Genomic DNA, 113,844 nt, shown 5'->3' on the forward strand with positions numbered 1-113,844 from the left:
GTAAACGAATTCGGCGAAATCGATCTGCTGGCGACGGTTGAAGATGAAATCATCCTCGCCTTGCCGGTAGTTCCGGTGCATGATTCTGAACACTGTGAAGTGTCCGAGGCGGACATGGTCTTTGGCGAACTGCCTGATGAAGCGCAAAAGCCAAACCCATTTGCCGTATTAGCCAGCTTAAAGCGTAAGTAATAGGTCTTCCCCGCGGACGCAGGGATAAACCGTAATTGAGGAGTAAGGTCCATGGCCGTACAACAGAATAAACCAACCCGTTCCAAACGTGGCATGCGTCGTTCCCATGACGCTCTGACCGCAGTCACCAGCCTGTCTGTAGACAAAACTTCTGGTGAAAAACACCTGCGTCACCACATCACTGCCGACGGTTACTACCGCGGCCGTAAGGTCATCGCTAAGTAATCGCGCGATACTCGATGCCTTTTGCATCACAGGCGTGCCTGTGGTGTAAAAGCCGAAGAGTACAAGCGTGATAAAGCTTAGTGAGGATTTCTCCGCGTAAGCGGAGAACACCGAACCAGGCAGCGACGATACCTTGACACGTCTAACCCTGGCGTTAGATGTCATGGGGGGCGATTTTGGTCCTTCCGTGACGGTGCCTGCAGCATTGCAGGCACTGAACGCTAATTCGCAGCTCACTCTTCTTTTAGTCGGGAATCCCGATATTATCACGCCATTACTTGCCAAAGCTGACTTTGAACAACGTTCGCGTCTGCAGATTATCCCTGCACAGTCAGTTATTGCCAGTGATGCCCGGCCTTCGCAGGCGATCCGCGCCAGTCGCGGGACATCCATGCGTGTGGCCCTGGAGCTTGTGAAAGAAGGCCGAGCCGAAGCTTGCGTTAGCGCCGGTAATACCGGGGCGCTGATGGGGCTGGCGAAATTATTACTCAAGCCTCTTGAGGGGATTGAGCGTCCGGCGTTGGTGACGGTATTACCGCACCAGCAAAAGGGCAAAACGGTAGTGCTTGATTTGGGGGCCAACGTCGACTGCGACAGTACCATGCTGGTGCAGTTTGCCGTGATGGGCGCCGTTTTGGCGGAAGAAGTCGTCGGGATCAAAAATCCCCGCGTGGCGCTACTCAATATCGGGGAAGAAGAAACCAAAGGCCTCGACAGTATTCGCGAAGCCTCTTTAATGTTAAAAACAGTCCCAACCATCAATTACATCGGCTACCTTGAGGCGAATGAGTTACTGACGGGAAAAACCGATGTACTGGTGTGTGACGGCTTTACAGGCAATGTCACACTTAAAACGATGGAGGGGGTTGTCAGAATGTTCCTTTCACTGCTGAAATCACAGGGCGAGGGGAAAAAACGGTCGTGGTGGCTGCTGTTATTAAAACGTTGGTTACAAAAAAGCCTGACGAGGCGATTCAGTCACCTCAACCCCGACCAGTATAATGGCGCCTGTCTGTTAGGATTGCGCGGCACGGTGATAAAAAGTCATGGTGCGGCCAATCAGCGAGCATTTGCAGTCGCGATTGAACAGGCAGTGCAGGCGGTGCAGCGACAAGTTCCTCAGCGAATTGCCGCTCGCCTGGAATCTGTATACCCAGCCGGATTTGAACCGCTGGACGATGGCAAAGGCGTAAACCTGCGGGCGCACAGATAATATCGTTGTCTCCCCGGCGCCGCCAGCGTGCCAGACGTTTACAGGTAACGGTATATAACCGAAAAGTGACTGAGCGTACATGTATACGAAGATTATTGGTACTGGCAGCTATCTGCCCGAACAAGTGCGGACTAACGCCGATCTGGAAAAAATGGTTGAGACCTCTGACGAGTGGATTGTCACTCGTACAGGTATTCGTGAACGCCATATCGCCGCGCCGAATGAAACTGTCGCGACGATGGGCTTTACCGCTGCGAATCGCGCGATTGAGATGGCGGGGATCGATAAAGACCAAATTGGCTTGATTGTGGTGGCTACCACATCAGCAACGCATGCATTTCCAAGCGCGGCATGTCAGATTCAAAGTATGCTCGGTATTAAAGGTTGCCCGGCGTTTGATGTCGCGGCAGCGTGCGCAGGTTTCACCTACGCGTTAAGCATCGCCGACCAGTACGTTAAATCCGGCGCGGTTAAACACGCGCTGGTGGTCGGTTCCGATGTATTAGCCCGCACTTGCGATCCTGGCGATCGCGGTACGATCATTATTTTCGGCGATGGCGCAGGCGCGGCCGTACTGAGCGCTTCTGAAGAACCGGGTATTATCTCCACTCATCTTCATGCCGATGGCCGTTACGGTGAATTACTGACCCTGCCGAATGCCGATCGCGTAAATCCGGATAACCCGATTTACCTGACAATGGCGGGCAATGAAGTCTTTAAAGTGGCGGTCACTGAACTGGCGCATATTGTCGATGAGACGCTGGCGGCTAATAACCTGGATCGCTCAGAACTCGATTGGCTGGTGCCGCATCAGGCTAACCTGCGTATCATTAGCGCGACAGCGAAAAAACTCGGCATGTCGATGGACAATGTCGTCGTCACGCTGGACAGGCACGGCAATACCTCCGCGGCTTCTGTGCCGTGCGCGCTGGATGAAGCCGTGCGTGACGGGCGAATTAAAGCCGGTCAGCTGGTATTGCTTGAAGCCTTCGGGGGTGGATTCACCTGGGGCTCCGCGCTGATTCGTTTCTAGTATAAGGATTTAAACATGACGCAATTTGCATTTGTGTTCCCCGGTCAGGGTTCTCAGAGCGTTGGGATGTTGGCCGAAATGGCGGCAAATTACCCTATCGTAGAAGAAACGTTTGCTGAAGCTTCTGCGGCTCTGGGATATGATCTGTGGGCGCTCACCCAGCAAGGTCCAGCGGAAGAACTGAATAAAACCTGGCAGACGCAGCCGGCGTTATTAACCGCTTCCGTCGCGCTTTGGCGCGTTTGGCAGCAGCAGGGCGGTAAAATGCCTGCGTTAATGGCAGGTCACAGCCTGGGCGAATATTCCGCGCTGGTTTGCGCTGGCGTCATCAACTTTGCTGATGCCGTTCGTCTGGTGGAAATGCGCGGTAAATTCATGCAGGAAGCGGTTCCGGAAGGCACTGGCGGCATGTCTGCGATCATCGGGCTGGATGATGCCTCTATTGCTAAAGCCTGTGAAGAATCTGCCGAAGGGCAGGTTGTTTCGCCGGTTAACTTTAACTCGCCGGGACAGGTGGTTATCGCCGGGCATAAAGAGGCGATAGAACGTGCGGGCGCAGCCTGTAAAGCCGCTGGCGCGAAACGCGCGCTGCCGCTGCCGGTGAGCGTACCGTCGCACTGCGCGCTGATGAAACCAGCGGCAGATAAGCTGGCGGTTGAATTAGCCAAAATTACCTTTAGCGCGCCAACGGTGCCGGTAGTAAACAACGTTGACGTGAAATGTGAAACCGATGCCGCCGCTATCCGTGATGCGCTGGTTCGCCAGTTGTACAATCCGGTACAGTGGACGAAGAGCGTGGAATTTATCGCGGCGCAGGGCGTTGAACATCTTTATGAAGTGGGTCCAGGTAAAGTCCTCACTGGTCTGACGAAACGTATTGTCGACACCCTGACAGCGTCGGCGCTGAACGAGCCGGCGGCGCTGTCTGCGGCACTTACGCAATAAAAGAGGAAAACCATGAGCTTTGAAGGAAAGATTGCGCTGGTGACTGGTGCAAGCCGTGGCATAGGCCGCGCAATTGCAGAGACTCTCGTTGCCCGCGGCGCGAAAGTTATCGGGACTGCGACCAGTGAAAATGGTGCGAAGAACATTAGCGACTATTTAGGTGCTAACGGGAAAGGTTTGATGCTGAATGTGACCGATCCTGCATCTATTGAATCTGTTCTGGAAAATATTCGCGCAGAATTTGGTGAAGTGGATATCCTGGTTAATAATGCCGGTATCACTCGTGATAATCTGTTGATGCGAATGAAAGATGATGAGTGGAACGATATTATCGAAACCAATTTATCATCCGTTTTCCGCCTGTCAAAAGCGGTAATGCGCGCTATGATGAAAAAGCGTTGTGGTCGCATTATCACTATTGGTTCTGTGGTTGGTACCATGGGAAATGCAGGTCAGGCAAACTACGCTGCGGCGAAAGCGGGCCTGATCGGTTTCAGTAAATCACTGGCGCGTGAAGTTGCGTCCCGTGGTATTACTGTCAATGTTGTGGCTCCGGGTTTTATTGAAACGGACATGACGCGTGCGCTGTCTGACGATCAGCGTGCGGGTATCCTGGCGCAGGTGCCTGCGGGTCGCCTCGGCGGCGCTCAGGAAATCGCCAGTGCGGTTGCATTTTTAGCCTCTGACGAAGCGAGTTACATCACTGGTGAGACTCTGCACGTCAACGGCGGAATGTACATGGTTTAATCACGATTGAAAAATATTTGCGTTATTAGGGCGAAAGGCCGCAAAATAACGTAAAATCGTGGTAAGACCTGCCGGGATTTAGTTGCAAATTTTTCAACATTTTATACACTACGAAAACCATCGCGAAAGCGAGTTTTGATAGGAAATTTAAGAGTATGAGCACTATCGAAGAACGCGTTAAGAAAATTATCGGCGAACAGCTGGGCGTTAAGCAGGAAGAAGTAACCAACAATGCTTCTTTCGTTGAAGACCTGGGCGCAGATTCTCTTGACACCGTTGAGCTGGTAATGGCTCTGGAAGAAGAGTTTGATACTGAGATTCCGGACGAAGAAGCTGAGAAAATCACCACCGTTCAGGCTGCCATTGATTACATCAACGGCCACCAGGCGTAAGTGAACATCTCCAGGCGGTCGTTCGACCGCCTGAGTTTTATCTTTTTGTCCCACTAGAATCATTTTCCCTCCCTGGAGGACAACCGTGTCTAAGCGTCGTGTAGTTGTGACCGGACTGGGCATGTTGTCTCCTGTCGGCAATACCGTAGAGTCTACCTGGAAAGCTCTCCTTGCCGGTCAGAGTGGCATCAGCCTGATCGACCATTTCGATACTAGCGCCTATGCAACGAAATTTGCTGGCTTAGTAAAGGATTTTAACTGTGATGACATTATCTCGCGCAAAGAACAGCGCAAGATGGATGCCTTCATTCAATATGGAATTGTCGCTGGCGTACAGGCCATGCAGGATTCTGGCCTTGAAGTGACGGAAGAGAACGCAAGCCGTATTGGCGCCGCTATCGGCTCCGGTATCGGTGGTCTCGGTCTGATCGAAGAAAACCACAGTTCGCTGGTAAAAGGCGGACCGCGTAAGATTAGCCCGTTCTTTGTCCCGTCGACGATTGTTAACATGGTAGCAGGCCATCTGACTATCATGTATGGCCTGCGTGGGCCAAGCATCTCTATTGCGACTGCCTGTACTTCAGGCGTGCATAACATCGGCCATGCCGCGCGTATCATCGCCTATGGCGATGCGGACGCGATGGTGGCAGGTGGCGCAGAAAAAGCCAGTACGCCGCTGGGCGTAGGTGGTTTTGGCGCAGCGCGCGCGCTGTCGACCCGCAACGATAACCCACAGGCGGCGAGCCGTCCGTGGGATAAAGAACGCGATGGTTTTGTATTGGGCGACGGTGCCGGTATGTTGGTGCTTGAAGAGTACGAACATGCAAAAGCGCGTGGTGCGAAAATCTATGCTGAAATCGTCGGCTTTGGTATGAGCAGCGATGCTTACCATATGACGTCGCCGCCGGAAAATGGCGCAGGCGCTGCGCTGGCGATGGTTAACGCGTTGCGTGATGCCGCGATTGAGCCTGCTCAGATTGGCTACGTCAACGCGCACGGCACGTCGACGCCTGCCGGCGACAAAGCTGAGACGCAGGCAGTTAAGTCAGTCTTTGGCGATGCTGCAAGCCGAGTGATGGTGAGCTCGACCAAATCGATGACCGGCCATCTGTTGGGCGCCGCAGGCGCAGTAGAGTCTATTTTCTCTATTCTGGCGCTACGCGATCAGGCCATTCCGCCAACCATTAATCTGGATAACCCGGATGAAGGTTGCGATCTGGACTTCGTGCCGCATGAAGCGCGCCAGGTCAGCGATCTGGAGTACGCTCTGTGTAACTCCTTTGGCTTTGGCGGAACTAACGGTTCCTTGATTTTTAAAAAGATCTAAGTTAAGCCAGAGACAGACATTAATAAAAAGGTCCGCTTGTCGGGCCTTTTTTATCAGGCATATCACCTCTTGTTCTGCGTTATTCATCCTGCCACACTAGCAGGCGACGGATAAGGAGCCACTATGTTTTTAATTAATGGCCATGCGCAGGATCAACTTGCTGTAAGCGACCGGGCGACGCAGTTCGGCGATGGCAGTTTTACGACCGCACGTATTGTTGATGGCAACATTTGCCATCTGGAAGCGCATCTTCAGCGCTTGCAGGTTGCCTGTGAAAAATTACGGATCGCTTTTAGCCATTGGGCGACCCTTCGGCAAGAGATGACAATGTTGGCCACAGGGCATGATTCAGGCGTGTTGAAAGTGATCATTAGCCGTGGCAGCGGCGGCCGGGGATACAGCGCCACGAATTGTCAGGCAGCTACCCGAATCCTCTCCGTTTCTGCTTATCCCGCTTATTATTCTCAGTGGCGTAAGCAAGGCATCACTCTTACCCTTAGTCCCATACCGCTTGGGCGCAATCCTTATCTTGCCGGATTAAAACATCTGAACCGCCTCGAACAGGTGTTGATTCGCTCTCATCTTGAGCAGACGGACGCCGATGAGGCGCTGGTTCTTGACAGCGAGGGATGGGTTACGGAATGCTGTGCGGCTAATTTGTTCTGGCGTACAGGCGACATTGTTTTTACGCCGCGTCTGGATCAGGCCGGGGTGAACGGCATTATGCGACAATTTTGTTTACGCCAACTGGCGCAATCTCCTTTCCAGGTTCTTGAAGTACAGGCGAGAGAGGAGGCAGTCAGGCAGGCGGATGAGATTATCATCTGCAACGCGCTAATGCCGATTATTCCCATACGCGCCTATCACGGGACGTCGTATTCTTCGCGAACACTGTTTCAATTTTTAGCCCCATTTTGTGAGCATCCGAATTAGTTATGAAAAAATTGTCAGGCGTTTTCCTTCTGCTGTTGGTTGTGCTGGGTATTGCTGCGGGCGTGGGGATGTGGAAAGTTCGCCATCTGGCGAACAGCACGTTACTTATTAAAAACGAGACTATCTTTACGCTCAAGGCGGGAACCGGGCGGCTGGCGCTTGGCGACCAGCTTTATGATGAAAAAATCATTAACCGCCCCCGGGTATTTCAGTGGCTGCTGCGCGTGGAGCCTGAGTTATCGCACTTTAAAGCAGGAACTTACCGTTTTACGCCGGGGATGACCGTACGGGAGATGCTTGAGTTGCTGGAGAGCGGCAAAGAAGCGCAATTCCCGTTGCGGTTTGTGGAAGGGATGCGCCTTAGCGATTACCTGAAACAGCTACGAGAGGCGCCGTATATTCGCCATACATTGCCGGATGATGACTACGCCACTGTCGCTCAGGCATTAAAGCTTGCGCATCCGGAATGGGTAGAAGGGTGGTTCTGGCCCGATACCTGGATGTATACCGCCAACACCAGCGATGTCGCTATTCTCAAGCGAGCGCACCAAAAGATGGTGAAAGCTGTCGATACTGTCTGGAAAGGCCGGGCCGAGGGGCTGCCTTATAAAGATCAGAACCAACTGGTGACAATGGCCTCGATTATTGAAAAAGAGACGGCTGTAGCCAGCGAACGCGATCAGGTGGCCTCAGTCTTTATTAATCGCCTGAGAATCGGTATGCGCCTTCAGACCGATCCCACCGTGATTTACGGGATGGGGACGAGTTATAATGGTAACTTGTCGCGTGCGGATCTGGAAAAGCCGACGGCTTATAACACGTATACCATAACCGGGCTGCCGCCAGGACCGATTGCATCGCCCAGCGAAGCGTCATTGCAGGCGGCGGCGCATCCGGCGAAAACGCCGTATCTCTATTTTGTGGCCGACGGTAAAGGCGGTCACACATTTAACACCAATCTTGCCAGCCATAATCGGTCAGTGCAGGAGTACCTGAAAGTGCTTAAGGAAAAAAATGGGCAGTAATTATATCGTCATCGAGGGCCTGGAAGGCGCCGGAAAAACCACTGCGCGCGACGTGGTGGTGGAGACCCTTGAGCAACTGGGTATTCGTAATATGATTTTTACCCGTGAGCCGGGCGGTACGCAGCTTGCCGAAAAACTAAGAAGTCTGGTGTTGGATATTCGATCGGTAGGCGACGAAGTGATTACCGATAAAGCGGAAGTGCTGATGTTTTATGCCGCTCGCGTACAGCTCGTCGAAACGGTAATCAAACCCGCGCTGGCGCAAGGCATATGGGTGATCGGCGATCGCCACGATCTCTCGACCCAGGCGTATCAGGGGGGAGGGCGCGGCATTGATCAAACCATGCTGGCGACACTACGCGATGCCGTGCTGGGCGATTTTCGCCCTGACCTGACGCTGTATCTGGATGTCACGCCGGAAGTCGGGCTAAAACGCGCCAGAGCGCGCGGCGATTTGGATCGCATTGAGCAGGAATCTTTTGATTTCTTTAACCGGACTCGCGCGCGCTATCTGGAACTGGCGGCGCAAGACTCGCGTATCCGCACCATTGACGCGACCCAGCCGCTGGATGCCGTCATGCGCGACATTCGCGCCACGGTGACGAAGTGGGTGCAGGAGCAAGCGGCATGAAATGGTATCCATGGTTACGGCCCGCCTATGAAAAACTGGTAGAAAGTTACCAGGCGGGACGTGGGCACCATGCGCTACTGATTCAGGCCTTACCTGGCATGGGCGACGAGGCGCTGTGCTATGCGCTGAGCCGTTATCTGTTATGCCAGCAGCCTGAGGGCCACAAAAGCTGTGGGCATTGCCGTGGCTGTCAGCTTATGCAGGCTGGCACGCATCCGGACTATTACACGCTGACGCCGGATAAAGGCAAAAGCAGCCTCGGCGTAGATGCGGTACGCGAGGTCAGCGAGAAATTGTACGAGCACTCCCGTCTGGGCGGCGCGAAGGTGGTGTGGATTGCGGATGCGGCGCTATTAACCGACGCCGCCGCCAATGCGTTGCTCAAAACGCTGGAAGAGCCGCCGGAGCAAACCTGGTTTTTCCTTGCCAGCCCGGAGCCTGCTCGTCTGTTGGCGACATTACGCAGCCGCTGCCGGCTGCATCATCTGGCGCCGCCGTCCGAATCGTATGCGATGTCATGGCTGTCGCGAGAAGTGACGGCGTCACAAGAAGCATTGCTCACGGCGCTACGTCTGAATGCGGGGTCGCCCGGCGCCGCGCTGGCGCTGTTGCAGTCTGAACGCTGGGCGCAGCGTGAGGCGCTGTGTCAGGCGTTAATGGACAGTTTGCATACGGGCGACTGGTATGCGTTATTAACGGCGCTCAATCATGAGCAAGCCCCGGCGCGCCTGCACTGGCTGGCGACGCTGCTGGTAGACGCGCTGAAACGTCAGCACGGCGCGTCGTACCTGACAAACGTTGATGCGGACGCGGTTGTTGCCGCGCTGGCGGGGCCGCTATCCCCGGCGCGTATTCAGGCAATCCTGAACGATGTTTGCCATTGTCGTGATCAATTACTTCATGTGACCGGATTAAACCGCGAACTGGTATTAACCGATCTCATTCTCCGCATCGAGCATTACCTGCAACCAGGCACCTTGTTGCCTGTTCCTCATCTTTGAGAGAGACATTATGTTTTTAGTCGACTCACACTGCCATCTTGATGGTCTGGATTATCAATCTTTGCATAAGGACGTGGACGATGTGCTGGCGAAAGCCGCCGCGCGCGATGTGAAGTTCTGTTTAGCGGTGGCGACGACGCTGCCGGGGTATCGCCATATGCGCAAGCTGGTGGGCAAGCGCGATAATGTGGTCTTTTCCTGCGGCGTGCATCCGTTAAATCAGGATGAAGCATATGACGTAGAAGAACTGCGCCTCCTTGCTGCAGAAGACGATGTGGTGGCGATGGGCGAGACCGGGCTTGATTACTTTTACACGCCTGAGACCAAAATCCGCCAGCAGGCGTCTTTTATTCATCATATCCAGATTGGCCGCGAATTGCATAAACCGGTGATTGTCCATACTCGCGACGCGCGTGCCGATACGCTGGCTATCCTGCGCGAAGAAAAAGTGACGGATTGCGGCGGCGTACTACACTGTTTTACAGAAGACAGAGAAACGGCCGGCAAATTGCTGGATCTGGGGTTTTATATCTCTTTTTCCGGCATCGTAACGTTCCGTAACGCTGAACAGTTGCGTGATGCGGCGCGCTATGTGCCGCTGGATCGGTTATTAGTCGAGACCGATTCTCCTTATCTGGCGCCGGTGCCGCATCGCGGTAAAGAGAACCAGCCTGCGATGGTACGCGACGTCGCAGAATATATGGCGGTATTGAAAGGGGTTGCCGTTGAAGAACTGGCGCAGATCACCACCGATAACTTTGCTCGCCTGTTCCATATTGACGCGTCTCGCCTGTCATCAATCCGTTAAACGAGTTTTTTTAAAGCTCGTAATTAATAAGCAAAGCGCGTAAAGTTCACCGCCACAAAAGGGGCGGTGAACGAGCTTCTGGAAACATTCGGAAACTCATTTTGGCAGAATGTGATACTTTTTAGGCTATCTGGCGCTGAAACGTGATAGCCGTCAAACAAAATCAGACGTATTTATTTTACTCTGTGTAATAAATAAAAGGGCACTTAGATGTCCTGTCCACGGCGGGGTTCTCCCCCCTCGCCAATGCGTGAGAACGTAGAAAAGCACAAATACTCAGGAGCACTCTCAATTATGTTTAAGAATGCATTTGCTAACCTGCAAAAGGTCGGTAAATCGCTGATGCTGCCGGTATCCGTACTCCCTATCGCAGGTATCCTGCTGGGTGTCGGTTCCGCTAACTTCAGCTGGCTGCCAGCCGTTGTATCGCACGTTATGGCAGAAGCGGGCGGATCTGTTTTTGCCAATATGCCGCTGATTTTCGCTATCGGCGTGGCGTTGGGCTTCACCAACAACGACGGCGTTTCGGCTCTGGCGGCGGTAGTAGCGTATGGCATCATGGTGAAAACCATGGCTGTGGTTGCGCCGCTGGTTCTGCATTTACCTGCTGAAGAGATCGCCGCTAAACACCTTGCTGATACGGGTGTTCTCGGGGGGATTATCTCCGGTGCGATCGCAGCGTATATGTTTAACCGCTTCTACCGCATCAAACTGCCTGAGTATCTGGGCTTCTTTGCGGGCAAACGCTTCGTGCCGATCATTTCGGGTCTGGCCGCTATTTTTACCGGTGTGGTGCTGTCTTTCGTATGGCCGCCAGTCGGTACGGCTATCCAGGCGTTCTCGCAGTGGGCGGCTTATCAGAACCCGGTTGTCGCGTTTGGTATTTACGGTTTTATCGAGCGTTGCCTGGTGCCGTTTGGTCTGCATCATATCTGGAACGTTCCTTTCCAGATGCAGATCGGCGAATACACCAACGCCGCGGGTCAGGTATTCCACGGCGACATTCCGCGCTATATGGCGGGCGACCCGACGGCGGGTATGTTGTCTGGCGGCTTCCTGTTCAAAATGTACGGTCTGCCGGCTGCGGCCATTGCTATCTGGCACTCTGCTAAACCGGAAAACCGCGCAAAAGTGGGCGGTATCATGATTTCCGCCGCGCTGACCTCGTTTTTGACGGGTATTACCGAGCCTATCGAGTTCTCCTTCATGTTCGTGGCGCCGATCCTGTACATTATTCACGCGATTCTGGCAGGTCTGGCATTCCCGATCTGTATCCTGCTGGGGATGCGTGACGGTACGTCGTTCTCCCACGGTCTGATCGACTTTATCGTGCTGTCCGGTAACAGCAGCAAATTGTGGCTGTTCCCGATTGTTGGTGCCGGTTATGCGATTGTGTACTACACCGTGTTCCGCGTGTTGATCAAAGCGCTGGATCTGAAAACGCCGGGTCGTGAAGACACTACTGATGACGCAAAAGCGGGCGCGACCAGCGAAATGGCGCCGGCTTTGGTTGCGGCGTTTGGCGGTAAAGAGAACATCACTAACCTGGATGCCTGTATCACGCGTCTGCGCGTGAGCGTAGCCGATGTAGCGAAAGTGGATCAGGCTGGCCTGAAGAAACTGGGCGCGGCAGGCGTTGTCGTCGCGGGTTCCGGCGTTCAGGCTATTTTCGGTACGAAATCCGATAACCTGAAAACGGAAATGGATGAGTACATCCGTAACAGCTAAGCAGTAATGATGTTGGGGAGAATTAAGGCAGCCATTCGGCTGCCTTTTTTAATGGCGCTTTACATGCCGCTCTCCGACAGTCTGTCAGAACTGATAATTGGCGGTGAGGCTGACGTTACGCGGCGCGCCGTAAACAATGGAACCATCAATATTGGTGTCGTAGGTTTTATCGAACAGGTTGTTGATGTTTCCCTGTACGGAGAAATTTTTCGTCACCTGATAGCGGGTAAACAGATCGACCAGCGCATAGCTGCCCTGTTCGGCGCGGAAAGTGCCGTACGGCGTCGTGGTATCTTTGTAAACCCGATTCTGCCAGTTCACGCCGCCGCCGACCGTCAGCTCCGGTATCGCCGGCAGACGATAGCGGGTGAATAACTTCACGCTGGTGCGCGGAAGATTAGGGTTCACGGCGTTACCTTCATTGTCCTCGGCAACATACCGGGTAGCCCCGAAAGTCATCTGCCAGTTATCGGTAATTGCGCCGTTCACTTCAAATTCGACGCCTTTGCTCACCGTTCCGTCAGTAGACTTCCAGGCAAACTCCCCATTACTGCCAGGGATGGGAATAGTGGTTGCCTGAGCGACGTTATTCTGCTCAATGCGGAACACGGACAACGTGGTGGTGAGGCGACTGTTCATCCAGTCGGACTTCAGACCCGCTTCATAGTTATTACCGGTAATCGGAGCCAGATATTGACCCGCTTTGTCGCGTTTATTCTGCGGCTGAAAGATAGAGGTATAACTGGCATAAGCGGACCAGTTGTCGTTGATATCATAAATCAGCCCGGCATACGGCGTGGTATGGTTTTTCTCCATGCTGTAGGTCAGTGTATCAACACGCCAGTTGGTATAACGAGCGCCGAGAATCAGATGCAGCGGGTCGGCCAGCGAAATGCGCGTAGCGGCATACAGCGATTTCATATGCGTGGTATCGTCCTGCGCCAGATTTTGTGGCGCCCAGTGGGTTTGGGGGAAATTACCGTTAAAGGCGCTGAAGTTGCCAATGTCGTCCGGAAAGACGTTCGCCCAGGCGCTAAAATAGCGGTTATTCTGTTTACTATAACTGCCGCCAAACATCATATTGTGCTGACGGCCAAACAGCTCATAAGCGCCATCGGCAAAGAGATCTATGGCATCTACTTTGCGCTTGCCGCTGTTCCAGCCCGTACCGCCGACCACGGGGTAGCTTGCGCCATAAGGACTCACCAGCGTACCTGTCTCTTTATCCACTAACGCATCGATATACATCATTTTACTGTCGAATTTGACCTCAGTATGGGTCGCATTCAGGGTCGCCTGCCAGCTTTCGGCAAAACGCTGCTTAAGCGTGACGAAGAATTTATTTATCTCTTTATTGTTATAAGCCCAGTCCGGGGCGGTACTACGCGCGCGGTCATAGCTATTTTTGCTGCCATCGGTGTTCCAGCGCGGCAGACCGCCCCAGGTCGGGCTGTTGACATCAATTTTTTGATATTCATAACCGGCTGAAAGGCTGGTAGTTGCCCCCAGATCGGCATCGATAATTCCGGAAAAGAACGCTTTCTCACTGTTATAGCGGTCCAGCCAGGAATCATTATTCTGATAACCCGCCACGATGCGCCCACGGACATTACCGTCTGCGGTGAGCGGACTTTGCAGATCCATGACGTAACGCTGCTTATTCCAGCTACCGTATTCTGTGGAGACGTTACCTTTGAACTCCCGACTGGTGGCGTGTTTACGGATCATATTAATTGAGGCAGAAGGATTGCCGGTTCCGGTCATCAGCCCATTCGCGCCGCGAACCACCTCCACGCGCTCATACAGCGCGGTATCCGTTAGCGCATCGCCCAGATTCCAGCGGGACTCAAAATACGTTGGAATACCGTCAACCATATAGTTGTCAATTTCAAACCCGCGCGAGTAATAGCTGATGCGATCGGAGTCAGCCTGGCTTCCGCTGATCCCCAGCGTATTGGTCATCACCTCGCCCAGGGTTTGCAACTGCTGGTCTTCCATACGCTGTTGGCTGACAATACTGACCGACTGCGGGATATCGCGCTGAGTCATCGGCATTTTGGTGCCCGCTGCGGTCGTTTTCACGCTGTAATCCTGTTCTTCACGGTTTACGGCGTCAGCGGTCGTCGCGCCTTCGACAATAACGGTATCCTAAGCCGCGAAGGCGGCAGGCATAAATGCCATCGCCATACCCATAGCTAACAGCGACGGTGCGGCGGTGGACGGAAGGTGTTTGTCCCGGCGGTATTGAATGAAAGACATCTGAAAATCCTTGCTTGTTATTGGGGTAAGTTCAGGACGTATGACGTTGAACCTTTTCATTCTTTGCTAGTTAATGCGCATAAAAATGCAAATGAGAAATATACGCATTTGTATTAAATGTGTAAAACGGTATAAACAGGGAAACTAGAAATATTTTTTAAGCGTACAAAGGCGTCATGGCAGGGGGATATGGCGGTAAGTCCAGCATGTAGTCATTTTTCGCTTAATAAATCGTGGGTTAAAGTTGAAAGAGCGTCGGTAACTCGCTCATACTCTATACTCGCAGTATGGCTCGGCGTAGCATGTGCGCTGCAAGGGCTATTATGAAAAAGGAAAACGTCGTGGCAGAAGAAACTATATTCAGCAAAATTATTCGTCGTGAAATCCCTTCGGATATCGTTTATCAGGATGAGCTGGTCACCGCCTTTCGTGATATTTCACCGCAGGCGCCGACGCATATCTTGATTATTCCCAATATCCTGATCCCAACCGTCAATGACGTGACGGCGGAACATGAACAGGCGTTAGGTCGGATGATCACCGTGGCGGCGAAAATCGCCGAACAGGAAGGCATTGCCGAAGATGGGTATCGTTTAATCATGAATACCAACCGTCATGGGGGCCAGGAGGTTTATCATATCCATATGCACCTACTGGGCGGCCGCCCGCTAGGCCCGATGCTGGCGCATAAAGGCTTGTAAGTATGATCAAAGGATGCATCGCGGTTTCTCTGGGCTTGCTGCTGCTTACCGGCTGCCGGTCACACCCTGAAATTCCGGTAAGCGACGCGCAGTCGCTGGTGATGGAGTCCACGGTTCTGGCGGCGGGCGTCACCGCAGAGCCGCCTGAACTGACGGCGTCTGATATCCAGCCATCAGCCTCTTCCCGCGTCTATAACGAAAGGCAAGAGCCCATAACCGTTCATTATCGGTTTTACTGGTATGACGCGCGGGGGCTGGAGATGCATCCGCTGGAGGCGCCGCGTAGCGTAACCATACCCGCGCGTTCGTCGGTAACGCTATTTGGCAGCGCCAATTATCTGGGGGCGCATAAGGTCAGGCTTTATCTTTATTTGTGAGGAGTGAATTTTGATGACAAAAATGCATCGCTACGCCGCCATCGCTGCGCTGGCGATATTTCTCTCCGGGTGTATGGCGCAACGTCAACCTGCGCCAGTTGAAGAGGTAAAACCAGCGCCAGAACAACCCGCGCAGCCGCCGCAGCCTCCTGTTGTGCCGTCTGTGCCAACGATTCCACAGCAACCGGGGCCGATCGAACATGAAGATCAAACGGGCCAGCCAGCGCCTAAGGTGCGCCACTATGACTGGAACGGCGCGATGCAACCGCTGGTCAGCAAAATGTTGCAGGCTGATGGCGTGACGGCCGGAAGCGTATTGCTTGTCGACAGCGTGAATAACCGGACGAATGGGTCGTTAAATGCGAACGAGGCAACGGAAACGTTACGTAATGCGCTGGCGAACAACGGTAAATTTACGCTGGTGTCCGTACAGCAACTCTCGATGGCAAAACAGCAGTTAGGATTGTCTCCGCAGGATAGTCTGGGAACGCGCAGTAAAGCTATTGGCATTGCGCGCAATGTCGGGGCGCAATATGTACTTTACTCCAGCGCATCCGGTAACGTTAACGCGCCTGCATTACAGATGCAGTTAATGCTGGTGCAAACTGGCGAGATAATCTGGTCAGGTAAAGGTGCGGTCCAACAACAATAATCCCTTAACGCGCGACGAGATCCTGTCGCGCTATTTTCCCCAGTATCGTCCCGCCGTCGCCGCATCGCAGGGGCTAAGCGGCGGGAGCTGTATTATTGCCCACGATACTCACCGTGTCGTGCTGCGCCGTCATCACGACCCCGACGCTCCACCAGCCCATTTTTTACGTCATTACCGCGCCTTATCCCAATTGCCGGCCAGTCTGGCGCCGCGAGCGCTTTTTTATACGCCGGGCTGGATGGCGGTAGAATATCTGCATGGTGTGGTAAATTCCGCTCTGCCAGATGCCGACGAACTGGCGGCCTTACTGTATCATTTGCATCAACAGCCGCGTTTTGGCTGGCGTATCGCGCTATCGCCACTATTGGCGCAGTACTGGTCGTGTTGCGATCCGGCAAGGCGTACGCCGTTTTGGTTGCGGCGGCTCAAACAGTTGCAAAAAAACGGTGAACCTCGCCCGCTGCGGCTCGCGCCTTTGCATATGGATGTCCATGGCGACAATATAGTATTAACGACCGCTGGGTTGAGACTGATTGACTGGGAGTATGCCGGCGACGGCGATATTGCGTTGGAGCTGGCGGCAGTATGGGTTGAGGATGAACGCCAGCACCGACAACTGGCAGACGCTTATGCCGCGCGCGCGCGAATCGACGCCCGGCAGCTATGGCGACAGATACGATTATGGCACCCTTGGGTCATTATGCTAAAAGCAGGGTGGTTCGAATACCGCTGGCGACAAACCGGCGAGCAACAATTTATCAGGCTGGCCGATGAAACCTGGCGCCAGCTACGTATGAAAGGATAAGGAGAGCAGTGTGGGCCCAGTAATGTTGAATGTCGAAGGATGTGAGCTGGATGCGGAGGAGCGCGAGATACTGGCGCATCCGCTGGTTGGCGGGCTTATTCTGTTCACGCGTAATTACCATGACCCGGAACAGCTGCGCGAATTAGTGCGCCAGATTCGGGCGGCATCGCGTAACCATCTGGTGGTGGCCGTCGATCAGGAAGGCGGGCGCGTACAGCGTTTCCGTGAAGGGTTTACCCGCCTGCCCGCGGCGCAATCTTTTTTTGCGCTGCATGGGCTGGAAGAGGGGGGGCGACTGGCGCAGGAGGCAGGGTGGCTGATGGCCAGCGAAATGATCGCGATGGATATTGATATCAGTTTTGCGCCAGTGCTGGATGTCGGGCATATCAGCGCGGCAATTGGCGAGCGTTCTTATCATGCCGATCCCGCAAAAGCGTTGGCAATGGCAACACGCTTTATTGACGGTATGCATGACGCCGGGATGAAAACGACCGGTAAGCATTTCCCCGGCCACGGCGCGGTCACGGCGGACTCCCACAAAGAGACGCCGTGCGATCCACGTCCTGAAACGGACATCCGTGGCAAAGATATGTCGGTGTTCCGCGCGCTGATTAGTGAGAATAAACTGGATGCGATTATGCCTGCCCACGTAATCTACCGCGCTATCGATCCACGCCCGGCAAGCGGTTCGCCGTACTGGCTGAAAACGGTGCTGCGTCAGGAGTTAGGCTTTGACGGCGTCATTTTCTCCGACGATCTGTCGATGGAGGGCGCGGCGATTATGGGCAGCTATGCTGAGCGCGCTCAGGCGTCGCTGGATGCGGGTTGCGATATGATTCTGGTCTGCAATAATCGTAAAGGCGCAGTCAGCGTGCTGGATAATCTGTCGCCGATCAAAGCAGAGCGTGTTACACGTTTGTATCATAAAGGTTCATTTTCACGCCGGGAGCTCATGGACTCAGCACGCTGGAAAACAGCCAGCGCCCAGCTCAACCAGTTACATGAACGCTGGCAGGAAGAAAAAGCAGGTCATTAACTCGAGTTTTCGTGAGGGTGCCAGATGATTATTTATTTACACGGTTTTGATTCAAATAGTCCGGGCAACCATGAAAAAGTGTTGCAATTACAGTTTATCGACCCGGATGTTCGGCTGGTAAGCTACAGTACGCGGCATCCTAAGCACGATATGCAGCATCTGCTGAAAGAAGTGGACAAAATGTTGCAGTTGAATGTGGACGAGCGCCCTTTAATCTGTGGCGTGGGGCTGGGCGGTTACTGGGCGGAGCGGATTGGCTTTTTGTGCGATATCCGTCAGGTGGTTTTTAACCCGAACCTGTTCCCCTATGAAAACATGGAGGGGAAAATCGATCGCCCGGAAGAATATGCGGACATCGCTACAAAGTGCGTGACCAACTTTCGCGAAAAAAATCGCGATCGTTGTCTGGTGATCCTCTCGCGTCATGACGAAGCGCTGGACAGCCAACGCTCAGCGCAAGCGCTTCACCCGTATTATGAAATTGTGTGGGATGAGGAACAGACTCACAAATTCAAAAATATTTCGCCGCACTTGCAACGTATCAAAGCGTTTAAAACGCTGGGATAACGCCATCCGGCAATATGGCGTTATCAGTGACCGGATAACCAGCCTTGCGGCTGGTTTTTTTATGCTCAATTCTCGCAAACTGTCTATCTTTTCAGCATGAAAACTTGATGCACATCAATTTTGGTATGACCAATGCACCGTTCATGCTATTCTCATATCAGAAGCTTATTCTCATTAACGTAACTTGTTGTTAATTAAAGGCTATACTAATAACTTTTAATTAACAATTGGTTAATAAATTTAAGGGGGTCACGTTGACTACACCATTAAAAAAGATCGTGATTGTCGGCGGCGGCGCTGGCGGGCTGGAAATGGCGACGCAGTTAGGCCATAAACTGGGGCGCAAGAAAAAAGCGAAAATCACGCTGGTAGACAGAAATCACAGCCATCTGTGGAAACCATTGCTGCACGAAGTGGCGACTGGCTCTCTGGACGAAGGCGTGGATGCGCTGAGCTATCTGGCTCATGCGCGTAATCATGGTTTCCAGTTCCAGCTGGGGTCGGTGATGGATATCGATCGCGAAGCGAAAACCATCACTATTGCCGAGTTGCGTGATGAAAAGGGCGAACTGCTGGTGCCGGAGCGCAAAATCGCGTATGACACGCTGGTGATGGCGCTGGGCAGCACCTCTAATGATTTCAACACGCCGGGCGTGAAAGAGCACTGTATCTTCCTCGATAACCCGCATCAGGCGCGCCGTTTTCACCAGGAGATGCTGAACCTGTTCCTCAAGTATTCGGCTAATCTGGGCGCGAACGGTAAGGTCAATATCGCCATCGTTGGCGGTGGTGCGACGGGGGTTGAGCTGTCGGCTGAACTGCATAATGCGGTAAAACAGCTGCATAGCTATGGTTATAAGGGGCTGACCAACGACGCGCTGAACGTGACGTTGGTTGAGGCTGGCGAGCGTATTCTGCCTGCGTTGCCGCCGCGTATCTCCAGCGCCGCGCATAATGAACTGACCAAACTGGGCGTTCGCGTGCTGACGCAAACTATGGTCACCAGCGCCGACGAAGGCGGTCTGCATACGAAAGAAGGTGAATATATTCAGGCCGATCTGATGGTGTGGGCGGCGGGTATCAAAGCGCCAGATTTTATGAAAGAGATTGGTGGTCTGGAAACGAACCGCATTAACCAACTAGTGGTGGAACCGACGCTGCAAACCACGCGCGATCCTGATATTTATGCGATTGGCGACTGCGCTTCCTGCGCACGTCCGGAGGGAGGTTTTGTGCCGCCTCGCGCTCAGGCGGCGCATCAGATGGCTACCTGCGCGATGAATAACATTCTGGCGCAGATGAATGGCAAACCGCTGAAAGCTTACCAGTATAAAGATCATGGATCGCTGGTCTCTCTGTCCAACTTCTCTACCGTGGGTAGTCTGATGGGGAACCTGACCCGCGGTTCAATGATGATTGAAGGACGTATCGCCCGCTTCGTGTATATCTCGCTATACCGTATGCACCAGATAGCGCTGCATGGATACTTTAAAACCGGCCTGATGATGCTGGTGGGCAGTATTAACCGCGTCATTCGTCCGCGCCTGAAACTGCATTAATTTCTCTGCGCCTCACCGGCTGCTCGCCGGTGAGCGCTTCTCCATCACTTGCTTCGGAGTTGTCCGAATCCTTCAGCTTTACCGCCTCATCCCGCATTTTTCATCCTCATTCCGATTGGCTTTGTTCGCATACTGGTTGCAAAATTGTTACCAATAGCAACGAAGGAGGAACTCCCGTGAATAAATCAATGTTGGCGGGTATAGGGATTGGCGTAGCGGCTGCGCTGGGTGTGGCGGCAGTGGCCAGTCTCAACGTATTTGATCGTGGTCCGCAATATGCGCAGGTGATATCGGCTAAACCGATTAAAGAGACGGTAAAAACGCCGCGTCAGGAGTGCCGTAATGTCACGGTCACGCATCGCAGACCGGTTCAGGACGAAAACCGTATTGCCGGCTCGGTGCTTGGCGCAGTAGCAGGCGGCGTGATTGGACATCAATTTGGCGGCGGTCGTGGTAAAGATGTGGCGACGGTCGTCGGGGCGCTGGGCGGCGGTTATGCTGGCAATCAAATCCAGGGATCAATGCAGGAAAGTGATACTTACACTACCACTCAGCAACGCTGTAAGACGGTGTATGACAAATCTGAAAAGATGCTTGGCTACGACGTGACCTACAAAATTGGCGATCAGCAGGGCAAAATCCGCATGGATAAAGACCCCGGAACGCAAATTCCCCTCGACGGCAATGGCCAACTGGTTCTGAATAACAAAGCATAAAAAAGCTGTACTCTGCAAGTTAGCCCCTCATTCGCTCAGGCTGAGGGGCTTTTTTTATCCGAAGCCGCGTCGTTCAGGACTTGAGTAGTTCAGGCCAGATGCGCAGAGTCGTACGCGTAATTTGCATCAGTTGTTCGAAGGTGGCTCCTTCACGGGCGCTGATCGACATTCCCTGTAAAATACAGTTTATATATTCCGCGAGCGCCTGCGGGTTACAGTGCGCCGGAATTTCACCGCGCTCCTGACGTTGGCGCAGAAACTGGATGAGCGTCTGTTCCTGCATGGCGTGGCGTGATTTTACCGTGCGGGCGATATCGCGCGAGGAGGCGGCGAGGGTGGCGGACGTATTAATCATAAAGCAGCCAGCCGGCGTGTCTGTACTGGTAAAGCAGGCGGCAATTTCTGTGAAGTAATCTTCCAGCGCCGATTCCACGCTTTTCTCTTCACAAAAGAGCTGGGCTTCGTGCTTTGAGGCAAAGCGAGTGATGTAGCGATCCAGTACAGCGCGAAATAATCCTTCTTTATTAGTGAATTCCGCATAGAGAGTAGGCGCTTTCGCCCCGGTAGCCTCTACGAGATCGGCAAGCGAAGTTGCTTCATAGCCGTGCTGCCAGAAGAGAGTCATGGCCTTATCAAGCGCGGCTTCCCTGTCGAACACTTTTGGTCGGCCACGGCTTTTCTTCGCGCAACTCGTGGTATCCGTTGTCATGATGCCGTTGTACCTGTTTAAAGAGCGGTCTCTCTATTATAAAAACAAACCACTTCTGGCTCCAGAGTATTCATTAGAAAAATAAATCAATTCTATTCACATGAAAAATAACATCTTTATAAATTATATAACGATCATTATAAAAAGAGGTTGACGTGTGATGTAGATCACATCTATGATTAATTTATCGATCGTTAAGTTAATGCTTACGACACCCATTCATCTGCTAAAGGTCATCACTATGAAAAACGTAAAAACCCTCATCGCTGCTGCGGTACTGAGTTCGCTCTCATTCGCCAGCTTCGCCGCCGTTGAAGTTCAGGCAACGCCAGAAGGTCAACAGAAGTTCGGCACCATTTCCGCGAATGGCGGCACGAATCTGGGCTCGCTGGAAGATCAGCTGGCGCAAAAAGCGCAGGAGATGGGGGCGAAGTCTTTCCGTATTACCTCTGTTACCGGCCCGAATACCCTCCACGGTACGGCGGTAATCTATAAGTAAGCATTAACCCTCATTAATGCCGCTGCGATTGCCACAATAAAAAGAGAAAGCCTCGCGATGCATCGCGAGGCTTTTTTGTCGGTCAGCTATTCACGCTTACAGCGACTGCGGTTTCGCCTCTGATTGACGGGTTACATCCACCGGCATTCCGGAACGCACTTCCATAACATGTTCCATCACCGCAGCATCGGTCTGCGGCGCGTCCTTAAAGGCCTGCATCGGGCCATTCAGCACAATCGGCAGCACCTGTGGATCGTCGCCTATATTTTTAGACAGCGGCTGATGAACTTCCACCAGTCGCACGCCGCCTGGCTCCACCGAGGCTTTAATCGGCGTATTGATTATATTCACTTTGGTTCCCGGCGTGACCTGACGGAACAATGTCTCTATATCACCGTCGCGCAGACGGATACAGCCGGAACTGACGCGCATACCAATGCCAAAATCGGCATTCGTGCCATGTAACAGATAGACGCCGCCGTAGGCCGCTAAACGAATCGCGTGATGCCCCATTGGGTTATCGGGACCGGCAGGCACCACGGCGGGGAGATCGATGCCTTGCGCTTTATAACGGGCGCGAATATTGGCGGTCGGCGTCCAGGTTGGATTGGCGCGTTTATCCGAAATGGTCGTCACCATCGTTGGCGTCAGGGTATCGCCGCCCAGTTGGCCAATCCCGATAGGGTAGACCGTGACCGTATTTTTCCCCGGTTGATAATAGTAAAGCCGTAATTCCGCGAGGTTAATGACGATACCTTCACGTGGCGCGTCCGGTAGCAGCGTTTGCAGCGGAATCGTCAGCACGCTGCCTGCGCGTGGCACGTAAGGATCAATGCCAGGGTTGGCCTGTAACAGGGCTAAAAAGCCCACGTTATATTTTTTGGCGATCGCCTCCAGCGAGCCGCCGTCGTCTTCAACGACATGGAATTTATTTTCTCCCACCAGTCGACTGCCGGGGGGCGGAAGAGGCCACGTATTCGCCTGCGCGGGAAGGGCAAGCATGATGGTCGCGGTAAGCGCAAGCAACGCCCACCAGCGAGAGAGTCGCGTATTGTTGAACATTATAATAAACCCATGATTATTATGTGGTTATTTTTATAAAAGAGGAAATAAGAATTATGGCGGTTGGCTGTGTCTGGAACTGCAGGGAAGTGCAAAGAATTTGTAAAGATTAGGCCGGACGCAGAGTAATGACGCCCGGCCTGACGCTTATGCAATAGCGTTTTCTTCCAGTTGCTGCATGAACTGGCGTACCCAGTCTATACGCGTTTTACGTTCGCTTAAATCCTGAATAAACTTGAGGCGCGTCGGGCCATCCAGACGGAAATGCTGCGGCTGTTTTTGCAGCAACCCGATAAGCCAGGCGGGGTCAACGTGGTTTTTCTCGGCGAACTCAATCGTTCCGCCTTTCTCGTTACCCTCCAGTTTTCGGATGCCGAGCTTTTGCGCCTGTTGGCGCAGGCGTGCGATATCCAGCAGATTACGCGCCGGATCGGGCAGCAGGCCGAAGCGGTCGATCAATTCCACTTTGATCTCTTCCAGCTCGTTTTCGTTCTTTGCGCTGGCAATGCGTTTATAGAATGACAGCCGGGTATTAACATCCGGAATAAAATCATCTGGCAGTAACGACGGCATTCGCAGCTCGACTTCCGTTTGCTGACTGGTGAGATCTTCCAGCGAGGGTTCGCGGCCTGCTTTCAGCGCATCAACGGCGTTTTCCAGCAGTTCCATGTAGAGTGAGAAGCCAATGGTTTCCATTGAGCCGCTTTGCTCTTCGCCAAGCAGTTCGCCCGCGCCGCGGATCTCCAGATCGTGGGTCGCCAGCGCAAACCCGGCGCCTAAATCCTCCAGCGACGCAATCGCCTCCAGCCGTTTTTGCGCATCGGTGGTCATGGCCTTAGGATGTGGCGTCAACAGCCAGGCGTAGGCCTGGTGGTGCGAGCGCCCAACGCGGCCACGCAGCTGGTGCAACTGCGCGAGGCCGAAATGATCCGCGCGTTCAATGATGATCGTGTTAGCGGTGGGAATGTCGATCCCCGTTTCGATAATGGTAGTACACACCAGCACGTTAAAACGTTGATGGTGGAAATCGTTCATGACCCGTTCTAGCTCACGTTCACGCATCTGCCCGTGGCCTATAGCGATTCGCGCTTCCGGCACCAGTTCCGCCAGCCGCTCTGCGGCTTTCTGAATATTTTCGACGTCATTGTACAAATAGTAAACCTGACCGCCGCGCAGGATTTCACGCAGAATCGCTTCCCTTACCACCAGGCTATCATACTCGCGGACAAAGGTTTTTACCGCCAGACGACGGGCAGGGGGGGTGGCGATAATAGAGAGATCGCGCATACCGCTCATCGCCATATTCAGCGTCCGCGGGATCGGCGTCGCCGTGAGCGTCAGAATATCGACATCGGCGCGCATCGCCTTAATTCGCTCTTTGTGGCGCACGCCGAAACGGTGCTCTTCATCGACAATCAGCAGGCCGAGGTCGCGTAGCTTCACATCGCTTTGTAGCAGTTTATGCGTACCGATCAGAATATCGATCTTACCCTCGGCGGCTTCCGCCAGGATTTGCGTCTGCTCTTTGGCGCTGCGAAAGCGGGACAGCATCTCAATGCGTACCGGCCAGTTGGCGAAACGGTCGCGGAAGTTGTCATAGTGTTGCTGCGCCAGCAGCGTGGTCGGCACCAGTACCGCTACCTGTTTATGGTTTTCCACCGCCAGGAACGCGGCGCGCATCGCCACTTCGGTTTTGCCGAAGCCGACGTCGCCGCACACCAGCCTGTCCATCGCCAGCGGTTGGCACATATCGCTCAATACGGCGTTAATCGCCTGTGCCTGATCGGGCGTCGTTTCAAACGGGAAGCTGTCGCAGAATAACTGATACTGCTCACGATCATGCTTAAAGGCAAACCCCTCTTTTGCCGCCCGTTGCGCATAAATATCCAACAGTTCCGCTGCGACATCGCGCACTTTTTCCGCCGCTTTCTGCCGGGCGCGCGACCAGGCGTCGCCACCCAGTTTATGCAGCGGCGCACTTTCTTCCGCGCCGCCGGCATAGCGGCTAATCAGATGCAATGAGGAAACCGGCACATACAGTTTGGCGTCATTGGCGTAGGTGAGCATCAGATACTCACCCTTGATGCCGCCAGCCTCCAGAGTGGTCATGCCGGCATAGCGTCCGACGCCGTGCTCCAGATGCACTACCGGTTGACCGACGTGGAGCTCCGCCAGGTTACGAATCAACGTATCCGGGTTGATCGTACGACGGGAATCCAGGCGGCGACGCGCGACCCGTTCACCCAGGAGATCGCTTTCGCAAATCAGCGCCAGATTGCGTTGGGTGTCGATAAAACCATGTTCTGCGGCGCCAATCATCAGATAGCGTCCCGCATCCTGCGCCTCGTCCAGGCGTAATATCCGCTTCGGCGCGATTTTTATGCGGGCCAGGAGCTCTCCCAGCGCTTCGCGGCGTCCTTCGCTTTCCACAGAAAAAATCACCGGACCGCTGAAAGATTCGAGGAACTTACGCAGCGCGTCCAGCGGCGCTTTCTGCTGCGCCTGGATAGCCAAATCCGGTAATTTCTGGAAACCGAGATTGGTATTGGCGGCTTTTTCCGGCAGGTGGTCGGTTTTAAGCTGGAGGCGAGGCCAGCGTTTAAGCTCGGAAAAGAGCTCATCCACCCGTAGCCAGAGGGCTTCCGGCGGCAAAAGCGGGCGCATAGGATCGACGCCACGATTTTCAAAACGCGCCAGCGTATCGGCCTGAAAGCGTTCGGCGCTGGTTTCCAGCGAGCCGGTATTCACCACCAGAGTATTGGCGGGGAAGTAGCTAAATAATGGCGGTAACGGTTCGCTGAAAAAGAGCGGCTGCCAGTATTCGATCCCGGCGGGGAGGGTGCCTTTGCTGACCTGCTGATAGATGTGCTCGGCGTCGCGTTTTACCTCAAAGGTATCGCGCCACTGGCTACGGAAAAGCTCAATAGCGGCTTTGTCGGTAGGAAATTCGTGCGCGGGCAACAAATTGATGGCCTCAACCTCCTCCAGCGTACGCTGGGTATCCGCGTCAAACAGACGCAGGCTGTCGATTTCATCATCAAAAAAGTCGAGGCGATAAGGCTGTTCGCTGCCCATCGGAAAGAGATCCAACAGCGCGCCGCGCGTCGCGTATTCGCCATGCTCCATCACCTGATCGACATGCCGATAACCGGCGCTGTCAAGCTGCGCGCGCAGAGCGTCGCGGGACAGCCGCTGGCCTTTTTTCATCACCAGCGCATGACCATGCAGATAGCTATGCGGACAAACGCGCTGCATCAGGGTGTTTACCGGTACAATCAAGACGCCGCGCTGCATCGACGGCAACTGGTAGAGCGTGGACAGACGCGAAGAGATAATTTCCTGATGCGGGGAGAAGCTGTCATACGGTAGCGTTTCCCAGTCCGCCAGGTTCATGACCATCTGATCGGTAAACTGGCGGATTTCATCATGCAATCGCAGAGCATTTTGCATGTCAGGCGCTATGAGTACCACCGGACCGGCATGGCGTTCAGCTATCTCCGCCACCAGCGTAGCGCAGGCGGCACCGGTAAGTTCGCCCAACTGGCGCTGATCGCCCGCTTTTGTCGGCAGCGTGTAACGTTGTTTTTCAGGCATAACGGTTGTCAGTATCTCTTTTTGTTTTACGCCGCACTCTACGCGTCACCCTTCAGGCTGCTTCATGGTTGGCTGCACGCCAGGACAGCATGAAGGACTCAGGTATTCAGGGGCATATGACTGATAAGCAATGTTCTTTATTATCCGCGATCGTTGTTTATTAGCAAATTGAATCCGCCGCATAACACGCCGAACAGGTAAAGTATGAACATGTAAGTGACTTGATTTGTCGGCCTTTTTCAGAATAACGCTGACGAACTCTTACGGTTCAGACATTTACGCATTCCGCTTTCGCTTATATACTCGGGACTTTGCTAACAGCAACCAGACGGATTACATGTATCAACCTGTCGCTCTATTCATTGGCCTGCGTTACATGCGCGGGCGTGCAGCAGATCGCTTCGGTCGCTTCGTTTCCTGGCTTTCCACTATCGGCATTACCCTGGGGGTGATGGCGCTGGTCACGGTATTGTCGGTGATGAACGGTTTTGAGCGCGAACTGCAAAATAACATTCTTGGTTTGATGCCTCAGGCCATCCTCTCTGCTGAACATGGTTCTCTTAACCCGAGTCAGATGCCGGAAAAAGCGGTGAATCTGCAAGGCGTTAACCGTATTGCGCCGCTGACGACGGGCGATGTCGTACTGCAAAGCGCGCGTAGCGTTGCAGTTGGCGTGATGTTGGGTATCGATCCGACGCAAAAAGATCCGTTAACGCCGTATCTGGTCAATGTGAAGCAAAGCGAATTACAGCCGGGTAAGTATAATGTCATCCTCGGCGAGCAGCTCGCCGGACAGTTAGGGGTCAACCGCGGCGATCAGATTCGGCTAATGGTGCCATCTGCCAGCCAGTTTACGCCAATGGGACGCCTGCCCAGCCAGCGTCTGTTTACGGTGATTGGCACATTTGCCGCCAATAGCGAGGTCGATGGCTATGAAATGCTGGTCAATATTCAGGACGCGTCGCGTTTAATGCGCTATCCGGCAGGCAATATTACCGGCTGGCGTCTGTGGCTGGATGAACCGCTGCAAGTCGATACCCTCAGCCAACAGACGCTGCCGCAAGGCACGAAGTGGCAGGACTGGCGCGAACGCAAAGGCGAGTTGTTCCAGGCTGTGCGCATGGAAAAGAACATGATGGGATTGTTGCTGAGCCTCATCGTGGCGGTCGCGGCTTTTAACATTATTACTTCGTTGGGCCTGATGGTTATGGAGAAGCAGGGTGAAGTGGCGATTTTACAAACTCAAGGGCTGACGCCGCGACAAATTATGATGGTCTTTATGGTGCAGGGCGCCAGCGCCGGGATTATCGGCGCGCTGTTGGGCGCCGCGCTGGGCGCATTGCTTGCCAGCCAACTGAATAACCTGATGCCGATCATCGGCGCGTTTCTGGATGGCGCTGCGTTGCCCGTGGCGATAGAGCCGTTACAGGTGATCGTTATCGCGCTGGTGGCAATGGCCATCGCGCTGCTTTCTACGCTTTATCCTTCCTGGCGCGCTGCCGCCACTCAACCCGCTGAGGCTTTACGTTATGAATAAGATCCTGTTGCAATGCGACAACCTGTGCAAACGCTATCAGGAAGGCACCGTACAAACCGACGTGTTGCACGATGTCAGCTTCAGTATCGGCGAAGGCGAAATGATGGCGATCGTCGGCAGTTCCGGTTCGGGTAAAAGTACGTTGCTGCATCTGTTAGGCGGGCTGGATACGCCCACCTCCGGCGATGTGATTTTTAGCGGCCAGCCGATGAGCAAACTCTCTTCTGCGGCAAAAGCGGAATTACGTAACCAGAAACTGGGGTTTATCTATCAGTTTCATCATCTCCTGCCGGATTTTACGGCGCTGGAAAACGTGGCGATGCCATTATTGATTGGCAAAAAGAAACCGGCGGAGATTGACGCTCGGGCGCGAGAAATGCTGCACGCCGTAGGGCTGGAGCATCGCGCAACCCATCGACCTTCGGAACTTTCCGGCGGTGAGCGCCAGCGTGTCGCGATAGCGCGCGCGTTGGTGAATAACCCGCGTCTGGTGCTGGCGGATGAGCCGACCGGTAATCTCGATGCGCGTAATGCCGACAGTATTTTTGAGCTTCTGGGCGAGTTAAATCGTCTGCAGGGAACCGCGTTTCTGGTGGTGACTCACGATTTGCAACTGGCGAAACGTATGAGCCGCCAGCTTGAGATGCGCGATGGCCGCCTGACGGCGGAACTGAGCCTGATGGGGGCTGAGTAATGGCGTCGCCTTTATCATTGTTAATTGGCTTGCGTTTCAGCCGTGGACGGCGGCGCGGCGGTATGGTTTCGCTCATTTCCGTCATTTCTACCATCGGTATCGCGCTGGGCGTGGCGGTGTTGATTGTCGGTTTAAGCGCGATGAACGGTTTCGAACGCGAGTTGAATAACCGTATTCTGGCGGTGGTTCCGCACGGGGAGATTGAAGCGGTCAATCAGCCGTGGACCAACTGGCGTGAAGCGCTGGCAAAAGTGCAGAAGGTGCCAGGCATTGCCGCCGCCGCGCCGTATATCAATTTTACCGGCCTGGTAGAGAGCGGGGCCAATTTGCGCGCCATTCAGGTTAAAGGCGTCGACCCTAAGCAAGAGCAGCAGCTTAGCGCGTTACCGTCATTTGTGCAAAATCACGCCTGGGATCATTTCAAAGCGGGCGAGCAGCAGATCATTATCGGTAAAGGCGTCGCCGATGCGCTGAACGTGAAACAGGGCGACTGGGTGTCCATCATGATCCCCAATGCGAATGCCGACCATAAGCTGCTCCAGCCCAAACGCGTGCGTTTGCATGTCATCGGGATTCTGCAACTGAGCGGCCAGCTCGATCACAGCTTCGCCATGATCCCGCTTGAGGATGCGCAGCAGTATCTGGATATGGGGTCCAGCGTTTCCGGTATCGCGCTTAAAGTCCACGACGTGTTTAATGCGAACAAACTGGTGCGTGACGCGGGTGAAGTGACTAACAGCTATGTCTACATTAAGAGCTGGATCGGCACCTACGGCTATATGTATCGCGATATCCAGATGATTCGCGCCATTATGTATCTGGCGATGATTCTGGTGATCGGCGTGGCCTGTTTTAATATCGTTTCCACCTTAGTGATGGCGGTAAAAGACAAAAGCGGCGACATTGCGGTATTAAGAACGCTGGGGGCGAAAGATGGTTTGATTCGTGCCATTTTCGTCTGGTACGGGCTACTGGCGGGCTTGCTGGGCAGCTTGATTGGCGTGGCGATCGGCGTTGTCGTTTCGCTTCAGCTTACCGCCATTATTAATGGGATTGAAAAGGCGATCGGGCATCAGTTTTTGTCCGGCGATATCTATTTTATCGACTTCCTGCCATCCGAATTACATTGGCTGGACGTTGTTTACGTACTGGTCACAGCGTTGTTGTTAAGCTTACTGGCGAGCTGGTATCCGGCGCGGCGGGCGAGCAACATTGACCCTGCGCGAGTATTGAGCGGCCAGTAATCGCGGAATATAAAAACAAGGAGCGGTGATGTATTACGGGTTTGACATTGGCGGAACAAAGATTGCGTTAGGCGTATTTGACTCAACGCGGCGGCTGCAGTGGGAAAAACGGGTTCCCACGCCCCATACCAGCTATAGCGCCTTTTTAGACGCCGTATGCGAACTGGTCGAGGAAGCCGACCAGCGATTTGGCGTAAAAGGGTCGGTAGGGATTGGCATACCCGGTATGCCGGAAACCGAAGACGGCACGCTGTACGCCGCGAATGTCCCGGCAGCCAGCGGTAAGCCGTTGCGCGCCGATCTCAGCGCCCGACTGGATCGCGATGTGCGTCTGGACAATGACGCTAACTGTTTTGCCTTGTCCGAAGCCTGGGATGATGAATTCACGCAATATCCTTTGGTTATGGGGCTTATCCTCGGCACCGGCGTCGGCGGTGGCCTGGTGCTAAACGGGAAGCCGATTACCGGTCAGAGCTATATCACCGGCGAGTTTGGTCATATGCGTTTGCCGGTTGACGCGCTAACGTTGATGGGGTTTGATTTTCCTCTCCGCCGTTGTGGATGCGGTCAGATGGGCTGCATTGAGAATTATCTGTCCGGGCGCGGGTTTGCGTGGCTATATCAGCATTATTATGATCAATCGCTGCAGGCGCCGGAGATTATCGCGTTGTGGGAGCAGGGCGATGAGCAGGCGCACGCGCATGTTGAGCGCTATCTGGATTTACTGGCGGTTTGTCTGGGGAATATACTGACGATTGTCGATCCCGATTTATTGGTGATCGGCGGCGGACTATCGAACTTTACGGCAATAACAACGCAACTGGCGGAAAGACTGCCGCGCCATCTCCTCCCTGTTGCCCGCGCGCCGCGCATTGAGCGTGCGCGGCATGGGGATGCAGGTGGGATGCGCGGTGCTGCTTTTTTACATCTTACCGACTAATCAAAAAAAGAGGTTGTTATGCAGTCGCGTCGGTTTCATCGATTAAGCCGCTTTCGTAAAAATAAACGTCTGTTGCGTGAACGTCTGCGCCAGCGGATCTTTTTCAGAGACAGAGTGGTGCCGGAAATGATGGAAAACCCAAGAGTATTAGTCCTTACAGGTGCAGGAATTTCTGCAGAGTCTGGTATTCGTACGTTTCGCGCGGCGGATGGCCTTTGGGAAGAGCATCGGGTTGAAGACGTGGCAACGCCGGAAGGATTCGCCCGTAATCCGGGGCTGGTGCAGACATTTTATAATGCCCGCCGTCAGCAGCTTCAACAGCCGGAAATACAACCCAATGCGGCGCATCTGGCGTTAGCGAAGCTTGAAGAAGCGCTTGGCGATCGCTTTTTGCTGGTGACGCAAAACATCGACAATTTGCATGAACGCGCGGGCAATCGCAACATCATTCATATGCATGGCGAGCTGTTGAAGGTGCGCTGTTCGCAAAGCGGCCAGATTCTGGAATGGAACGGCGATGTGATGCCGGAAGATAAATGTCACTGCTGTCAGTTCCCGGCGCCGCTACGTCCGCACGTGGTGTGGTTTGGCGAGATGCCGCTTGGCATGGATGAAATTTATATGGCGCTGTCGATGGCGGATATTTTTATCGCCATTGGCACGTCCGGTCATGTCTATCCGGCTGCGGGTTTTGTGCATGAAGCAAAACTGCACGGCGCACATACGGTGGAACTGAATCTTGAGCCAAGCCAAGTCGGCAGCGAGTTTGAAGAGAAGCACTACGGCCCGGCAAGCCAGGTTGTGCCGGAATTTGTTGATAAATTCCTGAAAGGGCTGTAGTGCTGTTTGCCCGGTAACGCCTTATCCGGCCTACATTTCACGTTACGTTCATCTGTAGGCCCGCGACAGGCGCTTTGGCTGAATTAGCGTCCTGCTTTTAGCTTCTGATAATACTCTTCATAAATGGCGCTGGCGTCGCCGACATCGTTTTGCCACTCGCCTTTGCTGATGGTTTGCGCATCCGGATAGAGCGACTTATCATTGGCGACCTCCGGGCTTAACAGCTTACGCGCCGCCAGGTTGGGGGTAGGGTAGCCGATGGTTTCTGCCACCTCTTTCGCGACGTCAGGACGCAGCAGGAAGTTGATTAGCTTCAGCGCGCCCTCTTTATTTTTCGCGTTTGCCGGAATAGCCAGGCTATCCATCCAGAAAATACCGCCTTCTTTCGGCCAGACGACCTCCAGCGGCGTGCCAGCCTGACGAGCAACGAAGGCCGAACCGTTCCACACCATCCCCAGATTGACTTCCCCTTCCATATACGGATTCGCCGGATTATCGGAGTTGAAGGCCGCTACGTTCGGCATCAGTTTTTTCAACTCTTCATATGCCGCTTCGATCTCTTTCGGATCGGTAGTGTTACCGGAATAACCTAGCTTGCGCAGCGCCATCTGGAAGACTTCTCGCGCATCGTCGGTTAAAAGCAGGCTGTTTTTATATTCCGGTTTCCACAAGTCAGCCCAGCTGGTAATGGTTTTTGGATCGATAGCATCGCTGTTCACGCCAATCGCCGTTGCGCCCCAGATATACGGAACAGAATAATCGTTGTTGGGGTCAAACGGTTTGTTGAGCATTTCCGGATCGAGGTTGTGGAAATTGGTTAATTTCGACTTATCGATCTTCTGGATCATGCCTTCTTTGCGCATTTTGTCGACATAGTATGTAGAAGGAACAACCAGGTCATACGCGCCATCTTTATAGGTTTTGAGTTTGGCATACATGGTTTCGTTCGACTCGTAGGTCGAATAAATCACCTTAATGCCAGTCTCTTTAGTGAACTGTTCCAGCAGGCCCGGCGGCACATACTCAGTCCAGTTATAGAAATAGAGCGTGTCGTTGTCGGAGGCATGAGCGGCACTCATACCCAGCGCCAGGGCGCCCGCCGCGAGCAGGTGGCGTGACCATTTTTTCATTTAACGTCCCCTGAATTACGGGCCTTATCGGCCCTTGGTTTTATCACGAGCAATAAGCTGGCTGGCAATGACCATTACCAGAGACAGCACCAATAAAACGGTCGCCAGCGCGTTCACTTCTGGTGAAACGCCGACTTTTACCATGGAATAAATCTTTAAGGGTAAAATTTCATAGCCCGGCCCGGTGACAAACGACGAGACCACTACATCGTCCATCGACAACGTAAAGCTCAGCAACCAGCCCGCCGCCACCGCCGGCATCGCCAGCGGCAGAATGATTTTGCGTAAAATCGTTACCTCACTGGCCCCCAGGTCTTTTGCGGCTTCCAGCATTCTGACATCAAAGCCTTTCAGGCGCGAATAGACCGTGACGACCACAAACGGCAGGCTAAAGGTGATGTGCGAGAACAGCAACGACCAAAAGCCCAGTTGAATGCCGAGTAACATAAACAGCACCAGCAGGGAGATCGCCATCACGATATCCGGCGACATCATTACTACAAACAGCATCCCGCTGACGAATGGCTTCCCGCGAAAGCGGTAGCGATAAAGCGCCACCGCGGTTAACGAGCCAATCAACGTGGCGAAGGTCGCTGAAAAAATCGCCATCGTCAGTGAATGTTGAGCGGCCTGCAACAGACTGTCGTTATTGACTAGGAGTTCGTACCATTTAGTGGTAAAGCCCTGCCAGTTAATGCCGAACCGCGAACTGTTGAAGGAGTTCACGATCAGAATAATGATGGGAATATACAGATACGCATAGATGGCAGTCATGAAACCGCCACGGAGCAGCCGACCGATCATTCAAGTTCCACCTTCTTATTCAGAGGATGGGGTGCTTTTAGAGTATTGAAAATGATCAATTTTTTCTCTTCTCCAAAATCTCTCCAAAACGTCTCGCGGTTATCAGCAGCCAGGAAGAAGCAAGCTGCCGCTTGAAGCCGCGAATTTTACAACAAATTGCCAGACGAGCGGGAAAAAAAGGCCATTTAAATGACTATTCTCATCCGATCCGGTCATATGCGGCATTATTGTGCCTGGCAAGAGGTTACTCAGTAGGCAAACAGGAAGTACGTGAGTAAACCCTGAACGTGACGTCTGAGAAAGCGTCGTCTGATTTTATAAAAAACAACATAAACAGCCGCTTTGTTGTTCTGAGCGAACGTGTAGCGTGGTTAACTGTTCTTCCGCCATTTTTTGTATAGCCTGGGGGTCTATTCTAAAAATGGCGTGAAAAACCTGATCAGAGATGGCTTCGACTATCTCAGCTAACATACTTTGGCTGGTGCTGGGATCCGTTACGAGGAACGCCTGAAACGTCTTATCCGCTAGTAAAACCTCTTTTACCATTTTTTCAATAGGTATGTGGGTATGCGGTGGTGGTATTTCAAGCTGTTTTAATCCACACATCGCCATTGTTTCTAAAAATGCGTTTTGCTGAGTACTTTCGGATATATTCGCATGGTGTAAAATGCGCGTTGTCTTTTCAATCCCAGACTGAATTTTCGCTGCCAGGTAGGTTGCCTTTTCTTGCGCTTTCCACCCATCTAAATGTCCTTTTCTCAATTCAGTATATAAATACCCCTCTATGTTGTCTAATGGAACCGATAATATCGGCGCGCCAGCAGGATTGAGACATAATGTCGAAGGGAGGGGGTAGTCTACGATTTCGCTATATCTTCTCTTAATCATGGCCGTCATTTGTGGATGCGATTTTAAAATATCCGGGCGATCTTTCATTAAAAAATAAAGATTCCCCATGACTTCACAGCTAAAGGTATCGGTATTTTGAGTGATACGTAACAATTCGTTCTCTTCGTTTTGATCCATGATGCGAAGAATAATGGTGGCATCATTTTCATGAGGATTATGAACCTGAAATCTATCTCTTTGCGATGCGCAGGCTAACTCTTTCAACTCAAAAAAAATCTCTGTAAGCCGCTCTCGTGTGGGGGCGCGTTCGGCAAACAACATCTCATGTAGACAACGGTCCGCTTTTGCTTTGCCAGTAGAAAAAAAGAAGTCTTTAATTTTTTCCCATAAAACTTTCCACCATGCTTCTTTCGTATTCCTTGGGGAGTTGGTAAGGATTTCACTTTTTAAAAAACCATTCCCTATAGTAATCGGCATATTAATCTCACTTATACTGGAGTAAAAATGACTACATAATTGATTAAATCGACCCTTTTTATCTCAACTGCGGGCGCATCGGATGTAATATAATTTTTAAAAGAGACTGGCAATCAGTATAAAACCTGAGAGCTTCGCGTATAAACGCATTACTGTCTGTGATAGCGTCGCTACAGGTAAAAATAAAAGAAGGACTACCGCGGATGATGTTGTAGATTTGCAATACTGGCGGCAACTTCTTTCATGCGTTTTTTATGCCGAAGGCATGAAGTTTACCCTTGAATAAACTTCATGCCTGGATGCGTGTGGATTTGTTAGCGTTGCGCAATTAATCGCTTATATCACTCACCTTCTTATTCAATAAGCGGGAAGCCCGCCAGTAAATCAACAGCATGAGTCCCATCACAATGGTCAGCGTAATGCTGGTAGCCGCGCCAAACGGCCAATCGCGAATATTCAGGAACTGTACCTTAATGACGTTACCAATCAGCAGGTTTTTCGCGCCACCCATTAAATCGGAGACGTAGAACAGGCCCATTGCCGGTAGCATCACGAGCAGGCAACCGGCGACAATGCCCGGCATGGTTAATGGAATAATGATGCGGATGAACGTTTGCATTTTACTGGCGCCGAGATCGCGTGCGGCCTCCAGTAGTGGTTTGTCGAGCTTCTCAATGCTGGAGTAGAGCGGCATGACCATAAATGGCAGCAAAATGTAAACCAGGCCGATAATAACGGCGCTCGGGGTGAACATGATGCGAATCGGTGTATCAATCACGCCCAGCCACAGCAGGAATTCATTGAGATAACCTTTAGTGCTCAGGAATATTTTCAGCCCATAGATGCGGATCAGTGAGTTGGTCCAGAAAGGAACAATCAGCAAAAACAGCAATAACGGACGTATCTTTTCCGGTAACTTCGCCAGAAACCAGGCAAAAGGATAGCCCAGCACCAGGCAGGAGAGGGTGGCGATCAGCGCCATATTCAGAGAGTGCAGGAGCACTTCAAAATAGAGCGGATCGAGCAGGCGCGCGTAGTTATCCAGCGTAAAGACCATCTTGACGAAACTGGCGTCGTCACGGGTCAGAAAGCTGGTGCCAATGATCATCAGGTTGGGCAGAAAAACAAATAACACAAGCCAACCGACGATAGTGACAATCACTACATTCTGGAATTTACTTGTGTTCTTCATCAGCCAGTACGACCTCCCAGCTTTCTACCCAACTAATGGCCATTTTTTGGTCAAGTGAATGGTCGAAGTCAGGATCGTCTTCGTTGAAGAATTCGCTGACCATCACCATTTTGCCATTTTCCAGTTCAACCACCGACTCCAGCGTCATACCTTTATAATTGCGCTCGCGCACGTAGCCGATAAGCCCTTCGATGTGGTTATCATCGTTGATCTCTTCGACGCGTAGATCTTCCGGTCGCAGCAGGACGTTCAGTTTTTGGCCTGGTTCGACAGCGAAATTGACGTATATATTGCACTCCCGACCTTCTACGCTGGCGCGGACGCGCTGTTCATCAAGCCGTTCAATGACGGTTGCGTCAAAGCGGTTAATTTCGCCGATAAAACCGGCGACAAACAGGTTTTTTGGCTCTTCATAGATTTCACGCGGCGTGCCGTCTTGCTCAATCACGCCATTACGCATTACCACGATACGATCGGACATGGTGAGCGCTTCTTCCTGATCGTGAGTGACAAAAACAAACGTGATACCGAGTTTACGCTGTAATGCTTTAAGCTCGTTCTGCATTTGTTTGCGCAATTTATAGTCCAGCGCGGAAAGCGATTCATCCAGTAATAACAGGCGAGGTTTATTCACCACCGCGCGAGCGATAGCCACACGCTGCTGCTGTCCGCCGGAAAGCTGGTGCGGTTTACGTTGTGCAAACTCTTCAAGCTGCACCATACGCAGCGCATCGGTCACGCGAGGCGCTATCTCGGCGGCTGGCGTTTTTTGCATCCGTAAGCCAAACGCGACATTTTCAAACACCGTCATATGCGGAAATAAAGCGTAGCTTTGAAATACGGTATTTACATAACGATTTTCGGCGGGAACGTGGGTGATATCCTGGTTATCCAACATGATATGCCCGGCATCAACGGTTTCCAGGCCGGCAATCAGGCGAAGAACGGTTGTTTTACCGCAGCCGGAAGGGCCAAGCAGCGTGAGGAATTCGCCATTGTTAATGGTCAAATCCAGCTGTGAAATGACCTCTTTGCCATCGAAACTTTTGCTAATTCCCGACAAAAGCACCAGCGGTGAAAGCGAACGCGGTTGATTATTCAATTTCTTACTCTGTCCCATGTAAACGCAACGGATGGCTGACCGCTGCGGGGTTTGTGGTTAACCACCTTAATCACTCTTAATGAGGGCGGTCATTCTACGGCAAACCACTGTGATCGCCAATCCTTGTTGCGAATTACTGACTTAGCTTTATAGTCAGAAAGCGTGTCAAAGTGAAATATTCTTGTTTGCAGGGATAAAAGTGACCTGACGCAATATTTGTCTTTTCTTGCTTATTAATAATGTTGTCACGAAAAGTGAGGGTGACTGCATGGATAAACTACTTGAGCGTTTTTTACACTACGTATCGCTGGATACCCAATCAAAGTCGGGTGTTCGGCAGGTTCCCAGCACTGAGGGGCAGTGGAAGTTACTACGTTTGCTCAAACAGCAGCTCGAAGAGATGGGGCTGGTTAACATTACATTAAGTGAAAAAGGGACGTTGATGGCGACGCTCCCGGCCAATGTTGAGGGGGATATTCCCGCCATTGGTTTTATCTCCCATGTGGATACCTCTCCGGATTTCAGCGGTAAAAACGTTAACCCGCAGATTGTCGAGAATTATCGCGGCGGCGATATAGCATTAGGGATTGGCGATGAGGTGTTGTCACCCGTGATGTTCCCGGTACTGCATCAATTACTGGGACAGACGCTGATTACTACCGATGGTAAGACATTGCTGGGCGCGGACGATAAAGCCGGCGTTGCGGAGATCATGACCGCGCTGGCGGTGCTGAAAGGTAATCCTATTCCCCACGGCGACATTAAAGTGGCGTTTACGCCTGACGAAGAGGTAGGGAAAGGCGCGAAGCACTTCGATGTTGAGGCCTTTGGCGCGCAGTGGGCCTATACGGTCGACGGCGGCGGCGTGGGAGAACTGGAGTTTGAAAACTTCAATGCCGCCTCGGTGAATATCAAAATCGTCGGCAATAACGTGCATCCTGGTACGGCGAAAGGCGTCATGGTCAATGCGCTGTCGTTGGCGGCGAGGATTCACGCGGAAGTGCCGGCGGATGAAGCGCCTGAAACCACCGAAGGTTACGAAGGGTTTTATCATCTGGCCAGCATGAAAGGCACCGTTGACCGGGCCGAAATGCACTACATCATTCGCGATTTCGACCGTAAGCAGTTTGAAGCGCGTAAACGCAAAATGATGGAGATTGCCAAAAAAGTCGGTAAGGGGCTGCATCCGGACTGCTATATCGAACTGGTGATTGAAGACAGTTATTACAATATGCGCGAAAAAGTGGTTGAGCATCCGCATATTCTCGATATCGCCCAGCAGGCCATGCGTGACTGTCATATTACGCCGGAGATGAAACCAATTCGCGGCGGTACAGACGGGGCGCAACTGTCGTTTATGGGCCTGCCGTGTCCTAATCTCTTTACCGGCGGATATAACTATCATGGTAAACATGAGTTTGTGACGCTGGAGGGGATGGAAAAAGCGGTACAGGTGATTGTACGTATCGCGGAGCTGACGGCGAAGCGCGGCCAGTAGCGAATGTTACGCATTGTGGTGAAGCGTTTTATTATTTATGGCGGGATATTTTCCGCCATCAATTTTTCTGCCTGGAGCGCCGAATATACGCCTTCCTGGTCCCAGCGCCAGCAACAATCTGCAGCATGTTTTATGACCGGCAATGAAACCTGCATGACGTTTATTGATGATGCGGTGAGGCTGGCCTCGCGGCAATATGGCAAACGCTCAATACAGCTTGTTCGTAGCCTGCTATTACAAAGTGATATTTATCAATGGCTGGGTAAACCTGAATTAACGCCGCAAATGCTGCTGCGAGCGCGGGCAATAATGAAAACATTTCCGGCGGGCACTTATCCGGGCGATCGGGCCGATATGTTTGAACACCTGGCGGCCTTTAATGTTTACAGTGACGATCGTTATATAGAGTATTCACCGACAGAGCAGTGGCGATACGAGATCAAGGTTGATTACCGTCAGCAGATAGCCTGGCAAGAGCAGGCATTAACGTGGCGTCTTAAAGACAAAAAGGCATCGACGGAAGCATTGGTTTATACCTTAAACAGGATGCGCGACGCTTATTCTGATGCGCTGGAAGAGCGGGATGTCGAATGTGATAGTGCGCGTAAAGCCTATTATTTGGCGAAGATAGACGCAACGGAGCGGCAGTGGCTGAGCGTTATTTTACGAGATAAAACCTGGGATAATCGTGAGCGCGTCGCCTCTTTTTTGCAGCAGAAAGCGGATATTGCTTATAATGCAGGGCATATTAGCGAGGCGATTAATGCGCTAAGTCAGGCGCTAAAAATTGAGCAAACGCTTTATGGCGCCGAATTCGGCGAAATGACGGTTGACAGCAATAATCTTGCTGGCTTTTATGCACAGGGCCATCATTATAAGGAAGCGAAAGATCTCTACCTTAAACTTATCGCGTATTACCAGAGCCGTTTAACGCCAATGGCGACGGTAATATCACGATTACGCTTTTATTTGCCCGAAAACATCGACCTGGACAGTACCTCCCTCTATCTCCCATTGCTGGCAGAATATAAACGTCGGCAGTCCGACGTATCCATGGTGTTGTATGGTATTTCGCTGCTTTATAAGAATAATCAACAGCTTGAACAAGCAAAAGACTTTGCGGAACGCGCCTTTACGCTTGATGCCGTAGCTTATCCAGCAAAGATGCAGTATGAACGATTACAGCAACTGGCTAATATTGCCGAAGGTCTTGGCGATAACGTACTGGCGCGGCGCTATCGGCAAATGTCATTTCGCCATCGAATGGCCCACTCGATTTATCCGGGCGATCCGCAATATAACGATGTCGCCAAACCTGGCGGCGATCGTTGTGGATAGTTTGCGTCAGCCCGGCGGTCGCCGGGCATTGCGATGTTCTTATCCTTCGAAGAACCAGTACCCGCTATTCACCAGCGCCGCCAGCATCGCGAGGAAGGACGGGTCTTCCAGCGCATCGCCGAAGTTTTCAGCGGTCAGTGCAATATGACTGGCGAGCGCCTCCAGAGCGGGGCGATGCGGAGAGTCTATTTTTTCGCCATTCGCATAGACCTCATCGCCGATACGCAATACGCGAAGCCCGCCGAGACGTACTAATACCTCGCCTTGCTTTAAGGCATCGTAAATTTCATCAGGCTGATACGGCGGCTCCGGCGGCGCAATATCCAGTTCGTGGCGTGACTGAGAGAGAAACTCGCCAAGCCACTGTTGGAAATGCGCGGGTTGATTGATCAAATCGAGCATCATATTACGCAGTTTATCCATCTCCTGCGGCAGGATATCCGCCGCATGTTTGCGGGACGGTATATCCGGATCGCTGTAGTATGTGTTGCCCAACTCCCGTTGCAGGACGTAATCGGCAAAACCGCTGATCAGCTCACGGCTATTGGGCGCGCGAAAACCGACCGAATAGTTCATGGCGTTTTCCAGCGCATAGCCTTCATGCGGGAATCCTGGCGGAATATACAGAATGTCGCCCGGCTCCAGCTCTTCATCGATAATGGCCTCGAACGGATCGACTTGTAACAGGTCGGGATGCGGGCAGTGCTGACGCATTTGCAGCTTTTCGCCCACGCGCCAGCGACGGCGACCGGTTCCCTGGATAATAAACACATCATACTGATCCAGATGCGGGCCAACGCCGCCGCCGGGAACGGAAAAGGAGATCATCAGATCGTCGATACGCCAGTCCGGCAGAGCGCGGAACGGGCGCATCAAGGCGGCGGTGGGTTCGTGCCAGTGGTTTACCGCCTGTACCAGCAGCGACCAGTTGCTCTCACCCAGATGATCGTAGCTTTCGAAAGGGCCATGGCTGACCTGCCATTTGCCATCCTGATGGCTAACGAGTCGGCTGTCGATTTCGCTTTCCATCGCCAGCCCCGCCAGCTCATCCGGCGAGAGCGGATCGATAAAGTTGCTAAACCCACGTTTTAAGACCACCGGGCGTTTTTGCCAGTGGCGTTCAAGAAAGTCGGGCCAGTTAAGAGTTAATTGGTATTCCATGTTAAGTATCCGCAGGCTGGTATCTGACACCGATTATAACGGATGCTTAACGAGATGCGTGGAAGAACGCGCAGAAATGTTTATTCCTCTTTCTGTGTGGGGTGCTGTCGGCCAAAAACGACCTCCATACGGGCACCGCCGAGCAGGCTGTCGCTGGCAATGATCTGCCCGGCGTATTGTTCCGTAATCTCGCGCGCGACAGCCAGCCCCACGCCTTGTCCTGGTCGTAGGGTATCGGCGCGCTGACCGCGATCAAACACCAGGGATCGTTTACTGTGGGGAATGCCTGGGCCATCATCTTCGACGAAAATATGCAAATGATCGTCGGTCTGGCGAGCCGAAATCTCGACAAACTCCAGACAATATTTACAAGCGTTGTCCAGTACGTTGCCCATTACTTCGACAAAGTCGTTTTGCTCGCCGACAAAACTGATCTCTGGTGAAATATCCATACTGATATTCACCCCTTTACGCTGATAAACTTTATTGAGCGCGGAGATCAGGTTATCTAACAACGGCGCGACGGGATGCAGTTCGCGGCTTAACAATACGCCGCTACCGCGCATACTGGCGCGATGCAGATAATAGCCGATCTGCTGGGAAATCCGGCTGATCTGTTCCAGCATCACCGGTTCAGCTTTGCTGACGCTCATCTTTTCGTTGCGTAAAGAGCGTAACGTACTCTGCAAAACCGCGAGCGGCGTTTTTAAACTGTGCGTCAGGTCGGTCAGGGTCGTGCGGTATTTGTTATAACGTTCACGCTCGCTTTTGAGCAGTTGATTAAGGTTGCGCACAAGGCTGGTCAGCTCACGCGTCGTCTCCGGATTGAGCATTTCGCGGTGATGATCTTCAAGCTCGCGGACTTCCCGCGCCAGCGCCTCGATAGGGCGTAAGCTCCACCAGGCGGCGATCCACAGTAAAGGAATGACTAACAGTAAATTGGCGGCCAGCACGTATACGAACCAGCTCCACACCATATATGAGCGTTTTAGTTCTATCGGAATGGTATCGACCACCACGATGGTTAACTGCGGCATCCGCGCCGTGGCAGGATAAATATTTACCGCTACCGAGTGGGTCATCTCGGCATCATCGTCATCTTCACGTACTTCTTTGAGTTTTTCCTGCGCGGAATGGTCCTCGCTCAACAGCGTGCTGGTAGCGTCTACGTTGGTTTCAATTTCATGGAAGCCGTTCGTTTTTAACCATTCCGGTTGAATGCTTTTAATCAGCCAGGGGATGTTGCGCTGCGTCCATAATAATTTGCCCGTTTCATCGTAAATCAGCGTCATGGTCGGGCTTTGCATGTCCAGATTTTCAGGCAGCTCAACGCTGATTTTATTATTTTCCCATTTGGCGAGGGTGTAAAACAGGTTGCTTTCGCCGCGCAGCAGACGAAAGGTGGTTTTATCAAAACTTACGCTATAGCCGACCAGCGCCACTATGCCATATGCCAAAGAAAGCACCAGCACGACGCCGGCTGTCGCCAGCAAAAAACGAACCCGCAGCGACAGCGGCAGAAAATGGCGAGCAAATTTATTCATTAGCGCAATTCAAAAAGATATCCTTGTCCGCGTACGGTGGTAATGACATCGTGCGGATACTGGGCCTGTATTTTTTTCCGCAGACGCCCCATGAGAACATCAATGGTATGACTTTCCCGCAGTTCCGCATCCGGATACAGCTGAAGCATCAGCGAATCTTTGCTGACCACTTTACCGTTGTTACGGATAAGCGTTTCCATAATGGTGTATTCGAACGCCGTGAGTTTGATGACCTCTTCATTGACGGATAATTCCCGGCGTGAGAGATCCACCTGGAACGGCGGGATGTTGATCACCTGGGAGGCCAGACCGCTATTACGGCGCATTAACGCCTGCATACGCGCCATTACCTCTTCGATGTGGAATGGCTTCGTCACGTAGTCATCGGCCCCGGAGCTGAGAACCTCGACTTTATCCTGCCAGCCTTCGCGCGCGGTTAACACCAGAACCGGCAGTGAAACATCACTGCTGCGCCAGCGGCGTATTAAGGAAAGGCCGTCTTCATCCGGCAGACCTAAATCGACAATAGCGATATCCGGAAGGTGTTCATTAAGGTAGTAATCAGCTTCCCTGGCATCTTCTGCGGCATCGACCTGGTGACCTGAATCCTGGAGCTGAACCTTCAGGTGGTGGCGTAATAATGCATTATCCTCTACAACCAGTACGCGCATCATCTCTTCTCCCTTGTGTTAACAATAAGAACAGTCTAGCGTTGATTATGGTGCTTTGGGGATAAACAGTTAATAAACCAGACAAATAGTCACCCTCTTTCTGAAGAAAAGAGGGTGAGGCAGGCATTATTTAAGTTCGTCGACCAGAGTCACAGCGCGACCGATATAATTTGCCGGCGTCATGGCTTTAAGGCGCGTTTTTTCTGCTTCCGGCAGGGCCAGACTATCAATAAACTGTTTCATTCCTTCGGCATCGACACGCTTGCCACGGGTCAACTCTTTCAGTTTTTCATATGGTTTTTCAATACCATAGCGGCGCATGACGGTCTGGATCGGTTCGGCTAATACTTCCCAGTTGTGATCCAGTTCGTCAAGCAGATGATCGCGGTTTACTTCCAGCTTGCTGACGCCCTTCAGGGTGGACTGATAAGCGATAAGCGCATAGCCGATGCCGACACCCAGGTTACGCAGGACGGTTGAGTCGGTCAGATCGCGCTGCCAGCGGGAAACCGGCAGTTTGTTTGCCAGATGGTGCAACACTGCATTAGACAGACCGAGGTTGCCTTCTGAGTTTTCAAAGTCAATGGGGTTAACTTTATGCGGCATAGTAGAAGAACCGATCTCCCCGGCGATGGTTTTCTGTTTGAAATGGTTCAACGCAATATAGCCCCAGACATCGCGATCGAAATCGATCAGGATGGTGTTAAAGCGCGCGATACAGTCAAACAGTTCCGCAATATAATCATGTGGTTCAATCTGGGTGGTGTAAGGGTTCCACTGGATGCCCAGCGAGGTGACGAACTCTTCGCTGAACTGATGCCAGTCAACTTCCGGATAGGCGGCGATATGCGCGTTATAGTTGCCTACGGCGCCGTTAATTTTACCGAGGATCTCCACCTGGTTGAGCTGGCGGAACTGACGCTCCATCCGATACGCCACGTTCGCCATCTCTTTACCCAGAGTGGAAGGCGTTGCCGGCTGGCCGTGGGTGCGGGAGAGCAGAGGAATGTCGCGATACTGCGTGGCGAGATCTTTAACCGCGTTAATCACCTGACGCCAGTAAGGCAGGATCACTTCATCGCGCGCGGTTTTGAGCATTAACGCGTGCGACAGGTTGTTAATGTCCTCAGAAGTGCAGGCAAAGTGGATAAATTCGGAAACGTCATGTAGCGCCGGGATCGCGGCGACTTTTTCTTTCAGAAAATACTCAACCGCTTTCACATCGTGATTCGTGGTGCGCTCAATGGTTTTAATGCGCGCGGCATCTTCTTCATTGAAGTTTGCCACAAGCGTATCCAGGTAACCGTTTGCGTCGGCAGCAAAAGCAGGAACTTCCTTGATCGCTGCGTGCGCGGCTAATTTCTGCAGCCAACGTACTTCGACTTGTACACGAAATTTCAGCAAACCGTATTCGCTAAAAATTCCGCGCAGCGCGCTGACTTTATCGCCGTAGCGTCCATCGACAGGGGAAACGGCGGTCAGTGAGGATAATTCCATAGATCATAACTCCGGGGTTAAATGAGCAAGAATTTGTTTTGCCTGAGTCGTCAGGCGATGACGAGAAAACATAAGTTGTAGGCGACCACCGCCTACCTGATGCCAGAGCACGGCTGCACGGATGCCTGCCAGTAGCGAGGCGCGGACTTTGGCCTGCACCTGCGGACTTTGCAGAACGGCCGGGGAGCCCGTCACCTGAATGCGCGGGCCCAATGGGCTAATCACATCCACGTAGATGCCCGCCATGGCGCTCATTAACGTGTCTGACTGTAAATCAAAATGATCAAGCTGGCGCTGCAGGCCGTTAATGCGATCGCCTAACGTATTCAATGCGCCTTTGGCGGATGACAGCTTGCGCTCCAGCACCATCAGGCTAAGCGTATAACGCGTCAGTTCGGCGTTAAGTCCTTGTCGGCTGCTGGCATTCAGCACGCCGAGCAGTGTTTCCAGACCAAGACGCAGGTTAGCTTCGCTGCCGCCGAACACGCCCAGAGTAGAACTGGGATTCATATCAATGACACTGTTGAGTGAAACGTGCAACGCGTCGGCATCACAGTGTCCCTGGTGCGCCAGTTGTTGCACCAGGCGTGCCGACTGGCAAATGCCAGACAGCGCGAGGGTGATGTCATAATAATTCTTTGCCACAATCACTGCTTCCTTGTATCAAATAAAATACACTTCATCTTTTAAGCCGCTTTGAGGCGACTTGAATGGTGTTGTGTATTGAATAATCAGACCGTCAGCGGCAGTCGCTGCTCGATAATGCCGCCGCCCAGGCAGACTTCGCCGCTGTAAAAGACAGCGGACTGGCCCGGCGTAACGGCGGCAACCGGCTCGTCAAAAATGACCTCGATACGATCGTCATCCAGCGCGTTAATCGTGCACGGAATATCGGTCTGGCGGTAGCGGGTTTTTACCGTACAGCGCAGAGTGCCGGTGAACGGTTCGCGATCGACCCAATGTAGCTGCTGGGCGATGAGGCCTACCGACATCAGGCGTGGGTGCTCATGCCCTTGGGCGACAATTAACACATTGTTTTCAACGTCTTTATCCACCACATACCAGGGGTCTTCGCTACCGTCTTTGGTGCCGCCGATTCCCAGCCCTTTACGCTGACCGAGCGTATGATACATCAGACCCTGATGCTCGCCGATTTCATCGCCGTCAACGGTAATGATTTTCCCCGGCTGCGCAGGCAGATAGCGCCCTAAAAAGTCGCGGAATTTGCGCTCGCCGATAAAGCAGATACCGGTAGAATCTTTTTTCTTTGCGGTTACCAGCCCCAGATCTTCGGCGATTTTACGCACCTGCGGTTTTTCCAGCTCGCCAACCGGGAACAGACTTTGCGCAATCTGCTCATGGCCAAGTGTATAGAGGAAGTAGCTCTGATCTTTGTTACCGTCGAGCCCGCGCAACAACCGGCTTTTGCCGTTTACATCCGCGCGGCGAACGTAGTGACCGGTGGCGATATAGTCGGCGCCTAAATCTTCTGCGGCAAATTCAAGGAAGGCTTTAAATTTGATCTCTTTATTGCACAGAATATCCGGGTTCGGCGTACGGCCCGCTTTGTACTCTTCAAGGAACAGTTCAAAGACGTTATCCCAATATTCTGCGGCAAAATTAACGGTATGCAGTTCAATGCCAAGCTTGTCGCACACGGCCTGCGCGTCAGCCAGATCGGCTGCTGCGGTACAGTATTCCTCACCATCGTCCTCTTCCCAGTTCTTCATGAACAGGCCTTCTACCTGATAACCCTGTTGTTGCAACAGCCAGGCGGAAACGGAGGAATCGACACCGCCGGACATGCCGACGATCACTTTTTTTGGGCTTTCTGACATTGGAATACTCGCGACATTGAACTTCAAGGCGGCGTATTCTACCACGCAGCCCTTTACTTGACACCCTCTGTAAACGGCCAGTTAAATTCGCCCACTATAGATAAGGGGTAACGTTGTCCCGTTTGATAACTGCGAATGCTTTCAGCCACCAGCGGAGAACGTAAATTCGGCGCGTTCAGAATCTCGTCGGCGCTCACCCAACGGCAGCAATCGATGTCATTGTCATGGGGTTCGGTCGCGCAAATATGATCAAGCTTGATAGCGAATAAAAAGCGCAGGAACGGGGTTTTATCCGGAGCAATCCACTGATGCATACGGATAAAATACTGTGGTTGTGCCGTGATGCCAGTCTCTTCCCACAGTTCTCGCGCGGCGGCCTGCGCCAGCGTTTCATCTGCCTCCAGGTGTCCGGCAGGTTGATTCCATAACGATTTACCGTTGATGGTCTCTTCCACCACCAGAAATTTATCTTCGGCATGTACGATGCAGGCAACGGTCACGTGCGGCTTGAACATAGGCATCCTTATTAAAGCGGTTTATCAATGTGGTCATAGATCGCGTCAAGCTGTTTCAGACGCTCGTTATAAGCTTTTGTCAGGCAGGTGACGTCGGCCTTGCACTGCTGACGCTGTTTAAGCCAGCTCTGCTGGGCGTCCTGCAGGGCGCCGCGACTGCCCATCGCGAACAACCCTTTCAAAAACTGATATTTGGTGTGCATTTCCACGTCTTTATCATTCAGCGTCAGGTGCGCGCAGATAGCCTTTTCATCCGCAGCCTGCGCTTTCTGGCAGTCGAAGCTGGCCGCATTAACGGATAACGGTGTTAATAAAGCAAAAGCAATGAGAAGCCGTTTCATCTGTCTTTCTCCTGTGCTATCTCGCGCCACTGTCCATTATCGAGGCCGTTGAGCGTGTAGTCGCCCATGCTGTAACGAATTAATCGTAGAGTGGGATGACCGACATGCGCTGTCATGCGTCTTACCTGGCGGTTGCGGCCTTCATATAAGGTGACTTTTAGCCAACTGGTGGGAATATTCTTCCGTTCGCGAATCGGCGGGGTGCGCGGCCACAGCCAGTCAGGCTCCGCGACAATCTCAATACCGGCGGGCAGGGTAGGGCCATCGTTGAGCGTGACGCCAGTACGAAGCGCCTGCAGCGCTGCATTATCCGGGATGCCTTCTACCTGAACATAGTAAATCTTGCCGGTGCGCTTGCCCGGTTGCGTGAGGCGCGCCTGCAGCGCGCCGTCATTAGTCAGCACCAAAAGCCCTTCGCTGTCGCGGTCCAGGCGGCCTGCGGCATAAACGCCTTGCACAGGAATAAAATCTTTTAACGTGCGGCGACCTGCTTCATCCGTGAACTGCGGCAACACATCGTAAGGTTTATTGAACAAAACCACGCGTTTTGGCTGGTTTTCTTTCCGTGATTTAGATGCTTGTCGTGAGCTGAATCGCTTAACGTAGTGATTTCTAAAAGAAGTTTTTTGCATGGTGTTTTCAGAACTTATTAATTGCCGCATTATAGCGCAATAATGAGTGTCTTTCATGGCGGCAAACAATAGGGTAGTATTGACATGCTCATTACAAAACATTAACAAAAAATTGCTCTAACGCAGTCGTGCAGCAGGACGCCATTGCACATGCAGCGCGATGACAGACGAGCAAACCAGAAGCGCTCGAAGGAGAGGTGAATGGAAAGCAAAGTAGTTGTTCCGGTGGAAGGTAAGAAGATCACCCTGCAAAACGGCAAACTCAACGTTCCTGAGAATCCGATTATCCCGTTTATTGAAGGCGATGGTATCGGTGTTGATGTCACTCCAGCCATGCTTAAAGTGGTCGATGCCGCCGTCGAGAAAGCCTATAAAGGCGAGCGTAAAATTTCCTGGATGGAAATTTACACCGGAGAAAAATCCACACAGGTTTACGGCCAGGATGTCTGGCTCCCCGCTGAAACCCTTGATTTGATTCGTGATTACCGCGTAGCGATTAAAGGTCCGTTGACCACGCCGGTTGGCGGCGGTATTCGCTCTCTGAACGTTGCCCTGCGTCAGGAGCTTGACCTGTACGTTTGTCTGCGTCCCGTTCGTTACTATCAGGGCACGCCAAGTCCGGTGAAACATCCGGAGCTGACCGATATGGTCATCTTCCGTGAAAACTCTGAAGACATCTACGCCGGAATTGAATGGAAAGCTGACTCTGCAGACGCTGAGAAAGTGATCAAGTTCCTGCGCGAAGAGATGGGCGTGAAGAAAATTCGCTTCCCGGAGCACTGCGGTATCGGTATCAAACCGTGTTCTGAAGAAGGCACTAAACGTCTGGTTCGCGCGGCGATTGAATACGCTATTACCAACGATCGCGATTCCGTCACGCTGGTACATAAAGGCAATATCATGAAGTTCACCGAAGGCGCGTTTAAAGACTGGGGCTACCAGTTGGCGCGCGACGAGTTCGGCGGTGAGCTTATTGACGGCGGTCCGTGGCTGAAAATTAAGAACCCGAACACGGGTAAAGAGATCGTGGTTAAAGACGTTATCGCCGATGCGTTCCTGCAACAAATCCTGTTGCGTCCGGCGGAATACGACGTTATCGCCTGTATGAACCTGAACGGTGACTATATTTCCGATGCCCTGGCGGCTCAGGTTGGCGGTATCGGTATTGCACCGGGTGCGAATATCGGCGACGAATGCGCGTTGTTTGAAGCGACTCACGGGACTGCGCCGAAATATGCGGGCCAGGATAAAGTCAACCCAGGCTCCATTATTCTGTCTGCGGAGATGATGCTGCGCCACATGCAGTGGTTCGAAGCCGCAGACCTGATTGTTAAAGGTATGGAAGGCGCGATTGCCGCGAAGACCGTGACCTATGACTTTGAACGCCTGATGGAAGGCGCTAAGCTGCTGAAATGTAGTGAGTTTGGTGACGCGATTATCGCGAATATGTAATAACGATAATTGTTAAAAACAAAAACGGGGACTTAACGTCCCCGTTTTTATTATTAGTATTCGAACGGTTATCAAAACTTTATCAAAACTCCCTCAATTCAGACCGCAATAGTAGTTCATCCTTTACCCCGATCGTCATGATAACCTGAGACCCCCCTGAAAGCTGATAGTTACCGATTTTGATTGTAGTGGTTTTCTTAATAATGTGTGATTTGGCTATTTTTTGAAAGTGCCTTACCAGATTTATTGTTATTATCAGGATAATTTTTTAATAAAAAGTGATGGTTTATTGACTACAATAGTGGGTAGGTTAAGTATTTTATAAAATTATTAGCATGCTTTATTTGCTCTTCTACAAGGCTGCTAAGAAGTGTTGAAATTTCAGCCTGATAAAGAATACGTCAGCGAAAGTGAATGCTATATTAGTCATAAAAATTCAGGAGACATATGCTCAAACCTATCTGCCATAGTGGAAGTATAAAGGTTCCGGAATATCTGGAAACAGATAAGGAAAAAAATGCCGGACGTACTCCACTGTCTTCAGACATTCAGCAAGTTAGAAATGTTGTTGAAGATGTTCCGCCATTTCCAGAAAGCAGAACGGCGAGAGGTTCTGTAAGCGCAGCGTACAGGCTTTCTTTTGACGAAGTGTTTTGCGGTCTCAGCAATGAAGAGCGTAAAAAGGTGTATGGTCGCCTTTTTGGAAAACAAGTACTTGCGCATATTCATTCCAGGTGTCAGCGCGACGCTGACATAATAAGAGAAAAAGCGCTCAGGCGGATAAGCCGTGAGTGTGGTGCCGAAATAGATTGCACTCTCTTGCTAAATAAGATGGTGGATATTTTACAAAATGCCCGGCTGACAATAAATTTTAATGCGGCAAAAATTGACTTTGTCTCTCTCTTAAAAAATAAAGAATATCTGAACTCTTATGCATTAGGTTGCAGACCAGGAGATTTACCTGCTTATAATGTCGGACGTGATTCAGTTGAAACTAAAGCATTTGAACTGGAGAGGCTTGCAGATTCACCTTATGCCCCATATGGTCAGACAGGCGGTTTTTCCGTAGCATATACTCCCAACAGTAGAACTTTTAGCCCTACAAGCAGACCAATTTATGCTGCACTGGACTTTCTGAACGGTGAAAATGGAGGTGCCAGCGCCTATGGAAAATCATTTTTTGAATTAAATGATAATGTAAAAACAAACTGTACATTCTCACCTTTTGATATCTACGGCCACAGATTTGGCCTGGATACGAGTAAATTATCTACATTTTGGTATATGGAGAACCTGATTGCATCCTGTCAAAATGATTTTTTTGGTTATAATTGCTTTAAGAGTTTGGTTAAAATGGCTAAGGACGAAAAATTTTTAGCTCATTCTAATTATGGTAAAGGCTATGAAGGGAATTATATAGAGGCTCATATTCATGGTGATGTATGTTTATTCAGAGATATAAAACACGTTTATTTGTCTTTGCAAGAAAACTCTTACTCGAAAAGTCAACTATATGATTATGCAAAACAAATAAACCAGGCGCTTAATAGAGACTGCATAATATTATATTGACAAGCTTATTATCAGTCTCTTTAAAAGAGCTTTAAATGATCATGAGCGCATACTTCTTGAGGTAGGCAGTAACTGCTTTTATATTTATTATCTCAGGACCGTTCTGGCAGATACCTGTGTGGCACTTTAGTGTGGTCTGGCAAAATAGAGGAATATGGACCAGCAGAAGCGCCTGCTGGCTGCTTTTCACTTAAAATGCTGGACTTCACCGGTGCTTCAGATGAAGCGACCTTCACAGTCATCAAGTGGCCTGTATTACCACAGGAGTGATTTACTGGCTATCGATATTCCTGCTCATATCAATGACAGTATTTCGCTCTTTCCCGTACATTGCTCTCCCGACCAGCTCACGGTCCAGTACATGACAGTCCTTTTCCACTTCGCTACGCCTAATTTTTTTTAGTTGCTCTGTTTTATTGCGCTGAATTTGTACCTCAAAACAATAATTTTAAATACTTATTTGAATATTTTTTTTATGATTTTTTCACGAAATGAGTAAAAAACAAAATGAAGAATGATATAAATAATTAATGCAATAAAAAATGATATCACACCAATTGATGGTCCTGTTTTGTATACGAATAACATGCATAAAAATATAGCAAATAGATCAAGGGAAATATCCGCGATGAAATCAGTAATTATTTTGAAAAAATTCTTCATATTACCTCTTTAAAATATCTATTTTATTCATCATTTTTAGGTCGGGCAGTGCTCGAAATTCTCACGTACAACGTATACGCTCCGGTTTCTGCGCGCTGCCCGGCTTCACACTGGCTCCAACAAGTACGCCCGCTGGAATAGATTCCTGGCGTCACATAACTTCACCTGGTTATCCACAAAAGACTCAATAAATAAACATCTTGAGTACGAAAAATTACAGTGTCAGAGAATGAAATAGCGATTCGCTGTCTTCAAGCAGTGCCTTAGTACCTGGCACGCGCTCTTTCGCGCTATAATTTTTATCAATGTTTGTATCGTCTGCTATTTTTTAAATGTCTGCTGTATTTCGTTCATCTTTTCAGCTGCTTTTTTACGCTGACTTTCAATGTCTTTTCTCGATTGTTCAACAAGTTGCTGTGCTTTTTCGGCTTCTTTTTTTGGGTCGAAAGGTTCTTTGATCTCATATCCGGCAATAGAACCATCCTTATTTAAGGTCATTACCGCACGTGCTGTATTTTTAGCAGTGATGGTAATGTCATAGACGAATTCGCCATTATGAGCTATCTCTGCTCGTACAACGATATCGCTATCTTCCGTAACGGAAATGATGCCACTGGCGTTAGCACGTTTAATTGTTTCCTGAATACGCTCTGGTATAATGCTGAAATTGATCGAGTCGAATTTGAATAAAGCCTCTTTTAGTGCTTCTTGTTTTTGCTCCTCTGTTATAGTGCCAAAGATGGTTAAGTTGACAGGCGAAGGTCCCCCCCAGTAGCCGTTGTTAAATTTAAACATCTCTACTTTAGCAGGGGTGTTAACGCTTTGTCGAATGAATGAATACCCGCCCTTGAAGAAACGGACTTCAATAATCGCAAGATTGGCTCCACCTTTTGCGTTGATATTGGCAATAGCTTTTTGCATTTCGGCTTTGTCGTAAAAGAACATTGATTGCTGGTGCTCTTTTTGCTGGATTTTTTGCATGTATTTCTCTTGATTTTTTTCAGCTTCCGCCATGGCATCTTTATCGTTATCACAGGCGCTAATTAGAGTTGCCGCGATGAAGGTAATCGGAAGTAAGAGATTTTTATATGTAACATGTATTTTATTCATGTGAAGTATTTCCCTTTTTTATATAAAATAGATAGGCTTGACTGGTCGAGACTATCCTGGAAACATAGTAATAATGCGTGTGCATATCTGCAGTAAGTTTTAGTTATGCTGGTTTTATTTCGGATTTTTACCTGTTACTTTTTGTTCGTAAATAGGTATTTTACGTATTGATGATAAGTTTAGAACCTATCCCAGTAGGCGTAATCGTTAAAGCCAGTTTGGCGAATAAAAGAGTCTAATGGGATAGGCTCTTAATAAACAACAAAACCAAACGTACTTTCAGATTTCAGGCTGGAATGCGCACAGCTGATTGTTGATAAGGGCTACTCATACCGACAGGCCAGTGAAGCGATGAATGTCGGTTCCACATACCGGTCTGAGGTATCAACAACAACATGTTCTGAGTGGTAGCGTTTGCGTTATATCGTCACAGACAGCGCCTCAGGGCGCTGTTTTCGATCGGACATGTCGCTTTCGCAGGAGGGGACGTTATTCGGCGACCAGCCACATATCAGCCTCTTCAAACATCTCTTCCAGCATACGGTGCAGCCGTACTTTCTCGGTTTTTGTACAGTCACTGTTTAATGCGTTCGCCTGCATTGGCTTAACTTTCACTTGCGCATCGGGAAAAAGTTGATGTACGCGTTTTGTGAGTTCATTGAGGATGATTTCGCGTGCGCTTGGCAAACCTTCAACATTTCGCTTGTCATAAACGAGTTCGACGTACATCGCCATTTCCTTTTTACTGGTTGGATGACCAGTATTTAAGCTGGGTATATAACTGGTGTCAAGGTTTAGCCGCCGTTTTGTCATCCTGACGTTGCGGACGTAAAGTAAATTGATCGCACGTGGAAGTAAAGGTCGCTAACCTGTTGTCGTGTCAAGAGGTTAGCGGCACTCTCTTCACAGCGGTGTCCTGCTACCTGATGGTAAATTCCAGGGCGCGACTAAAATCGCAATCGGCCAACACAACAGGGTCGCCTTTTCTGACAATAATGCTATTTGTGCCCAGGCATTTTCGGCTCTGTTTCCCCTTAATTTTGTTATCATCAGTGAGCCAGCGCTGGTTATCATTACCCGTGCATGAATAAAGAATGATTGGTGTGCCTTCTTTTGTACCTTGTCCTGCGGCATCCAGACATTTCTCACCCTGCGTGATTCTGTCTCGGTGAAATGAGAAAAGCTGAGATTGCACATGCTTACACTCCCGCAGCGTCAAACGATTCTGTTGATCTGGGCCTGTATCAAGGCACAGACCATCAGTTGTCCGAATTTGTTCCGCATCATTTATGTAATAACCACCGGAATTAATTTGGTTTTGTGTAATGACCGGGAACGACAAATTAATACTATAAGGTGCGGGTAAGCCGTTCGTCGTACATCCACATAAAATAGAGGAGAGGCAGAGAACCAGTGTGTTTTTTCCTGAAAGCAAAGTCATTCAATTATTACCCTAAAAATAAATAGCGTTACAACTATATTGGCAATTTATACCCACTGAATATGACGTAGCATTGAGCGGCAATAGAGATAATTCCGATAGAATCACATAAATACTTCGGTTAAATGCGCGCAGCCAGCCACTCCTGTGACGATGGGTATATAGCGTTAAATACTTTTGCAATATTACATGCTATCACAGTGAAAAACGGCTGTACATTTCTTCACGTTAAACAAAGTGAGAAGGGGGGGCACCCGATATATGATAAAAGAGGTCACAGGAGTCATTAGCAAAATAAATCTTTTAGATTTTCGCCACTGAAAACATTCTGCAGCCTTTCAGGCAAAGCCTCATAGCAGGCTGCGGAGGTAGACGTACTCGCTAAATTTTTCTGAAAAAATGCCGGGTGACGAATTATGAAAGATAAACGTTGGCGGCGGTAGGTCCGCGGAGGCCATTAATACGACAAAACTCAACGCGTATACCGGGGATAAGCGCTTCTGTTTCGTGTTGGCGACATGCTGAAATGTGGACCTGAACATCTTTGCGTCCATCGGAGGGGGTGATGAGACCTTTACCGCTCTTACAATCAAAGGTTTTGACAATTCCTGTCATTTTACGAGACAAACAAATTCCTTAATGGGGATAACGAGGCGCACTATACACGTCAGGAAAAATAATGCCAGCTATATTTGATGGCAATCAAGATTTCCGGATGGCTAAAAGTAGTCGTTCGGCACCATTGTAGATAAATAACATTATGTTCTGGAGAAAGTATTCCCTTTCCTGGCGTCATTGACTGGTGCGGACATCATGGGTTTTGTCGTCGGGCAGGACGGTGAACTAATCTGCCTGGCTTGCTTTTTATCAGTATTTGTAGGTGGTTGCGGGGTTTTACTACCAAAATCGTAGATAAAAATATCCCATGATGCCTGTTGTAAACCAGAACAATGGCCTGAACTGGCCAAAACATGGAATGAAAAAATAAGTAATGACCAAAGCATAAAAGCATGATGTTTCATAGCACCTCCTGTTATATATAATGACTTGTGAAGTTCATCTCCTGAATTATGGAACGTCATTGACATTTTTTATTCAACGAAGAGTTAACCACTCTTAATAATGGGTTTTATAGCGAAATAGACTTTTTTATCGCGTGTTCAATATTTGCGTTAGTTATTATTTTTTTGGAATGTAAATTCTCTCTAAACACAGGTGATATTTATGTTGGAATTGTGGTGTCGATTCTATTCTTATAATATAACAAGAAATGTTGTAACTGATAGATATATTAAAAGATTAAATCGGAGCGGGAATAAAGCGTGCTAAGCATCATCGTGAATATGATTACAGCGCCTGCGATGGCATATAACCGTATTGCGGCTGGAGCGTCACGTGAGGACTGTGAAGCACAATGCGATATGTTCTGATTATATGGCGAGTTTGCTTAATGACATGTTTTTAGCCGAACGGTGTCAAGTTTCTTAATGTGGTTGTGAGATTTTCTCTTTAAATATCAAAATGTTGCATGGGTGATTTGTTGTTCTATAGTGGCTAAACACTTTATGGTTTCTGTTAAATATATATGCGTGAGAAAAATTAGCATTCAAATCTATAAAAGTTAGATGACATTGTAGAACCGGTTACCTAAATGAGCGATAGAGTGCTTCGGTAGTAAAAATATCTTTCAGGAAGTAAACACATCAGGAGCGATAGCGGTGAATTATTCGTGGTTTTGTCGATTCGGCATAGTGGCGATAACTGAATGCCGGATCGGTACTGCAGGTGTTTAAACACACCGTAAATAATAAGTAGTATTAAGGAGTTGTTATGAAAAATATTATTTTATCCACTTTAGTTATTACTACAAGCGTTTTGGTTGTAAATGTTGCACAGGCCGATACTAACGCCTTTTCCGTGGGGTATGCACAAAGTAAAGTTCAGGATTTCAAAAATATCCGAGGGGTAAATGTGAAATACCGTTATGAGGATGACTCTCCGGTAAGTTTTATTTCCTCGCTAAGTTACTTATATGGAGACAGACAGGCTTCCGGGTCTGTTGAGCCTGAAGGTATTCATTACCATGACAAGTTTGAGGTGAAGTACGGTTCTTTAATGGTTGGGCCAGCCTATCGATTGTCTGACAATTTTTCGTTATACGCGCTGGCGGGTGTCGGCACGGTAAAGGCGACATTTAAAGAACATTCCACTCAGGATGGCGATTCTTTTTCTAACAAAATTTCCTCAAGGAAAACGGGATTTGCCTGGGGCGCGGGTGTACAGATGAATCCGCTGGAGAATATCGTCGTCGATGTTGGGTATGAAGGAAGCAACATCTCCTCTACAAAAATAAACGGCTTCAACGTCGGGGTTGGATACCGTTTCTGAAAAGCATAAGCTATGCGGAAGGTTCGCCTTCCGCACCGCCAGTCACAAAACAGGGCTTCTTTACCAGTAACACGTACCTGCCTGTCTTTTCTCTCTTCGTCATAGTGACGCTGTACATAACATCTCACCAGCATAAGCACAGATAAGGGGTTGTGGTAAGCAATCAAGGTTGCTCAGGTAGGTGATAAGCAGGAAGGAAAATCTGGTGTAAATAACGCCAGATCTCACAAGATTCACTCTGAAAAATTTTCCTGGAATTAATCACAATGTCATCAAGATTTTGTGACCGCCTTCGCATATTGTACCTGCCGTTGAACGACTACTGAAAAGTAGCAAGGTATGTATTTTATCCAGGAGAGCACCTTTTTTGCGCCTGGCAGAAGTCCCCAGCCGCCACTAGCTCAGCTGGATAGAGCATCAACCTCCTAAGTTGATGGTGCGAGGTTCGAGGCCTCGGTGGCGGTCCAATGTGGTTATCGTATAATGTTATTACCTCAGTGTCAGGCTGATGATGTGGGTTCGACTCCCACTGACCACTTCAGTTTTGAATAAGTATTGTCTTGCAATCCTGTTACAGAATAATTTCATTTATTACGTGACAAGATAGTCATTTATAAAAAATGCACAAAAATGTTATTGTCTTTTATTACTTGTGAGTTGTAGATTTTTCTTATGCGGTGAATCCCCCTTTGCGGCGGGGCGTCCAGTCAAATAGTTAATGTTCCTCGCGAACCATATTGACTGTGGTATGGTTCACCGGGAGGCACCCGGCACCGCAATTTTTTATAAAATAAAATTCACACCCTATGGTTCAGAGCGGTGTCTTTTTACATCAGGTGGGCAAGCATAATGCAGGTTAACTTGAAAGATACGATCAATAGCAGAAACCAGTGATTTCGTTTATGGCCTGGGGATTTAACCGCGCCAGAGCGTATGCAAGACCCTGGCGCGGTTGGCCGGTGATCGTTCAATAGTGCGAATATGAATGGTTACCAGCCGCTGCGAATTCTACCTGGGTCACTTAATAAAGCAAAACATTTAAACGCTCAACAACGACAATTCAGACAGTTCGAACTTTTCTTTAAAAATAGGATTAACCATGCTTAAAAGTGGTTACTAATTAGCCATTATACTACGGTAGTGATTCACATATTCTTTAACGTTACGTTACAGGAAGGTTGAAGTGGAAATGCCTGATGAGTCTTCAGGCATTTCTTAAGGTTAGTTAGCTAAGGAACAGTTACTGAGAACAGGTTTATCATCACCTTCCACCAGTTCAGCCGTTTTGCCTTTGGTATAAAGTTTATAAGTATAATTTTTGTCTATGGCTTCGTAATTTGCTCCGGAGGCCATTTTCATTAACCGCATCGGGATCATCTCGTTTACCTGACTGATAATCGCATAGGCGTTTCCAGCCTCGGTGTTGACGTAAATCACCTCCATAACCTGGTTATCATTACAGGTGTATATAGATTTAGAAATCTCCTGCGAAGCTGCTATAGAGGTGGTACTGGCGCTAAGCGCAGCGAGAAAGAGGGTAAATGGGATCAATTTACGTTTCATCATTAGTATCCTTTGTGCATAAAATTGTCGTTAATTCCCTGAAGAACGGGAGATAAAGCGGCATCAATACGATGAATGCTGTAGTATTCCTGTTTACTGACGAAAAGTGCGCCAGAAAAGCGTATTATAATTTATCCATCACTGGCATATGTGATGAGTAGACAAATCTTAAAATCATAAACTATAGGCTGCAAATCATTATGGTGCGATAGAAAATGATTGTCACCACTGCTCAATACTATGGCATAAAAACCGAAGAAAACGGTACTGTTCACTGTCTCGTTTCATACGGTATCTGTCAGTGAAACTATTTCTTCAAATGATGGTCTTTTTATTATCGATCAGATAATGGCATCAACAGGGGTTATTCAGGAGTATATGTGAAAAAGTGGCTTATAGGAGGGATATTGATCGCAAGTTTTCTGACCGGTTGTCTGATGTGGCACAACATTGATAAATGGTTTAATAAAGATATCGAATTTTTCTACGTCGGAGACGATAGCTAAAATTCCTGTGAGTTGGCAACGGGTGTCATATCTTCAGGTATGGCGCCCGGAGCCGCCGGGCGCAAATTGTAGGTGTATAAATGTCATTTCATTAAAATTTTAGCGACAACATGTACAGTCACTACCGCGTGCTAGAGGCCCTCTGAAGTCACAAGATGAATAAGCCAGTTTTTTGTTTCAGCGGTGACTGAAACATATTTTGCTCCTGGTGGGCTTACCGCCAGTTGCTGAAAAAGACAACGATGATGTAACTGTTGCAGAGACTGACGAATACGACGACCGTGAATTTTATTTTTGGCGACCATATTTCCTCCCAAAAGGCCGCCCGAAGGCGGCGCTGGGTTTGATAATGGAGAAGGGCGTTGGTCACTGCCATAACCAACCTGTATACATTAATGCAATTGATAATCATTATCAATTGTACTGGTGGAGAAAAATTGTAAAGATGAAGGGACAGCGGAAATGGCAATGAACGGGATGAGATTTTTCGTTAACCACTTAAATTCGTGACTAAAAAAAGGCTTTTATAGACTTGAAAATGTTTTTCCCGTCCCTATGTAGTCAGTGGACAAGCAATGCTTGCCTTGATGTTGAACTTTTGAATAGTGATTCAGGAGGTTAATGATGGCACTCAGAACCTTGTCAGCACTTCCCGTGTTTGCTGATTCTCTTTTCTCTGACCGTTTCAACCGTATTGATAGACTTTTCAGTCAATTAACAGGAGATACGCCAGTCACTGCGACGCCAGCTTACGATCTGCAAAAGCGCGATGCGAATAACTATCTGCTTACCGTGAGCGTTCCTGGCTGGAAAGAGGAAGAGCTTGAAATTGAAACGGTTGGCGGCAACCTGAATATTACGGGTAAACACACTGAAGAGACGGTAGAGGATCAGACGCACTGGATTTATCGTGGTATTCGTAAGGCGGATTTCCAGTTGAGTTTTTCTTTGCCTGAACATGCTAAGGTGAATAATGCGAAACTGGAACAGGGCCTCTTGTTGGTCGAGATTTACCAGGAGATCCCTGAAAGCGAGAAACCGAAAAAAATTGCCATAGAAAGCAAACCAAAGGCGATTGAACATAAATCATAAAAGCATTAATGGAGGCCCGTTTAGACGGGCCTTCATTGTCTGTAGCGAAAAGTATCCCGTCATGCTTGTAGGCACAGATCGCTAAATATTATAGCCCTGACCTCTATATTATCCCGTGCCACTGACCTCGTCGCCATTGGACGGCGGTAAGTTGGAATTATCCGCGAGGTCAGTCCAATTTTTGTCCACTCTCGACATTCTGCCTGTTATGGGCGCGATACCTGAACATAAATTCGTATAGCGGTTGATCGTTTTCACCGCGTTGATGCTATTTCTGCTAACACTACTTTCATACGTAAAAAAGCTGATGCTTTTTACCTTATTTAATCGAGGCAGGTATGAAATTAGCGCTCGTCAATCGACAGGTCATTTTACCGGAAAGCGGAACCGAGTCCTTCCAGTGTCATGCCTCTACGCTTGTTCGCCTACCGTGCGGTACGCTCGTGGCCGCATGGTTCGCGGGGTTGTGCGAAGGAAGCGAAGATACAGCCATCTGGCTATCTCGCTATGAACATAATATCTGGACAACACCGCAGCGAGTGGCGGCACGCGAGGGGGAAGCGCACTGGAATCCGGTGTTATTTTACCCGTCGGATAAATTGTGGTTATTTTATAAAGTAGGCAGCGACGTACACGTGTGGAAAACCTGGTTTATCACCTCCAGCGATCGAGGATTTACCTGGAGTACGCCAGCTCCGTTGGTCAACGATGATATTTTGCCGCGCGGTCCCGTAAAAAATAAACTCCTGCTGGCATCAAATGGCGCCTGGATTGCGCCAGGGTCGATTGAAAGTCCTGAACGGTGGAGGGCATTTGTGGATCGATCCTCTGACGAAGGAAAACACTGGAATATCTCTTTTGTTCCGCTGGAGCCTGATAACGCTATTTCCGGGACAAACGTAGCGTTGTGGGATGGTATAAAAAAGGGGGTGTTGTGGGAATGTTGTCTGGAAAACCTCCTGCGCTGGGATGGCGTTATTCAGCCTACGCTGTGGGAGTCTTCTCCAGGGCATATCCATATGTTGTTACGAAGCACACGCGGGGCAATTTTTCGCAGTGATTCAATCGACTATGGCGCTACCTGGTCTGTTGCCCGCGCGACATCTTTACCGAATAATAATAGTGGTATCGATCTGGTTAGTATGCAGGACGGTACGCTGATTCTTGCGTTAAATCCGGTCAACGGCAACTGGGGAAAGCGCTATCCGCTTTCACTGATTGCTTCCCAGGATAATGGCGAATCATGGCTACCGCTACTGGACCTGGAAAGTGACCGCGGTGAGTATTCTTATCCTGCTATTATTAGCGAGGGCGGCGTCGTACATATCACCTACACGTGGAACCGGAAAAATATCGTATATTGTCGATTACAAACGGTGTAAGGCGCTATCAGTCGAAACCGATAGCGCTGGAACAATAATGCCTTGCCCGGCGTGCTCTCTCACGCCGGGATGGCCGAATAGTCATGATTTACCGGGTAACATCCTTGAAAATGTATCGTCTTTTTGTATGTAATGGTGAAACAACGCCGCTGCTGCATGCATAGCAATCAGGAAATAGCCGATATTGGCCAGCATTTCATGAATACGCTTTATATCCGATTTTAGGGCGCTATCTGGCGTCAAAAATACCGGTACAGTAAAACCAAAAAAGCTCCAGCTTTTCCCGCCTGATGCCATCATCGCGACGCCCAGCAGCGGTAAGGCGAGAAAAGTGAGATAAAGCGCGATATGCATTAATTTAGCGGCTACGTGCTGCCAGTGAGGAGGGGGAGGCGTAATGACCGGATCCGGGTATTTGTGTTTAAGATATAACCGTAAAAACATCAGCGCCCAGACCAGAACGCCCATGTCATAGTGCATGTCTTTCATAAACAGGTAAACGCTGGAGCCTTTTGGCGCCCACCCCCGTAACTCAATAGCAGCATATGCGATGCCTGTCAGGAGCAGTGTTAACCAGTGAAGCGTTATTTGCAGTCTTGAGAAATGTGCCATTATTATTATCCTTTATTAACAACTGCTTGTAGAGTATGCGTAAAATCTTAACAGAACCTTAAAGCGGGGGCTGAGTCGCAAGGAACAGACAGAGATAGCGGCACGTAAAATGGGATAAAAAGCCGGCGGCATCGCCGGCTTACTGTTGTTATTGTCCTCTTACGACAACACAGGTTTTACCATAAAACGGATATGAGCCTGTAGTTTCATAATCAACACTCGACACTAAAGAAATATCGCCCGCTTTTTTCGCTGAATCAATAGATGCGTCGCCGGTATTTACAATACCCAATACCGTTTGCGCACACGCTTTACCGGTTTTGGTTGCCGGGAGACTCGTGGCAGTAATTGGCCCTTTAACATCCGTATATAAGCCAATCCCTGTCGGTGATGGTCCTGTAGCACACCCCGTTAAAAGAGAACCAATAAAGATAATTGAAAAAATGTGTTTTTTATTTGTCATGGGATTAGTCCATTATAAATTAATAGAAAACTTACCGTCCGAAAATGTCCGGACAGTCATTTAAAAAGTGGTGTATATTAAATATGCGATATTACTCTTTGCACCCTCCTGTTGATGTCGTACCTGACGGACAAATATCCGTTGAAGCCGGATATATTCCCCATGCCGTGTTTTTATAACTTGTGCATCCTGTCAGCAATGAGAACAGTACGGCTAAAAAAATCATCACGAGCCCTGGCGGCGTTAACATTTTTCGGTTGGACTCCATAGCATGTCATTTCATCGGGTTGCCATATGACTGGCGTTCTGCTGGTAAGTTTCATTAACGCCCGGTTCGTTTAATATTGGTTTAGGTTTAAAGCCAGGAGGCGCTAATTACGATACCTTCTTACGTTTCAGTACTGACTAATAACGTTGAGAAAATGAACAGTGTCGGATGGGAAGACGTAATACAGAATAGAAAGGAAATAAGAGAATAAGATGGCGTTAATTAACCCGGTATTCTTGGCGTCATTTCCCTTGCGTTTTATCCCCGTCAAAAGCGGCCTTTAGCTCACGTTGGCGCTCCCGACGTTTGTGCGTATGATGTTTTTAAAAGATCGTCATACTTTCTGTTCTGCGTCAATTTTTTCATTACAAATGCTCGCCATAATGCCGTCCTCAGGAGGTCTCCCGACGTTTATGCTGCGCCGGGAGAAACAAAAACAACGCATAATCTGGGACAAATTGATGATTAAAGGCAAACTGGCGCTCGTGACGTGCGCGCTGACTCTGGTATTCACTTCGTCGCTTTTCGCCGCGTCGGACACGGCAGACGGTCGTACCCTGAAGCTGGCCATTGGTCCTGAGCCAACGGAAGGCTTTGATCCTATGCTGGGCTGGAGCCACGGCAGCTACTTATTGCTTCATGCGCCGTTGCTTAAGCAAAACGCCGACATGAGTTGGGGTAATTTACTGACGGAAAAAGTGGATACCAGACCCGACGGTAAAATCTGGACGCTAACCTTAAAGCCCGGGCTGAAATTCTCCGATGGCTCGCCATTAACTGCCGAAGATGTCGTTTTTACATACAATAAAGCGGCGAAGAGCGGCGGTAAAATTGACATGGGCAATTTTAGCCATGCGCGAGCGCTGGACGCACGCCGAATTGAGATGACGCTGAGCCATCCGCAGAGCACCTTTGTGAATGTACTCGGGTCGTTAGGGATTGTTCCGGCCAGCCGTTATGATGAAAAAACGTTCGCCCGCGAACCGATAGGCGCCGGTCCGTACCGACTGGTCAGCTTTCAGCCGGGTCAGCAACTGATCGTTGAAGCTAATCCCTGGTATACGGGTAAAAAGAATGACTTTAACCGGCTGGTTTTTGTCTTTCTGGATGAAGATAATGCTTATGCCGCCGCGCGCAGCGGACAGTTGGGATTGGTGCGCATTGCCCCTTCTATGGCGGTGGCCCCGCAGCAGGATAATCTTAAACTCTGGGTACGCGATAGCGTTGAAAACCGGGGCATTGTCTTCCCGATGGTGCCAGCCGGTAAAAAGGATACTAACGGTTATCCTGTCGGCAACGATGTGACCGCTGATGTCGCTATCAGACGCGCAATTAACTATGCCATTAATCGTAAGCAACTGGCGGAACAGGTGATGGAAGGCCATGCGATACCCGCCTATAGCGCGGTGCAGGGATTGCCGTGGCAAAATCCTTCAGTGGTATTCAGCGATGGCGATATTGCAAAAGCGCGCGCCATCCTGGAAGAGGCTGGCTGGAAGATAAACAGTGCGGGCGTGCGTGAAAAAGCAGGTAAAGAAGCGCGTCTGACCTTATGGTATGCCAGTGGCGACAGCACCCGGCGGGATCTGGCCGAGGCGGTGCGCGCCATGTTGCAGCCTTTAGGCATTGTCGTCTCGTTGCAATCGGGAAGCTGGGAAACCGTAGAGCGCCATATGCACGCTAACCCTACGCTGTTTGGCTGGGGAAGTCTGGACCCGATGGAACTCTTCCATCACTACAGCGGGAAAGCCGCTGGTGTGGAATATTATAACCCGGGCTATTACAGCAACCCTGCGGTAGAAGCACATCTGAAACAGGCTATAGATGCGCCTGACTGGCAAAAGGCGATCCCTTTCTGGCAGCAGGTTGAGTGGGATGGGAAGCAGGGCGCGGGCGTCCAGGGCGATGCGGCATGGGCATGGCTGCTTAATATTCAGCATACCTATCTGGCCAACCCCTGTATTGATCTGGGAAAAGGCGCGCCAGAAATCCACGGTAGCTGGTCGGTGTTAAACAATCTTGATGACTGGACCTGGACCTGTCGGTGATGAAATTGTTCTTCAGTCATTTTTTGCGGCTGATTATTCTGTTGGTGCTGGTGGCTGTCGGCACCTTCATTTTGCTTAGCTTTTCGCCCGTTGATCCTATCCGTGCTTATATTGGCAACGATCTGCTCCATGTTCCGCCAGAACAATATGCGCGGATTGCGGCGCGCTGGGGGCTTGACCAGCCGCTGTGGGAGCGTTTCGGTCACTGGTTTTGGCGTCTGCTCCAGGGCGACATGGGGTATTCCATGCTGTTCAACATGCCTGTCGTCAGCGTGATCCGGGAACGTTTTGCGACGTCATTCGCGCTGCTGGCAGGCGCCTGGCTATTGTCTGGTGTGCTGGGCGTAACATTGGGTTTTCTGGCCGGACGTTTTCTCCACCGTTGGCCGGATAAGATGATTTGCCGTATCAGCTACTTATTGTCATCGTTGCCCACTTTCTGGATAGCCATGTTGTTGCTGGCGCTGTTTGCCGTCCGCTGGCCGGTATTACCTGTTTGTTGCGCCTGGGACCCCGGAAATAATGCAGGAACAGCTCTTTTATCGGAACGTTTACGCCATCTTGTGTTGCCGGTATGTGCGTTAAGTCTGTTGGGCATGGGGCAAATTGCGCTGCATACGCGAGAAAAAATAGCCAGCGTAATGAAGAGCGAATTTATTCGTTTTGCGCGCGCTCAGGGGGATAAAGGATGGTCGCTGTTATGTCACCAGGTGTTACGTCATGCGATTACCCCAGCGCTCTGCTTACAGTTTGCTTCTCTGGGCGAACTGATGGGGGGGGCGTTACTGGCAGAAAAAGTCTTTGCGTATCCGGGGCTGGGACAGGCCACTATCGATGCCGGCCTGCGTGGCGATGTCCCGCTACTCATGGGGATCGTTTTATTCTGTACGCTATTAGTGTTTGCCGGAAATACGATTTCAGCCTGGCTTGTGGTGGTGCTTAATCGATCGCTGGAGCGTCCCGATGCTCTATAATCCTGCTCCGACGTTGCTTCGTCTGATCCTCTCCGTTACCTGTCTGCTGTTTATTGCCGGATACGGTTATGCCACGTTGAGCCAGCCGCCAGAGGTTAATCTGCTTGCCCGGCATCTGTCGCCTGATATCCAGCACTGGTTTGGCACCGATAATCTGGGGCGCGATGTATGGCTTCGTTGCTTTCAGGGGGCCTTCACCAGTTTACAAATTGGCGTTGGCGCCGCGCTGTGCAGCGGCGTTATCGCGTTAGTGATGGCGGCAGTGGCGCGCATTCATCCCCGGCTGGACCTCCTGATGCGGCTGATAACCGATGCTATGCTCGCCATGCCGCATTTACTTTTGCTGATCCTTATCTGTTTTACGCTCGGCGGCGGTAAAAGCGGCGTCATTGCGGCCGTGGCGTTAACGCACTGGCCCCGTCTGGCGCTGATTCTGCGCGCCGACGCGGAGCGGGTAGCGCAGAGTGACTACCTGACATTGACCTATCGTCTGGGGCATGGACACCTTTATTGCTGGCGATATCACTATTTTCCGGCGCTATTGCCGCAATGGTTGACGGGAACGTTATTGATGTTTCCTCATGCGGTATTGCACAGCGCGGCATTAAGTTTTCTGGGGTTTGGGCTGGCGCCGCATGAGCCTTCGCTGGGGCTGTTGCTGGCGGATGCGTTACGGTTTATTAGCCATGGTAACTGGTGGCTGGTGCTGTTTCCCGGCCTAATGTTATTCACGCTGGTGATGCTCTTCGATCAGTTTGCGCGCGCCACTCAGCGGCTGTGGCTAAGGAGTGACGTATGCTGAGTTTACAACAGGTTACGCTGGAAAGTGCGCGTTATTGCTGGTATGGCGCGAGACGCTGGTCGCCGTTATTACAGAATGTCTCTTTTGATATCGCGCCCGGCGAAATGGTGGCATTGGTTGGCGGCAGCGGGGAGGGCAAAAGTCTGCTGCTGCAATGTCTGCTCGATCTGCTGCCGGAAAATTTACGCTTTCGGGGGGAAATTACGCTTGATGGCAACCGGCTGGACAGGCATACCATCAGGCAGCTTAGGGGCAATACGTTTAGCTACGTGCCGCAGGGGGTACAGGCGCTTAATCCCATGCTGAATATCAGAAAACATTTGAGCAGAGCATGTCATCTGACCGGACGCGCCTGGGATGAGACGCAGATGGTACAGCTATTGCAGCAAAGCGATCTCGAACCGACAGTCCTGGAACGCTTTCCCCGCCAGCTCTCCGGTGGGATGGCTAAACGAATTCTGGCGTGCCACGCCTCGCTCAGCCAGGCTCGTTATATCCTCGCGGATGAGATCACCGCCTGGCTTGATACCGCACTGGCAAACCAGTTGCTTGAGCACTTGCGAGGTCTCTGCGAGCGGGGATGCGGCGTGCTGTGGGTGACTCATGACCTGCTGCTGGCGGCGCGGTATGCCGATCGCATTGTGGCGCTGCATCAGGGTTATATCACGGACAATATCCGCTGCGAGCAGTTACAGCCGGAAGAGATGAGTGAGCCGTTAAAACGGCAATGGCAAGCATTGCCTGAACTAAGCCCGTTATTTATGCCGACCGGAGAGGGAATAGAATGTTGAGCTGCCGCGACCTCGTTATTCGTCAGGGCGGGAAAGTCTTATGGCAGAACCTGACGTTTACGATTTCTGCCGGTGAACGGGTAGGAATTCATGCGCCAAGCGGAACGGGGAAAACAACGTTGGGGCGCGTCCTGGCCGGATGGCAAAAGCCGACGACGGGCGACGTTCTGCTGGACGGCAGCCCGTTACCCCTGCATCAGTATTGCCCGGTACAGCTGGTCCCCCAGCATCCTGAACTGACGTTTAATCCCTGGCGAAGCGCCGGAGACGCTGTGCGTGATGCCTGGCAGCCTGACCCGGAAACGTTGAGACGTTTGTATGTGCAGCCCGAGTGGCTGACGCGTCGGCCAATGCAGCTCTCAGGCGGGGAGTTGGCGCGTATTGCGATACTGCGCGCGCTTGACCCGCGAACGCGTTTTCTGATTGCCGACGAAATGACGGCGCAACTCGATCCGTCTATTCAAAAAGCGATATGGGTATACGTGCTTGAGGTGTGCCGCAGCCGTTCATTAGGGATGTTGGTGATTAGTCATCAGTCTGCGCTACTTGATCAAGTCTGTACCCGCCATTTACAGGTGGAATAGCCGCAAGTCGTTTCTCCGCATTGCCGTGTCGCCGTTAACGCACCGGGAACCCATGGGTTCCCGGTATTGTCGGCAGAGATTTTACTGCATGACGTGTTTATCTGCGTTTTTTGCATCAGCGGTATTACTGTAGTCTCTGGTCTCTTCAACCTGTACAGGGGCTCTGACAACCAGACTTGGCAGCGCCAGTTCGATATCATTCTCAATGAGTTTTTCAATAATACGGATATTTATCTCTTGCTGAATATCCATGTATTTATTGTAATCCGCGGTATTGACGATATGCACCACCTCATAGGTCAGCCGATCCTGACCAAAGGCCAGTAGATGGGCGCGGTCGAATTGTGTTTCGCCGACATCGGTAATAATCTTTTTCACCATATCGCCGATGAGGCGTAACTTTTCCGGCGGTGTCGCAGTGGCGACGCCAAAAGTAAACACGATACGACGCGTTTGCATCCGCTTATAGTTGTGTATGGTTTGCTGCAACAACTGCGCGTTCGCACAAACGATCTGTTCGCCGCTGAGGCTACGGATGCGAGTGGTTTTCAAACCGATATGTTCAATCGTACCGGCTACATCATTAAAGACGACGAAATCGCCGATCTCGAAGGGCTTATCGAAACCAATCGACAGCGAAGCGAAGACATCGCTCAGAACGGTTTGTACCGCCAGGGCAATAGCAATACCGCCCACGCCGAGGCTGGCTACCAGTGCGGTAATATCCACGCCGACGTTCGCCAGGATGGAGAGCAGCATCATAGACCAGACGAGCACGCGCAAAATCATACCAAGAATGACTAACGTCACCGGGTTTTTATTGGAGCCTGGGGCATACAGTAAATGACGCATCCATGACTGTACGCCCTGATCAAGCCAAATCGCCATTTGAATCGCAACCACTAAAAACCAGGCGTGAGAGAGGGTGGAGAATAACCGGTCGGGCAGGGCGACAAAGCGCAGGCTAAAGAGAAATGCGGCAAAAAAGATGAGCATCTTACTGGTCTTTTTCAGCATCTCGAAAACAATAGGCCGCAGCCGCCCATGAGCATCATCCTTTTTATCCGGGCGTTGTAGCGCTTTATAGACCACATTGAGTAGCCAGTTGATGAGCCAGTAAGTAATGAGGGTGACGAAAAAAACGACCGCCAGATTGATCCAGAACGTCGTTGACATCAGCATCGCAACGATATTTAGTCGTGCTAAATACTCCATTTTACCTCCGATGAAAAGCAGATGAACATTACAGTATAGACGTCACATCACGGAGGCCGATTTCCGGCTTTACTATTGCTGTTTTATTCAGCACTTTTGTTCAAAAAGTATGAAAAAGAGGGGTAGCCGTTTGGCTATCCCGGCGTTTCTGTGCAGACTTATCTACTCCTCTTAATAAAATAAGGAGTCATTTATGCAACAAGAACATCGTGAGTGTATTGAGCAGTGTTATGAATGCGCGGCGGCGTGTGATATCTGCGCCTCTTCTTGTCTGCGTGAAGATAACGTCGAAATGATGAAGCACTGCATCCAGTTAGATATGCAATGTGCGGCCATTTGTCGCCTGGCGGCGCAATTTATGGCATTGGAAAGCGAGTACTCACAAAAATTATGCCGCCTGTGCGCGGATATCTGCAAAGCCTGCGCCGAAGAGTGTGCAAGGCACGATCACGACCATTGCCAGAATTGCGCGCGGGCATGCAGCCAATGCGCAGACGCCTGCCTTAAAATGGCCGCGTAATTTTTCTTCCGCCATTAGCTCAACCGGATAGAGCATAGAGCTTCTACCTCTAAGGTTCGGGGTTCAATTCCTCGATGGCGGACCAGTTGATATCAAAAAAGGCCACCTGCGCGGTGGCCGCTGAGTTTCTGTTGAAATAAATGCAATGTTATAATATAACAATCATCTTTCTAAGAAAGATGAGGGTAACGTTTTGGTGATTCATTTAAAAAAACTGACAATGCTTCTGGGAATGCTGTTGGTAAATAGTCCTGCCTTCGCGCATGGTCATCATGCTCATGGCGCGCCGATGACGGAGGTTGAGCAAAAAGCGGCAGCGGGCGTGTTTGATGACGCTAATGTACGCGATCGCGCGCTCACCGACTGGGATGGTATGTGGCAATCCGTCTATCCTTATCTGGTCAGCGGCGAGCTGGACCCTGTCTTCAGGCAAAAGGCGAAGAAAGACCCGGAGAAAACGTTTGAGGATATTAAAGCGTATTATCGCAAAGGATACGCGACGAATGTTGAGACGATCGGCATTGAAAATGGCGTTATAGAATTCCATCGCGACAATAACGTTGTATCCTGTAAATACAATTATGCCGGCTATAAAATTCTGACTTACGCATCGGGTAAAAAAGGGGTGCGCTACCTGTTCGAATGTAAAGATGCGAATAGCAAAGCGCCTAAATATGTTCAGTTTAGCGATCATATCATTGCCCCGCGCAAATCGGCGCACTTCCATATCTTTATGGGAAATACCTCGCAGCAGGCATTGTTGCAAGAGATGGAAAACTGGCCTACCTATTATCCTTATCAGTTAAAGGCGAATGAGGTCGTTGACGAAATGCTACATCATTAAGTCTGATTGCAATGTTAAAAGCTCGCTATGAATAGTGAGCTTTTTTTCTGCCGTTATGCCATATTTCTGGCAACCAATATAAAAAATACCTGCGCCCCCGGAGCGATGATGACACTGTCCATACCGCCCTCGATTCAATGCCAAACGGAAGCGGCATGTCGCCTGATTACTCGTGTCACAGGCGATACGTTGCGTGCTATTCATTTATATGGTTCCGCTGTCGCGGGCGGTCTGAAGCCAAACAGCGACATTGATCTACTGGTGACAATATGCCAGCCGCTGACGGAGGCCCAACGCGCAACGCTGATGCAGGAATTGCTGGCGCTTTCATCGCCGCCGGGGGCGTCGGCAGAAAAACGCGCTCTGGAGGTCACTGTCGTGCTTTATTCGCAGCTGGTTCCTTGGTGTTTTCCACCTGCCCGGGAAATGCAATTTGGCGAGTGGCTAAGAGAGGACATTTGTCAGGGGATTTATGAACCAGCGCAGCAGGACTGGGACATGGTGTTACTGATAACCCAAATTCTGGAAACCAGTATACCGCTAAAGGGAGAACGCGCGGAACGGCTGTTCACGCCAGCCCCTGCGGCGCAGTTGCTGAAGGCCTTGCGTTATCCCCTCGACCTTTGGCAATCCACGGCAGATGTGCAGGGAGATGAGTATCATATCGTTTTAACCCTGGCGCGTATCTGGTATACCCTTTCTACCGGGAGATTTACCTCTAAGGATGCGGCGGCTGACTGGCTGTTACCTCAGTTGCCAGAAGATTATGCTGCCACGTTGCGTGCGGCGCAGCGTGAATATTTAGGTCTGGAGCAACAGGACTGGCATATTTTGCTGCCTGCGGTCGTACGCTTTGTGGATTTTGCCAAAGCGCACATCCCCACGCAGTTCACATAAGATGCCCCAGGACGTCTGTCAGGTTGCGCAAACGGCGTTCCTCAACTACTACTTAATAGGTTCTCATCGCTGAAGTAAGCAGATGATCTTATGCGGGCCATCGAATGGATATTCCCACATGGCTCTCGTTTTGTTGAGGTGGATATGACTGGTTCCGCATCATCTGTTTTAAAGACAGATACAAGACTATTGAGCGAAAACCTGTTTCTTAATTATGGTCTGGAGTCCTTATTTAAGGACGTCGCAATAATAGCTGGCAACGTAAATTATATTATTTTTGATATCGACGATTACTACACCGTACAGCAGTATATTACTTCCACATTTAAAACGGTACTCATTGGAATTGTTACCCATAATGAATATAACTTTATTGATGAACATCATGTCATATATCGAATAAAGGTCGATGCCTCTATTGCTGAGTGGCGCGAATTACTGATTTTGGCCGCTGCTGGTCAATTTTTTCCCAGGTCAGAGAAAGTCAGATTAACGGCGAATGAAAGAAATGTTTTGGCGATGCTTGTTAAAGGAATGGATATCCGACAAATAAGCTGTGAGCTGAATGTACATTTAAAAACTATTTACTCAGTACGCTACCATGTTCTGACTAAATTAGGTTGTAGAACAGTTCTGGATTATCAAATACTGTCCGTTTCTAAAGCCTTTACGCACTGGCTTACAATAAATAATGTTGATAATGTAATTTCCCGTGTAAATAGTAAGGTCATTGCTTAATAATGATTTGCTTCTGATGGCGTTTAGGTTCACTATGCTTTCTTACATCATCATGAGGCCAGACAGGCATGGCTACTTTTAGTATTAGCGCAATGGCGGCGCAGTGTGGTGTCACAACAGCAAATATCAGGTCCTGGGAACGCTATGGCCTGCTTCAACCTACCAAAGATGAAGCTGGCAATCGTTTTTATTGCATAGAAGATGCTATCAGAATACAGCATATTATCGACGCGTTAAGCAAAGGCTTTTCATTAAAAGAGATTAAACCTGCCCTCTATGGTGAAGAAACGCATTGCCGCTCGGGATGGTTATTCTACCAGGAAGAGATTTTAGCGCAGTGTAGAAAATTCGAACCCGCCAAATTGCGAAAATTACTCTGGCGTTATGGTCGGGAAATTCCGCCGTGTATCGTAATTGAGTCAATACTGCGTCCTTTACGGCTGTGGTTGTCCGCAGGCGATGATGATGCACGCCGATTTGAAAAGGCATTACTGGATACTGCGATTATTGAATACGCCACGTTCCAGCTAAGTAGCGTACGAAAGGCGCCAGCAGGCACAATGCTTATTGCTGCGTTTTCGCTGAACGACCCCATTGAGCTATGGCTGGAAACGATTAAATATTGTAGTGAAGGTATGCGAGTTGAAGTCATCCCCTGGCAGGCGCCGATGCCCGATCTTTTATCAACGTCTTTCGAGCATATTGTTCTGTGGCATGATGAGACATTAACTCCCGCGCAGGAAAATCTTATTCAGGCTTTAAAAGAATCGGGTAAATTTAGTCTTCATGTGAAAAATGGCTCAGGCTTAACATTACTGCCAGCCGTATATCGGCAGCATGAGATGCCAGAAAGCATGCAGCATGTTGCACCGCAAATCCATGCAAACGGCTACGAAAAATCAGGCACCGCACGTTGAGGCATCTGCATTATTAACGAACAGGGGAGGAGTAAACCCCTCCCTTGTTTATACTCTTCATACTTCAAGTTGCTTATGTGTTGGCTACGGATTACTCGGCCCATCCATGGGCCTCGCCCTGACGGGCCGTCGCACGCGACGTTCAAACCTGCTCCCGGCAGATTTGTCGTTCACCCCAGTCATATAGTTATCTATGCTCCTGGGGACTCACTCCCTTGCCGCCTTTAAGCAACTCGAATTATTTTGGGTATATATTAGATGTCGTCAGGTGTCTGAAACAAAACGGCTTCTAAGGCATTACGGTAAATATCAAGCTGCACTACGTCTTTTTCTGTTTCCAGTTTTTCAATAAGTTTGGCGATGATATCCTTATTTGAGACATGCTGCTGCGATTGCAATAGTTCGTAAGTAATTTCCTGAATAGCTCGCTGTTCACATAACATATGTGCAGAAAAAGGATTGCCAGTACTATTTTGTTCGTTGACTAGTGTAATGGTAGTCATATTTCACCATATTCGATGTAAATTGAAGCCGATCTCCCTGAGCGGGGGAGAGAAATTAGTGACCTATTAAAGTTAGACCTATATCATAAAACTGTAATAAAAAATCACACAAACGTGATATGCATCACATTTGTGTGATTTGTTGTATATTTTATACACTTTAAATGAAGGTGAAGATTCCGCAGAATCAACGGCCTGTTCTTTCTATCACTCCAGTTTCTCACTCCAGTTTAAACGAATAAGCATTAATACCCATCTGTAATAATTACTTAATGTTATCTTAATAAAGGTAAATTACTGTCAGGCCTCCGTAAAAGGAGGTTGATTAATGATTCGTCATATCGCCATTTTTCTTTGTTCTTTATTGATGTGCAGCACCACTTTTGCCGATTCGGTAACATCGGTATCGCTTGGCGCACTCTTAACCGCGCTCAATGAACGCATGTTATTAATGAAAGATGTGGCTGCTTATAAAATGAAGCACCATCTGCCGATAGAGGATTTCACGCGTGAACAAAATGTTTTTGCCGAGGCTGAAGAAGAAGCGAAAAATAACGGTCTGGACCCGCATTCGATAACCCCTTTTATTCGTTCGCTAATGGATGCCAGTAAAGCGATACAGTACCGCTATTTAGCGCAGTGGCGAACCGGCCCAGAACCCTCCTTTCCGATACAAACCTTGTCGGTCACCCGGCAACGTATTCGACAACTTGATAATCAAATGTTGATCATTATCAGCCAGCGCCTGATGGTCGGCGCTTTCAGCCATGAGGATATGGTGTGGCTGAGAACGCACTTTAATGCGCCGAATCTGAATGAGAGCGATATCAGTGATGTGTTGGCATCTCTGTCTTTGGTGCGACGCGCGCGTTAATTCCCCACGAGGAAACGTGGGCCAATACCTGGTGATTGCCTGCGGGGGGCGCGATACAAGAACGTTTTTGGGTGATGGGGATATAAGCGTGGCGGAATAGCGGCTGGAGAGACATGGTTTCGCTTCCCATCTTCCGGTGCATTCGTTAGCATACTGTTTCGCAGCTAAGCGTAAATGTTTTCAGGAAGAGGTTAATGTGTTCGCGGAGTATGGTGTTCTGAATTATTGGACGTACCTGGTTGGGGCGATTTTTATCGTTCTGGTGCCGGGGCCGAATACGCTTTTTGTGCTTAAAAACAGCGTGGGACGCGGGGTTAAAGGAGGATATCTTGCCGCATGCGGTGTGTTTATCGGCGATGCGATATTAATGTTTCTGGCGTATGCGGGCGTGGCGACGCTGATCAAAACAACGCCGGTTCTGTTTAACATTGTTCGCTATCTCGGCGCGTTTTATCTGCTCTACCTTGGCGCAAAAATCCTTTACGCCACGCTGACCTCAAAAGGGCGTGCGGCGACGGAAACGGTAGTTCCTTTTGGCGCTATTTTTAAGCGTGCTTTAATTCTTAGCCTGACGAATCCTAAAGCCATACTTTTTTATGTTTCCTTTTTTGTGCAATTTATTGATGTTACTGCGCCGCATACTGGGGTGTCATTTTTTATTTTGGCCACCACCCTTGAAATCGTCAGTTTTTGCTATCTGAGCTTTTTAATTCTTTCTGGCGCTTTTGTAACCCACTATATTGGTACCAAAAAGAAACTGGCAAAAGTGGGCAATTCTTTGATTGGCCTTCTTTTCGTCGGATTTGCCGCCCGGCTGGCAACGCTCCAGTCTTAACCACCTGGACCCGTCGTCAACGGCGGGTCATTGCTCTCCTTTCGGTTTTATTGCGTGGAAAACAGCAAAATAGTAACCAATAAATGGTATTTAAAATACTGTTTTTGGAGCGTAACCTTTTTACGACAGCGATGAGATTATCGCTGAGTAACCTGCGTGAAGAGGGAAGCAAATGCGGCAAATTCCACAAAATCATATTCATACACGTTCCACGCCATTCTGGAACAAAGAGACGGCGCCTGCCGGAATTTTCGAACGCCACCTTGATAAGGGAACGCGACCCGGCGTTTATCCTCGCCTCTCGGTGATGCAGGGGGCGGTCAAATATCTCGGATACGCTGATGAACATTGCTCTGAGCCGGAAGAGATCATGGTGATCAATGCCGGCGAGTTTGGCGTGTTTCCTCCGGAAAAGTGGCACAATATTGAGGTCATGACGGATGATACCTATTTTAACATCGACTTTTTTGTCGCGCCGGAAGTACTGATGGAAGGGGCGACCTCACGAAAAGTCATTCATGCCGGGAGAGAATAATAATGGGAAAAGCTACTTATACCGTCACGGTCACGAATAATAGCAACGGCGTCTCTGTGGACTATGAAACGGAAGCACCGATGACGTTGCTGGTACCTGAAGTTGCAGCAGAAGTTGTGAAGGATTTGGTCAATACCGTGCGTTCCTACGATACCGAAAACGAACACGACGTTTGCGGTTGGTAAGGATCTTGTAGTATCTATTTGATATAAAGTGATTTTTTAAATCAGAAGCCGCATCGCGCGTCGCCAGCGTGATGCGGTTTTTGCGTATTGAAAAGCGCTGTTTATTTACATCAGACATGGGTTGAAAAGAAACATTAAGAAAACATTAAGAATATCGCATTGTTTGCTAATGAGAGCGTATTCATAAAACTTATGATTGGGTATTAAAAACCAGAAGAGTCTTATAATCATGAAACTCGATACCCGATTAACTTCGTCAGCACTTACTCTTGCGCTTGCCGCTGTGGTCATCCCGTTTACGGCGGACTGGCAATTGCCTTTGCTTAACGGCGTGGTGGTCCGATGGATTGAAAACGGACAAGCGTTATGGTTACTGTTTGGGGCGCTATTTACCGCCTGGTATATACGGCCACTTTCCCGTCCCGAAGGGGCAAAGCAGTTTTGGCTATGGGCTGTTGTCTGGTGGGTGGTGCTATTGGGTAGAAGCACCAGTTGGGGGCGTGACTATTTCCCTGACGAGCCGCGTATGCTGTTCAGAACGATTTCAGTGATATTAATTGCTGCGTTGGTATTGCCAGTCCTGTTTTCTGCCGGGCTACGTAAGGAGATTGTTCGTCGTCTGCGGGACGTTCCTCTGCCATTGTGGCTGTTTACCGTGACGGCATGTTCATATCTGATTTCCGACACTGTCGAGCATCATCGCTGGTTGTCGCCGATATTCCTGCATAACGCGCGTTACACAGATTTGATTGAAGAGCTTTATGAAGTGCCATTTATGATCGGTTTGTTTATGGTGACCGTGGTGTTTATGCAGCAGGACAAGCAGGATGAATGTACGGCGCTGGAGATGACCCCGTATCACGCAAAATAGCGCGGCTGAAAAAGACCATGAATTCGACATGGGATAGATAGCGGTTAGCAAAAAAAGCCCGCACTCGGTGAGGCGGGCAAATAATACTGGAAGCAATGTGAGCAATGTCGTACCGAACAGGTGGGTTATAAACTCAACTACTCGGTGTTGATAAAGATAATCGTTATCATTAATGATTGCAACCCTGATATTTATGCGCTTTTATCCACGGCGCTAAAAGGTGATGGATATCACAAACTTTACTTTCCTGACGATGTGCTATTCTTTTTAACGGCAAATAAACCGCTAACGTTAAGACATAAGTGAGGAAAAAATGGGCATTCTTTCATGGATTATTTTTGGACTTATTGCGGGTATTTTGGCTAAGTGGATCATGCCAGGTAAAGATGGCGGCGGATTCTTTATGACGATCATTCTGGGGATCGTTGGTGCGGTAGTCGGAGGATGGATCAGTACGTTCTTTGGCTTTGGCAAAGTGGATGGTTTCAACTTCGGCAGCTTTGCAGTCGCGGTGATCGGCGCGATTGTCGTGCTGTTAATCTACAGAAAAATCAAAAGCTAAACGCAGAACTTTCAGAGATAATAAAGGCTACGACAGGTAGCCTTTATTATTCAAAATGAATTTACCACCAGCCCAGTTCGGTACCCGCCACCGCAATTAGCGCGATGCCCATCAACACCATCGTTGTTTTCCTCATGGTTATGCTCCCGGCGCGGCGTAACCGCCAATAAAAAACCATGCCAAAAATAATATTGCCGTAATGAAAATGACGACAGGGAAGAGGATACCCACTCTCATGCTATTACCTTCACTGTTCAGGGGGCGCCAGAATAGCAGGGTTTTCTCAGCGACAAAAGGTCGGTTGCTTTGTGACAGGGCGTGGTTATTACTGACTTAACCCGGGATAAACACCCACTAAAGCGCTGACAGAAAGTATGGAAATAGCGTACCCGCCAGGTTATCCTGGACAAAATATCGCTTTAAGGAGTCGTTATGAAATTTACGTGGATTGCGTTGCCAGGCGTATTGCTGCTGAGCGCTTGTTCATCGTCGCAACCCAACGCCCCCAGGCCGCCGCGTATTGGGATGCCTAATCCGGCAGCCGTCTACTGTGAGCAACAGGGCGGTACGCTGATGCCGGTGCAGACCCCACAAGGCGTGCGTTCCGATTGCAAATTGCCCAATGGCGAAATCATTGATGAGTGGACATTATGGCGCAGAGAGCACCCTGATACGAAAAAGTGACAACCTGCGGTCCGACGGGATATGATTAAGAACAATCTGATAATGAGTTTCATGCGGCGCAAGAAAATATGTTTCAGTTAAAGCCGGGCGCGTTGGCAATAGTTATTGGCGCTAAAACACCCGCCGGACGGCGGAATATTGGTAAATCGGTTGAGCTATTTTGCCTGTGTCAACCCGGAGATGAATTCATTAACCCGGTAAATGGACACGTCACCTTACTGCCGAAAGAAGCGCCTCGGGCGCTGTGGCTGGTCACGGGCGATGTAGCCTCCGCCGATGGCCAGCACGGTTTTGCCTGGGTGCGGGCAGAACATTTGATGCCGTTGTCCCCGGACAGACAACCAGGCCAGGCGGCGGCACGACAATCACAGCTCTCGTAGCCACTCTGCCAGCACAATGGCATGGTTCTGGCGAGTATCTTTAGCGGCGTATAGCAACGTTAGCGGCTGGTGTCGGGCAATATCCGCCAGACGTTTGCCTTCTTGATGCTGTTGCGCAAGTTCTGCCCGGTATTGCTGCGCGAAGTGGTTAAAATCAATCAGTTCGCTATGAAAGGCTTTGCGCAATTCGGTGGAGGGCGTAATGGCCTTATTCCATTCATCATAGACCAGCGCTGCTTTTTTAATGCCTCGCGGCCATAGCCTGTCAACCAATACCCGATAACCATCGTCTTTTTCCGCCGGGAAATAGACGCGCTTACACTGGATTCGCATTTTTCCCTCCTGTGATGGTGTCGCTTACGGTACTTTTGTCGGATAGCGGTAATGATTTTAATGGATCAGGCCTGATAAACGAAGCGTCATCAGGCATTCAAGTGGGTATCAGGTTTATTTATGACGCTATCTCTCGATCGCGTCCGGCGTAGAGGCCGAAAATCGCCATGATGATAGCCAGAACCGTTACGCCCGATAGCGGCAGATACCAGCTACCGCTGGCATCATGAAGTTTTCCCATGACGGGCGGCCCACATGCCGCCAGTAAATACCCGACCGACTGCGCCATGCCGGAAAGCGCCGCCGCCTGATGCGCCGAACTGGCGCGCAGGCCGATAAACGTCAGGCCGAGGATCATCGTCGCGCCTGTACCGAAGCCGAACAGTAGCGTCCAGATGATCGCCTGGCCCGGCACAAACCAAAGCCCCGCCGCGCCCACTGCGCACAAGAGTGAGACCAGCGCGGCAATCCAGCGTTGATCGTTAAAGCGAGGCAAAATAAGCGGAATGGCTAACCCAGGCGCCGCGGTCGCCAGTTGCAGCAGGCCATGTAGCGATCCTGCCTGTGCTTCGCTGTAACCGTGGCTGATGAGTATTGTTGGTAACCAGCCGATAATTACATAATAAATCAGTGAGTTAAGTCCCAAAAACAACGTAACTTGCCAGGCTAAAGGCGAACGCCAGATACCGCGTTCATGTAATGCCCGGGAGCTACTCAGGTTAGCTGAGCGGGTAGGGCGCCACTGCGGCAACCAGATAAGAAACGCCAACAGCGGAAACAGCATTAGCATTAACAGCGCGCCGCGCCAGCCAAAACCGTGCAACGCCAGCGGAACCACCAGCGCAGACCCCAACGCGGCGGCGGCGCCCATCGTCAATGAGTACGCGCCCGTCAGCCTGGCGACATGTTGTGAAAAATCGCGCTTAATCAATCCTGGTAGCAGCACATTACCCAGCGCTATCCCGCACCCAATAATGGCAGTTCCGGCAAACAACAATGCAGCGGAGGGCAGGGAGCGGAGAGCAATACCCGCGCAAATCAGCAGCATTGCGGCAAACAGACTGCGTTCCATCCCAAACCGGCGGGCAATACCGGCCGCCAGCGGCGAAACCAGTGCAAACGCCAGAAGCGGCAAGGTTGTTAGCAGGCCCGTCTGGGCGGTGGAAAGACCGTAATCCGAACGGATTGTCTCCAGCAACGGCGCAGCGCCGGTAAATGTTACGCGCAGCGTAGTGGCTATCATCAAAATACCGGCAATCAGTAAAGCGCCCTGTTTGCCGCGTGGTGAAAGGGCTGTCGTCATCGTTTTCTCATCTCGTCAGGCGAGGCGATACCTTAACAGTTTTTACTGTTTGGATGAATCAAGCTAAAATGACAATTTATCGCTAAAATCGGACAATATAATGATTGGCCTGAGACTGGACGGTTACGATCCCGACCTTCACCACGATGCCGCTGTGGCCTTTTGTATTCGCGCCAGGGATGATGAACTGTTTAGCCCTCGCCATCAGCATCGCAAGGGACAGTTGATCCTCGCTCTGCACGGCGCGATCACCTGTGAGGTGGAAAATGCGATGTGGATGGTTCCGCCCCAGTATGCCGTCTGGCTCCCCGGCTCGCTGCCGCACAGTAATCATGTGACCGCAGGGGCGGAGCTGTGCTTTTTATTTATTGAACCTGCGGCGGTCGTCATGCCGGAGCGTTGCTGCACGCTGAAAATTTCGCCGTTATGCCGGGAGTTGATTTTGTCGCTGGCGCGCAGAACCGATCCCGAAAGAGCGCAAATGCCAACGCAGCGCCTTATTCAGGTGTTGTTTGATGAACTGCCGCAGCAGCCGCAGGAACAATTGCAATTACCGGTATCGGGGCATCCGAAAATCCGCCAAATGGTTGAGACAATGGCGCAGGAGCCCGCGCGATGGAATACATTAGGGCAGTGGGCCAGCGTATTCGCGATGAGCGAGCGTAACCTTGCCCGGCTGGTCGTCAAAGAGACGGGACTAAGCTTTCGTCGCTGGCGTCATCAGTTGCAATTAATTCTGGCGCTACAAGCGCTGATCGCGGGACGTAATGTACAGCAGACGGCGCAAATGCTGGGTTATGATTCCACCACGGCATTCATTACCATGTTTAAAAAAGGCCTGGGGCAGACGCCAGGCCAGTATCTGACGGGCGAGTTACTGCTTCCCCACAATTAAGGAGACCAGCCCCGCCGCAATCAGTGGGCCGACCGGCACGCCGCGAAACAGCGCGACGCCAAGTACCGTACCGACCAGCAGCCCGGCGACGAGCTGCGGTTGGTTTCCCATCAGCGTAATGCCGCGACCGCCCAGCCAGGAGACGAAAACGCCGACGGCAATCGCGACCAGCGATTTCCAGTTCACAAAAGAGTGGATCAATGTGGAGGGCGGTAGGGTTCCGCTGGCGATGGGAGCCATTACGCCGATGGTCAGAATGATAATCCCGACGGTGAGTCCCTGTTTTTCAATCCAGGGAAAAAAGGTATTCAACGGGGTTACGCGGACAATAATCAGCACCAGAATTGAGACGGCGACAGTGGTGTTGTGGCTGATAAATCCCAGAGCTGCCAGTCCGAGCAGGATCAGCAGAGTGACATCAAACATTATGGTTTCCTTGCCAAAAAGTAAGCCTGACTACTTTACGCCCAAACGGGAAAGCGCACAGGCCTTTTTAACGATTGATGCGGATTTCAGGCAACTGCCTGAAAGACAATCTCTACGTGAAAAACGGCGTTATCATTAAATTGTCATCAACGCCGCGTATTGCTAACAGGTGAACCGTCATTGTTGTCTTCCTGAGGATACAATTATGTACGATCCACCGTTTCTTGAAGCGCTGATGATTACGGCGTCGTTTTTCGCCATTTTTATCATTATCGTTGTGTCTATATTGCTCCTTGAAGAGGGAGGGGACTAAGAGCCTATCCCATTAGGGCTATTTTACTTGCCATTTTGGACCTGGGCAGTGCTCAAAATCCTCACGTACTACGTGTACGCTCCGGTTTTTGCGCGCTGTCCGTGTCCAAACTGGCTGCGCCAATAACGCCTGGTGGGATAGGCTCTAAGCCGTTGGCGATGACTGAAAGCGGCGGAAGACTGCCAGTTCTGGTCGGGCGATGCGCAGATAGTCTTGTGTATTCATAATGACTGATTTTTCCAGCAGGCCGGCATTAAAGGCAATTTCATCGAAACGCTCAAACAGGAGCGGATCGGCGACCAGTTTCAGATTAGGGTGAAAACTGAAAGGCGGGATCGCGCCAAAAACGCAGCCGGTCAGCATATCGACTTCCGCCGGGCTGGCAAGGGAAGCGCGTAAGCCGCCCAGATGTGAAGCAAGCTGAGAGAGATCGGCTTGCTGATCGGCCGCCAGAATAGCAAGAACGTGCTGGTTGACGCCGTTGCCTTTGACTTTACAGACCAGCGCTTTTGCGCCCTGGCCCAGCGCAGTACCGCGTATTTCAGATACCGCTTCGCATTTTCCTACCGCTTCATGGTTCACCACACGATAGCACGCGTTCTCCTGGGTTAATAAAGCCACTAAACGTTGGTGTGTAGCGACACCCTTCGCGACTTCAGTCATTTCGGCCATTTCTCACTCCTGGTGCAATATGAACATTTACTGCGAAGCACTATGATGAACGATGTTGTTTTTGTTGTTTGTTCAGATAGAGCTGCGCATCGGAAGCCTGGTAGGCATCATTAATCGTATCATTGGGCTGCATATTATAAATCCCGGCAGAAAAATGGACTGTCTTATCCGGTGCGATAATTTGCAGGTTACGAATAATACGCTCCGGCAGATGGATAGCCAAATCCGCCGCGTAATCAACAAGAATAATACAGAACTCATCGCCGCCGAGGCGAATGGCGTAATCGCTTTTACGAATCGATGTTTTAATCGCTTTCGCCAACAGGGTTATAATTCGGTCGCCTTCCTGGTGCCCCTGGGTATCGTTGATCAGTTTTAACCTATCGCAATCAATAGCGACAAATGTCACCGGCGTCCCGGTATTGACCAGGCGTTGCAGTCGCTGTTCCAGCACCGGTGTTAATATTTTACGGTTGTAAAGCCCGGTCATGGCATCGCTAATATTTTCGCGTGTGACGTTGCGATAAAGCCGAAAGTGCATCCGTACCATATTAAGCAGGAGCGCCGTTGCCAGTAAGTAAAAGGCCAGCGCTTTCCAGGACGAGACAAGGAAATAGGTTAAATCAAGGGACAACGAAACGCGCAGTCCACCCGGGATATCATGGCTATAATTCACATATTGAAACAGATTATTTTTGCTTTGATTAATAATAATTTCTTTTCCGGAGTCCATATCCTTTAGTGTTACGTTAAGATAACGCCAAACCAGCGGACGGTCCTGGGTATAAAAAATATTTTTTAAATTATCCTGGTTAACATCCACCATCACGATACCTTTTAACGTTCCCGCCAGATAGACTGGCGTTAAAAAGCTCATGACGTTTTCCTGGATAATATCATCCATGTAAATACTTGAAATAACCGTACGGCCGGTAAAAAGTTTATCTATATCTTTTCTGTTAATACCCATTGTGCCTTTTTGTAAAAAAGTCCAACGATGCATGGCGAAGCGCCGTGAGTTGATTAAATCATAGAAATAGACATAATGTTTATTTAAATCAACGTAATAACGGAATTTAAGCTCCAGTGTGCCCAGCCCGTGACTGTGGTCGTCCTGCGAACGGTTGATGCTTACCGCCTGATCAAACGCAGGCAGTAAAAGGGCGTCATCAAGATTATCGGTACACTGTGTAGCGGCGGTTTGCAGGGTACCATGTAGCGCCGGATAATTATGCCGGGTCAGGTTGACACCGTGCGTACCGTTAATAGCCTCAAAGGCATCGCAAAACGCGCGGCGTTTTTCTGCAGTGACGGGGGCTCCCGGCGCTTCAAAAGTTCGCATCAAATGTGCGGCGATGCTCTGATTCTGGTACTTATCGTACAAAAACGACGAATCGGCTCTCTCCATGATATAACGCATATAGGCATTCATTGCTCTGTCGCTGGCAATAAGTTCGTAAATCAGGAAGGACGATGTCAAAACGATGACGCTTGCCGAGATAAAGTGCCTGAGCGCTTTATGATGCAAATTCATGATGAACTACAGCCCTGAAAGTCGGATGCGTTAGTTTACCATAGCGATGAGAATTCCTCTAATAGACTGTTTAAAAATAAAACGTGTTGATGTTATGGAATAAAAATCATTCTCGGTTTAATTACGGCAATAATTCGATGTGTTGATATTTTCAATGGTTATTAATGGTAGCGAAAGTAAATTTTCAGGTAACGATGTTACGTTATTTCTTTTAAAAATAGGAAAACCATTATTATTACCGTGAAAGGAGCGTCGAGCGGTAAGGATAATTTAGTTATTCTCTTATTCCTGTAGGGGGAATGATGAAAAAGTTGAAAGAAATGGCTGCTATCTCGCTTTTTACATTATTGGCGGTGGGTTTTTCCGCATCGGCTATGGCAGACGACCAGGCGCCTGAAAGAGTTCCAGCAGCTAAAGTTAAGCCCGTTGGTGAACATGTACACTGGTGTACTCTCTTTGAGCCAGATGGTATGGAGTTGCCGCCGTTGCCAGGCATGGAATGGCCGTGGTGTTTGTAATATTAACGCAAAGGCATAGCGCTACGAATCAATTTGTAACATAGGCCAGAACAGCTTTATTCATGCTATACGCGAATAATGATATCAGTCGCGAAGGGTGAACGTTAAGTTGCTAATAAACCTGCCCGTAATAACAACGGGCAGGTTTAGGGTTATGCACTTTGATTGGCGCTCTGTTTCTGAAACAATTCGCGGAATACCGGATAAATATCCTCCTGATCGCGAATATGCTGCATGGCGAAGTTATCGAACGTCGCCTGCAGATGTTCATACTCGCGCCATAAGGTCTGGTGGGCGCGGCGGGTAATCTCGATATAGCTGTAATAGCGCACTACCGGCAGCAGCTTTTTCGCCAGAATCTCATGACACAGCGGTGAATCGTCGGCCCAGTTATCACCGTCTGACGCTTGCGCCGCATAGATGTTCCACTGCCCCGGGTCGTAGCGCTCTTTAACCACTTCATCCATGAGTTTAAGCGCGCTGGAGACAATCGTCCCCCCGGTCTCTTGCGAATAAAAGAACTCATGTTCGTCCACTTCCTTCGCCTGGGTATGGTGGCGGATATAAACCACTTCTACGTTCTTATATGTTCGGCTCAAAAACAGATAGAGCAGAATGTAAAAACGCTTGGCCATATCTTTGGTTGCCTGGTCCATCGAACCCGAGACGTCCATCAGACAGAACATCACCGCCTGGCTGGAGGGCTCAGGCCGTTTTTCATAATTTTTATAGCGTAAATCAAAGGTGTCGATAAACGGCACTCGCTCGATTTTAGCCCGTAGTTCGGCAATCTCCCGACGTAATCGCTCCTCTTCAAGCAGTTGCGCTGGTTCGCTGTGGCTGATGGTCTCCAGTTCCGTTTCCAGGGCGTGCAGTTCGCGGCGTTTTCCTGCCGTCATTGCTGTACGGCGCGCCAGAGAGTTTTGTAGCGAACGTACCACGCTGATATTGGCCGGTACGCCGTTTGAGGTGAAACCGGCGCGGTGAGTTTTATACTCGTTAAGCTGGCGATGCTGGTTTTTCTTCAGATTAGGCAGCGCTAAATCTTCAAAGAGCAGATCCAGATACTCATCTTTTGAAATCTGAAAAACAAACTCATCCTGGCCTTCGCCGTCCTGGCTGGCCTGACCTTGACCGCTACCGGAACCGCCGCCGCCACCGCCTTGCGGACGCTCAATGCGATCATTCTGGATAAAGTGATCGTTACCCGGATGGACGCGATGGCGCAGACCGCCGCGCCCCTGATGAAACATCGGTTCGCTAATATCATCGGTTGGAATAGAGACGGACTCTCCGCTGTCGACATCGGTCACAGAGCGTTTATTAATCGCTTCGGAAATCGACTGCTTAATTTGTGCTTTATAACGACGCAAAAAGCGCTGGCGATTCACCGTGCTTTTATTTTTGCCGTTAAGACGTCGGTCTATGAACCAGGTCATATGCCCCCCGTACTGCCAACTGAGCGCCTGTTCTGTCAGTGCCGGATAGCGCTAACGCTTAGCCAGTCTACAGAACATTACTTTGTAGGCCCGGTAAGCGCAAGCGCCACCGGGCATTAACATCACGACGATTTACGCACGCGCAGGTACCACTCGCACAGCAAACGAACCTGCTTACGGGTATACCCTTTCTCCATCATCCGATCGACAAAGTCGTCATGCTTTTTCTGCTCGTCAGTCGACGTTTTGGCGTTAAAAGAAATGACCGGCAACAGCTCTTCAGTATTGGAGAACATTTTTTTCTCAATCACCGTGCGCAGCTTCTCGTAACTGGTCCAGTTTGGATTACGGCCGCTATTGTTGGCTCTGGCGCGCAGGACAAAGTTTACTATCTCATTACGGAAATCTTTCGGGTTACTGATACCCGCTGGTTTTTCAATTTTTTCCAGTTCGGCGTTCAGCGACTCGCGATCGAACAGTTGACCGGTATCCGGGTCGCGATACTCCTGATCCTGAATCCAGAAATCCGCATAAGTCACGTAACGATCAAAAATGTTCTGCCCGTACTCAGAATAAGATTCGAGATAGGCCGTCTGGATCTCCTTGCCGATAAATTCGGCGTATTTCGGGATCAGGTAGCCTTTCAGGAATTCCAGATAACGCTCAGCTTGCTCCTGCGGGAACTGTTCACGCTCGATTTGTTGTTCCAGAACGTAGAACAGATGTACCGGGTTTGCCGCCACTTCCGCATGGTCGAAGTTGAATACGCGGGAGAGGATCTTAAAGGCGAATCGGGTGGAGAGACCGTTCATCCCTTCGTCCACGCCCGCATAGTCGCGATACTCCTGGTACGATTTGGCTTTAGGGTCGGTATCTTTCAGGCTTTCGCCGTCATAAACGCGCATTTTCGAGTAAATACTGGAATTTTCCGGCTCTTTCAGGCGGGAAAGAATCGAGAAGCGCGAAAGCGTTTCCAACGTGCCCGGCGCGCAGGGCGCATGAGCCAGCTCGCTATGATTAAGCAGTTTCTCGTAGATTTTGATCTCTTCGGAGATTCGCAGGCAATAAGGCACCTTCACAATATAGACACGATCGAGGAACGCTTCGTTATTTTTATTGTTACGGAAAGTCACCCATTCAGATTCGTTTGAGTGGGCAAGTATGATGCCATTAAAGGGCAGGGCGGAAATACCTTCCGTACCATTGTAGTTACCTTCCTGAGTTGCGGTCAGCAAGGGGTGCAGCACCTTAATAGGCGCTTTAAACATCTCGACGAACTCCATGATCCCCTGGTTAGCGCGGCACAGCGCGCCAGAGTAACCATATGCATCCGGATCGTTCTGGGCGTGATGTTCGAGTTTACGAATATCCACCTTGCCGACCAGCGCCGAAATATCCTGGTTGTTTTCATCGCCGGGTTCCGTTTTGGCGATGGCAATCTGCTCCAGAATGGAGGGCCAGACTTTCACCACGCGGAATTTAGTAATATCGCCGCCAAACTCATGCAGGCGTTTGGCCGCCCACGGGGACATAATCGTACCGAGATAGCGGCGCGGAATACCGTACTCTTTTTCCAGAATCTGCGCGTCTTCCTGCGGATTAAACAGGCATAACGGATGATCGTTGACCGGACTACGCTCGCCGTTGGCGCTTAAAACATAAATTGGCACGCGCTGCATTAGCGATTTCAGCCGTTCAGCGAGCGATGATTTGCCACCCCCCACAGGTCCCAGCAAATAGAGAATTTGCTTCTTCTCTTCCAGCCCTTGCGCCGCATGTTTTAGATAAGAGACAATCTGTTCAATCGCGTCTTCCATGCCGTAAAACTCTTCAAACGCAGGATAGCGAGCAATAACCCGGTTGGAGAAGAGTCGGGAAAGTCGGGGTTCCTGGGCAGTGTCGACCATATTAGGCTCGCCGATAGCCATTAATAGCCGCTCTGCCGCGTTGGCATAAGCACTGCGATCTTGCCGACAAATGGTAAGAAAATCCTGCAGTGTGAACTCTTCGTCCTTGGCAGCTTCGTAACGCTGGCGATAGTGATCGAATATATTCATGATATGCCATCCTTTCGTTTTTTCGCACATGTTAAGAGCCGTTCATATGAATAGTAGAGGCTCCCGGAAGAGGTAGACTGAACGCCGTCTCTGCTAAGGAAAAAAAGCAACTCTCATGCCATTTTATTGGTCAGAAGATCAACGTGTCCGGTGATACACCTTCTTAACATTAAGCGTAGATGGCATTTGCAAAACTTGCCTGTACGCGTCAGTGGATTTCGATGACATATCAATAACTCATCAGGTAGAAAAGGCTGGTGGATATCAGAAAAAGCGTTCCCGGTCACATAACGATCATCAGCCGATCATCTGAAAATAATCGGTGGTGGTGATATTAAACGGTTACATTGTGTAAAATAGTTGGGCTTACAGGTATTGGCGGTTACACTTTTGCCGCAGAACATTTGAATAAGGAATTATGGATTGTGACCAAACTTAAACTTCTGGCTCTTGGCGTGTTTATTGCAACATCCGCCAGCGTCGCGCACGCTGAAAGCAACCTGACGTTGGGCGCAGGCGTTGGTGTGGTTGAACACCCTTATAAAGATTACGATAGCGATGTTTATCCGATACCGGTCATCGCTTATGAAAGCGAAAACTTCTGGTTCCGTGGTCTGGGCGGCGGGTATTACTTGTGGAATGACAATGCCGATAAGTTGTCAATCATGGCATACTGGTCCCCGATGTACTTCAAACCGGGCGACAGCGATGACCATCAGTTGCGTCGTCTGGACAGGCGTAAAAGTACTATGATGGCGGGCGTTTCTTACGCGCATCACACCCAATATGGATTCCTGCGTACCTCACTGGCAGGGGATACGTTGGATAACAGTAACGGTATTGTCTGGGATCTGGCCTGGCTGTATCGGTATACCAATGGCGGGCTAACCTTAACGCCTGGTATCGGGGTTGAATGGAATAGCGAGAACCAGAACGATTACTATTACGGCGTATCACGTAAAGAATCTTCGCGTAGCGGCCTGCGCGGCTATAACCCGAACGATAGCTGGAACCCGTATCTTGAACTTAGCGCTAACTATAATTTCGCCGGTAACTGGAGCGTATATGGTACTGCGCGCTACACCCGCCTGTCGGATGAAATTACCGACAGCCCGATGGTGGATAAATCCTGGACCGGTATCCTTTCTACTGGCGTGACCTATAGATTCTGATTGATTGAATTTGCCGGAAAAACCATGACAAAGCCTGCGTTATGCAGGCTTTGTGCTAACTGAAACGCGAACATGGCGGCTTGCATAAATGCGCTGTTGACCGGGGATGGCGCAGCCTTACGTGATTTATACTTTGTTACATCAATTTAAAAAACTAGCCTTTTATATGAAAAATCCAGGTGATTACAACTGCGCTAACAATTAGCGTAATAATTGTTGCAATGCTGGCTGATATCGCCCTGTCACGTCCCGCTTATGCTATACCCATTCTTCACAGCGAGTAAGACGAATGAGCATAGTATTCAATACCGTAGCCAAGCCCAGCGGCAGTCTGTGTAACTTATCCTGCAAGTACTGTTTCTATCTTGATAAACCCCGGGGGCAGCGCGTCATGTCTGACGATGCGCTGGAGACGTATATCCGCCGGGTAATTGATGATACGCCATCCTCAGAGGTCTCGTTTTGCTGGCAGGGGGGAGAGCCGACGCTATGCGGTCTTTCTTTTTACCAAAAAGTGGTGCGCTTGCAGCAACGCTATGCCAACGGCAAAACTATCTACAACAGTCTGCAAACCAATGGCGTATTAATCAATGAAGAGTGGGCGGCTTTCTTTGCGCAGCACCAGTTCCTGATTGGTATATCGATTGATGGGCCGCAAGTCGTTCATGATAATTACCGGAAAACGCCGTCAGGGCGGGCGTCTTTTTCCCGAGTCGTTAATGCTATCCGCCTTCTGCAGGCAAATGATGTCGAGTTCAACACGCTCACTGTCGTGAATGATGCGTCATGCCGTCATGGCAACGCTATTTATCATTTTTTGACGCAGGAACTGGAAAGTAAACACCTGCAATTTATTCCCATTGTTGAGCCGCTCGCACAAAAAGCGCAGCGTTCTTTGACGTTATCTGACAATGAGGATTCGCCTTCGCTGATGCCCTTTTCCGTCACGCCTGAAGGGTGGGGGGCCTTTATGTGCGATGTTTTTGATCAATGGATACGTCACGATGTCGGACGCATATTCGTACAGCTTTTTGATAACTTACTTGGCGTCTGGATGGGGGAGCCCGCCACGCTTTGTACGATGCAGTCGACCTGCGGGCAAAGTTTGCTGGTGGAGCAGAATGGCGACGTGTTTAGCTGCGACCATTTTGTTTTTCCCGCCTATAAACTGGGCAATCTGCAGCAACACTCTTTAGAAGAAATGGCGGCCTCTCCTTTTCAGCAGCAGTTTGGCGCGGCTAAAGCAAACCTTTCCTCACGCTGCCAGAACTGTACGTGGCGCTTTGCCTGTCACGGCGGTTGTCCGAAACATCGAATTTGTATGGACGGCGGCGAACGGCAAAATTATCTCTGTAAAGGATATCTGGAGTTCTTTCAACATGTGACGCCCTATATGAATGTGATGCGTCAATTATTACTGAATCAGCGACCCGCCGCGCATATTACCCGCATCGTCGACATGATTGCGGATGACGTTCGTCAGTGACAAGAAAATCGCCCCCTTGCGCGGTATGATGCCGGACATTACCGTAGGGTCTAAGAGTCCTGTATTGTTTTACCGTCGAGTGACATTGAAAAGGAAATGAAATCAGTGAAAAACGTAACGTTTTGCGGGCAGGTGACGCTTCCTGCCATCGGACAGGGAACATGGTATATGGGCGAGCGCGCGGATCAACGTCAGCGCGAGGTTTCGGCGTTGCGCGCGGGGCTGGATTTGGGGTTACGCCTTATTGATACAGCGGAAATGTATGCCGACGGCGGGGCGGAAAAGGTCGTGGGCGAGGCGTTAGCAGGGCGACGCGATGAGGCATTTCTGGTGTCAAAAGTGTACCCGTGGAACGCTGGCGGCCAGAAGATAGTTGCCGCCTGTGAAGAAAGCCTGCGTCGCCTGAAAACAGATTATCTCGATCTCTATCTATTGCACTGGGCCGGAAGCTTTTCATTCGAAGAGACCGTTGAAGGTATGGAGCGGCTAATCGCGCAGGGGAAAATTCGCCGTTGGGGAGTCTCTAATCTTGATTATGACGATATGCAGGCGCTGTGGCGCATCCCTGGGGGACAGCAATGCGCGACAAATCAGGTGCTCTATCATCTGGCGTCACGTGGTATTGAGTATGATTTATTGCCGTGGTGTCAACAACAGCGAATGCCAGTGATGGCCTATAGCCCGCTGGCGCAGGCTGGCCGGTTACGTAGCGGTTTACTGAATCATCCGGTGGTGAATGAAATTGCGCAAGCGCATAACGCTACGGCGGCGCAAATCTTACTGACGTGGGTGATTGCGCATCCGGGCGTGATGGCGATCCCGAAAGCCGGAAGTACAGAACACGTGAAGCAAAATGCGGCGGCGCTTGAGATCGCCTTGTCAGCAAACGAACTTGCCTTACTGGACAACGCCTGGCCTGCGCCAAAAGGGAAAACCGCGTTGGATATGGTGTGACGCCGGATAAAATGTGTAAGCGCCGCCATCCGGCAGGTCATGCCTGATGGCGGCTGACGCCTTTCAGATCCTATAGTAACGCCGTTATCCATTCACTTTTAGCGTTTAGCGACGCAGATAGTCTGCGCCAGACGAGAGGGTTTTTCTTCTGTGGCTTGTTGCGGCGCAGTAGCGTAAACCGTTTCAACGCAGACAAACGTTTTATAGCCGTCATCCGGCATGTCGCCCATGCTGACGGACAACGCCGGGCCAGGGTTCCAGCCTACGACGTTAAGGTGATGGTGGTGGACCACATCAATCGTGCGGTTTAATGTCGCATCGTGGATCACGCTACATGCTTCAGGATTGAGGTAAACGCGATCGGTACGGTCCGGAAAGGTTTGTATACCGTCGGTCAGGACACCTTCTTTAGCGTCGTTAACTTTATCAATAAACCGATCGCCGAGTCCGCTGACCTTAACGTTGGCGATGTCGCCAACGTTAAAATAGCTGTGGAGCGCGGATGTGGTTGCAAATTCGCCATGCGCTTCCAGTTCAATTTCACAGGTTTTACCCACTTTAAAACGAGCCAGCAGCGTGAAATCGTGCGGCCAGTATTTCCGGGTGGCCTCACTGCTTTGCAGCTCAAATGTCAGCATTACGCCATTATCATCTTCATTATGCGCTTTTAGCGCCCACGGAAGATTACGCGCAAAGCCGTGTGACGGCAGACCCTGTTGAGCCGCAGGTCCAAACCAGGGCCAGCAGATCGGTACGCCGCCGCGTAGCGCCACGCCGGTTTTGAAAGGCGTATTATTACTGAGCCACAATACCTCTTCCTCGCCAACGGGTTTCCAGGAGAGAAGGTGCGCGCCCTGTAATGCAAAAGAGGCTTTCACCTGCGGATGGTCAACGACGATCAGATCCAGGTCATCAAGCTGACGACGGGAAAGGACAGGGGTAAGCTGTTCGATAACCGGGAGGGCAAAAATTTTATTAATCATTACGCAATCCTCTTAACCCTAAATAATTCGAGTTGCATGACAAGGCGCTTGTGCCTTGACCAGTGCTTGCGCTGGCCCGTAGAGGCGAGGCCGCAGGCCGAGTAACGCGGCAAGTGAACGACAAATTCATCGGGAACGAATTTGAACAACCGTAGGTCATCTCCGGCCAGGGACATGGACATCCCTGATTCATCCCGATAAGTTCGACTTCCGTCAGTGATTCGGGTGAGAAAGCATAGCCAACACACCTGCAACTTGAAGTATGACGGGTATATCTTTAAGCAAAAAAAAGAGCGACCTGAGTCGCTCTTACCAATGACTGTGTCATCTCAACTTATTTGGAGATGTGAGCAATCAGGTCCAGTACTTTGTTGGAGTAACCGGTTTCGTTATCGTACCAGGAGACCAGTTTCACGAAGTTGTCGTTCAGCGCGATGCCTGCTTTAGCATCGAACACGGAAGTGCATACTTCGCCGTTGAAATCGGTAGATACAACGTCGTCTTCGGTGTAACCCAGAACGCCTTTCATTTCGCCTTCGGCAGCAGCTTTAACAGCAGCTTTGATCTGCTCGTAGGTAGCCGCTTTTTCCAGACGAACGGTCAGGTCAACAACGGATACGTTCGGAGTCGGAACGCGGAACGCCATACCAGTCAGTTTGCCATTCAGTTCCGGCAGTACTTTACCTACCGCTTTAGCAGCGCCAGTAGAGGACGGGATGATGTTCTGAGATGCGCCGCGGCCGCCGCGCCAGTCTTTGTGAGACGGGCCGTCAACGGTTTTCTGGGTTGCGGTAGTCGCGTGAACAGTAGTCATCAGACCTTCGATGATGCCGAAGTTGTCGTTGATAACTTTAGCCAGCGGCGCCAGGCAGTTGGTGGTGCAGGAAGCGTTGGAAACGATGTCCTGGCCTTCGTATTTGTCAAAGTTAGCGCCTTTAACAAACATTGGGGTGTTGTCTTTAGACGGACCCGTCAGAACCACTTTTTTCGCGCCAGCGGTGATGTGTTTACGCGCGGTTTCGTCAGTCAGGAAGATACCGGTAGCTTCAGCCACTACGTCAACACCAACTTCGTCCCATTTCAGGTTAGCCGGATCGCGTTCAGCGGTAACACGGATTTTTTTACCGTTAACGATCAGATGACCGTCTTTCACTTCAACAGTACCGTCGAAACGGCCGTGAGTGGAGTCATATTTCAGCATGTATGCCATGTACTCTGCGTCTAACAGGTCGTTGATTGCAACGATCTCGATGTCAGAACGTTTCTGAGCAGCACGGAAAACAATGCGACCGATACGGCCAAAACCGTTGATACCTACTTTGATAGTCATATATTCCACCAGCTATTTGTTAGTGAATAAAAGGTTGCCTGTAAAATTACAAAAACCTTACGCAGCGTCAAGCGGAATCGTGTCAATCATTGCGACAAATCAATCCTCTGCACAACCTTTGCGCGGCTGATTCGCCTCACTCTTCCTTTCGGCTTGAAACCACATGGGGGCGCCGCCCCGAATTTTAAAGGGCAACCGAGATAATAATGTGACATCAGTCACGATTCGTGAGCCGCCATTTCGCAATGATCAAGTTTAGAACAAAAGTTGGTACTGAGGTGTTAATGTTTTGTTAGAATCGGTCAGGCAATGTGAGCACGTTTAAAGTGAGATGTGAGCAAATGGCTAACCAACCTTCAGCAGAAGAACTCAAGAAAAAATTGTCCGAAATGCAATTCTACGTGACGCAGGATCGTGGCACAGAACCGCCATTTACCGGACGCCTGCTACATAATAAACGCGATGGGGTTTATCACTGCCTGGTCTGTGATACGCCGCTTTTTCACTCCCACACCAAATACGATTCAGGCTGCGGCTGGCCTAGCTTTTACCAGCCTGTCAGCGAAGAGGCGATTCGTTACATAGACGATTTTTCTCATGGAATGCAGCGTGTCGAAATTCGTTGCGGTAACTGCGATGCGCATCTCGGACACGTTTTCCCGGACGGGCCGCAGCCAACCGGTGAGCGCTATTGCGTTAACTCGGCCTCGCTGGCCTTTTCTGACGAGAAAAACGGCGATCAACTGAAAGGCTGAAAAAACGATTCAGCAAATTATTCCACAGGAGCGGACACATCATGAATCTTGATGAGATCATTAACAGCATGACGCCGGAAGTGTATCAACGTTTATCCACCGCCGTTGAGCTGGGTAAGTGGCCGGATGGCGTGGCGTTGACGCCGGAACAGAAAGAAAACAGCCTGCAACTGGTGATGCTATGGCAGGCGCGGCACAATACCGAAGCGCAACATATGACGATCGATACTCACGGTCAGATGGTGATGAAAAGCAAGCAGCAGCTCAAAGCGGATTTCGGTATTACGTCAAAGCCGATTGCGACATTGAAAATGCAGTAACGGGGAGCCGGATAAGAGGTAGTCGCCATCCGGTGGTTTAATTGCCAATGCGTTGTGCTTACCGGGCCTGCTCATTGCTGCCAGACACAGGCCCGCCATATTTTTACGAATAACGCTTAATGTCCAGCGAGTCCGCCAACTGTGTCGCTAACTGATTATTGTCATCGGTGCCTTATTCCCAGAACATTGCGACAGCCAGCCCGCGCTTTTTAATCTGTTTTGTTAGAAGCGCTCTCCAGCCTGCGTTGAGCTTTGCCTGGTAGCGGCGCTGACGTGACGTATCCGGCCCAAAGATCTATGCAATGGTCTCACCGTTGCGTGATGTATTGACCGGATACGATACCTGCTCCGCTACCTGGCGACAGCCTGGCCCTGCGTCTCTTCCCAGTCTGCCAGCGTATACAGCGTCGCGCCTGCCGCCGCCATCTCCATAAACGCGTGTGCGCTATCCTGCGGGTGAATATTCACGCCGCGACAGCCATCGGTGATAACGTTAACGGCATAGCCCAACTCTAGCGCATCCAGCACCGTAAATTTTACGCAGTAATCGGTCGCCAACCCCATCACGATAAGCTCGGTAACGTCATGCTCGCGAAGCCAGGTATCAAGGGTAGTTTTCTGCCGATGTTCGTTGTCAAAAAACGCGCTGTAGCTATCAATCAGCGGGTTTTCACCCTTATAGATACAGGCGTCAATCGCATGTTGGTTAAGCAGGGGATGTAACGCCGCGCCGTCGGTATGTTGAACGCAGTGATCCGGCCAGAGCGTTTGCGGCAGCCCGTCCAGCTTTCCCTGACTATAGGGTTCCGCCTGATGCTGGCTGGCGAAGCTGCCATGCTGCGCGGGATGCCAGTCCTGGCTGGCCAGCACCGGAATCTGCCGGGGCTGGCACCAGTCAATAAGAGCGTTGGCGATGTCGATGGTACTGTCGCCTTCCGCTACAGCCAGCGCGCCGCCGGCGCAAAAGTCATTTTGCAAGTCGACCAGTAATAAGGCCCGGTTTGTCATTATCTTCTCCTTGTCGTCGGGATTTTTTAATCATCCGGCGTCAATTCACCACGCAAGTTTTGCGCCATCGCGCTACGAATCGCCTGAGTGTCCAGACCCTGGCTTAACAAATAATGCAGTTTGGTTAAGGTAGCTTCGACGGTCATATCGGCACCGCCAATCACGCCAGCGTGCGCCAGCGCATTACCGGTAGCGTACCCGCCCATATTGACTCTCCCTGACATGCATTGCGTCAGGTTAACCACCACGATGCCGCGCGAACTGGCCTCTTTCAGCTCCTGTAAAAACGCTTTATTTTGCGGCGCGTTGCCTACGCCATAAGAGCGCAGAATCAGCGCTTTTACCGGCTGACGCAGAAAGTTACGTACTACCTCGGCGGAAATCCCCGGATAAATCGTCACTACGCCTATCGGCTGCGGCGTAATAGGGTGAACGATTAATTCACCAGAACCGTAGGGCGCGGGAGGCGTATTTAAACGGCGAATGTGAATTCCTGCTTCCAGCAAGGGCGGCAGATTAGGAGAGGCAAAAGCGTCAAAACCATCCGCATGGGCTTTGGTCGTGCGATTGCCGCGGAACAGACGATTATTAAAAAACAGCGTTACTTCATTAATAGGGTAGTTGGCGGCGACATAAAGCGCATTCAGCAAATTAATTTGCCCGTCGGAGCGCAGCTCAGCCAGCGGAATTTGTGACCCTGTCACAATAACCGGTTTACCCAGATTTTCCAGCATGAAAGAGAGCGCCGATGCGGTAAACGCCATCGTGTCGGTGCCGTGCAGAATAACAAAACCGTCATACTCATCGTAGTGCGCTTTGATATCTGCAGCGATATGCTGCCAGTCTTCCGGCGTCATATCTGATGAATCCATCAGCGGGGCATATTCATGGATGGTAAAATCCGGCATCTCCGGGCGGTGGAATTCCGGCATCAGCGCCAGCTGGCGCTGAAGGTGCCCGGACACCGGGATATACCCTTTATCTGAGCGCTGCATACCGATAGTACCGCCGGTATAGGCAACGTAAATTGATTTCTTTTGCATGATAATGTTCAGTCGTGTCGCGAAGGACGTATTAATGATTATCGGATGGCGGCTATGAGCAGACGCCGCCATCCGGTATGGCTATTGATGAAGCATTAGCGAACGTTCGCGCAAGTCAAACAGAACGCATAACGGTTTTGGGGATCGTTAAATGCCGCCAGTTTATCCCCCTCGGCCTTCACCGTGTTGGCGGCGGAAACGAGCGGCGCCGGGAGCATAGCCTGAATGGCCTCCGGCAGCATGGCGCGTACTGATCCGGTCATACTGTCCATGACCATATCAAGGACCGTCGGTTCGTCCTGATAGTAATCAAGATGCCACTGTTTCAGTTTCGCCAGCTCCGCCGCTTTGGCGACGGCGTCGTCAAAGTCGCCGAGACTGTCCACCAGACCATTGGCTTTCGCGTCTTCTCCGGTCCAGACATGGCCTTGTGCGATTTTATCAATTTGCTCCGGCGTACGCTTACGCGCGTCTGCCACCAGCGTGATAAAGCGTTTGTAGCCGTACTCAATACTGAGTTGCATCATCTGCTGCACTTCCGGTGACAGTGCTTTGGTCATCGAAATATCCGCCAGCGGCGAGGTGGAAACGCCGTCGCTGTGTACGCCAATCGACGACAGGCTGTTTTCTACCGTATTGATGACGCCGAAGATGCCAATTGAACCCGTCAGCGTGCTGGGGCTGGCCACGATATAGTTTGCCGGCGTAGAGATCCAGTAACCGCCGGAGGCCGCCATGCCGCCCATTGAGACCACCACCGGTTTGCCAGCCGCTCTTGCTGCCGCCAGTTCGGCGCGGATAACTTCGGAGGCGTTGACGCTCCCGCCTGGGCTATTGACGCGCAGCACAATCGCTTTCACTTTAGGATCAAGGCGTGCGTCGCGGATCTGCGATGCCGTAGTGTCGCCGCCGACATTCCCTGGCGTTTCTTCGCCATCCATAATCGCGCCATTGGCGAAAATAACCGCAATAGTACCGCCGGTATCCGCAGGCGTTTTCAGCGAATAATCGTAATAGCTGATCGCGCGATAGTTATTTTCGGTTTTGCTCCAGCCAAACTGCTTCGTCAGCGCTTTTTCAACATCTGCGCTGGAGGCGAGGGCGTCCACCAGTTTATGGTCGAGCGCATATTTGGCGGTGTCGCCGCCCACGCTGGTTAACCCGTCGATAATAGCCTGCGCGCCGGGGAACAGTTGTTGCGGCGAAATCTGGCGATTGGCAGAAACGGTATGCAGGTAGTTCTGCCACAGTTCGCCTATCCAGCGGCTGTCGGCCTCGCGGGCGGCGGGCGACATATCGTCGCGGATAAACGGCTCGACGGCGGATTTATAGGTGCCGACCCGGAAAACGTGGGTAGAGACTTTCAGTTTATCCAGCAGCGTTTTGTAGTACAGGCCATTCGTAGCGAAGCCGTGAAGATCTACCTGACCCTGTGGGGAAAGCCAAATTTTATTGGCGAAACTGGCGAGGTAATACTGACCCTGGCTGTAGTTTTCACCCACGGCGAAAACCGGTTTGCCGCTATCGCGGAATTCGCGCAGCGCTTTACCGATATAGCGCATTGACGGCTGATCGGCACCGGTGAAGTTTTTCAGATCCAGAACGATACCCGTGATGTTACGGTCATCTTTCGCCTGACGAATAGCGTTGACGATGTCAAACAGGGAGTTTTCCTGCAGACGGTCGGAGCTGGCGCCAAATAACTGGCGACCCAGCGCGCCCAGACGATGATTGGTGGAGGGTTTATCCACAATGACGCCGGAAATATCCAGCAGCAGAGCGCCGCGCGCCGTTTGTTCACTGTTGCTGCCGTTACCGATCTGCATCCAGATCCCAACGCCCACCAGGACCAGAAAAATAAAGAACAGGTTGAGTACCATTTCACGGACGAAGTTCAACACTCGCCACGTCCATTTAAAAAATCCGGCAATAAATCGCCACAGGGTTCGCATGTATTCTCCCTATCTGAGTAACAACGCTTATACCTTGGTGAGGATAAAGCATTAAGATGTGGCTATCGTAATGACCCATCAGGCAGTTGTCAGCAGGAATCACTGCCTGCGCTGTAACAAAATCCGCTCCCGTGTTAATTTTGTGAATAAATATCATTGCTGGAGTTAATCAAATGGATGCACTAGAACTGCTGGTCAACCGTCGTAGCGCCTCTCGTCTCGCAGAACCGGCGCCTGTCGGAGAGCAATTACAGAACATTCTGCGGGCGGGAATGCGTGTTCCCGATCATAAATCTCTACAGCCGTGGCGTTTTTTTGTGATTGAAGGAGAGGGGCGCGACCGCTTCAGCGCCGTGCTTGAACGAGGCGCTGTCGCTGCCGGAGGCGATGAGAAAGCGATCGAAAAAGCGCGTAATTCGCCGTTTCGCGCGCCGCTGATCATTACCGTGGTGGCGAAATGCGAAGAAAACCATAAGGTTCCCGTGTGGGAACAGGAGATGTCTGCCGGATGCGCGGTGATGGCGATGCAAATGGCGGCGATTGCGCAAGGGTTTAATGGTATCTGGCGTAGCGGCGCATTAACGGAGAGCGCTATCGTGCGGGAAGCCTTTGAGTGCCGCCCGCAGGATAAAATTGTTGGTTTTCTCTATCTCGGCACGCCGCAGCTCAAAGCGTCAACGACGATCAGTACCCCCGACCCCACGCCGTTTGTGCGTTATTTCTGACGCTGAGGGATAAAACTGTCTGGATTCTGAGCAAAGGCGCGGTAATTCAGACAGTGATACTTACCACATCAGGGAATGAGCGCTACCATAGCGCGAATGCAATGACAGGAGATGTCCATGAGCGAGCAAGCCATTCGTTTAACGCAATACAGCCACGGCGCTGGTTGCGGTTGTAAAATTTCCCCTAAAGTGCTGGAGACTATCCTGCATAGCGAGCAGGCGAAGTTCGTCGACCCGAACCTGCTGGTGGGTAATGAAACCCGCGATGATGCGGCGGTTTACGATCTGGGTAATGGCACCAGTATTATCAGCACCACCGACTTCTTTATGCCGATAGTCGACAACCCGTTTGATTTTGGCCGCATTGCGGCAACAAACGCCATCAGCGATATTTTTGCGATGGGCGGCAAACCGATTATGGCGATCGCGATCCTTGGCTGGCCGATTAATACCCTGTCGCCCGATATTGCGCGTGAAGTGACCGAGGGGGGGCGTTTTGCCTGCCGTCAGGCCGGTATCGCGCTGGCGGGCGGACACTCTATTGACGCCCCGGAGCCGATCTTTGGTCTCGCGGTCACAGGCGTAGTGCCGACCGAACGGGTGAAGAAAAACAGTACCGCGCAGGCGGGATGCAAACTCTTTCTGACCAAACCGTTGGGGATTGGCGTGTTGACCACCGCCGAGAAAAAATCGCTGCTTAAACCTGAACATCAGGGGCTGGCGACGGAAGTCATGTGTCGGATGAACGTTGCTGGCGCGGCGTTTGCCAATATCGACGGCGTAAAAGCCATGACTGACGTTACCGGTTTTGGCCTGCTGGGGCACCTGAGCGAGATGTGCCAGGGCGCAGGCGTGCAGGCGCTGCTTTGCTATCAGGACATCCCTAAACTGCCGGGCGTGGAAGAGTATATTGCTCTGGGCGCCGTACCGGGCGGCACAGAGCGTAACTTCGCCAGCTATGGTCATCTGATGGGCGACATGTCGCGTGAAGTTCGTAGCCTGCTGTGCGATCCGCAAACGTCAGGCGGTCTGCTGTTGGCGGTAACGCCGGACGCCGAAGACGATGTTAAAGCCACCGCGGCGGAATTTGGTATCGATCTGACCGCGATTGGCGAACTGGTCGAGGCCCGCGGCGGTCGCGCTATGGTTGAGATTCGTTAACCTGATGCGGTTGTTTATTGCCGAAAAACCGAGTCTGGGGCGCGCCATTGCGGATGTGCTGCCAAAACCGCACCGTAAAGGCGATGGTTTTATTGAGTGCGGAAACGGGCAGGTCGTCACTTGGTGTATCGGTCATTTGCTGGAACAGGCGCAGCCGGATGCGTATGACAGCCGTTATGCGCGCTGGAATCTGGCTGACCTGCCTATCGTGCCGGAAAAATGGCAGCTTCAGCCTCGTCCTTCCGTCACCAAACAGCTCAATGTGATTAAGCGCTTTTTGCATCAAGCCGGTGAAATTATTCACGCTGGCGACCCGGATCGCGAAGGGCAGCTTCTGGTTGATGAAGTGCTGGATTATCTCCAGCTTCCTGCCGAAAAGCGCCAGCAGGTGCGGCGTTGTCTGATAAACGACCTTAACCCGCAGGCGGTCGAGCGTGCTATTGACAGGCTGCGGGCGAACAGCGACTTCGTGCCGCTGTGCGTCTCCGCGCTGGCGCGAGCGCGAGCGGACTGGCTGTATGGCATTAATATGACCCGCGCTTACACGATCCTGGGCCGGAATGCCGGCTATCAGGGCGTGTTATCCGTGGGACGCGTACAGACTCCGGTACTGGGGCTGGTGGTGCGGCGAGACGAAGAGATTGAGAACTTCGTCGCCAAAGACTTCTTTGAAGTAAAGGCGCACATCGTTACGCCTGCCGACGAGCGTTTTACCGCTATCTGGCAGCCGAGCGAGGCGTGCGAACCTTATCAGGATGAAGAGGGGCGCTTGCTTCATCGTCCGCTGGCGGAGCATGTAGTGAACCGAATCAACGGTCAGCCCGCGCTGGTAACCAGTTATAATGATAAACGGGAATCAGAATCCGCGCCGCTGCCGTTTTCGCTCTCGACGCTACAGATTGAAGCCGCCAAACGCTTTGGCCTGAGCGCGCAAAACGTGCTTGATATTTGTCAGAAGCTCTATGAAACCCACAAACTGATTACCTATCCGCGTTCCGACTGCCGTTATCTGCCGGAAGAACACTTTGCCGGACGGCAGGCGGTCATGAACGCGATTAGCGTCCACGCCCCGGATTTACTGCCGCAGCCTGTGGTTAATCCTGATACGCGCAATCGCTGCTGGGATGACAAAAAAGTGGATGCGCACCACGCGATTATCCCGACGGCGCGCAGTTCTTCTGTCCATCTGACGGAAAACGAAGCGAAAGTGTACACCCTGATTGCGCGTCAGTATCTGATGCAGTTCTGCCCGGACGCGGTGTTTCGTAAATGCGTTATTGAACTGGAAATCGCCAAAGGGAAATTTGTCGCCAAAGCGCGTTTTCTGGCGGAGGCCGGTTGGCGGACGTTACTGGGCAGTAAAGAGCGCGACGAGGAAAACGACGGTACGCCGCTGCCGGTTGTCGCCAAAGGTGATGAGTTGCTGTGTGAAAAGGGGGAAGTGGTCGAGCGCCAAACCCAGCCGCCGCGTCATTTTACTGATGCGACATTGCTTTCCGCGATGACCGGAATTGCCCGCTTCGTGCAGGATAAAGATCTGAAAAAGATCCTGCGCGCGACCGATGGGCTGGGGACGGAAGCCACGCGCGCCGGGATTATCGAGCTGCTGTTCAAACGTAGCTTTCTGACCAAAAAAGGGCGCTACATTCATTCTACCGATGCTGGCAAAGCGTTAATACATTCGCTGCCGGAAATGGCGGCCCGTCCAGATATGACCGCGCACTGGGAATCTGTTTTGACGCAAATCAGCGAAAAGCAGTGCCGTTACCAGGATTTCATGCAACCGCTGGTCGGCACGTTATATCAGCTGATCGAGCAGGCTAAGCGCACGCCGGTGAAGCGCTTCAGAGGGATAGTCGCGCCAGGCGGTGGAGACAAGAAAAAGAGCGCGCCGCGTAAGCGAGCGGGCAAAAAAAGCCCGCCTGCTGAGGAGACAGGCCGTCAGACCGAATAAGCGTAAAGCTATCTGGCCTGACGACGGGATTAAATGACGCCCTGCGCCAGCATGGCGTCGGCGACTTTCACGAAACCGGCGATGTTGGCGCCCTGAACGTAGTTGGTATGCTTATTGTCGCCGCCGTACTCGACACAGGCGTGGTGGATATCCAGCATAATGTGATGCAGACGGGCGTCCACTTTCTCGGCTTTCCAGCTCAACCGCGCGGCGTTCTGCGCCATTTCCAGCCCCGATGTCGCCACGCCGCCCGCGTTGGCGGCTTTACCCGGCGCAAACAGTACGCCCGCTTCAAGGAAGAGATCGGTCGCTTCAATCGTGGTTGGCATATTTGCCCCTTCCGCCACGGCTTTTACGCCATTGGCAATCAGTACGCGCGCGGCGTCAACGTCCAGTTCGTTCTGCGTCGCGCATGGCAGGGCGATATCCACCGGTACGCTCCAGGGCTGCTGGCCTTCCAGATAGGTTAAGCCAAACTCACGGGCGTAGTCAGCGACGCGACCGTCACGGCTGGCTTTAATTTCACACAGACGCGCCAGCTTCTCTGGCGTGAAGCCACTTTCATCGACCACCGTCCCGCTCGAATCCGACGCGGTAACCACGCGCGCGCCAAAGGCCATCGCTTTCTCAATGGCGTATTGCGCTACGTTGCCGGAGCCGGACACGGCGACGCGCATCCCTTCGAAACCGAGACCATGACGTTTAAGCATCGCTTCGGTAAAGTAGACCAGGCCATAGCCCGTCGCCTCCGGGCGAATCAGGCTGCCGCCGAAGGAAAGCCCTTTGCCGGTGAAGACGCAGGAGCTGTTATTGGAAAGCTTGCGCATCATTCCCGCCATAAAGCCCACTTCGCGCCCGCCCACGCCGATATCCCCGGCAGGCACGTCGGTATCCGGCCCTAAATGGCGATACAGTTCAGTCATCAGCGCCTGGCAGAAACGCATCACTTCGCCTTCGCTTTTCCCTTTCGGATCGAAATCGCTGCCGCCTTTACCGCCGCCCATCGGCAACGTGGTGAGGGCATTTTTAAAGGTTTGTTCAAAGCCGAGGAACTTAAGGATGGAAAGGTTTACCGAAGGATGGAAGCGCATACCGCCTTTATAGGGGCCGATAGCAGAGTTGAACTGCACGCGCCAGGCGCGATTTACCTGCACCTGGTTTTTGTCGTCCAGCCACACTACGCGAAACTGGATTACGCGCTCTGGTTCAACCAAACGTTCCAGTAAAGACATGTGGCGGTAACGGGGGGTTTGTTCAAGAAACGGCCACAGGGTGGTCATGACTTCACGGACGGCTTGCGCGAACTCGGTTTGATGCGGGTCGCGCTTTTGTACATGGTTGAGGAACGATTCCAGAGAACATGTCTGATCCATAGATATAAAAACCTCTTATATATTAATGTGGTTGTATTTGCGTTTTATCAGAATATGTATTTGCAGTTTTCGACTATACCATCAGCAATGTGACGGTAAGCAAGAAAAAAATGACGCTGCTAAGTAAATTCATAACGGGGCGAGGGTCATAACTAAAAGCGATGACAAAAGAGGATTAAAGTTTTCACGGCGGCTTACCGTTATACTGAGAATATACCTGGAAAAATAAGGAAATCCTATGCGCCGAAGCCTCGTGGTCGCCGTGATGGCGATAATGCCAATGGTCGGGCTGGCAAACCAAAACAGTCGTCCTGATATTCAGGTGAATGTCCCGCCGGAAGTTTTCAGCACGCGCGGTCAGTCATCCCAGCCATGCATTCAGTGCTGCGTTTACCAGGATCAGAATTACTCCGAAGGCGCGGTAATAAAAGTGGAAGGCGTCTTGCTCCAGTGCCAGCGTGACGAAAAAACCATCAGCACGAATCCGTTAGTCTGGCGTCGCGTAAAGCCATAAACGCCTGCAATAGCGGAATATCCGCCGGGGCGAGGGGGTATTCCAGCGCCTCTTCCGGCGTACACCAGGCTAAGGCCTGATGTTCCAACGCACGTATCAGACCGTTAAACGCAGGCACATGCCAGGCGTGCAAATGAATCCGTCGGCCAGATACGTCGCGTTGATGGCTGGCGATATAGACGCCGGGCGTGGCGTCAATCCCTAACTCTTCGCGTAGCTCGCGGATAAGCGCCTGCGGCTGGGTTTCGCCGGGTTCGACTTTACCGCCGGCAAACTCCCAAAAACCAGCTTGATCCGCATGAGCTGGGCGCTGGGCCAGCAGTATTTTGCCGTCGCGTTCAATGATGGCGGCAACAACATCGAGTTTTTTTATCATTGTCGTTAAGGTCGTTATTCCTGCCGGGAAGCGTCGCGCTATCCCGGCCTTACGGTTAATCAGAAAGCGGAATCAAACACGAAACGTCGCCCAGACCGGCGCATGGTCGGAGGGTTTTTCCATACTGCGAATGTCGTAGTCTATACCGGTTTCTGCGCAACGTTCCGCCAGCGGAGCGCTTGCCAGCAAGAGGTCAATGCGCAGTCCGCGATTATCCACGAAACCTTTTGAGCGGTAATCAAACCACGAAAATTTATCCATCGTTTGCGGATTCGCCTGACGGAACGTGTCCACTAATCCCCACTTCAGTAACCGTGACATCCATTCACGCTCCTCCGGCAGGAAGGAGCATTTACCGGTACGCAGCCAGCGTTTGCGGTTTTCTTCGCCGATGCCAATATCCAGATCGGTCGGGCTGATATTCATGTCGCCCATAATTAATACCGGATTATCGCACTTGAGTTCCGTTTCAAGATAGTTTTGCAAGTTCTGATAAAACTGCGCTTTCGCGGGGAACTTCAACGGATGATCCCGGCTTTCCCCCTGCGGGAAATAGCCGTTAATGACGGTGATATTACCCAGCGGCGAGGGGATTTCCGCCATGATAATGCGGCGTTGCGCCTCTTCGCCATCATCCGGGAAACCGCGTCTGACGGAAATGGGCGTGGCTTTTGTTAGCAGCGCGACGCCGTAATGGCCCTTTTGTCCATGATAGAAAACGTTATAGCCCAGCTTCGCGACCTCTTCGAGCGGGAACATTTTGTCGTGGACTTTTGTCTCCTGTAGACCGATCACATCGGGCTGGTGTTTTTCGACAATCGCTTCAAGCTGATGGGGACGGGCGCGCAGGCCGTTGATATTAAAAGAGACAAATTTCATAGTCACTGCCACTTTGCAAGGTGAATCGTGTTGGGATGGTAACAGAAATTTTACCGGGTGACTGCCACTCATCGTCAGATTCGGCCAATGGAAGCGTATGGTGTTTTCTATAGCGCGAAAATGGCACGGTTTGCGTGCAGATGCGCCAGAACGGGGCGGTAATTTCCAGTAAATTTCGTATAAGATCACAATTCCAGAATTATATTTGGCAACTGAATAATATTTCGCTTTTTCCTCTTTTTAGCCACCGATTATGCGGAAACATTCACTTTTCATGCAGTAAAAGTGAATATCGCTACGCTGTAACCCATTGATTTACCGTTTATCACCTCTGTTTATGAAATGTTAACGCTGGCTGGCACGAATGCTGCAATCTACATTTACAGCGCAAACACTCATATTAATTAACATATAAATAACTTTATTTTTACCAAAAGAGGTCGCTATGTCTCTGTCAGTTACGCGCGAAAACTTTGATGAATGGATGGTGCCGGTATACGTTCCCGCGCCTTTTATTCCTGTACGCGGAGAAGGCTCACGCCTGTGGGATCAGCAGGGGAAAGAGTATATTGATTTTGCTGGTGGGATCGCGGTCAACGCCTTGGGACATGCGCATCCGGCGCTGCGCGAGGCGTTAAATGAACAGGCGAATCGCTTCTGGCATACCGGGAACGGTTACACCAATGAACCGGCGCTGCGACTGGCGAAAAAACTGATCGACGCGACCTTCGCCGAACGCGTTTTCTTTTGTAATTCAGGCGCTGAAGCAAATGAAGCTGCATTAAAACTGGCGCGCAAATATGCCCACGATCGTGTCGGCAACCATAAAAGCGGCATTGTGGCCTTTAAAAACGCGTTCCATGGCCGCACGCTCTTTACCGTCAGCGCTGGCGGTCAACCGACCTATTCACAGGACTTTGCGCCGCTGCCGCCGGATATTCGTCATGCAGCCTATAACGATCTGAACTCCGCCAGCGCGCTAATTGATGACAATACCTGCGCCGTGATCGTAGAACCGGTGCAGGGCGAGGGCGGCGTGATCCCCGCCACGAAAGCTTTTTTGCAGGGGCTGCGTGAATTGTGCGACCGGCATCAGGCGTTACTGATTTTTGATGAGGTGCAGACGGGCGTCGGACGTACCGGCGAACTGTATGCATATATGCATTATGGCGTTACGCCCGATATCCTGACGACCGCTAAAGCGCTGGGCGGCGGCTTCCCGATCGGCGCGATGCTGACCACGCAAAACTATGCCAGCGTCATGACGCCAGGCACGCATGGCACCACCTACGGCGGTAATCCGCTGGCGACGGCAGTTGCCGGAAAAGTACTGGATATCATCAATACGCCGGAGATGCAAAACGGCGTCAGACAGCGCCACGATGCGTTTATTGAACGTCTAAATACCCTTAATGTACGTTTTGGCATGTTCAGTGAAATTCGCGGGCTGGGGCTACTGCTTGGCTGTGTGCTACAGACGGAGTTTGCCGGAAAAGCCAAACTCATCGCCCAGGAAGCGGCAAAAGCAGGCGTGATGGTGCTCATTGCCGGTGGCGACGTGGTGCGTTTTGCGCCAGCGTTAAATGTGAGCGACGAGGAGATAGCCACCGGGCTTGATCGTTTTGCCCTGGCGTGCGAACGCCTTCAGACGGGAGGCGCACCATGCGGGTGATTCGTCCTGTCGAACATGCGGATATCGCCGCGCTGATGCAGCTTGCAGGCAAAACGGGCGGCGGCTTAACCTCGCTACCGGCAAATGAAGCGACGCTGGCGGCCCGCATTGAACGCGCGCTAAAAACCTGGTCCGGCGAGTTGCCAAAAGGCGAACAAGGATATGTATTCGTTCTCGAGGATAGTGAAACGGGTGAGGTCGGCGGGATCTGCGCCATTGAGGTCGCGGTCGGCCTTAATGACCCCTGGTATAACTATCGTGTCGGTACGCTGGTTCATGCCTCCAAAGAGCTGAATGTATATAACGCGTTGCCAACATTATTCCTGAGTAATGATCACACTGGCAGCAGTGAGCTTTGCACGCTGTTTCTCGATCCCGAATGGCGTAAAGAGGGTAACGGCTACCTGTTGTCAAAATCGCGCTTTATGTTTATGGCCGCGTTTCGCGATAAATTCAATGAGAAAGTGGTGGCGGAAATGCGCGGCGTCATTGACGAGCACGGTTATTCTCCCTTCTGGCAAAGTCTCGGCAAACGCTTTTTCTCTATGGATTTCAGCCGGGCGGATTTTTTATGCGGTACCGGGCAAAAAGCGTTTATCGCCGAGCTGATGCCCAAACATCCTATTTATACCCACTTCTTATCTGAAGAGGCACAGGCCGTGATTGGCGAAGTCCACCCGCAAACGGCGCCAGCCCGCGCGGTGCTGGAAAAGGAAGGTTTTCGCTATCGCCACTATATCGACATCTTCGACGGTGGGCCGACGCTGGAGTGTGATATTGACCGCGTGCGGGCCATTCGTAAAAGCCGACTGGTGGAAGTCGCGGAAGGGCAACCCGCGCCTGGCGACTATCCGGCATGTCTGGTCGCCAATGAAAACTATCACCACTTTCGGGCCGCGCTGGTGCGTGCCGATCCGCAGACTTCACGACTTGTACTTACCGCCGCGCAGTTGGATGCGCTGAAATGTCGCGCGGGCGACCACGTTCGGCTGGTACGCCTTTGCGCTGAGGAGAAAACTGTATGACGCTATGGATAAACGGCGACTGGATAACCGGTCAGGGCGAACGCCGCCGCAAAACGAATCCGGTGAGTGCGGAGATACTTTGGCAGGGGAATGACGCTAATGCGGCACAGGTCGCCGAGGCCTGTCAGGCGGCGCGCGCGGCGTTTCCTCGTTGGACCAGAGAGCCTTTTGCCGCACGACAGGCTATCGTAGAGAAATTTGCCGCCCTGCTGGAGGCGCATAAAGCCGAGCTCACGGAGGTCATCGCACGTGAAACCGGTAAACCGCGCTGGGAGGCGGAAACGGAAGTGACGGCGATGATCAATAAGATTGCCATCTCGATTAAGGCTTACCACGCCAGAACAGGCGAACAAAAAAGCGAACTTGTCGATGGCGCCGCGACGTTGCGCCATCGTCCTCACGGTGTGCTGGCGGTATTCGGCCCTTATAACTTTCCCGGCCATTTACCGAATGGCCATATTGTGCCCGCGTTGCTGGCAGGCAATACGCTGATCTTCAAACCTAGCGAGCTAACGCCATGGACCGGGGAAACGGTAATAAAACTCTGGGAACGGGCGGGGCTACCGGCAGGCGTTCTTAATCTGGTGCAGGGCGGCCGGGAGACCGGACAAGCGCTAAGTTCGCTCGACGATCTCGACGGACTGCTGTTTACCGGCAGCGCCAGTACCGGATATCAGCTTCATCGCCAGCTATCCGGCCAGCCGGAAAAAATCCTGGCTCTTGAAATGGGCGGAAACAACCCGCTCATTATTGAGGATGTGGCAAATATAGATGCGGCGGTACATCTGACGCTGCAATCGGCGTTTATTACCGCCGGACAGCGCTGTACCTGCGCGCGACGCCTTCTGGTAAAACAGGGTGCGCAGGGAGATGCATTTCTGGCGCGGCTGGTTGACGTCGCCGGACGTCTGCAGCCCGGCAGATGGGACGACGATCCGCAGCCGTTTATCGGCGGACTGATTTCAGCGCAGGCGGTACAGCATGTGATGGAGGCCTGGCGTCAACGAGAGGCATTAGGCGGTCGCACGCTACTGGCGCCGCGGAAGGTCAAAGAGGGAACCTCTCTGCTGACGCCTGGCATCATTGAGCTGACGGGCGTCGCGGATGTGCCGGATGAAGAGGTGTTTGGTCCGCTGCTGAACGTCTGGCGTTATGCGCATTTCGATGAGGCGATTCGTCTGGCGAATAATACCCGTTTTGGTCTGTCGTGTGGGCTGGTGTCGACGGATCGCGCGCAGTTCGAACAGCTCTTGCTGGAGGCGCGGGCAGGGATCGTTAACTGGAATAAACCGCTCACCGGGGCAGCGAGTACTGCGCCGTTTGGTGGTGTCGGCGCGTCTGGCAACCATCGACCCAGCGCCTGGTATGCCGCCGATTATTGCGCCTGGCCGATGGCCAGTCTGGAATCTCCCGAACTGACGTTGCCTGCGACATTAAGCCCCGGCCTCGACTTTTCTCGCAGGGAGGCGGTATGACGGCGCATGAAGTTAATTTTGACGGGCTGGTGGGGCTTACGCACCATTATGCCGGGCTATCCTTCGGCAATGAGGCATCGACCCGCCACCGTTTTCAGATGTCGAATCCTCGTCTGGCGGTAAAGCAGGGGCTGCTAAAGATGAAAGCTCTGGCGGATGCCGGCTTTCCCCAGGCGGTGATCCCGCCGCATGAGCGGCCTTTTATTCCGGCGTTGCGTCAGCTCGGCTTCACGGGTAGCGATGAGCAGATTCTGGATAAGGTTGCGCGTCAGGCGCCACGCTGGCTTTCCAGCGTGAGTTCCGCGTCGCCAATGTGGGTTGCGAATGCGGCGACGGTTTGCCCATCGGCAGACGCGCTGGACGGGAAAGTTCACCTGACGGTGGCGAATTTAAACAATAAATTTCATCGCGCTCTTGAGGCGCCTGTTACCGAAGCGCTGCTACGCGCCATATTTCGCGATGAAAGTCAGTTTTCAGTGCATAGCGCGTTACCGCAGGTCGCATTATTGGGAGATGAAGGCGCGGCGAATCATAACCGTCTTGGCGGCGAGTATGGTTCGGCAGGCGTGCAGCTTTTTGTCTATGGGCGCGAAGAGGAGAATGAAATACGACCCGCTCGTTATCCGGCGCGCCAGAGCCGCGAAGCCAGCGAGGCCGTGGCGCGTCTTAATCAGGTGAATCCGCAACAGGTTATCTTCGCTCAGCAGAACCCGGAGGTCATCGATCAAGGCGTATTCCATAATGATGTCATCGCCGTTTCGAATCGACAGGTATTGTTTTGTCACGAAGCGGCGTTTGCCCGGCAGAAAGTGCTCATTAATCAGTTGCGTACGCGCGTTGACGGTTTTATGGCGATAGAGGTGCCCGCCGGAGAGGTTTCTGTATCAGATGCTGTGGCGACCTACCTGTTTAATAGTCAGTTGTTAAGCCGTGACGACGGCTCAATGCTGTTAGTGTTGCCGCGGGAATGTCAGGATCATGTCGGCGTCTGGCGCTATCTGAATAAGCTGGTGGCGGAGGATAACCCCATCAGCGCGATGCAGGTGTTTGATTTGCGAGAAAGTATGGCTAACGGCGGCGGGCCGGCCTGTCTGCGATTACGCGTGGTGTTAACAGAAGAAGAACGACGGGCGGTGAATCCAGCGGTAATGATGAATGACGCTCTGTTTACGGCCCTTAACGCGTGGGCGGATCGTTATTATCGCGATCGCCTGACCGCTGCCGATCTGGCCGATCCGTTATTATTGCGAGAAGGCCGGGAGGCGCTGGATGTGTTAACGCGTCTGCTGGATTTGGGGTCGGTTTATCCTTTCCAGCAAACGGGGGCGGCTGATGGATAACTTTCTGGCGTTGACGCTAAGCGGCACGACACCACGGGTGAGGCAGGGGAAGAGCGCGGGTTTTCGCTGGCGCTGGTTAGGCCATGGTCTGCTTGAACTCACGCCCGATGCGCCGGTCGACCGCGCGTTAATTCTTTCTGCGGGGATACATGGCAATGAAACCGCGCCGGTCGAGATGCTGGATAAGCTGCTATCGGCGCTGTATTCAGGCAGCTTGACGTTAACGTGGCGAGTGCTGGTGGTACTCGGCAATCCGCAGGCGCTGGCGGCGGGAATACGCTATTGTCACAGCGATATGAACCGTATGTTTGGCGGGCGTTGGCAGTCCTTTGCCGAAAGCGATGAAACGCGGCGGGCGCGTGAGCTGGAGCTAAGTCTGGAGACCTTCTTTTCATCTGGCCAGGCGCGGGTACGCTGGCATCTGGATCTGCATACCGCCATTCGTGGCTCGCATCATTTGCGTTTTGGCGTATTGCCGCAGCGCGACCGCCCGTGGGAGGCGGATTTTCTGGCGTGGCTGGGCGCGGCAGGACTGGAGGCGTTGGTATTTCATCAGGCGCCCGGCGGTACGTTTACGCACTTTAGCTCTGAACATTTCGGCGCGCTTTCCTGCACCCTGGAGTTGGGAAAGGCGTTGCCGTTTGGGCAAAACGATCTGACGCAGTTCAGCGTAACCTCGCAGGCGTTGTCGGCGCTGCTGAGCGGTGTCGAAACGTCAACCTCGTCTTCGCCGCCGCTACGCTATCGGGTGGTGTCGCAAATCACGCGTCACAGCGACAAGTTCGCGCTTTATATGGATGCGCAAACGCTGAATTTTACTGCCTTTGCGAAGGGAACGTTGCTGGCCGAGGAGGGGGATAAGCGCGTGACGGTGACGCATGACGTTGAATATGTTCTTTTTCCTAATCCCGCTGTCGCCTGCGGATTGCGGGCTGGATTAATGCTGGAAAGACTGCCCTGATAAACGTCCCTGTAAGCTCACGTTAGGGTTACAGGGATGATTTGGGATACAGTTTCATGCTATTACGGATTATTCCTGGAGAATTGCTTTATTAATAAGCGTTGCTGCGTTATAGTTCTGCATAATTTCTGCTATATCATGCTGTTGTATATTTCTCTTTCAATTCTGCGCAATTTATTCTTTTTTTCTTCACAATTGGCGAAAAAGTGTTTTTTATACTTTCATTGTTTTACCGTTGTTATGACTAATTGACGCTAAGACGGTTAAAGTTAATCACGACAACACGGCGCTGTTTTAAATATGCCGTAAAAATAACTGAAAGGAAGGATGGAAATATGCGTAAACTGACTGCTCTATTTGTTGCCTCTACCCTGGCGATGGGTGCTGCGAATCTCGCTCATGCCGCTGAGACTACCACCGCCGCGCCAGCGGATGCGAAGCCAATGATGCAGCATAAAGGTAAATTTGGCCCACATCACGATATGATGTTTAAAAACCTGAACCTGACGGACGCGCAGAAGCAACAAATTCGCGACATTATAAAAGCGCAGCGCGAGCAAATGAAACGTCCGCTGCTGGAAGAGCGTCGCGCCATGCATGATATTATCGCCAGCGATACCTTCGATAAAGCCAAAGCCGAAGCGCAAATTACGAAAATGGAAGCGCAGCGCAAGGCCAATATGCTGGCGCATATGGAAACCCAGAATAAAATTTATAACGTTCTGACGCCGGAGCAGAAAAAGCAATATAACGCTAATTTTGAGAAGCGTCTGACAGAACGCCCGGCGCAAGAAGGTAAAATGCCTGCTGCGGCAGAATAACTTTCCGCATAATTTAAGACCGCCGGTCTTGTCGACAACACAATCGTTGAGGTGGACAGGATCGGCGGTTTTCTTTATGACTGGCGACAGTCGGTGTGCAGATCAATGATCTCATATTGACCTGACATTAACGGTTTACAGAGAATCTTATAGCCGTCCTGATCAAAACCCGCAGGTGTGCGCACCAGGGTGGCGGCCTCATCCAGCGAGGGGACCGCCCCCAG

Annotated in this window: 117 protein-coding genes, 2 tRNA genes and 2 pseudogenes (2 of these 121 running past the window's edge); 74 read left to right on the forward strand and 47 right to left on the reverse strand. The window is 51.0% G+C overall.

Translation table 11 applies throughout. The features are described from left to right. The 14 genes from yceD to ptsG all read left to right on the forward strand — a co-directional run. On the forward strand, positions 1-192 hold the end of the coding sequence (gene yceD, locus ACLJRS_RS01960) for a 23S rRNA accumulation protein YceD (protein WP_001174492.1). Its footprint begins 330 nt before the window's first position; the window shows 192 of its 522 coding nt (coding positions 331-522); the start codon falls outside the window, past its left edge; the stop codon is at positions 190-192. A 51-nt stretch (positions 193-243) separates the two neighbouring features. Further along, entirely contained in the window at positions 244-417 is a 174-nt protein-coding gene (gene rpmF, locus ACLJRS_RS01965) for a 50S ribosomal protein L32 (protein ID WP_000290727.1), read from the forward strand. 133 nt (positions 418-550) lie between these two features. Then, positions 551-1,630 carry a phosphate acyltransferase PlsX gene (plsX, locus tag ACLJRS_RS01970; protein ID WP_001518286.1) on the forward strand — a complete coding sequence of 360 codons (1,080 nt, stop codon included), beginning with the start codon at positions 551-553 and terminating at the stop codon, positions 1,628-1,630. A 79-nt stretch (positions 1,631-1,709) separates the two neighbouring features. Beyond that, entirely contained in the window at positions 1,710-2,663 is a 954-nt protein-coding gene (fabH, locus tag ACLJRS_RS01975; RefSeq protein WP_000288148.1) for a beta-ketoacyl-ACP synthase III, read from the forward strand. Between the two features lie 15 nt (positions 2,664-2,678). Continuing rightward, a complete protein-coding gene (fabD, locus tag ACLJRS_RS01980) occupies positions 2,679-3,608 on the forward strand; it encodes an ACP S-malonyltransferase (RefSeq protein WP_410957743.1) in 930 nt (309 codons plus the stop codon). A gap of 12 nt (positions 3,609-3,620) precedes the next feature. After that, positions 3,621-4,355, forward strand: coding sequence for a 3-oxoacyl-ACP reductase FabG (fabG, locus tag ACLJRS_RS01985; protein ID WP_000007236.1), 735 nt, complete (start codon positions 3,621-3,623; stop codon positions 4,353-4,355). A gap of 155 nt (positions 4,356-4,510) precedes the next feature. Continuing rightward, positions 4,511-4,747, forward strand: a complete 237-nt coding sequence (gene acpP, locus ACLJRS_RS01990) for an acyl carrier protein (RefSeq protein WP_000103754.1) — start codon at positions 4,511-4,513, stop codon at positions 4,745-4,747. An 85-nt stretch (positions 4,748-4,832) separates the two neighbouring features. Next, positions 4,833-6,074, forward strand: coding sequence for a beta-ketoacyl-ACP synthase II (gene fabF, locus ACLJRS_RS01995; protein WP_000044664.1), 1,242 nt, complete (start codon positions 4,833-4,835; stop codon positions 6,072-6,074). A gap of 123 nt (positions 6,075-6,197) precedes the next feature. Then, entirely contained in the window at positions 6,198-7,007 is an 810-nt protein-coding gene (gene pabC, locus ACLJRS_RS02000; RefSeq protein ID WP_000478656.1) for an aminodeoxychorismate lyase, read from the forward strand. A gap of 2 nt (positions 7,008-7,009) precedes the next feature. Next, positions 7,010-8,032, forward strand: coding sequence for a cell division protein YceG (gene yceG / locus ACLJRS_RS02005; RefSeq protein ID WP_000736459.1), 1,023 nt, complete (start codon positions 7,010-7,012; stop codon positions 8,030-8,032). Further along, entirely contained in the window at positions 8,022-8,663 is a 642-nt protein-coding gene (tmk, locus tag ACLJRS_RS02010; protein WP_000535396.1) for a dTMP kinase, read from the forward strand. The genes yceG and tmk overlap by 11 nt, the downstream gene beginning before the upstream one ends. Beyond that, positions 8,660-9,664, forward strand: a complete 1,005-nt coding sequence (gene holB / locus ACLJRS_RS02015; RefSeq protein ID WP_000872450.1) for a DNA polymerase III subunit delta' — start codon at positions 8,660-8,662, stop codon at positions 9,662-9,664. The genes tmk and holB overlap by 4 nt, the downstream gene beginning before the upstream one ends. A gap of 10 nt (positions 9,665-9,674) precedes the next feature. After that, positions 9,675-10,472, forward strand: coding sequence for a metal-dependent hydrolase (locus ACLJRS_RS02020; RefSeq protein ID WP_000480277.1), 798 nt, complete (start codon positions 9,675-9,677; stop codon positions 10,470-10,472). Positions 10,473-10,766: 294 nt separating this feature from the next. Beyond that, positions 10,767-12,200 carry a PTS glucose transporter subunit IIBC gene (gene ptsG / locus ACLJRS_RS02025; protein ID WP_000475708.1) on the forward strand — a complete coding sequence of 478 codons (1,434 nt, stop codon included), beginning with the start codon at positions 10,767-10,769 and terminating at the stop codon, positions 12,198-12,200. Between the two features lie 84 nt (positions 12,201-12,284). On the opposite strand, the pseudogene fhuE reads toward ptsG, so the two are convergent. Then, a pseudogene (gene fhuE, locus ACLJRS_RS02030) lies at positions 12,285-14,459 on the reverse strand (ferric-rhodotorulic acid/ferric-coprogen receptor FhuE). Between the two features lie 341 nt (positions 14,460-14,800). On the opposite strand from fhuE, the gene hinT reads away from it, so the two are divergent. The 8 genes from hinT (at position 14,801) to ACLJRS_RS02070 (ending at position 20,872) form a co-directional block, all read left to right on the forward strand. Then, positions 14,801-15,160 (forward strand): purine nucleoside phosphoramidase, encoded by a 360-nt coding sequence (gene hinT / locus ACLJRS_RS02035; protein WP_001532068.1) that lies wholly within the window; start codon positions 14,801-14,803, stop codon positions 15,158-15,160. A gap of 2 nt (positions 15,161-15,162) precedes the next feature. Next, on the forward strand, positions 15,163-15,537 hold the full coding sequence (locus ACLJRS_RS02040) for a YcfL family protein (protein ID WP_000589563.1): 375 nt from the start codon (positions 15,163-15,165) through the stop codon (positions 15,535-15,537). A gap of 13 nt (positions 15,538-15,550) precedes the next feature. Continuing rightward, positions 15,551-16,189, forward strand: coding sequence for a penicillin-binding protein activator LpoB (lpoB, locus tag ACLJRS_RS02045; RefSeq protein ID WP_000164359.1), 639 nt, complete (start codon positions 15,551-15,553; stop codon positions 16,187-16,189). Beyond that, positions 16,170-16,994 (forward strand): thiamine kinase, encoded by an 825-nt coding sequence (gene thiK, locus ACLJRS_RS02050; RefSeq protein WP_001257335.1) that lies wholly within the window; start codon positions 16,170-16,172, stop codon positions 16,992-16,994. The genes lpoB and thiK overlap by 20 nt, the downstream gene beginning before the upstream one ends. Positions 16,995-17,004: 10 nt before the next feature. Then, positions 17,005-18,030, forward strand: coding sequence for a beta-N-acetylhexosaminidase (gene nagZ / locus ACLJRS_RS02055; protein WP_000529339.1), 1,026 nt, complete (start codon positions 17,005-17,007; stop codon positions 18,028-18,030). 24 nt (positions 18,031-18,054) lie between these two features. Beyond that, positions 18,055-18,597: an alpha/beta hydrolase YcfP gene (ycfP, locus tag ACLJRS_RS02060; protein ID WP_000587945.1), complete on the forward strand. Its 543-nt coding sequence runs from the start codon at positions 18,055-18,057 to the stop codon at positions 18,595-18,597. A gap of 254 nt (positions 18,598-18,851) precedes the next feature. Continuing rightward, on the forward strand, positions 18,852-20,156 hold the full coding sequence (ndh, locus tag ACLJRS_RS02065; RefSeq protein WP_000211053.1) for an NADH-quinone dehydrogenase: 1,305 nt from the start codon (positions 18,852-18,854) through the stop codon (positions 20,154-20,156). 176 nt (positions 20,157-20,332) lie between these two features. Further along, positions 20,333-20,872: a glycine zipper 2TM domain-containing protein gene (locus ACLJRS_RS02070; protein ID WP_001043449.1), complete on the forward strand. Its 540-nt coding sequence runs from the start codon at positions 20,333-20,335 to the stop codon at positions 20,870-20,872. 73 nt (positions 20,873-20,945) lie between these two features. Here the strand turns inward: ACLJRS_RS02070 and comR are convergent, their stop codons facing one another. Then, complete coding sequence (gene comR / locus ACLJRS_RS02075; protein WP_000205986.1) at positions 20,946-21,581, reverse strand: TetR family copper-responsive transcriptional repressor ComR; 636 nt, start codon at positions 21,579-21,581, stop codon at positions 20,946-20,948. A 241-nt stretch (positions 21,582-21,822) separates the two neighbouring features. Here comR and bhsA point away from each other — a divergent pair, with 241 nt between their 5' ends. Continuing rightward, positions 21,823-22,080, forward strand: a complete 258-nt coding sequence (gene bhsA, locus ACLJRS_RS02080) for a multiple stress resistance protein BhsA (RefSeq protein ID WP_000800159.1) — start codon at positions 21,823-21,825, stop codon at positions 22,078-22,080. A gap of 96 nt (positions 22,081-22,176) precedes the next feature. On the opposite strand, the gene ACLJRS_RS02085 is transcribed toward bhsA, so the two are convergent. Together ACLJRS_RS02085 and mfd are read right to left on the reverse strand one after the other, a co-directional pair. After that, a complete protein-coding gene (locus tag ACLJRS_RS02085) occupies positions 22,177-23,142 on the reverse strand; it encodes a L,D-transpeptidase family protein (protein WP_000482969.1) in 966 nt (321 codons plus the stop codon). Between the two features lie 147 nt (positions 23,143-23,289). After that, positions 23,290-26,736: a transcription-repair coupling factor gene (gene mfd, locus ACLJRS_RS02090; protein ID WP_001114323.1), complete on the reverse strand. Its 3,447-nt coding sequence runs from the start codon at positions 26,734-26,736 to the stop codon at positions 23,290-23,292. Positions 26,737-27,073: 337 nt separating this feature from the next. Between mfd and lolC the strand changes: the two genes are divergently transcribed. Genes lolC through cobB form a run of 5 tightly spaced genes read left to right on the forward strand, consistent with a single transcriptional unit; the run spans position 27,074 to position 31,991 of the window. After that, a complete protein-coding gene (gene lolC, locus ACLJRS_RS02095; protein ID WP_001670457.1) occupies positions 27,074-28,273 on the forward strand; it encodes a lipoprotein-releasing ABC transporter permease subunit LolC in 1,200 nt (399 codons plus the stop codon). Continuing rightward, positions 28,266-28,967: a lipoprotein-releasing ABC transporter ATP-binding protein LolD gene (gene lolD / locus ACLJRS_RS02100; RefSeq protein ID WP_001033714.1), complete on the forward strand. Its 702-nt coding sequence runs from the start codon at positions 28,266-28,268 to the stop codon at positions 28,965-28,967. The genes lolC and lolD overlap by 8 nt, the downstream gene beginning before the upstream one ends. Next, entirely contained in the window at positions 28,967-30,211 is a 1,245-nt protein-coding gene (gene lolE / locus ACLJRS_RS02105) for a lipoprotein-releasing ABC transporter permease subunit LolE (RefSeq protein ID WP_000168091.1), read from the forward strand. Before lolD ends, lolE begins: the two co-directional genes overlap by 1 nt. Before the next feature lie 28 nt (positions 30,212-30,239). Further along, complete coding sequence (gene nagK, locus ACLJRS_RS02110) at positions 30,240-31,151, forward strand: N-acetylglucosamine kinase (protein ID WP_000291338.1); 912 nt, start codon at positions 30,240-30,242, stop codon at positions 31,149-31,151. 18 nt (positions 31,152-31,169) lie between these two features. Continuing rightward, on the forward strand, positions 31,170-31,991 hold the full coding sequence (gene cobB / locus ACLJRS_RS02115; RefSeq protein ID WP_001191856.1) for a Sir2 family NAD+-dependent deacetylase: 822 nt from the start codon (positions 31,170-31,172) through the stop codon (positions 31,989-31,991). An 83-nt stretch (positions 31,992-32,074) separates the two neighbouring features. On the opposite strand, the gene potD is transcribed toward cobB, so the two are convergent. The 5 genes from potD to potA all read right to left on the reverse strand — a co-directional run bounded on the left by potD (position 32,075) and on the right by potA (position 37,563). Then, complete coding sequence (gene potD / locus ACLJRS_RS02120) at positions 32,075-33,121, reverse strand: spermidine/putrescine ABC transporter substrate-binding protein PotD (protein WP_000759329.1); 1,047 nt, start codon at positions 33,119-33,121, stop codon at positions 32,075-32,077. A 24-nt stretch (positions 33,122-33,145) separates the two neighbouring features. Next, positions 33,146-33,925 (reverse strand): spermidine/putrescine ABC transporter permease PotC, encoded by a 780-nt coding sequence (gene potC / locus ACLJRS_RS02125; RefSeq protein WP_000580299.1) that lies wholly within the window; start codon positions 33,923-33,925, stop codon positions 33,146-33,148. Between the two features lie 315 nt (positions 33,926-34,240). Beyond that, positions 34,241-35,251, reverse strand: a complete 1,011-nt coding sequence (gene sifA, locus ACLJRS_RS02130) for an SPI-2 type III secretion system effector SifA (RefSeq protein ID WP_001520468.1) — start codon at positions 35,249-35,251, stop codon at positions 34,241-34,243. A 328-nt stretch (positions 35,252-35,579) separates the two neighbouring features. Then, complete coding sequence (potB, locus tag ACLJRS_RS02135) at positions 35,580-36,443, reverse strand: spermidine/putrescine ABC transporter permease PotB (RefSeq protein ID WP_000799391.1); 864 nt, start codon at positions 36,441-36,443, stop codon at positions 35,580-35,582. Then, entirely contained in the window at positions 36,427-37,563 is a 1,137-nt protein-coding gene (gene potA, locus ACLJRS_RS02140) for a spermidine/putrescine ABC transporter ATP-binding protein PotA (protein WP_000531607.1), read from the reverse strand. Before potA ends, potB begins: the two co-directional genes overlap by 17 nt. 250 nt (positions 37,564-37,813) lie before the next feature. Here potA and pepT point away from each other — a divergent pair, with 250 nt between their 5' ends. Further along, a complete protein-coding gene (gene pepT / locus ACLJRS_RS02145) occupies positions 37,814-39,043 on the forward strand; it encodes a peptidase T (protein ID WP_000359410.1) in 1,230 nt (409 codons plus the stop codon). Between the two features lie 3 nt (positions 39,044-39,046). After that, entirely contained in the window at positions 39,047-40,381 is a 1,335-nt protein-coding gene (locus ACLJRS_RS02150; protein WP_000944557.1) for a hypothetical protein, read from the forward strand. 39 nt (positions 40,382-40,420) lie between these two features. Here ACLJRS_RS02150 and ACLJRS_RS02155 read toward each other — a convergent pair whose 3' ends face one another. The 9 genes from ACLJRS_RS02155 to rluE form a co-directional block, all read right to left on the reverse strand. Then, on the reverse strand, positions 40,421-41,542 hold the full coding sequence (locus ACLJRS_RS02155; protein ID WP_000456509.1) for a cupin domain-containing protein: 1,122 nt from the start codon (positions 41,540-41,542) through the stop codon (positions 40,421-40,423). 80 nt (positions 41,543-41,622) lie between these two features. Continuing rightward, positions 41,623-43,086 (reverse strand): two-component system sensor histidine kinase PhoQ, encoded by a 1,464-nt coding sequence (phoQ, locus tag ACLJRS_RS02160; protein ID WP_001031687.1) that lies wholly within the window; start codon positions 43,084-43,086, stop codon positions 41,623-41,625. Next, entirely contained in the window at positions 43,086-43,757 is a 672-nt protein-coding gene (gene phoP, locus ACLJRS_RS02165) for a two-component system response regulator PhoP (RefSeq protein ID WP_001537766.1), read from the reverse strand. Before phoP ends, phoQ begins: the two co-directional genes overlap by 1 nt. Positions 43,758-43,883: 126 nt before the next feature. Next, positions 43,884-45,254: an adenylosuccinate lyase gene (purB, locus tag ACLJRS_RS02170; protein WP_000423763.1), complete on the reverse strand. Its 1,371-nt coding sequence runs from the start codon at positions 45,252-45,254 to the stop codon at positions 43,884-43,886. 3 nt (positions 45,255-45,257) lie between these two features. Further along, entirely contained in the window at positions 45,258-45,899 is a 642-nt protein-coding gene (gene hflD, locus ACLJRS_RS02175; protein WP_001519653.1) for a high frequency lysogenization protein HflD, read from the reverse strand. A gap of 86 nt (positions 45,900-45,985) precedes the next feature. After that, positions 45,986-47,092 (reverse strand): tRNA 2-thiouridine(34) synthase MnmA, encoded by a 1,107-nt coding sequence (mnmA, locus tag ACLJRS_RS02180; protein WP_000004540.1) that lies wholly within the window; start codon positions 47,090-47,092, stop codon positions 45,986-45,988. A 53-nt stretch (positions 47,093-47,145) separates the two neighbouring features. After that, the gene (locus ACLJRS_RS02185; RefSeq protein WP_000476070.1) at positions 47,146-47,607 is read right to left on the reverse strand and encodes an NUDIX hydrolase; all 462 of its coding nucleotides are present in this window, start codon (positions 47,605-47,607) and stop codon (positions 47,146-47,148) included. Positions 47,608-47,618: 11 nt separating this feature from the next. Next, positions 47,619-47,948 carry a lysozyme inhibitor LprI family protein gene (locus ACLJRS_RS02190; RefSeq protein ID WP_000825956.1) on the reverse strand — a complete coding sequence of 110 codons (330 nt, stop codon included), beginning with the start codon at positions 47,946-47,948 and terminating at the stop codon, positions 47,619-47,621. Further along, positions 47,945-48,610: a 23S rRNA pseudouridine(2457) synthase RluE gene (gene rluE, locus ACLJRS_RS02195; RefSeq protein ID WP_001249412.1), complete on the reverse strand. Its 666-nt coding sequence runs from the start codon at positions 48,608-48,610 to the stop codon at positions 47,945-47,947. Before rluE ends, ACLJRS_RS02190 begins: the two co-directional genes overlap by 4 nt. A 171-nt stretch (positions 48,611-48,781) precedes the next feature. Between rluE and icd the strand changes: the two genes are divergently transcribed. Beyond that, the gene (icd, locus tag ACLJRS_RS02200) at positions 48,782-50,032 is read left to right on the forward strand and encodes an NADP-dependent isocitrate dehydrogenase (protein WP_000444508.1); all 1,251 of its coding nucleotides are present in this window, start codon (positions 48,782-48,784) and stop codon (positions 50,030-50,032) included. A gap of 447 nt (positions 50,033-50,479) precedes the next feature. After that, the gene (gene sopF / locus ACLJRS_RS02205) at positions 50,480-51,604 is read left to right on the forward strand and encodes a type III secretion system effector SopF (RefSeq protein WP_410957744.1); all 1,125 of its coding nucleotides are present in this window, start codon (positions 50,480-50,482) and stop codon (positions 51,602-51,604) included. A gap of 456 nt (positions 51,605-52,060) precedes the next feature. Here sopF and ACLJRS_RS02210 read toward each other — a convergent pair whose 3' ends face one another. The 6 genes from ACLJRS_RS02210 to pagD form a co-directional block, all read right to left on the reverse strand. After that, positions 52,061-52,267 carry a hypothetical protein gene (locus ACLJRS_RS02210; protein ID WP_000787625.1) on the reverse strand — a complete coding sequence of 69 codons (207 nt, stop codon included), beginning with the start codon at positions 52,265-52,267 and terminating at the stop codon, positions 52,061-52,063. A 321-nt stretch (positions 52,268-52,588) separates the two neighbouring features. Next, a complete protein-coding gene (gene envF, locus ACLJRS_RS02215; protein WP_001033398.1) occupies positions 52,589-53,377 on the reverse strand; it encodes a putative envelope lipoprotein EnvF in 789 nt (262 codons plus the stop codon). 489 nt (positions 53,378-53,866) lie between these two features. After that, positions 53,867-54,106 (reverse strand): virulence protein MsgA, encoded by a 240-nt coding sequence (msgA, locus tag ACLJRS_RS02220; RefSeq protein ID WP_000289208.1) that lies wholly within the window; start codon positions 54,104-54,106, stop codon positions 53,867-53,869. Between the two features lie 190 nt (positions 54,107-54,296). After that, positions 54,297-54,818, reverse strand: a complete 522-nt coding sequence (locus ACLJRS_RS02225; protein ID WP_001537478.1) for an RICIN domain-containing protein — start codon at positions 54,816-54,818, stop codon at positions 54,297-54,299. A 414-nt stretch (positions 54,819-55,232) separates the two neighbouring features. Beyond that, positions 55,233-55,445, reverse strand: a complete 213-nt coding sequence (gene cspF / locus ACLJRS_RS02230) for a cold shock-like protein CspF (protein ID WP_001537306.1) — start codon at positions 55,443-55,445, stop codon at positions 55,233-55,235. Positions 55,446-55,576: 131 nt separating this feature from the next. Continuing rightward, entirely contained in the window at positions 55,577-55,840 is a 264-nt protein-coding gene (gene pagD, locus ACLJRS_RS02235; protein ID WP_001535993.1) for a virulence protein PagD, read from the reverse strand. Between the two features lie 808 nt (positions 55,841-56,648). On the opposite strand from pagD, the gene pagC reads away from it, so the two are divergent. Beyond that, positions 56,649-57,206 (forward strand): virulence membrane protein PagC, encoded by a 558-nt coding sequence (gene pagC / locus ACLJRS_RS02240; protein ID WP_000789471.1) that lies wholly within the window; start codon positions 56,649-56,651, stop codon positions 57,204-57,206. Positions 57,207-57,596: 390 nt separating this feature from the next. After that, positions 57,597-57,673, forward strand: a tRNA-Arg gene (locus ACLJRS_RS02245). Between the two features lie 754 nt (positions 57,674-58,427). Here ACLJRS_RS02245 and ACLJRS_RS02250 read toward each other — a convergent pair. After that, positions 58,428-58,772: a c-type lysozyme inhibitor gene (locus tag ACLJRS_RS02250; RefSeq protein WP_000977725.1), complete on the reverse strand. Its 345-nt coding sequence runs from the start codon at positions 58,770-58,772 to the stop codon at positions 58,428-58,430. Positions 58,773-59,474: 702 nt separating this feature from the next. Between ACLJRS_RS02250 and ACLJRS_RS02255 the strand changes: the two genes are divergently transcribed. The 3 genes from ACLJRS_RS02255 (at position 59,475) to ACLJRS_RS02265 (ending at position 61,749) form a co-directional block, all read left to right on the forward strand. Continuing rightward, a complete protein-coding gene (locus ACLJRS_RS02255) occupies positions 59,475-59,747 on the forward strand; it encodes a hypothetical protein (RefSeq protein WP_000927827.1) in 273 nt (90 codons plus the stop codon). A 152-nt stretch (positions 59,748-59,899) separates the two neighbouring features. Next, positions 59,900-60,367 carry an Hsp20 family protein gene (locus tag ACLJRS_RS02260; protein WP_001218120.1) on the forward strand — a complete coding sequence of 156 codons (468 nt, stop codon included), beginning with the start codon at positions 59,900-59,902 and terminating at the stop codon, positions 60,365-60,367. 338 nt (positions 60,368-60,705) lie between these two features. Further along, entirely contained in the window at positions 60,706-61,749 is a 1,044-nt protein-coding gene (locus ACLJRS_RS02265; RefSeq protein WP_000761735.1) for a sialidase family protein, read from the forward strand. A gap of 81 nt (positions 61,750-61,830) precedes the next feature. Here ACLJRS_RS02265 and ACLJRS_RS02270 read toward each other — a convergent pair whose 3' ends face one another. Then, entirely contained in the window at positions 61,831-62,361 is a 531-nt protein-coding gene (locus tag ACLJRS_RS02270) for a cytochrome b (RefSeq protein WP_000929973.1), read from the reverse strand. A 148-nt stretch (positions 62,362-62,509) separates the two neighbouring features. Continuing rightward, positions 62,510-62,824 carry a TRL-like family protein gene (locus ACLJRS_RS02275; RefSeq protein ID WP_000182479.1) on the reverse strand — a complete coding sequence of 105 codons (315 nt, stop codon included), beginning with the start codon at positions 62,822-62,824 and terminating at the stop codon, positions 62,510-62,512. 681 nt (positions 62,825-63,505) lie between these two features. Between ACLJRS_RS02275 and ACLJRS_RS02280 the strand changes: the two genes are divergently transcribed. Genes ACLJRS_RS02280 through ACLJRS_RS02300 form a run of 5 tightly spaced genes read left to right on the forward strand, consistent with a single transcriptional unit; the run spans position 63,506 to position 68,291 of the window. Further along, entirely contained in the window at positions 63,506-65,140 is a 1,635-nt protein-coding gene (locus tag ACLJRS_RS02280; protein WP_410957769.1) for an ABC transporter substrate-binding protein, read from the forward strand. Continuing rightward, on the forward strand, positions 65,140-66,114 hold the full coding sequence (locus tag ACLJRS_RS02285; protein WP_001672818.1) for an ABC transporter permease: 975 nt from the start codon (positions 65,140-65,142) through the stop codon (positions 66,112-66,114). The genes ACLJRS_RS02280 and ACLJRS_RS02285 overlap by 1 nt, the downstream gene beginning before the upstream one ends. Continuing rightward, a complete protein-coding gene (locus ACLJRS_RS02290) occupies positions 66,104-66,916 on the forward strand; it encodes an ABC transporter permease (protein ID WP_000966649.1) in 813 nt (270 codons plus the stop codon). The genes ACLJRS_RS02285 and ACLJRS_RS02290 overlap by 11 nt, the downstream gene beginning before the upstream one ends. Next, the gene (locus tag ACLJRS_RS02295) at positions 66,910-67,707 is read left to right on the forward strand and encodes an ATP-binding cassette domain-containing protein (RefSeq protein WP_000950202.1); all 798 of its coding nucleotides are present in this window, start codon (positions 66,910-66,912) and stop codon (positions 67,705-67,707) included. The genes ACLJRS_RS02290 and ACLJRS_RS02295 overlap by 7 nt, the downstream gene beginning before the upstream one ends. After that, positions 67,701-68,291 (forward strand): ATP-binding cassette domain-containing protein, encoded by a 591-nt coding sequence (locus ACLJRS_RS02300; RefSeq protein ID WP_000947465.1) that lies wholly within the window; start codon positions 67,701-67,703, stop codon positions 68,289-68,291. Before ACLJRS_RS02295 ends, ACLJRS_RS02300 begins: the two co-directional genes overlap by 7 nt. Positions 68,292-68,372: 81 nt before the next feature. Here ACLJRS_RS02300 and ACLJRS_RS02305 read toward each other — a convergent pair whose 3' ends face one another. After that, positions 68,373-69,506, reverse strand: coding sequence for a mechanosensitive ion channel family protein (locus tag ACLJRS_RS02305; protein WP_000456063.1), 1,134 nt, complete (start codon positions 69,504-69,506; stop codon positions 68,373-68,375). A 193-nt stretch (positions 69,507-69,699) separates the two neighbouring features. Between ACLJRS_RS02305 and ACLJRS_RS02310 the strand changes: the two genes are divergently transcribed. The 6 genes from ACLJRS_RS02310 (at position 69,700) to ACLJRS_RS02335 (ending at position 73,422) form a co-directional block, all read left to right on the forward strand. After that, the gene (locus ACLJRS_RS02310; protein WP_001183699.1) at positions 69,700-70,026 is read left to right on the forward strand and encodes a four-helix bundle copper-binding protein; all 327 of its coding nucleotides are present in this window, start codon (positions 69,700-69,702) and stop codon (positions 70,024-70,026) included. Between the two features lie 8 nt (positions 70,027-70,034). Then, positions 70,035-70,111 (forward strand) — tRNA-Arg (locus ACLJRS_RS02315). Between the two features lie 111 nt (positions 70,112-70,222). Further along, positions 70,223-70,870: a metal-binding protein ZinT gene (zinT, locus tag ACLJRS_RS02320; protein WP_162008455.1), complete on the forward strand. Its 648-nt coding sequence runs from the start codon at positions 70,223-70,225 to the stop codon at positions 70,868-70,870. Positions 70,871-70,978: 108 nt separating this feature from the next. After that, the gene (aadA, locus tag ACLJRS_RS02325; protein ID WP_000175797.1) at positions 70,979-71,767 is read left to right on the forward strand and encodes a cryptic aminoglycoside nucleotidyltransferase ANT(3'')/ANT(9); all 789 of its coding nucleotides are present in this window, start codon (positions 70,979-70,981) and stop codon (positions 71,765-71,767) included. A gap of 144 nt (positions 71,768-71,911) precedes the next feature. Next, positions 71,912-72,505 (forward strand): helix-turn-helix domain-containing protein, encoded by a 594-nt coding sequence (locus tag ACLJRS_RS02330; RefSeq protein ID WP_001738208.1) that lies wholly within the window; start codon positions 71,912-71,914, stop codon positions 72,503-72,505. Positions 72,506-72,573: 68 nt separating this feature from the next. Then, complete coding sequence (locus ACLJRS_RS02335; RefSeq protein WP_000190263.1) at positions 72,574-73,422, forward strand: MerR family transcriptional regulator; 849 nt, start codon at positions 72,574-72,576, stop codon at positions 73,420-73,422. A gap of 254 nt (positions 73,423-73,676) precedes the next feature. Here the strand turns inward: ACLJRS_RS02335 and ACLJRS_RS02340 are convergent, their stop codons facing one another. Beyond that, complete coding sequence (locus ACLJRS_RS02340) at positions 73,677-73,925, reverse strand: biofilm/acid-resistance regulator YmgB/AriR (protein WP_000208086.1); 249 nt, start codon at positions 73,923-73,925, stop codon at positions 73,677-73,679. 78 nt (positions 73,926-74,003) lie between these two features. Continuing rightward, a pseudogene (locus ACLJRS_RS02345) lies at positions 74,004-74,171 on the reverse strand (hypothetical protein). 82 nt (positions 74,172-74,253) lie between these two features. Between ACLJRS_RS02345 and ACLJRS_RS02350 the strand changes: the two are divergent. The 6 genes from ACLJRS_RS02350 (at position 74,254) to ACLJRS_RS02375 (ending at position 77,787) form a co-directional block, all read left to right on the forward strand. Further along, the gene (locus ACLJRS_RS02350; protein WP_000617984.1) at positions 74,254-74,799 is read left to right on the forward strand and encodes a chorismate mutase; all 546 of its coding nucleotides are present in this window, start codon (positions 74,254-74,256) and stop codon (positions 74,797-74,799) included. Positions 74,800-74,995: 196 nt separating this feature from the next. Further along, positions 74,996-75,634 carry a leucine efflux protein LeuE gene (gene leuE / locus ACLJRS_RS02355; RefSeq protein ID WP_000457190.1) on the forward strand — a complete coding sequence of 213 codons (639 nt, stop codon included), beginning with the start codon at positions 74,996-74,998 and terminating at the stop codon, positions 75,632-75,634. 172 nt (positions 75,635-75,806) lie between these two features. Continuing rightward, on the forward strand, positions 75,807-76,169 hold the full coding sequence (gene yeaR / locus ACLJRS_RS02360; protein WP_001248993.1) for a DUF1971 domain-containing protein YeaR: 363 nt from the start codon (positions 75,807-75,809) through the stop codon (positions 76,167-76,169). A 2-nt stretch (positions 76,170-76,171) separates the two neighbouring features. Continuing rightward, complete coding sequence (locus tag ACLJRS_RS02365; RefSeq protein ID WP_000513733.1) at positions 76,172-76,354, forward strand: DUF1869 domain-containing protein; 183 nt, start codon at positions 76,172-76,174, stop codon at positions 76,352-76,354. A 229-nt stretch (positions 76,355-76,583) separates the two neighbouring features. Next, positions 76,584-77,225, forward strand: coding sequence for a hypothetical protein (locus ACLJRS_RS02370; protein ID WP_001670462.1), 642 nt, complete (start codon positions 76,584-76,586; stop codon positions 77,223-77,225). Positions 77,226-77,538: 313 nt separating this feature from the next. Then, on the forward strand, positions 77,539-77,787 hold the full coding sequence (locus ACLJRS_RS02375; protein ID WP_000512149.1) for a GlsB/YeaQ/YmgE family stress response membrane protein: 249 nt from the start codon (positions 77,539-77,541) through the stop codon (positions 77,785-77,787). A gap of 138 nt (positions 77,788-77,925) precedes the next feature. Here ACLJRS_RS02375 and ACLJRS_RS02380 read toward each other — a convergent pair whose 3' ends face one another. Next, on the reverse strand, positions 77,926-78,024 hold the full coding sequence (locus tag ACLJRS_RS02380) for a YoaK family small membrane protein (RefSeq protein ID WP_001589065.1): 99 nt from the start codon (positions 78,022-78,024) through the stop codon (positions 77,926-77,928). Between the two features lie 195 nt (positions 78,025-78,219). On the opposite strand from ACLJRS_RS02380, the gene ACLJRS_RS02385 reads away from it, so the two are divergent. Both ACLJRS_RS02385 and ACLJRS_RS02390 read left to right on the forward strand, forming a co-directional pair. Further along, positions 78,220-78,471, forward strand: a complete 252-nt coding sequence (locus ACLJRS_RS02385) for a DUF333 domain-containing protein (protein ID WP_000673492.1) — start codon at positions 78,220-78,222, stop codon at positions 78,469-78,471. Positions 78,472-78,539: 68 nt separating this feature from the next. Next, complete coding sequence (locus ACLJRS_RS02390) at positions 78,540-78,851, forward strand: hypothetical protein (protein WP_000487129.1); 312 nt, start codon at positions 78,540-78,542, stop codon at positions 78,849-78,851. On the opposite strand, the gene ACLJRS_RS02395 is transcribed toward ACLJRS_RS02390, so the two are convergent. Further along, a complete protein-coding gene (locus ACLJRS_RS02395; RefSeq protein ID WP_001222527.1) occupies positions 78,837-79,184 on the reverse strand; it encodes a DUF488 domain-containing protein in 348 nt (115 codons plus the stop codon). The genes ACLJRS_RS02390 and ACLJRS_RS02395 overlap by 15 nt on opposite strands. Before the next feature lie 118 nt (positions 79,185-79,302). Next, a complete protein-coding gene (locus ACLJRS_RS02400) occupies positions 79,303-80,487 on the reverse strand; it encodes a CynX/NimT family MFS transporter (RefSeq protein WP_000205338.1) in 1,185 nt (394 codons plus the stop codon). A gap of 100 nt (positions 80,488-80,587) precedes the next feature. Between ACLJRS_RS02400 and ACLJRS_RS02405 the strand changes: the two genes are divergently transcribed. Then, entirely contained in the window at positions 80,588-81,382 is a 795-nt protein-coding gene (locus ACLJRS_RS02405) for an AraC family transcriptional regulator (protein ID WP_000579793.1), read from the forward strand. On the opposite strand, the gene ACLJRS_RS02410 is transcribed toward ACLJRS_RS02405, so the two are convergent. Continuing rightward, entirely contained in the window at positions 81,362-81,808 is a 447-nt protein-coding gene (locus tag ACLJRS_RS02410; RefSeq protein ID WP_000460698.1) for a DUF441 domain-containing protein, read from the reverse strand. The genes ACLJRS_RS02405 and ACLJRS_RS02410 overlap by 21 nt on opposite strands. A gap of 205 nt (positions 81,809-82,013) precedes the next feature. Here ACLJRS_RS02410 and yoaI point away from each other — a divergent pair, with 205 nt between their 5' ends. Then, entirely contained in the window at positions 82,014-82,121 is a 108-nt protein-coding gene (gene yoaI, locus ACLJRS_RS02415) for a small membrane protein YoaI (protein WP_000272234.1), read from the forward strand. A gap of 144 nt (positions 82,122-82,265) precedes the next feature. Here yoaI and ACLJRS_RS02420 read toward each other — a convergent pair whose 3' ends face one another. Continuing rightward, on the reverse strand, positions 82,266-82,784 hold the full coding sequence (locus ACLJRS_RS02420) for a YbaK/prolyl-tRNA synthetase associated domain-containing protein (protein WP_161970904.1): 519 nt from the start codon (positions 82,782-82,784) through the stop codon (positions 82,266-82,268). A 49-nt stretch (positions 82,785-82,833) separates the two neighbouring features. Then, positions 82,834-84,327, reverse strand: coding sequence for a diguanylate cyclase DgcJ (dgcJ, locus tag ACLJRS_RS02425; protein ID WP_001048643.1), 1,494 nt, complete (start codon positions 84,325-84,327; stop codon positions 82,834-82,836). A gap of 299 nt (positions 84,328-84,626) precedes the next feature. On the opposite strand from dgcJ, the gene ACLJRS_RS02430 reads away from it, so the two are divergent. Then, the gene (locus ACLJRS_RS02430; protein ID WP_000976280.1) at positions 84,627-84,845 is read left to right on the forward strand and encodes a hypothetical protein; all 219 of its coding nucleotides are present in this window, start codon (positions 84,627-84,629) and stop codon (positions 84,843-84,845) included. 152 nt (positions 84,846-84,997) lie between these two features. On the opposite strand, the gene ACLJRS_RS02435 is transcribed toward ACLJRS_RS02430, so the two are convergent. Together ACLJRS_RS02435 and yeaG are read right to left on the reverse strand one after the other, a co-directional pair. Further along, complete coding sequence (locus ACLJRS_RS02435) at positions 84,998-86,284, reverse strand: YeaH/YhbH family protein (RefSeq protein ID WP_000219714.1); 1,287 nt, start codon at positions 86,282-86,284, stop codon at positions 84,998-85,000. A gap of 122 nt (positions 86,285-86,406) precedes the next feature. After that, entirely contained in the window at positions 86,407-88,341 is a 1,935-nt protein-coding gene (gene yeaG, locus ACLJRS_RS02440; protein ID WP_001518010.1) for a protein kinase YeaG, read from the reverse strand. Positions 88,342-88,766: 425 nt separating this feature from the next. On the opposite strand from yeaG, the gene ACLJRS_RS02445 reads away from it, so the two are divergent. From ACLJRS_RS02445 to ACLJRS_RS02455, 3 genes are all read left to right on the forward strand, one after another. Then, positions 88,767-89,513 (forward strand): MipA/OmpV family protein, encoded by a 747-nt coding sequence (locus ACLJRS_RS02445; protein WP_000163762.1) that lies wholly within the window; start codon positions 88,767-88,769, stop codon positions 89,511-89,513. Positions 89,514-89,802: 289 nt separating this feature from the next. Beyond that, positions 89,803-90,999 carry an anaerobic sulfatase maturase gene (locus ACLJRS_RS02450; RefSeq protein ID WP_000029231.1) on the forward strand — a complete coding sequence of 399 codons (1,197 nt, stop codon included), beginning with the start codon at positions 89,803-89,805 and terminating at the stop codon, positions 90,997-90,999. Positions 91,000-91,095: 96 nt separating this feature from the next. Next, complete coding sequence (locus tag ACLJRS_RS02455; RefSeq protein ID WP_000843751.1) at positions 91,096-91,953, forward strand: aldo/keto reductase; 858 nt, start codon at positions 91,096-91,098, stop codon at positions 91,951-91,953. 98 nt (positions 91,954-92,051) lie between these two features. Here ACLJRS_RS02455 and ACLJRS_RS02460 read toward each other — a convergent pair whose 3' ends face one another. Both ACLJRS_RS02460 and gapA read right to left on the reverse strand, forming a co-directional pair. Next, positions 92,052-92,936, reverse strand: a complete 885-nt coding sequence (locus tag ACLJRS_RS02460) for a D-hexose-6-phosphate mutarotase (protein WP_000608662.1) — start codon at positions 92,934-92,936, stop codon at positions 92,052-92,054. Between the two features lie 334 nt (positions 92,937-93,270). Further along, complete coding sequence (gene gapA / locus ACLJRS_RS02465) at positions 93,271-94,266, reverse strand: glyceraldehyde-3-phosphate dehydrogenase (protein WP_000153505.1); 996 nt, start codon at positions 94,264-94,266, stop codon at positions 93,271-93,273. 341 nt (positions 94,267-94,607) lie between these two features. Here gapA and msrB point away from each other — a divergent pair, with 341 nt between their 5' ends. Beyond that, positions 94,608-95,021 (forward strand): peptide-methionine (R)-S-oxide reductase MsrB, encoded by a 414-nt coding sequence (gene msrB, locus ACLJRS_RS02470; RefSeq protein WP_001519539.1) that lies wholly within the window; start codon positions 94,608-94,610, stop codon positions 95,019-95,021. Positions 95,022-95,062: 41 nt separating this feature from the next. Continuing rightward, positions 95,063-95,341 carry a YeaC family protein gene (locus tag ACLJRS_RS02475; protein ID WP_001046864.1) on the forward strand — a complete coding sequence of 93 codons (279 nt, stop codon included), beginning with the start codon at positions 95,063-95,065 and terminating at the stop codon, positions 95,339-95,341. A gap of 351 nt (positions 95,342-95,692) precedes the next feature. On the opposite strand, the gene pncA is transcribed toward ACLJRS_RS02475, so the two are convergent. The 3 genes from pncA to sppA form a co-directional block, all read right to left on the reverse strand. After that, complete coding sequence (gene pncA, locus ACLJRS_RS02480; protein WP_000184707.1) at positions 95,693-96,349, reverse strand: bifunctional nicotinamidase/pyrazinamidase; 657 nt, start codon at positions 96,347-96,349, stop codon at positions 95,693-95,695. 26 nt (positions 96,350-96,375) lie between these two features. Continuing rightward, positions 96,376-97,392, reverse strand: a complete 1,017-nt coding sequence (ansA, locus tag ACLJRS_RS02485; protein WP_001170134.1) for an asparaginase — start codon at positions 97,390-97,392, stop codon at positions 96,376-96,378. A gap of 95 nt (positions 97,393-97,487) precedes the next feature. Next, complete coding sequence (gene sppA, locus ACLJRS_RS02490) at positions 97,488-99,344, reverse strand: signal peptide peptidase SppA (RefSeq protein WP_001259874.1); 1,857 nt, start codon at positions 99,342-99,344, stop codon at positions 97,488-97,490. Between the two features lie 173 nt (positions 99,345-99,517). Between sppA and ACLJRS_RS02495 the strand changes: the two genes are divergently transcribed. The 3 genes from ACLJRS_RS02495 (at position 99,518) to topB (ending at position 103,184) form a co-directional block, all read left to right on the forward strand. Continuing rightward, complete coding sequence (locus ACLJRS_RS02495; protein WP_000339318.1) at positions 99,518-100,069, forward strand: NAD(P)H nitroreductase; 552 nt, start codon at positions 99,518-99,520, stop codon at positions 100,067-100,069. A gap of 117 nt (positions 100,070-100,186) precedes the next feature. Continuing rightward, positions 100,187-101,230 carry a selenide, water dikinase SelD gene (gene selD, locus ACLJRS_RS02500; protein ID WP_001294900.1) on the forward strand — a complete coding sequence of 348 codons (1,044 nt, stop codon included), beginning with the start codon at positions 100,187-100,189 and terminating at the stop codon, positions 101,228-101,230. A gap of 4 nt (positions 101,231-101,234) precedes the next feature. Then, a complete protein-coding gene (gene topB / locus ACLJRS_RS02505; RefSeq protein WP_001235866.1) occupies positions 101,235-103,184 on the forward strand; it encodes a DNA topoisomerase III in 1,950 nt (649 codons plus the stop codon). Positions 103,185-103,213: 29 nt separating this feature from the next. Here topB and gdhA read toward each other — a convergent pair whose 3' ends face one another. After that, positions 103,214-104,557, reverse strand: coding sequence for an NADP-specific glutamate dehydrogenase (gdhA, locus tag ACLJRS_RS02510; RefSeq protein ID WP_000372873.1), 1,344 nt, complete (start codon positions 104,555-104,557; stop codon positions 103,214-103,216). Between the two features lie 238 nt (positions 104,558-104,795). Here gdhA and ACLJRS_RS02515 point away from each other — a divergent pair, with 238 nt between their 5' ends. Then, positions 104,796-105,071: a YnjH family protein gene (locus ACLJRS_RS02515; protein WP_001254682.1), complete on the forward strand. Its 276-nt coding sequence runs from the start codon at positions 104,796-104,798 to the stop codon at positions 105,069-105,071. Here the strand turns inward: ACLJRS_RS02515 and ACLJRS_RS02520 are convergent. Together ACLJRS_RS02520 and xthA are read right to left on the reverse strand one after the other, a co-directional pair. After that, a complete protein-coding gene (locus ACLJRS_RS02520) occupies positions 105,031-105,447 on the reverse strand; it encodes a pyrimidine (deoxy)nucleoside triphosphate diphosphatase (RefSeq protein ID WP_000592135.1) in 417 nt (138 codons plus the stop codon). The two genes, ACLJRS_RS02515 and ACLJRS_RS02520, sit on opposite strands and share 41 nt — an antisense overlap. A gap of 72 nt (positions 105,448-105,519) precedes the next feature. Then, positions 105,520-106,326 (reverse strand): exodeoxyribonuclease III, encoded by an 807-nt coding sequence (xthA, locus tag ACLJRS_RS02525; RefSeq protein ID WP_410957745.1) that lies wholly within the window; start codon positions 106,324-106,326, stop codon positions 105,520-105,522. Positions 106,327-106,771: 445 nt separating this feature from the next. Here xthA and ACLJRS_RS02530 point away from each other — a divergent pair, with 445 nt between their 5' ends. The 6 genes from ACLJRS_RS02530 (at position 106,772) to spy (ending at position 113,620) form a co-directional block, all read left to right on the forward strand. Continuing rightward, on the forward strand, positions 106,772-107,998 hold the full coding sequence (locus ACLJRS_RS02530) for an aspartate aminotransferase family protein (protein WP_000059509.1): 1,227 nt from the start codon (positions 106,772-106,774) through the stop codon (positions 107,996-107,998). Further along, positions 107,989-109,023: an arginine N-succinyltransferase gene (astA, locus tag ACLJRS_RS02535; RefSeq protein WP_001263889.1), complete on the forward strand. Its 1,035-nt coding sequence runs from the start codon at positions 107,989-107,991 to the stop codon at positions 109,021-109,023. Before ACLJRS_RS02530 ends, astA begins: the two co-directional genes overlap by 10 nt. Further along, the gene (gene astD, locus ACLJRS_RS02540; RefSeq protein ID WP_000177282.1) at positions 109,020-110,498 is read left to right on the forward strand and encodes a succinylglutamate-semialdehyde dehydrogenase; all 1,479 of its coding nucleotides are present in this window, start codon (positions 109,020-109,022) and stop codon (positions 110,496-110,498) included. The genes astA and astD overlap by 4 nt, the downstream gene beginning before the upstream one ends. Further along, positions 110,495-111,838: an N-succinylarginine dihydrolase gene (gene astB / locus ACLJRS_RS02545; RefSeq protein WP_000123932.1), complete on the forward strand. Its 1,344-nt coding sequence runs from the start codon at positions 110,495-110,497 to the stop codon at positions 111,836-111,838. Before astD ends, astB begins: the two co-directional genes overlap by 4 nt. Continuing rightward, positions 111,831-112,799: a succinylglutamate desuccinylase gene (gene astE / locus ACLJRS_RS02550; protein ID WP_000368442.1), complete on the forward strand. Its 969-nt coding sequence runs from the start codon at positions 111,831-111,833 to the stop codon at positions 112,797-112,799. The genes astB and astE overlap by 8 nt, the downstream gene beginning before the upstream one ends. A 335-nt stretch (positions 112,800-113,134) precedes the next feature. After that, a complete protein-coding gene (gene spy, locus ACLJRS_RS02555; protein WP_001228996.1) occupies positions 113,135-113,620 on the forward strand; it encodes an ATP-independent periplasmic protein-refolding chaperone Spy in 486 nt (161 codons plus the stop codon). A gap of 74 nt (positions 113,621-113,694) precedes the next feature. On the opposite strand, the gene cho is transcribed toward spy, so the two are convergent. Continuing rightward, a protein-coding gene (gene cho, locus ACLJRS_RS02560; protein WP_001670464.1) for an excinuclease Cho crosses the window boundary here: on the reverse strand, positions 113,695-113,844 show its 3' end. It continues 732 nt past the right edge of the window; 150 of the gene's 882 nt are visible here — the last part of the coding sequence; the start codon falls outside the window, past its right edge; the stop codon is at positions 113,695-113,697.

The organism is Salmonella sp. SAL00670 (assembly GCF_046552235.1).
GTDB lineage: Bacteria > Pseudomonadota > Gammaproteobacteria > Enterobacterales > Enterobacteriaceae > Salmonella > Salmonella enterica.

Bases quoted from the DNA above. Each gene is read 5' to 3' on its own strand.
- rpmF (WP_000290727.1), top strand. From the start codon at position 244: ATGGCCGTACAACAGAATAAACCAACCCGTTCCAAACGTGGCATGCGT.
- fabH (WP_000288148.1), top strand. From the start codon at position 1,710: ATGTATACGAAGATTATTGGTACTGGCAGCTATCTGCCCGAACAAGTG.
- fabD (WP_410957743.1), top strand. From the start codon at position 2,679: ATGACGCAATTTGCATTTGTGTTCCCCGGTCAGGGTTCTCAGAGCGTT.
- fabG (WP_000007236.1), top strand. From the start codon at position 3,621: ATGAGCTTTGAAGGAAAGATTGCGCTGGTGACTGGTGCAAGCCGTGGC.
- acpP (WP_000103754.1), top strand. From the start codon at position 4,511: ATGAGCACTATCGAAGAACGCGTTAAGAAAATTATCGGCGAACAGCTG.
- pabC (WP_000478656.1), top strand. From the start codon at position 6,198: ATGTTTTTAATTAATGGCCATGCGCAGGATCAACTTGCTGTAAGCGAC.
- yceG (WP_000736459.1), top strand. From the start codon at position 7,010: ATGAAAAAATTGTCAGGCGTTTTCCTTCTGCTGTTGGTTGTGCTGGGT.
- tmk (WP_000535396.1), top strand. From the start codon at position 8,022: ATGGGCAGTAATTATATCGTCATCGAGGGCCTGGAAGGCGCCGGAAAA.
- holB (WP_000872450.1), top strand. From the start codon at position 8,660: ATGAAATGGTATCCATGGTTACGGCCCGCCTATGAAAAACTGGTAGAA.
- ACLJRS_RS02020 (WP_000480277.1), top strand. From the start codon at position 9,675: ATGTTTTTAGTCGACTCACACTGCCATCTTGATGGTCTGGATTATCAA.
- ptsG (WP_000475708.1), top strand. From the start codon at position 10,767: ATGTTTAAGAATGCATTTGCTAACCTGCAAAAGGTCGGTAAATCGCTG.
- ACLJRS_RS02040 (WP_000589563.1), top strand. From the start codon at position 15,163: ATGATCAAAGGATGCATCGCGGTTTCTCTGGGCTTGCTGCTGCTTACC.
- lpoB (WP_000164359.1), top strand. From the start codon at position 15,551: ATGACAAAAATGCATCGCTACGCCGCCATCGCTGCGCTGGCGATATTT.
- ycfP (WP_000587945.1), top strand. From the start codon at position 18,055: ATGATTATTTATTTACACGGTTTTGATTCAAATAGTCCGGGCAACCAT.
- comR (WP_000205986.1), bottom strand. From the start codon at position 21,581: ATGACAACGGATACCACGAGTTGCGCGAAGAAAAGCCGTGGCCGACCA.
- bhsA (WP_000800159.1), top strand. From the start codon at position 21,823: ATGAAAAACGTAAAAACCCTCATCGCTGCTGCGGTACTGAGTTCGCTC.
- ACLJRS_RS02085 (WP_000482969.1), bottom strand. From the start codon at position 23,142: ATGTTCAACAATACGCGACTCTCTCGCTGGTGGGCGTTGCTTGCGCTT.
- mfd (WP_001114323.1), bottom strand. From the start codon at position 26,736: ATGCCTGAAAAACAACGTTACACGCTGCCGACAAAAGCGGGCGATCAG.
- lolC (WP_001670457.1), top strand. From the start codon at position 27,074: ATGTATCAACCTGTCGCTCTATTCATTGGCCTGCGTTACATGCGCGGG.
- lolD (WP_001033714.1), top strand. From the start codon at position 28,266: ATGAATAAGATCCTGTTGCAATGCGACAACCTGTGCAAACGCTATCAG.
- lolE (WP_000168091.1), top strand. From the start codon at position 28,967: ATGGCGTCGCCTTTATCATTGTTAATTGGCTTGCGTTTCAGCCGTGGA.
- nagK (WP_000291338.1), top strand. From the start codon at position 30,240: ATGTATTACGGGTTTGACATTGGCGGAACAAAGATTGCGTTAGGCGTA.
- cobB (WP_001191856.1), top strand. From the start codon at position 31,170: ATGCAGTCGCGTCGGTTTCATCGATTAAGCCGCTTTCGTAAAAATAAA.
- potD (WP_000759329.1), bottom strand. From the start codon at position 33,121: ATGAAAAAATGGTCACGCCACCTGCTCGCGGCGGGCGCCCTGGCGCTG.
- potC (WP_000580299.1), bottom strand. From the start codon at position 33,925: ATGATCGGTCGGCTGCTCCGTGGCGGTTTCATGACTGCCATCTATGCG.
- sifA (WP_001520468.1), bottom strand. From the start codon at position 35,251: ATGCCGATTACTATAGGGAATGGTTTTTTAAAAAGTGAAATCCTTACC.
- potB (WP_000799391.1), bottom strand. From the start codon at position 36,443: ATGAAGAACACAAGTAAATTCCAGAATGTAGTGATTGTCACTATCGTC.
- potA (WP_000531607.1), bottom strand. From the start codon at position 37,563: ATGGGACAGAGTAAGAAATTGAATAATCAACCGCGTTCGCTTTCACCG.
- pepT (WP_000359410.1), top strand. From the start codon at position 37,814: ATGGATAAACTACTTGAGCGTTTTTTACACTACGTATCGCTGGATACC.
- ACLJRS_RS02150 (WP_000944557.1), top strand. From the start codon at position 39,047: ATGTTACGCATTGTGGTGAAGCGTTTTATTATTTATGGCGGGATATTT.
- ACLJRS_RS02155 (WP_000456509.1), bottom strand. From the start codon at position 41,542: ATGGAATACCAATTAACTCTTAACTGGCCCGACTTTCTTGAACGCCAC.
- phoQ (WP_001031687.1), bottom strand. From the start codon at position 43,086: ATGAATAAATTTGCTCGCCATTTTCTGCCGCTGTCGCTGCGGGTTCGT.
- phoP (WP_001537766.1), bottom strand. From the start codon at position 43,757: ATGCGCGTACTGGTTGTAGAGGATAATGCATTATTACGCCACCACCTG.
- purB (WP_000423763.1), bottom strand. From the start codon at position 45,254: ATGGAATTATCCTCACTGACCGCCGTTTCCCCTGTCGATGGACGCTAC.
- mnmA (WP_000004540.1), bottom strand. From the start codon at position 47,092: ATGTCAGAAAGCCCAAAAAAAGTGATCGTCGGCATGTCCGGCGGTGTC.
- ACLJRS_RS02185 (WP_000476070.1), bottom strand. From the start codon at position 47,607: ATGTTCAAGCCGCACGTGACCGTTGCCTGCATCGTACATGCCGAAGAT.
- ACLJRS_RS02190 (WP_000825956.1), bottom strand. From the start codon at position 47,948: ATGAAACGGCTTCTCATTGCTTTTGCTTTATTAACACCGTTATCCGTT.
- rluE (WP_001249412.1), bottom strand. From the start codon at position 48,610: ATGCGGCAATTAATAAGTTCTGAAAACACCATGCAAAAAACTTCTTTT.
- icd (WP_000444508.1), top strand. From the start codon at position 48,782: ATGGAAAGCAAAGTAGTTGTTCCGGTGGAAGGTAAGAAGATCACCCTG.
- sopF (WP_410957744.1), top strand. From the start codon at position 50,480: ATGCTCAAACCTATCTGCCATAGTGGAAGTATAAAGGTTCCGGAATAT.
- ACLJRS_RS02210 (WP_000787625.1), bottom strand. From the start codon at position 52,267: ATGAAGAATTTTTTCAAAATAATTACTGATTTCATCGCGGATATTTCC.
- envF (WP_001033398.1), bottom strand. From the start codon at position 53,377: ATGAATAAAATACATGTTACATATAAAAATCTCTTACTTCCGATTACC.
- msgA (WP_000289208.1), bottom strand. From the start codon at position 54,106: ATGTACGTCGAACTCGTTTATGACAAGCGAAATGTTGAAGGTTTGCCA.
- ACLJRS_RS02225 (WP_001537478.1), bottom strand. From the start codon at position 54,818: ATGACTTTGCTTTCAGGAAAAAACACACTGGTTCTCTGCCTCTCCTCT.
- pagD (WP_001535993.1), bottom strand. From the start codon at position 55,840: ATGAAACATCATGCTTTTATGCTTTGGTCATTACTTATTTTTTCATTC.
- pagC (WP_000789471.1), top strand. From the start codon at position 56,649: ATGAAAAATATTATTTTATCCACTTTAGTTATTACTACAAGCGTTTTG.
- ACLJRS_RS02250 (WP_000977725.1), bottom strand. From the start codon at position 58,772: ATGATGAAACGTAAATTGATCCCATTTACCCTCTTTCTCGCTGCGCTT.
- ACLJRS_RS02260 (WP_001218120.1), top strand. From the start codon at position 59,900: ATGGCACTCAGAACCTTGTCAGCACTTCCCGTGTTTGCTGATTCTCTT.
- ACLJRS_RS02265 (WP_000761735.1), top strand. From the start codon at position 60,706: ATGAAATTAGCGCTCGTCAATCGACAGGTCATTTTACCGGAAAGCGGA.
- ACLJRS_RS02270 (WP_000929973.1), bottom strand. From the start codon at position 62,361: ATGGCACATTTCTCAAGACTGCAAATAACGCTTCACTGGTTAACACTG.
- ACLJRS_RS02275 (WP_000182479.1), bottom strand. From the start codon at position 62,824: ATGACAAATAAAAAACACATTTTTTCAATTATCTTTATTGGTTCTCTT.
- ACLJRS_RS02280 (WP_410957769.1), top strand. From the start codon at position 63,506: ATGCTGCGCCGGGAGAAACAAAAACAACGCATAATCTGGGACAAATTG.
- ACLJRS_RS02285 (WP_001672818.1), top strand. From the start codon at position 65,140: ATGAAATTGTTCTTCAGTCATTTTTTGCGGCTGATTATTCTGTTGGTG.
- ACLJRS_RS02290 (WP_000966649.1), top strand. From the start codon at position 66,104: ATGCTCTATAATCCTGCTCCGACGTTGCTTCGTCTGATCCTCTCCGTT.
- ACLJRS_RS02295 (WP_000950202.1), top strand. From the start codon at position 66,910: ATGCTGAGTTTACAACAGGTTACGCTGGAAAGTGCGCGTTATTGCTGG.
- ACLJRS_RS02300 (WP_000947465.1), top strand. From the start codon at position 67,701: ATGTTGAGCTGCCGCGACCTCGTTATTCGTCAGGGCGGGAAAGTCTTA.
- ACLJRS_RS02305 (WP_000456063.1), bottom strand. From the start codon at position 69,506: ATGGAGTATTTAGCACGACTAAATATCGTTGCGATGCTGATGTCAACG.
- ACLJRS_RS02310 (WP_001183699.1), top strand. From the start codon at position 69,700: ATGCAACAAGAACATCGTGAGTGTATTGAGCAGTGTTATGAATGCGCG.
- aadA (WP_000175797.1), top strand. From the start codon at position 70,979: ATGACACTGTCCATACCGCCCTCGATTCAATGCCAAACGGAAGCGGCA.
- ACLJRS_RS02330 (WP_001738208.1), top strand. From the start codon at position 71,912: ATGACTGGTTCCGCATCATCTGTTTTAAAGACAGATACAAGACTATTG.
- ACLJRS_RS02335 (WP_000190263.1), top strand. From the start codon at position 72,574: ATGGCTACTTTTAGTATTAGCGCAATGGCGGCGCAGTGTGGTGTCACA.
- ACLJRS_RS02340 (WP_000208086.1), bottom strand. From the start codon at position 73,925: ATGACTACCATTACACTAGTCAACGAACAAAATAGTACTGGCAATCCT.
- ACLJRS_RS02350 (WP_000617984.1), top strand. From the start codon at position 74,254: ATGATTCGTCATATCGCCATTTTTCTTTGTTCTTTATTGATGTGCAGC.
- yeaR (WP_001248993.1), top strand. From the start codon at position 75,807: ATGCGGCAAATTCCACAAAATCATATTCATACACGTTCCACGCCATTC.
- ACLJRS_RS02365 (WP_000513733.1), top strand. From the start codon at position 76,172: ATGGGAAAAGCTACTTATACCGTCACGGTCACGAATAATAGCAACGGC.
- ACLJRS_RS02370 (WP_001670462.1), top strand. From the start codon at position 76,584: ATGAAACTCGATACCCGATTAACTTCGTCAGCACTTACTCTTGCGCTT.
- ACLJRS_RS02375 (WP_000512149.1), top strand. From the start codon at position 77,539: ATGGGCATTCTTTCATGGATTATTTTTGGACTTATTGCGGGTATTTTG.
- ACLJRS_RS02380 (WP_001589065.1), bottom strand. From the start codon at position 78,024: ATGAGAGTGGGTATCCTCTTCCCTGTCGTCATTTTCATTACGGCAATA.
- ACLJRS_RS02385 (WP_000673492.1), top strand. From the start codon at position 78,220: ATGAAATTTACGTGGATTGCGTTGCCAGGCGTATTGCTGCTGAGCGCT.
- ACLJRS_RS02390 (WP_000487129.1), top strand. From the start codon at position 78,540: ATGTTTCAGTTAAAGCCGGGCGCGTTGGCAATAGTTATTGGCGCTAAA.
- ACLJRS_RS02395 (WP_001222527.1), bottom strand. From the start codon at position 79,184: ATGCGAATCCAGTGTAAGCGCGTCTATTTCCCGGCGGAAAAAGACGAT.
- ACLJRS_RS02400 (WP_000205338.1), bottom strand. From the start codon at position 80,487: ATGACGACAGCCCTTTCACCACGCGGCAAACAGGGCGCTTTACTGATT.
- ACLJRS_RS02405 (WP_000579793.1), top strand. From the start codon at position 80,588: ATGATTGGCCTGAGACTGGACGGTTACGATCCCGACCTTCACCACGAT.
- ACLJRS_RS02410 (WP_000460698.1), bottom strand. From the start codon at position 81,808: ATGTTTGATGTCACTCTGCTGATCCTGCTCGGACTGGCAGCTCTGGGA.
- yoaI (WP_000272234.1), top strand. From the start codon at position 82,014: ATGTACGATCCACCGTTTCTTGAAGCGCTGATGATTACGGCGTCGTTT.
- ACLJRS_RS02420 (WP_161970904.1), bottom strand. From the start codon at position 82,784: ATGACTGAAGTCGCGAAGGGTGTCGCTACACACCAACGTTTAGTGGCT.
- dgcJ (WP_001048643.1), bottom strand. From the start codon at position 84,327: ATGAATTTGCATCATAAAGCGCTCAGGCACTTTATCTCGGCAAGCGTC.
- ACLJRS_RS02430 (WP_000976280.1), top strand. From the start codon at position 84,627: ATGATGAAAAAGTTGAAAGAAATGGCTGCTATCTCGCTTTTTACATTA.
- ACLJRS_RS02435 (WP_000219714.1), bottom strand. From the start codon at position 86,284: ATGACCTGGTTCATAGACCGACGTCTTAACGGCAAAAATAAAAGCACG.
- yeaG (WP_001518010.1), bottom strand. From the start codon at position 88,341: ATGAATATATTCGATCACTATCGCCAGCGTTACGAAGCTGCCAAGGAC.
- ACLJRS_RS02450 (WP_000029231.1), top strand. From the start codon at position 89,803: ATGAGCATAGTATTCAATACCGTAGCCAAGCCCAGCGGCAGTCTGTGT.
- ACLJRS_RS02455 (WP_000843751.1), top strand. From the start codon at position 91,096: ATGAAATCAGTGAAAAACGTAACGTTTTGCGGGCAGGTGACGCTTCCT.
- ACLJRS_RS02460 (WP_000608662.1), bottom strand. From the start codon at position 92,936: ATGATTAATAAAATTTTTGCCCTCCCGGTTATCGAACAGCTTACCCCT.
- gapA (WP_000153505.1), bottom strand. From the start codon at position 94,266: ATGACTATCAAAGTAGGTATCAACGGTTTTGGCCGTATCGGTCGCATT.
- msrB (WP_001519539.1), top strand. From the start codon at position 94,608: ATGGCTAACCAACCTTCAGCAGAAGAACTCAAGAAAAAATTGTCCGAA.
- ACLJRS_RS02475 (WP_001046864.1), top strand. From the start codon at position 95,063: ATGAATCTTGATGAGATCATTAACAGCATGACGCCGGAAGTGTATCAA.
- pncA (WP_000184707.1), bottom strand. From the start codon at position 96,349: ATGACAAACCGGGCCTTATTACTGGTCGACTTGCAAAATGACTTTTGC.
- ansA (WP_001170134.1), bottom strand. From the start codon at position 97,392: ATGCAAAAGAAATCAATTTACGTTGCCTATACCGGCGGTACTATCGGT.
- sppA (WP_001259874.1), bottom strand. From the start codon at position 99,344: ATGCGAACCCTGTGGCGATTTATTGCCGGATTTTTTAAATGGACGTGG.
- ACLJRS_RS02495 (WP_000339318.1), top strand. From the start codon at position 99,518: ATGGATGCACTAGAACTGCTGGTCAACCGTCGTAGCGCCTCTCGTCTC.
- selD (WP_001294900.1), top strand. From the start codon at position 100,187: ATGAGCGAGCAAGCCATTCGTTTAACGCAATACAGCCACGGCGCTGGT.
- topB (WP_001235866.1), top strand. From the start codon at position 101,235: ATGCGGTTGTTTATTGCCGAAAAACCGAGTCTGGGGCGCGCCATTGCG.
- gdhA (WP_000372873.1), bottom strand. From the start codon at position 104,557: ATGGATCAGACATGTTCTCTGGAATCGTTCCTCAACCATGTACAAAAG.
- ACLJRS_RS02515 (WP_001254682.1), top strand. From the start codon at position 104,796: ATGCGCCGAAGCCTCGTGGTCGCCGTGATGGCGATAATGCCAATGGTC.
- ACLJRS_RS02520 (WP_000592135.1), bottom strand. From the start codon at position 105,447: ATGATAAAAAAACTCGATGTTGTTGCCGCCATCATTGAACGCGACGGC.
- xthA (WP_410957745.1), bottom strand. From the start codon at position 106,326: ATGAAATTTGTCTCTTTTAATATCAACGGCCTGCGCGCCCGTCCCCAT.
- ACLJRS_RS02530 (WP_000059509.1), top strand. From the start codon at position 106,772: ATGTCTCTGTCAGTTACGCGCGAAAACTTTGATGAATGGATGGTGCCG.
- astA (WP_001263889.1), top strand. From the start codon at position 107,989: ATGCGGGTGATTCGTCCTGTCGAACATGCGGATATCGCCGCGCTGATG.
- astD (WP_000177282.1), top strand. From the start codon at position 109,020: ATGACGCTATGGATAAACGGCGACTGGATAACCGGTCAGGGCGAACGC.
- astB (WP_000123932.1), top strand. From the start codon at position 110,495: ATGACGGCGCATGAAGTTAATTTTGACGGGCTGGTGGGGCTTACGCAC.
- astE (WP_000368442.1), top strand. From the start codon at position 111,831: ATGGATAACTTTCTGGCGTTGACGCTAAGCGGCACGACACCACGGGTG.
- spy (WP_001228996.1), top strand. From the start codon at position 113,135: ATGCGTAAACTGACTGCTCTATTTGTTGCCTCTACCCTGGCGATGGGT.